The organism is Bacteriovorax sp. Seq25_V (genome assembly GCF_000447795.1).
Classification (GTDB): domain Bacteria; phylum Bdellovibrionota; class Bacteriovoracia; order Bacteriovoracales; family Bacteriovoracaceae; genus Halobacteriovorax_A.
In genome coordinates this window covers 113,715-229,057 of record NZ_AUNI01000021.1, presented here as the reverse complement: position 1 = coordinate 229,057, position 115,343 = coordinate 113,715, and the positions used below count along the sequence as shown (strand labels likewise).

Genomic DNA, 115,343 nt, shown 5'->3' with positions numbered 1-115,343 from the left:
CTGCCTTCGACCACTCGGCCACGTCTCCAACAACTTGTATAATTATATGAAAAAAAAATGGCGGAGGACACAGGATTCGAACCTGCGGACCCTTGCGAGTCAACGGTTTTCAAAACCGCCGCTTTCGACCACTCAGCCAATCCTCCGCATATAAATGACGTAAAAACATTTTAAAAGAGCTGCTAAAAAAAGCAAGTCCTAAATTAATAAAACTATTACAAAAAGTTGTCAAGCGAATTACTGCAATTGAAGAATAATTCTGTTAATTTTTGCTCGATCTTGTGCTGCAGGGTTTAAATTTAAATAAGTTTTAAATTGTTCGATGGCCATTTGACCTTGTCCAATTTCTTTATAGATAAATCCAAGTCTCTTATGCAATTCAGGATCAAGATCATTCTGCCTTAATGCTCTCAGGTATAACTCTCTAGCAGCTGCAAAATGCCCTTGTTTCTCTTTTAATTCACCTAGCTCAAGTAAGCACTCATAAAAGTCTGGCTTGATCTGTATCGACTTTTCCAAGCTCTTCTTTGCCTCGGTATAGTCTTTAGCCTGCATGTATATCTTTCCAAGAATGTAGTAACCAAGATGTGATCCAGAATTAACTTCAATTTCTTTTTTAGCGGCCTCTTCTGCTGATTTTAAATCATTTTGCTTTAGGAAAATATTAGCTTTGTAGTAATTAACTCTTGGATAAGCACTAAGTCTCTCTTCAACTGAGTTTAAAATTCTTATCGCATCTGAGTATTTACCAAGTTCAGTATAAGCTGATGCTAGCTTCATCCTTATATCAATTTTTCCAGGTGCTACAAGTAGCAACTTTTCTGCATTTTCAACAATCGCCTTAAAGTCTTTTTCTAATTCTGCTGACTCAACAAGATATTCATAAAGTGACTCGTCAGATTTCGAAAGTCGCTCTAGTTTTTCACGATACAATTTGTATTCAGCAAAATTTTGATCCCTAAAGTAAAAAATTGCAATTTGTCCAACAAGCTTTGGATTATCCACTGACTTCTCTAATTCGTTACGTAGATAACCTATTGCTGTTGTAACGTCATCCATTTCAAATATCACTCGAGAATATAGAATCTTATAGTCATAATTAAATGGATCAAGCTTCATCGCCTCTCCAAGGAATTCCTTACAGCGAGCAAACTTCTTCAAAGAGAAAGCAATCTTAGCCATTTCAAAGTAAATATCATCTCGAAGAGGATTCTTCTGTAAAGCTCCTTGATATCGATCAAAGGCAAGTTTATCGTTTCCAATTAAGTTATAATAATGACCAAGAACAGCGAGGTATTCAAAAGAATCCTGAAATGTTTTAATTGTAGAGAAACTCTGAATAAGCCTCTTAACTTCACCGACGCGGTAAGCTCTTAAGTTGGCCATAAGCAATTCATAATTTACATCAATATTTAATGGATAGTATTCTCTAAGTTTACTTAATGTACTAATAGCTGAGTTATAATACCCTCTTCTCGACTGAAGTTCTGCGAGATAAAGCTTTGCATCAAGATTACTTTCACTCAAGTCACTCGCTTGAATCGCATACTGAAAAGCTTTCTCCCAATTCAAAAGACTCACTTCTCGTTTTGATTTGGTAATTAATAGATCAATCTTACTTTTAGTAATGATTTCTTCGCCAATCTTATCTCCACCGACATCTAATGTAGCCAGAACTTCCTTAAGCTCTCTTGAATCATAGAGCTCAAGTGATGCTTTGAAGTACTTAGGAACTTCTTTGAATTTATTCTGCGCAATTTGAATATAGCCCATAAACTTTAGAGCCTGTGCGTAGATAATTGGAGATCCTCCACCTTTCTTTGCTAATAATATAACAGTAAGTGGTTTTAGTGTTTCAATATCCCTAAGCTTTAATAAGACATTTCCATATATCGCTAAGAATCTAAGGTTATCTTTAAATTTTTCATGACTTTGCTTATAAAGCTCTAATGCCTTTTCTGGCTGCTCATTTAGGATAAGATATTTCCCCATCGCTTCTATAACGTCTACATCTGACTTAGGTGCTTTCTCTAGTTTTTCAAATGCACTTTTCGACTTTACAAAATCACCAATATCAATCAACAGCGAAAGATACTTGGCATATACTTTAGGAGTAGGTCTATTAAGTCTTAGATATCTTTCAAGAATTGTTACAGCGGTATGCTTTTTATTAAAGTTTGCAAAATAGTTTGCTGCCCCGAGAGCGACATTCGAATCACTCAAGACTGCTGGCCCTGCAATCGTAATTAGTTGATTTAAAACTTTTCCATACTCAATTTGATTTTGAGCAGCTGGAAGTAACTCAGAATACGAAATTATGAGATATGGAAGTGCTTCATTCCCTCTGAACTTATTTACCAGTGATTTATTAAATAATAATGAGGCAGCGACAATATCTTTATAATTATCTTTTTGATATAGCTTAAGTCCTTTTTCAAAATCTTGCTTAGCTAGTTGTGTGTTTTCAATTTTTGCCACAATAGGAAATTGAATTTTAGGCCTAAATACAGTTTCTTCTTTTTCATTACTATCTGGGAGTAAAAATATTAGAGAGACGATTACAAATAAAATTATAGAAAGGTTCTTTTTGTTTTTGATCGGTTCAACTGTTGTTTTCTTAGCTTTCTTAGCGCCCTGTTTGGCAGATCTAGTTTTTATTTTTTCTTGTTTTTCAATGACAAGTAACTCTTTCTCGAGATCTCTATAATCATCCTTCTTTGGTACTGCTGGCATCAGGTCATTCAGACTTACCATCATCGTCTTTTCATTAACGTCTATCTTTTCCTCTGGGGGTTGAACAACTTCTTTTTTTCCCACAACAGGAGCATCTGACTTTTCAGGTTCATCAGCCGCTCCTTCGTTATCATCCATAACGAGGTCATCTCTTCTTACTATTCTTGTCTTTTCTACGCTTTCAACATCTGGTAATTTAACAATTCGCGTTTTCTCAAGCTCTACTTCTTTTTTCTCTTCCGCTTCACGAATTTTTTCTTTTTCAACTTTATGACGCCTTTCAAGTTCTCCATAGTCGACAAGATTATTTACTCGACGGTCAAACTTAAACTCTCTAAATTCAGTTGCATCTTCAGCTGGGCGTGATGGCTGTTCGACCTGTTCTGTAATAGTACGAGTTGAATCTTCTTCCTTTTTTTCTGAAAATGCTTTTTTGATCTCTTGAAAATTAGAAATATTATCCCAGTCACCTAGAGGAAAAACCTGAAACAAACTTGTTGCTGATATTTCATTCTGCTCTTGTAATTGTACAAGGTCAGTTAAAAGCAATGGGCCAATGATTCTACCATCATCGTTTTTTACGCGGTATTTTTTCATACCATCCCATTATCTTTGCAGTGCGCATAAAAATCAAGAATGGACAAAAGTATCTGATATCATGAGCTTTTGATAGCCTGCTATCAAAATATTTACAATTAAGATAAATCCAGAAAATTTAGTTAGCATATCGATATTTTCTATACCTGCAAAAACTAAATAAATTACAAATGTACTCAAGATTACCTGTACATAACGCTGAATTTGAACATTCTTAATGAACTCTTTCATCACCATAAAACCGACATAAATCATCAAACAAATCTGTAGATTAGAAATTGCAGATATTGAAGGGATTATTAAGATTGTAAAACACAGTGTGGTAAGAATCAGATTCTGAACTCTTTTTTCTACGTAGAATCGTAGCAGGGTAAACACTTGTACCCCAATAAAAATATACTTAAAAGTATAAGGAATATATGAGTAATGTGTGATCAATGAATTAAAACACCCGAGAGTTAAAACATAGTATTGTAGTGATCTAATATTTCCACTTTTAATGTTAGTGAAAAATATAAATATAAGGAGAAATAATATCTCAAGGAAATATTCCTTAATGAATAGACCTTTCCCGACATCAATCTCAGATATAAGTAACATTAAAAATATACAAACAATCCACAAAAGTGAGCGAGTTGTAGATCTAATTGAATCCTGTTTCATTGCAAATATTGGAAGAATACCAATCAAGTAAATCGCATTCGAGAATTTTAAGAAAACGGTAAGACAAGTAGCCGACATCCAAAAAATCGTAAAATCTCTAAAGATTGATGATAGGGTTGTACGGTTTTCATGCACAGCAAATAAATAAATTGAAGAAAGAATTGTTAAGAGAATGTATTCACTATTTCTCACCATATAAGGAATGAAAAGTAAGTGAAAGATAACTAGTAAGAGCCAAGGAGCAACTTTTAAGAATGCTCTTTTAATACTCTCATGTCCAGAGAATACTTTCTGTAATAAAAGCATTAATGGGTAACAAAGAAATAAAGAGTAAAACTCAATATCCATATTCAACCTCTGTCTCTTTCGCAAATAAATATGCTAGTAAGCCACCACAGATAAAAATTTTCAATTCATTCGGAAAATTTAATAATACTAAAGAGAACGTAATAAACACAATCGAAAGCGTATTCATCACCCTTGTCGTCAGGCCAAGCTCATTTCTCTTTGAGGAGATCAGAAGAATTAAGAATGACAAAGCAATCCACTCTTTAGCAACTCCAAGTAATAAGAAGGCCCAAAAAATTGCTCGCATATAGTCACTAGACTTCGTTAGAACTAATTCTTTGAATATCGTAATGGCCAAGAATGGTAATAAAATCCAGTATTCAACTGGAGTGAAGCTTATATTGATTAACCAAACAGCAAAGATAAAATCAATAAGGATATTCCTCTTCATTAGCAGTAAGTAAATCGCGCTTATGTAAACTAAAGACAACTTTAGATCTTGGCCGAACATAATATTCATACCAACCACGAGAATTATCTGCATCAATAAGTTTTTATATACTTGTACTTTCCCAAAATTTTCTAGCTGATCAACAACCGCAATAGCTAACACAACATACAACCAGCCACTAAAAGTCAGTAATAAAAACACTGCAAAAACTGAAGCCAGTAAAAATTTTTTTAATGGTCCATTAATGAAGTAGATTGGAACAAAAGGAAGAAAAAGAATCGTATTAATATTTACAGCTAGTGCAAAATCAAAGTTCTTAAGAATTCCATAATACTCAACAAGAGCCAACTTACTAGCCTCATTGATATTCATAAAAGTAAATACAATCAATGAAACTATGGCATACATTAAGACTATTATACTCTTGATTAAATAAGTCTTTTTCATAGACTAACCACCAGTTTTATCGCAAGAAATAAAACAGCAAAAAATGACAAAAGAGACCATGCATCACCAAATGGAAGCTTCGCTTTTGGGAATGGTTTAAATGATATAGGTTGCATTCTAATTTCAGAATTAAATGTTCTTTCCAAGCTTTCATTCAAATATCGATGTCTATAACTATTCACAATCTCATATTGTACAAGTAGTGACTTAAATCTTGTCTTATCGATTTTAAAATAATTCCAAAGAGCACCCGAGAACAAGAAAAAGATTTGTAAAAGAAACGGAAGATACAAACTCTTGTAGAAGAAACTTACTCCGTATTTTTTAGAAAAACCAAAGGCATAAAAACCTTCTGTATATGGTTGTAGGATAGTAATAAGAATTAAGAAACTAATCATACATGTTATGTAGAAGTCATAAGCCTTGATATCAAATGACTTAACCCTCTTTATATTCATTATTGCAAGCACTAGAACAACCAAGCCTAGGGCCATTCCATGATCAGCAAGAAGACCTAATGAGATTATTACACAAGGATTTATAAGAGATGACATATTCTTCGCAAGATCTATAGCCTTGAATTTAGTAAAATCATTTCTCTTAAGCTCAAGTCTTAATAACTCAAAAACCGAAACTGATACAAAATATGTCGTACAAAGTAGCAATACAGCATTATATTCATTTAAACTCAACAAACTAAAGTATGAGATTGTAAATATTTGTAGATTATTATTCTTTTTATGATTGTATAAAACGACTGCGACCAAAGAAAATACTGGTATTAAAAATTGTGCATATTTAAAGTGGTAAAATATTTGGTTGTTTAAACTTAAAAGTAGCATCATAAAGATGGCCCAATGGGTATCCTTGTCCTCTAAGAAAATTAAAACATAAACCACGAAAAGCACGCTAAAAACAAATGAACTAAAGATTAAAGCGCACGAAGCCAGTGCCAGTGGAACAAGTGTTCTCGCTCGCTTTTGAGCAATATAATCGATACTGGTAAATATCAGCGTCATCACAATCGATTCTGCAAAAGAAATTCCCAGGTAAGACCCCAAAAGACTCGCAAGCCCAAGCATTGCAGCAGGTGAAGAAATTTTCTTGAAACCAAAAAGCGTATAAATTGAAATCGCAACCAAACCAATCGTCACGCTCTCATTTGCCCAAGTTTTAAATCCTAGGGTCATAAACAAGATAATGCTGATCACAGGAAATATATATTTCTCAAAACTTTGCTTATTCGCTAAGAATGAGACACTAACTGTAAATATTAAAAACAATATTAGATAAATCATACTTTTAGCTTCGCCTTTGCGTAGATATAAAAATAGAAAAAGAGAACCAGGGTAGGAATTAAATAAATAAGAAATCTGTATTCAGAGACTTCCCCTATTTCCATCATTTTCTTATCCACCATCGATACTAATATAATAATTATTTGAAAAAGTGAGCTTACTCTCTTTTTGTAACTTGTCGTTAAAAGAAGTGGTACTGTTACAATGATTAACAACATAGATATATATGGAAAATATTCTAATATCGTACTAGTCATTAGAATCCCTCAACTGTGAGAAAACGATAGATATTACCATTAGCATTGGAGCAAATATCTTAATTAATCTTTGTGCTGTAAGCTTCTGTGAAATATCAACGGCCTTATCAGGTTCAAAGAAGTTAAATGATGACGAGTTTAAAATATTCAATAAGGCAATAAGTAAAATAATAACTATCAGTTTTGTTACAAGCCCATATCTATTCATACCAAATGACTTCTCTTCTTGTAGTGATGGGAAGGTATGTGCAAAAGTAGATAGCACAAGGAAAAACACCAACGATAAGATACAGAAGTATGTCATAAAAACTTCTGAATTATTTTCGAGTGATATAACTAACAAGATTGTTCCAACAAGTGAAAGAGCAGTTGAAATTTTTGAATCCTTCATTGTATAAAAAGCGACCAGTATAATAATTGTCAAAATTTGAATAGCGATCATAGTTGATACACCTTAATTACACATACAATAATAAATGTAAGCATTGTTACAAGAACATATAACCGGCTGGACTTCAAAGCCTCAGAAAGTGATTTAGAAACTGTAAGATTATGTGTCCACTTTAAAATATAAATCATGACTATATATTTAACTAAGAATACAAATTTCTGAAGTAATTCAAGTTGAAATGAGTTCATATTAAACCGATCAAACAGACCAAGTGAAGTATCTCCTCCTGCAAACAGGAGAACCAAAACAACTCCGTAAATCATTAGCCTTGCATAAAGCAAAATCATATTTTGGTAATCAATAATCTCATACTCGCCAGGACTTTTAATTATCTGTCTTTGACTATCTTTAATAATCAAAATGAATATCCAAAATACTGGAGCTAACATTATTGCATTCCACTTTGGAACAAAGAACATTAACTGATTTTGCTTGGTGATAATTTGCGAGATTACTGGGCTTAAACTATAGAAGTGCAGAATCATCGAAATAATAATCAGTGTAGAGATTATGTAGAGTGTCGATCTAATATGTGAGAGTAGATCAATTTTCTGCTTAATACTTTTGAAGTTTAAATAGCTTAAGCAAATAAAATCGAATGTAAAAAATAAAAGCAACTCTGTAATGGATATCTTTCTGTAAAGAATATTCGATTCACCAAAATCATAAATAATCACAAAGAACATTATTAAAGAGATTATAATTTGAAATACTCTTACTATATATGATGAAAAATCATAACTACGACTCTGCTTAGAGAGAGATATATATCTCTGAATAGAGATCGAACGAAGACCTTCGACTTTGAAGATTTTAAATGTTGCGAATACTATTAAAAGTATTAAAAAAGATAATACTAATAAGTTAAACATTGATACCAACTTTTAAAGAATAACTGCTAAAATTGTAACAGCGATGATCAAAATTGAATAGAACTCTTTCGAATAATCAATAGTTACAGATCCAAAGAAGCAAGATATTAAAAGCAGTGATATTGCCCAAAGAGCACTTTTAACAAGAGAAGACATCTCAGACTTATAGATTGCTCTTTGTTTAATTCTTAGATTTGTTTGAATATTTGGTCGTGAGAAAAACAAGGGGTAGATCAAAGCTACCCCGAGTGAAATTATAAAAAGAACTGTGATAATTAAGTAGATATTCATCATTACTTAATAAGGATTAATGCTCCACCGGCCATCATTAAGATCTTTTCCCAGAAAATACCAAGTAAAAACACTGGAATTGAGAAAACAGTAATAACGATTTGGTTTGGTACAGTAAATCCAGTAACGCTCTCTTCAGACTCTGAATCTTTTAGTACCATTAGTCTTACAACTTTCATGTAGTAGTAAAGAGATACAACAGAGTTTAGTGCAGTGATTACAGCCAGTACGTAATACTTCTTAGCAATAATTGCTGCGAGGATATTAAACTTAGCCACAAATCCAGCTAATGGAGGAAGCCCAGCTAGTGAGAACATTACAGTTGTCATTAGGATCGCCATTAGAGGGTGCTTCTTAATTAGCCCACTGAATCTTTCGAAGTGATCGTTTCCATATTGATCCTGAACAAAAGAAGTAATGTAGAAAGCAACAAGTGTCATAAATAAGTAAGTTACTGCATAAAATAGGATCGCTCTAGAACCTAATTCATCAATACAAAGAACACCAAGTAGCATAACACCTGCGTGCGAAATACTTGAGAATGCTAACATTCTCTTAACTGATCTCTGGCCGATAGCTGATACGTTTCCAACAGTCATTGTGATCGCTGCGATAATCATAAGTAGTACAACCCATGATTCTCTTACGATTGAAGCATCACCCGCAAAGAATACGTTTGTTATTCTTACAACTGCCACGATCCCTGCAATCTTTGGAACGATTGAGAAGAAGTTAGTAACAGGAAGCGGAGAACCTTCGTAAACATCTGGTGACCACATATGAAATGGAACACAAGCAATTTTGTAACCAATACCAGCAAAGAAAAGTACAAATGATGGCATAAGAATTAAAGCTTGCTCAGTTGTTAGGTTCGCCATTGCTGGAATAATCTCTGAAAAGTTGATTGTTCCAAGAACACCAAACATGTGAGACATACCAAAAAGCATGATACCTGCAGTTACCCCACCGTAAAGTGAGTACTTAAGACCAGCTTCAGAAGATCTCTCATCGTTTCTTCTTAAAGATGCTAGAACATAAGAAAGGATCGAAAGTGTTTCGATACCAATATAAAGGATTAGCATATTATTTGCAGAAGCTAGTAGCATCCCACCAATAAGTACACCGATTGCTAGAATTACAAATTCAGCTTTTGTTTCTTCGTAAAGATCCTTAGATTGTTGAGCTAAGTAAATCGCTGCAGCCGTTCCAAGTAACATAATACCTTTTGCGAAAGTACTAAAAGAATCGATTATAACTGAACCAGTAAAGATCTTTACAGGAGCAGCACCAAGTCCTTTTACGAGGTAGCAAAAAGAAGCAATTAAACCAAGGAAGGCCGTAGAAAAAAGAAGTCCTTTCGAACGTCCTTTAACATTATTATCATAAGTTGATTCAACTAGAATCAGTGCCGCCATTGTTAAACACAATAGCAGCTCTGGAACGTAGTGACTTATACTTGCTAAATATTTTAAAGCCATTATTTCACCTTTAACTAGAACTGAGCTAGTAGAGAAACTAATTTACCAACAGAAGCTTTCATAATGTTAAGTAGTGGTGCTGGGTAAACTCCAAAAAGGATAACAGCAACACATAGTGGTAACATGTAGAAAATTTCTCTTGAATTTACATCTGTGTATGATTTGTTTTCTTCAATAACTTCACCAAAGAACATTCTCTTGAACATCCATAATAGGTAAGCTGCACCAAGAAGAAGACCAAGTACCGCGATTACAGTAATTGTTGTAAATCTGTTATAGATCCCTAGGAAGATTAGCGCTTCAGAGATAAATCCTGAAAGACCTGGTAATCCCATTGATGCGAACATCGCGATAATAAAGATGATTGAGAATTTTGGTAATTGTGTATAAAGACCTCCAAAACCTTTTGTTCCATCTGGTCTAACAATCCATCTGTGGTGAGATCTTTCATAAAGAATACCAATTAGAAGGAACATCATAGCTGTTGAAGTTCCGTGGTTGAACATCTGAAGAACAGCTCCATTAACACCTTGAACAGTCATAGCTGCAAGACCTAGCATAACAAAACCCATGTGAGATACTGAAGAGTATGCAACAAGTTTTTTAACATCGGTTTGAGCCATCGCACAGAATGCACCGTAGATGATATTAATTAAACCTAGCCAAGCGATTGCATCAGCAAAGTAAACTGAAGCACCTGGGAAGATTGGAAATGCAATTCTTAAGAAACCATATGTACCCATCTTTAATAGAACACCAGCAAGGATAACTGAGATCGCAGTTGGAGCCTGAACGTGAGCATGTGGTAACCAAGTGTGAAATGGGAAAACAGGAACTTTAATCGCAAAACCAATAAATAGAGCGACAAAGAATATTTTCGCGAATGGCAGTGCCATGCCGAACATATTAACTGTTTCGTTTGCAAACTTCCCACCCGATAGAGCAAGAATATTGAAAGAATCAACACCTTGACCAGTTACGAAGTATAGAGCAACCATACCAACTAACATTAGAATAGAACCAAAGAATGTATATAAGAAGAATTTTACAGCTGCATACTCTCTGTTTTCTCCACCCCAAATTCCGATTAGGAAGAACATTGGAATAAGCATAACTTCCCAGTAAACGTAGAATAAGAAGAAGTCCATTGAAAGGAATACTCCAAATACTGTCGACTGAAGAAATAAAAATAATGCAAAGTAACCTTTAACTTGTTTCTTTACTGTCCATGAAGAAAGGATACAGATAAAGAAAAGTAAAGATGTTAATAAGATCATTGGAAGTGAAATACCATCAACCGCAAGGTGGTAGAAAATATTAAACTGACTGATCCATGCTTTTTTAATTGTAAAAGCTGCTTGCATACCTGGCGTTGTCGTATCGAACTTCATATAAAGTACAACCGATAATGCTAGAGTAATAACCGTGTTAATAAGAGACCAAAATCTAATTAAAGTCTCTTTAGTTCTTGGGATTAATAATACTCCAAGAACACCAACAATCGGCATCCACAGAATCCAACTTAGCAAATTAGAATGACCGCTCACCTGTAAACTCCTTAATTCCTAAATTTTATAAAGCTAAAATATAACCAAAAATTACTAATACAATCATAATGATATAGAACTGAATCTTTCCAGATTGAATTGTCCTAAGTATCACGTTGAAAAATCTAACCGATGCACCTGTACCATCAACCATAATCGTGTCTACGAATAAGTTATCAAACCACTTCGAGACATTCATAAGGTAACGAGTAACTACGGCCCAACCATCTACTACGTACTTGTCGTAGAATCCCATATCAAATCTTGATAGTAGATTATTAAACGGTAGAAGCATCCCTTGAATAAATCCTTTAATATAAAGATCATCCATATAGTATTTGTTTTGTAATGTTCTATAATATCTATTGAAAGTGTTAACCCAAAATCCTGGATTCCACTTATTCCATAGATACATCATCGCTGCTACGAAGATACCACCGAGAGCAATAAAGATCGAAGCGATAGCACCAATTTGATGTACGTGATGTACATGGTGAGCCTCATCTTCTGGTAAACCATATGTGTGGTCATATTGTGATTTCTCAGCACTATTTTTAACTCTTGTATCAAGTTGCGAGAATGGTTCTTTTTGTAAAGAAACAAATTTCGAAACAACTGGCTTTTGAATTAATGTCTGGAACCACTCATATTTTCCATGGTGAGGATCAGCAACCTTAACAAGTCCTTGACCTGTTAAAGATCCAGCAAACCAAACTCCTAGCGTAAACACTGAAAGGAATAATAATGGTAAGTTTCTATTCCAAGAGAAGTGCTCTTCATGACAGTGGTCATAAACTTCTTTATCTCTTGGCTTCCCGTGGAAAGCTAAGAACATCATTCTACACATATAGAATGCTGTTAGGAATGCACCGATAAATCCTAGAGCTGTTGGGATAATCCACTTCGGTCCGTGAGTTGCCATAACAAGCGCGTCACCAAGAATTCTATCTTTAGAAACAAAACCAGAGAAGAATGGAACACCAGCGATTGCAAGAGTACAACACCACATTGCAAACCAAGTGAATTTCATCTTATGTCTTAGACCACCCATTCTTGGCATTTCTTGTACGTGCTCATGAGTGTGGTGATCGTGAAGCGAGTGAATTACCGATCCAGCAGCAAGGAATAAACAAGCCTTGAAAATCGCGTGAGTAATTAAGTGCATGAATGCAGCATTATATGATCCAACACCAACACCTAAAACCATGTATCCGAGTTGAGAAATTGTTGAAAAAGCTAGAACTGCTTTGAAGTCTGTTTGCACTAGAGCGATCGTCGCAGCACCAAGAGCTGTGATACCACCAATACAAGCAACAAAGTAGTTTAGGTTTCCAAGTTCAATTAATGGATAAATTCTTAGAGATAAGTAAACCCCAGCAGCAACCATTGTAGCAGCGTGAATTAGGGCCGAACATGGAGTTGGTCCATTCATCGCGTCTGGTAGCCAAACGTTTAATGGGAATTGAGCTGATTTTCCAATAGTTCCAAGGAAGATACAAACTGCAATAAATGTAGCAAGTGGAATACCAAGTACACTAGCACCATCAAATAGTCCGTTTGCAATCGCAGCATATAAATCAACAAAAGAAACTGAACCAATATGTGTCCAAAGAGCAACAATTCCTAAAAGGAAGAAAACATCCCCTATTCTTGTCGTCATGAAAGCTTTGATACTTGCGTTTCCTGTCTTTTCTTTTTCGTAGTAAAAACCAATTAAAGAGTAAGAACAGAATCCCATAAGTTCCCAGAAGATAAATACTGAGAAAAGGTTATCTGAAAGCACAAGACCGAGCATTGCAGAAGTAAATAGAGACATATAAACAAAGAATCTACCATTTCTTCCATAGTGCATATCGTGGTGCATGTAATACGTAGAGAAAATGTGAATCATCGTTGCAACAACCGTAACCATAAGAAGCATTACTGCTGCCATGTTATCGATGTAAATCCCCATATTCACCGCAAATTCTTGCCCTCCACCAGTAAGGTCGAACCAAGTAAATACTTTGTGAATGTAGTAATCTGCAGCGTAATTTCCAAAAACAAAGTCTTTGAAGATCTTAATTGCATAAAATGATGAACCAACAATAGCGGCACATGATAAAAATACAGCAGCGACAGTTGCCTTACCACCCTTTCTTGCTAAGAACGCGTTAATAACGAAAGCAAAAAATGGCAAGAGAACAATTGGTGCTACACTTGAGATCGTATAATCCATATATATTTCCTTATAATCCTATTAGCTCTGTAATTCAGTTGCGTCATCGATGTGAATAGACTCTTTAATCTGGAAGAATCTAATAACAATCGCTAACCCTACCGCAGCTTCAGCAGCAGCGATAACAATAATAAATAAAGACATTAAATGCCCATCAAGATTTTGATTAACAAATCTTGTGTACGCAGCAAAGTTAAGTGCTGCCGCATTTAGAATAAGTTCAATACCAAGTAGCATTGCAATGATATTCTTTCTTGCGATCATTACTGTTAAACCAGCAATGAAAAGGCAAAATGAAATAATTAAATATGATGGTAAACTGATCATTTTGTTCTCCCCGGTCTTGAAATAACTGCTGCACCAATAAGTGCACCAAGAAGTAGGATTGAAGAAATTTCAAATGCTAATACATGGTCAGTAATTAGAAGCGTTCCTAATTTTTCAACTGTTGTTGTAAAAGCAGGAAGCTCTCCTGGAGCATAAGTCTTGAACACAGGAGCTAATATCTTCATGATAACAAATGACATGATTAGAACCATGAAACCTGCAATCGAGTAAGTTTTCACTGTCCCCATTGAAGCTACTTTATCAATTCCAAACTTGTTAACGAACTCTCTAACTCCACCAGTTAACATGATGGCGAAAAGCATAAGGATAATAACACCACCAGCATAAACAACTAATTGTGTTGCCGCTAAGAAGTCCGCTCCTAAAGTTGCATACAGACCAGCTACACCAAAAAGTGTAAGTAGTAAGTAAACACATGCGTGCATTAAGTTTTTAGCAGTGGCCGTTAAGAATGATCCACCGATTGTCGCGCCCGCAGCCAAGAGAAACATAATATTTAAAAACATGTTTAATCCCTTTCCCTATTTTAGTGATGAGCACCAGCTGCTGCTGCACCACTTTTAAAAATTAAATACCAAATTGATTTACCTTCGAAGGCATATAACCAAACTGCACAACCAACTAGGTTAAATAATGCAATTGGAGTTAAGTACTTCCAACAAAGAACCATTAAATGGTCAACTCTAAGTCTTGGAAGTGTCCATCTAATCCAGATAACAACATAATAAAGAGCTAACGTTTTTGTAACGAAAGCTCCAAGTTGAAGAATATTACCAACTTGCTTAGCAAGCATTGGCTCAATTGATGGGAAAGCCTTAACTAGGAAATCACCAGAACCAAGATCAAAAGGAACTTTATATCCACCAAGGAAAAGCGCAGCACAAACACCACACACAACAAATACTTCAATATATTCAGCAAGAGCAAAGAAACCAAATCTCATCCCAGAATATTCAGTATGGTAACCTGATACTAGTTCCGATTCTGCTTCAGGAAGGTCAAATGGTGCTCTATTAGTTTCAGCAAGTGCTCCAATAAAAAGAACAAAGAAACCAATAAAAGTGAATGGATTATGAAGTAGGAACCACTCGTGTGGGAAACCACCTTGTGCCTCAGTAATTACATCAAATGAAAGACTTCCGGCCATTAGAACAACTGATAAAATCGTAAGTGTTACTGGAACTTCGTAAGAAACGATTTGTGAGGCACCTCTCATACCACCAAGCATTGACCACTTAGAGTTTGAAGAATAACCACCAAGAAAAATCCCAACACCAACAAGTGAAGAAACACCTAGAAGGTAGAAAACACCAATATTTAAATTTGTTAATGCTAGTCCACTAGAAAACGGAACAACCGCAAGTGACATGAATACACCACCAAGACATAAAAATGGAGCAAGGTGAAACATGAACTTATCAGCTTGTCTTGGAATGATGTCCTCTTTAAGGATCATCTTCACACCGTCAGCTAAGAATTGAAGAATACCAAAAGGCCCAACTCTGTTTGGACCTTGTCTCATTTGTAAATCGGCAGAAATTTTTCTCTCTGCATATGTACCTAAACCACCGATAGCGGCCATCACGTTTACAATTACAAATGTAACAATGAAGAAAATTAAGAAATTCACAATTCCAGTGGCATCAAAACCTAGAACTTCTGAGAGTCTTGAAGTTAAAAAACCATATCCTGGTGCTTGTGATAAATAAGATACAACCGTTGAGTTCATTATTTATCCTTTTTACCTGAAACTTGATAACTTTTTACCCAGTCAAGATCACCTTTCTTCCAACAATACACAACACCAAGTGCTAGTATCGTAATGAAAAGTAGAAAAGATGCTAAAACTGCGCCGCCTTCACCAATCTCTACAAACTTCCTAAAAACTGCTGCGACAGGAAACATTAATGCACCTTCAACATCAAAGATTAAGAACACAAGTGCGATAACATAGAATCTAACATTGAAGTTAGACCATGCAGAACCAATAGGCTCCTCACCACATTCGTATGGTGTTAATTTTAAATCGGTTGGGTTAGAAGGTCTTATAAGTTTCCCTACTAGAAGCGCTCCTATTACCATAATGACTGCAAACGCCAATAGTATTAATACCGGCATGTACACATCAAGATTGTGTGACGACATTCTTTAAACTCCATGAACAAGTAAACTAAGCTACAAAAGATTACACGAAAACTAGCACTTTGGAAATGTTTTGGCCTCCCTTTTTTTATATGCTTAGCACAACTCTTAAAATAACGCACAAAACAAAATGATGCCTTAAATATAATTTTATGTTAATAAGGAGTCACACCTATAGGATGCATAAACATGAATACTTTTCTCCCATTACTCACAAGACTTAACACATGGTCCCAATCGAGCTCTCGCCATTTAGTGATCAATGGTCTTGATCACTCACTATGGAATTTCATCAACTATGTTAGCCATGAGTCACAACATCACTTGTCGACGAAAAGTAAATTAATAGTATTTCCTACTAACGATGATGCCGAAAATTTTTATCACAATGCGAAAAAATCCTTTCAAGAAATATTTTCCGACAGTGTTAACTTTCTTCACTTTCCAGGACTAGATGCGTCACCTTTTTCTGGCATTATCTCTTCAGAAAAGAGCTTATTTTTTAGGTTTCGCGTTCTTAACACTTTATTAGACTCAAGCAAGACGAATATCCTTATAACTTCGATTGACTCTCTAGCTATGAAGTTGCCACCAATCTCATTTTTCAACGAAACATCATTTAAGATTGAAACAAGCGATATCATTTCTCCCGATGAGCTTGCAGGTAAGTTAGTCCAAAGTGGTTACAGTTCAAGTCATACAGTTGAAGAGCCAGGTACTTTCTCTCGTAAGGGAGAAATTTTTGATATCTACCCTATTTCGCATCCTCCAGTTCGCCTTCATTATTTTGACGATATGATTGAAGAGATTTTCCATGTCGACAAGGAGACTTTAAAAACAATCAAGGATCGAAAACTTGATTCCGTTAAAATTACAGCAGCCCCAGGAATTTTAACGGATAGTAAATATAGCAACGTCCTTCGTGAAAAGGTGCTTAGGCCAACACCTGGTCAAAAAACAAAATTTGAATTTAGAAAAGAATTATTTTCGAAACTTTCAGATGGGATGTTATTTGAAAACTATCCTGTATATATACCTCTTTTCTTTGAATCAAATTCAACTCTACTTGATTACTTTAATGAAGCTACCGACATTATAACTTTTATTAACTCTGATGAAGTTGAAGATAAACTACTTGAGTTCAAGGAATCACTTCGCGTTGATTATGAAGATTATATTGAGCACGATGCTGAAGCCCTTCTTCCTACATACGAACATCTTTTTGAGGATGATCTTATTAAGAAAGTTAAAGCTTTTCATAAGCTTGATGTAAATCATATTAAGGTGCATACACATTTTGATGAAGATGATAATCATGTTGATATTCGAATCGAAAACTCGAGACAATATTTTTCAAACCATATTCAACTTGGGGCTTCAAAGCAGGAACTCCTTCGAAATACTCTATCCTTCATCAAGGATGAATTTAAACATAGTGGAAATATTATTTTCACCTATCAAAATGATAACTCTAAGAATGAAATTTCTCACATTCTCGAAGTTCTAGAATTTCCTCAGGATATTTTAAAAAGAATTAAATTTTTGAAGTTTAAGTTAGAACATGGATTTTACTACGATAGCGAAAAAACTCTGGTTATTGCAGATAGTGACCTCTTTGCAGTCAAACGCGACAAAATTAAAGTTAAACAAGAAGTTAACTACGATCTCTTCGCTGAGCAGCTCGCTTCACTTAAGCCTGGCGACTACGTTATCCATGCCAAGCATGGAGTCGGTCAATACCAAGGCCTTGAAGCAATGGAAGTTGGTGAATCCAAAACTGACTATCTGGTTTTAACTTTCAAAGAAAAAGATAAAGTTTTCATTCCAATTTATAAAATGAATCTTATCCAAAAGTATGCAGATGCGACAGCTACTGTTACCTTGGATAGTTTACGTACAAATAAATTTTCTGCAGTTAAAGCACGGGCTAAGGAAAGTGTTAAAAAGCTTGCCTTCGATTTGATTAAACTCCAGGCCGAAAGACAATCTTCCCCAGCATTTTCTTTCTCACCTCCAGATCATGATTTTAAAGAATTTGAGCTCGACTTTCCGTTTAACGAAACTCCAGATCAAAGTCAGGCTATAGAATCAATTATTGATAAAATGCAAAGCCCTACGGCCATGGATTTCTTAGTCTGTGGAGATGTAGGCTTTGGAAAAACTGAAGTTGCTATGCGTGCTGCCTACAAGGCAGTCCTTGATAAGAAACAAGTCGCTGTACTTGTTCCGACGACAGTATTAGCACTTCAACATTATAATTCTTTCGTTAAACGATTCAAAAACTTTGCCGTCTCAATCGACTTCCTTTCGAGATTTAAAAAAGGCAAAGAAGAGAAAGAGACAAAAGAAAATTTAGAATCGGGTAAAATTGATATCATTATTGGGACGCATAAACTTCTATCGAGCCAAATTAAGTTTAAAGACCTTGGTCTTGTTATTGTCGATGAAGAACAACGATTTGGTGTTGCTCACAAGAGCAAGTTACAACTTTTAAAATCATCTGTTGATTTTTTAACTCTTACTGCGACACCAATTCCAAGAACTCTTCAATTATCTTTTCTTGGTCTCAAGGATCTTGCACTTATTAAGACAGCTCCACCTCGTCGTCAGTCGATAAAGACATATTTAATTAAAGAAGATGATCACACTCTTCAGACAGCAATTAAACGTGAGCTTAAACGTGGTGGCCAAGTTTTTATTGTTCATAATCGTGTGCAAGACATGGAAAATTATGTTGCCTACATTAGAGAGCTTGTCCCCGAAGCAAATATTGTTTTTGCTCACGGACAAATGGCAGAGAAAGAACTCGAAGAACGTATTTCAGCTTTTTATAAGGGTCATTATCAAATTCTTGTTTCGACGACGATTATCGAATCAGGGATTGATATTCCTAATGCAAACACAATGATTGTTGATCGTGCTGATATGTACGGTCTTTCTCAGCTTCACCAACTTCGTGGTCGTATCGGCCGTTCAGACAAGAAGGCATACGCTTACTTTGTCATTCCTAGTACCAAACCAATTAATGAAATTGCAGCAAAAAGATTGAAGGCGTTACAAACATATGCAGATATGGGAGCTGGTTTTCAAATCGCAAATTGCGACCTTGAAATACGTGGCGCAGGAGATATTCTTGGTGCTCAACAATCTGGTCATATAGAGGCAATTGGTCTTGAGCTGTACATGGAATTACTTACTGAAGCGATTCAAGAGCTACGTGGTGAAAAGAGGATCGTTCATAAAGATATTGAAATCAACACTCCTTTTGCGACGTTTATCCCGGCCCATTATGTTTCGGATGCATCAGAAAGGCTTAAGTTTTACAAGCAACTTTCTAATGCCAAATCAGAAGATAGTATCAAACAAATCGAAGAGAAATTTTACGATATTTATGGACCATTACCAGAAGAGCTTAATAGCCTTTTCTCAATTCTCTATGCTCGTGTTCAACTCCTACCACTTGCTCTTAAATCGGTGCAAGTTCTCGACAAAAGTATCATTCTTACTTTTGAAAAAAGTTTACTCGATGTTAATGAAGACCTTCGAAATAATATTGTTGATGCCTTTATCAAAAGAACGCGTAAATACAAGTTCACACCGGACTTTAAGCTCATTTATACCCACACTGAAAAGGTATCTCCGAGTTATTTAGTAGAGTTTTGTAAGGAGATTGCTGAGCAAATTGTTCCATGTTAGTGTTTTTATTAGATCTTGTTACAATAGGATAAGGATAATACTAAAAAGGACTGAACAATGCTTAGAAAATTTGTTCTTATTTCTGCAATCGCACTAATTTCTTTTGCTGAAACAAAAGACCCTGTCGTTGCTGAAGTAAACGGAAAGAAAATTACAAAATCAGATTTAGATAAGGCATACCTACTTAATAGATATGTAGTTTCTAATGAAGTCGTAACGATGAAAAAAGTTCTTGATGATATCATCAACAAGGAAATTGGAATTGATCGTGCGAAGAAAAGCAAGCTCGACAAAGATCCTGTTGTTTTAGAAAAAATGGAAGAAGTTCTATTCAATGCACAGGTATCGAAAGATCTTGAACCTGAATTTCAAAGAATTAACGTAACAGATAAAGACGTAGAGGCTTTCTACAAAGACTTCCCTGAATATAGAACAGCTCATATTCTTTTAAGAGTTAGAGTTGCACCTTCGGAGGTAGAAGTTAGTGAAGCTCAAAAGAAAATATTTGAAATTTACGAACAAGTTAAAAAAGATCCAAAGAAATTTGCTGAATTAGCAAATAAATATTCTCAGTCGCCTAACGCCGAAACTGGTGGAGATGTTGGATACCAACCAGCATTTTTCTATGCGCCAGAATACTACAAGGCAATCAAGGGTAAAGAAGTTGGATTTATTACAACTCCAGTAAGAACTCAATATGGTTACCACATTGTGAAAATTCTTGGGGTAAAAGAATTTAAGGACATTAATAAGCCAGCTTACCAAAAATTTGTCTATGACCAAAAGCGTGACAAGATAATCGATAATTATTTTGCAAAGCTAAGAAAAAGCGCAACTGTTAAAGTTCTAGACCCTAATCTAAAGTAATTTCACTTGAATAAGCCTCATTGAAAGGCTATCTTTTAACTAAGTTTATAAGATAGGAGTTCTCATGAGGCTTTTGCTCATTTTAGCCATCACTTTCACAGTTCAAGCTAAGTTATTAGATAAAATATCTGCTGTAATTAATAGCGAAATCATCACACTTTCATCAGTTAAAAGAATTCAAGCAAGTCTTGATGCTCGCAGAAGCGTTTCACCGTTTATTTACGGTAAGCAATCATACAGTGACGATGAAATTATTGATCTTGTCATTAGAAAATACATTATTCGCGACAAGCTCAAAGAACTTGGTTATGTCATCGGTGATGCTCAAGTAGAATCAGAGATTAAAGAAAGAGAGCAAAAGCTTGGTCTTTCAAGAACAGAACTTCTTGCATTCTTAAAAGGCAACAAAACAAACTATGATGAGTTCTTTGAAATCACACGTGAAGCAATCGAATTTAATATTTTTAATTCACGTGTAATCATCCCTCTAGTTTCTGTTGGAGAACAAGAAATCAAAAACGAGTTTTTCAAAGAAAACGTAAACAACAAAACAATTTCTTTTAAATACACACTTGTTGATTTTGCAATTGAACCTGAAAAGCTTCCAGCTAAAGATTGGAATGACTTCAAGAAGACAATGATCGACTTTCAAAAGGGATCTCCACTACCAAGAAAATATAACTCTATCGAGTCCAATACGCTTGGTGACATCTCTGAAGAAGGTCTTACTAAAGAACTACAGAACCTTATCAAGAAGGCCGGAGAAGGTGAATTTACAGACCCACTAATGATGTTTGGGAAAGTACATATCTTCTTTGTAAAAAATAGAGATGTTGTTGAGTCTGAACTTTTCTTAAGCGCGAAAGACCGTCTCCGCGGAAAACTTTATGAAAAGAAAGCAATTGAAGTTACTCGCCTTTGGTTTGAAAGAGAACTTGGTAACAACTACGTCAAAAAATACTAAATCAAAATGATCTATGTAACGCAGGGACATGAAAAAGGAATAGGAATCGAAGTCTTTTTAAAAAGCTTCCTACTCCTGTCCCCTGCTAAGCAATCTGAAATTATATTCATCTGTAACAAGAAATCTGTACTAAGTACGGCCAAAATTCTAAATCTGCCCATCTCATGTGATGGAAAATCTTTTGATATATGCGGATTTAAACTCAGCTGTATTTTTATTGGCGATGACTACCAAACCACACTAGCGCTGGATAAAGCGGTTGAGCTTTGTCGCGCCAATGATATTCTGGTGACTCTTCCTACTACTAAAGATCAGGTAAAATACAAAGACCATTTCTACAATGGTCACACAGAATATTTCAGAGCTGTTTATCAGACAGAAGTTGATATGTTCTTTAAGTCCGAAGATGCTAATGTTCTTCTCATCACTGACCACATCAGTCTTGCTGAAGTTCCAACGGCTTTATCTTCTGAACTTATCAACACAAAAATAAAACTCTGTGTTGATAAATATAAAAAATATTTTGGCATCATCAAGGAAGTTTTTGTTGCAGGAATTAACCCCCATGCTGGCGAGGGTGGACGCCTTGGAAAGGAAGAGCTCGCAATTCAGCTATCCCCTATTGATGGCGTAACGATTAAAGGTCCACTAGCTGCCGATGGTCTTCTTATTACAAATAAATTTAGTCACGATCGTTTATTCGTTTATATGTATCATGATCAAGGCCTAGCGCCCTTTAAAAGTCTACATAAGACCATTGGTGCAAATATTTCACTCGGTCTGCCTTACATTCGTCTAAGTGTTGATCATGGGACAGCATTCGAACTCTATGGTAAGAACGTAGCTGACTACATGGGCTGTTACTATGTTTTAAAGATGGCCCACAATATTTCTAATAGGATTAGTAATGAAGAATCAAAATGATTTTATTAAAGTCCACAAAGCGCGTGTACATAATCTCAAGGATGTATCCGTTAACATTCCTAAAAATACATTAACAGTTATTACTGGCCCTTCTGGTTCAGGAAAAAGTTCACTTGCTTTCGATACAATATATGCTGAAGGACAACGTCGCTACATTGAATCCCTTTCTTCATACGCAAGACAGTTTTTAGGACAACAACAAGCTCCAGATGTTGAGTCTATCACCGGGCTCTCCCCTGCTATTGCTATCGATCAAAAAACGACAAATAAAAATCCACGCTCTACCGTTGGAACGATAACTGAAGTCTATGACTACCTTCGTGTTCTTTTTGCACGTGCCGGAGACCTCTACTGTCCAGAAAGTGGGGAAATTATTAGAAGCTATACACCTGGCCAGATTACGACTGAACTTCTAAAGAATAAAGAGAAAACAAAGTTACAAATAATGATTCAAATTGCTGAATCAACAATCAAGGCTACAAAAGATCAGGTTTCAAAGTACCGTGCCATGGGCTTTTCGCGCTTTATGGTAGATGGAGAGGTTAATCTTCTTGAAGACGCCGATGTTAACAAACTCAAAGCATCCCAAGAGATTTACTGTGTTATCGATCGTGTACTTGTAAAGGATGGTGTTGAAAAGCGTCTCACCGATTCTATTGAATACGCTTATAAATTAGGTAATGGCATTGCACATATTGCAATCGAAGACGAAATCAAAAGATTTTCTGAACATAACCTCTCCCCTATTACAGGTGAAAGATATCCAGACCTTGAGCCACGTCTCTTCTCATTCAACTCCCCTGTTGGCGCTTGTCCTGAATGTAACGGTCTTGCTGAATCTAAAAAGTTTGATATTGATTCGCTAATTTTTGATGACAACCTCCCTATCCTCTCTGGTTCAATCCCAGCAATTTTAAAAAAGAATTCTTTTTTAAACAAAATGGTTGAAACAGTTTGTAAGGAAGAAAAAATTGATCTTAAAATCCCTTTGAAGGAAATTTCAAAAAAACATTTTGATATTATTTTCAACGGGACAGACAAAGTATATAAATATAAATTCAAATCAGAGAATTCTAATTTTGAATTCTCTAAGCCATTTCCTGGCATTCTAGACTGGTTTGATAAAAAGTATAAGGAGTCTTCATCTGAAAAAGTTCGCATTGAACTTGAAAACTATATGAAGATTAAATTATGTTCAAGCTGTAATGGTCGTCGTCTAAACCCAATAGCCCTTTCTACAAAGATCAATGATAAAAATATTATTGACCTCTGTGAAGTTTCTATTGGAGAAACACAACAAATTGTCGAGAAAATTCAATTCGATGGCATTAAAGCGCAGATTGCAGAAAAACTTTTAAAAGAAATTAAAAACCGCCTATCATTCCTTGTAGACGTAGGTTTAGACTACCTTACACTCAATCGTTCGGCTGGATCTTTGTCTGGAGGTGAGGCGCAACGTATTCGTCTTGCAACTCAAATTGGCTCAGCACTATCTGGTGTTCTTTACGTTCTTGATGAGCCAAGTATTGGACTACATCAACGTGACAACGTGAAACTCATCCAAACATTAAAGGATTTAAGAGATCTTGGTAATACTGTTCTGGTTGTTGAACACGATGAAGATACAATGATGGCAAGTGACTTTATAATTGATATCGGCCCAGGAGCCGGTGTACACGGTGGAGAGATCGTTGCTCTTGGAACCAAAGATGAGTTCATAAAAGCTAAAAACTCTATCACTGCAAAATATTTAAACGAACAAACATGCATACCTGTGCCAAAAGAGCGTAAGCCTTATTCTGAAACCATTAAACTCAAAGGTGCAACCCAAAATAATATAAAAAATCTCGACATCGAAATACCTCATGGGATTTTAACATGCATCACAGGTGTGAGTGGGTCAGGGAAGTCGACGTTAGTACATGAGATTTTAATTCCTGCTGTTAAAACTTCCTTAACACGTGCGAACAAGTCTTTATATGATAAGAAAAACTATAAAACGATCACAGGTATATCAAAATTTAAATCTGTTATCGAACTTGACCAAAGCCCAATCGGTCGAACACCGCATTCTAATCCTGCAACATACACGGGTCTCTTTGACGACATAAGAAAACTCTACGCAATGACTCCTGAATCCCAAATCCGTGGTTACAAACAGGGAAGATTTAGTTTTAACGTAAAAGGTGGACGTTGTGAGGAGTGTGAAGGTAACGGCGTCAAGAAAATTGAAATGCATTTTCTTCCAGATGTTTTTGTAACTTGTCCAGAATGTAACGGTAAGAGATACAACAATGAAACTCTTTCAGTTCTCTATCGTGGGAAAAATATTGCAGATGTACTAGAGATGACAATAGAGGAGGGCTACGAATTCTTCTCTAACCATCCTCGTGTCTCACGTATTCTAAAGACAATGAATGACGTTGGTTTAGGCTATATGAGGCTAGGTCAACCTGCGACGACATTATCAGGAGGGGAGGCACAGCGCTTAAAACTCTCAACTGAGCTCGCTAAAAAGACAAAAGGTCACACTCTCTATGTTCTTGATGAACCAACAACAGGTCTTCATTTTGAGGATGTTAAAGTTTTACTCAAGGCCATAAACTCACTTGTGGATCAAGGCAATACTGTGTTAACTATCGAGCACAACCTGGATGTTATTAAAGTTTCTGATCACATCATCGACCTAGGCCCAGAAGGTGGCTCAGGAGGCGGTCAAATCGTCGCTATTGGTACACCAGAGGAAGTTAGCAAAATTAAGAATTCACACACAGGATTCTTCCTCAAAAAAGTTTTAAAGAAATGATTGAAGTAACAAGTTCAAATATCGAAGCAATAGACATTTTTAAAAATGTAAAAGACAAGAACCTAATCAATAAGGGTCTTGCAATCGCAGAAAGTGAGAAAGTTGTTCTCAAAGCCCTTAATTCAGATTTCATGGTTCATGCAACCTTATCGACTCATGAATTCTACGAAGCCAATAGGGAAGTGATCGATGCAAATACAACGAAAAGCTTTGTTGCTTCAAAAGAAATCATGGAAGAAATTGTGGGGTTTAATCTTCACCATGGTGTCATGGCATTGATTGAACTTCCTGACTTTACGTCACTCGATAATCTTGGTGATCGCATTCTTATTTTCAATGGTGTCATGAGTGCTGAAAATGTTGGAACAATGACTCGTGCAGCTTTAGCATTTGGATTCGACTCTATTATTTATGATTACAAAAGTGCTTCACCTTATCTGCGTCGTTGTATTCGTGTATCTATGGGTAATGTATTTGAAGTACGTGTTGCCCGAAGCGAGTATCTACCTAGAACGATCGCAAAACTCCAGGCCAGTGGTTATCAAGTCTTCGCAACAGCAAATGAAGACGGGGCTAAGAGTATTAAAGACATTAAATACCCTTCCAAAACATGTATCGTCATTGGTAATGAAGGAAATGGTATGGATAGGGAAGTGATCGATGCATGCGACGAAAAGTTATTTATTCCAATTTCTAATTACGTTGCACATTTAAATGCCGCTTCAGCCGCTTCTATATTCCTATATCATGCACTAGATACCTAAGGTGTCCAGGAACCTTTTTAAAATTAATTGCATCGAATTTTTAAAACTGATAAAGTTACATAAGGAAGAGGTGATGCGGGTACATCACCTCTATTACCCTAAAGTTTTCTAAGCTCTAATATCAACAGTAAAAACTGAAGTATTAGAACCAAAAGCTTTAAGAACCTCATGAATTCGTCCATGATTTCCTCTTTATTAGGGTCACATCATTGTGACAAAGAAGAATGGAGAATTTCATGAGGTTTCTTTGCAAACTCATGGCTTATTACTATTTTCTAAGTATTTAATTTAAAACGATGTTTTCTAAGAGAAATTCCAACTTTTATTTTCATTTCATCTGCGAGTAAGCATATTTCATTTCTGACGGCTTTATTTCTATTCAATTGATATTGATACTCAAATGGGGGATAGATATAACTTAGAACAATAGGGATGTGATCATCATCTACAAGACACCACTTGTAGCGAGAAGTAAAAGTACTCTCTCCATTTTTTGAATACTGTCGAAGTGCCAAGGAAAAATTCTTATTAAACTCATACATGAATTTATCAAGGTTAGAGTCTGGTGTATCAAGCACGAGGTGATAATGATTACTCATTAAGACAAAGGCATGAACATTAACAGGATACTTATCTTCGGCCTTAGCAAGAGACTCACATGCAATCTTCCAAACACGACGAAGCGGTTGGTAAAACCATGATGTTGTTGATTTAATTGTTACGTAGTAAGAAGTGTTGCTACACCTAATTAGTTTTTTCCTTGGCATGACCAAGTTCTAAAAGATGTAAATTGATTTGTAATTTGCTCACCCCAAAAAGAGGTGAGCTATTTCACATTTGAGATTAAAGAGATTTTAAAAGAGTTGCCATTTCAATTGCAGTCATTGCTGCTTCCCAACCCTTGTTACCAGCTTTTGTACCAGCTCTTTCGATTGCTTGTTCTATTGTATCAACAGTCAATACTCCAAATACAACTGGAGTATCAAAATCATAAGAAGCCTTCGCTACACCCTTTGCAACTTCACCTGAAACATAATCAAAGTGTGGTGTTGAACCTCTAATAACTGCGCCAAGAGTGATTACAGCATCATATTTTTTAGAAGCCGCAAGTTTTTTAGCAACAAGTGGAATTTCATATGCACCTGGAACCCAAGCAACGTCAATTTTTGAAACATCCCCATCGTGTCTTTTGATACAATCAATTGCACCACCAAGTAATTTACTTGTGATAAATTCATTAAAACGACCAGCTACGATGGCGAATTTTTTATTTGAAGCGTTTAAGTGACCTTCTAAAGTATTATACATGCATATCTCCAATTTCATTTTCGTTTATATCAGCATTAAGCGCAGCCGTCTTTTTTCTGTATATAACGAGATCTTTTATTGTTATAAATTTTAAATTAAATTTCTTCGCTAGTTCAAATAATCCCGGAACAGTTTCCATTCCACCATCAACATCCATAATCTCACAGATAACTCCAGCTGGTGCACACCCCGCAAGACGAGCAAGATCAACAGCGGCCTCTGTGTGACCATTTCTAACTAACACACCCCCATCTTTGGCAATGAGTGGAAAAATATGTCCAGGTCTTAGCAGATCTTCTGGTGCTGTCGTTGGTGAAACCAATTCTAAAATTGTAAGTGCGCGATCTGCACAAGAAATTCCAGTACCACCTTTTGCAGAATCGATAGAAACAGTAAATGCTGTATGATGAACAGAATCGTTTTGAGCTACCATTAATGGAAGTTTTAATTCTGCTGCACGAGACTTTGTGATTGGAGCACAAATTAACCCACGGCCATGAGTGGCCATAAAATTAATGGCTTCAGGAGTCACTCTATCAGCAGCCATGATAAAGTCGCCTTCATTTTCACGGTCTTCATCATCCACAACGATAATTATTTTACCAAGACGGATATCTTCTATCGCTTCTTCTATGGTATTAAATTCGTACATCAAAATCCTCTATCTTTAAGCCAGGCTTCAGTGATTTGCCCTTGGCCATTGTTAGCCCCTTGCCCATAAAAAAGCAAGTTTTCAATATATTTTCCGAGGATATCAACCTCGATATTTACTAAACTACCAACCTTTCGATTGCGTAAAACAGTATTATTCCAAGTATGCGGAATGATCGATACTTGAAACGAACAATCCTCTTTAAAAGTATTAGAAACTGTTAACGATATACCATCTATTGTAACAGATCCCTCTTTCACAATATATTTCATTTGAGACGAATTAACTCTCAACGTAACTACATAGTTATTTCCAGTATTTGTTATATTAGTGATCGTACCCTTGTCATTCACATGGCCTTGAACCATGTGGCCACCTAGGCGATCTGACATACGAAGTGCCAACTCCATATTTACTTCATCACCAGGGCGCAAGTTTCCAAGAGTAGTTTTCTCCAATGTCGTATGGACAGCTTGAACCGTAAAAGTCTGATCAGAAACGGCAACTGCTGTCTGACAAGCTCCATTAACACTAATAGAATCATCGATTTCTATTTCTGGCAAAAGGACCTTAGAAGCAATTTCGAGAATTGCTCCTTCGGCATTTTTTGTTACACGTCTAACAATTCCAATTTCTTTAACTAAGCCTGTAAACATATTATTCCCCAGCACTCAGTTCAAAAAGTGCCTGCTTCCCAATAACCTTCACTTCACAATTTTTAAAATTCAATGCTTCGGCCATCTTTTCAGAATGCTTTTTATAATAACTCAAACCCTCACCTAAAATTTTAGGTGCAATAAAAATTGATATGCGATCAAATAATTTCTGTTCGACTATAGAGCATGCAAGCATTGGCCCACCTTCAATTAGTACTGATGTAATTCCCATCTCACCAAGTTTAGCCAAAGTTTCACCTAGATCATTTGCAAAAACTAATTTAATTTTTTTCTCATCTAAAAAATTTAAAACATCATTTGGTGCGGATTGATATTCATTAGCGCGAACGACGAGAATCGTCTTCGAAACATTTTCATCATTCAAAAGTTTAGCTTTCAAATTTAAGTTTTTAGGACTTCCTACAATCACTCGATATGGAGTCTTACCTTTTGAATTTATCCCCATCCTAATATCAAGAGCAGGATCATCAGCGTTAAGTGTACTACGACCAACCATGACAGCGTCGTACTTCAAACGCATCTCATGAACGATCTTTCTCGCATTCTCATCTGTGATCCATTTTGAATCACCACTCATCGTTGCCATCTTCCCATCAAGAGTTTGCGCGAGCTTCAGATGTACGAATGGTTTTTTCTCTTTGATATATTTAAAGAAGACTTCATTTAAAAGCGTTGCTTCTTTTTCGAGGACACCGACAACAACCTCAACTCCAGCATCTCTTAAAATTTTTACACCGTTACCAGCCACATTTGGATTGGGATCAAGACAAGCAACAACAACGCGCTTAAATTTTTTCTGTAAAAGAAGATTTGTACAAGGAGGAGTTTTCTTATTTGTATGGCAACAGGGTTCAAGAGTTACGTAGATCGTTGCATCCTCTAAGTTCTTTTCCCCACAATTTGCCACAGCATTAACTTCAGCATGGCCCTCGCCCGAACGAATGTGGTGACCTTCACCTAGAATAATATTGTCTTTAACAACAACTGCTCCGACCATAGGATTTGGAGAAACTGTACCTAGACCCTTCATTGCATTTGCAAGGGCTCGTTTCATAAATTGAATGTCGATATGTTCTTGATTTGTCACGGTCGGAACTTATCACATATGACATGTTCCGACCATAAATGATTGAAATAATTACAGGACTAGTTTTCTAATTTTTTCAATAAGTTAAGTATGTTTTTGCTGTGAATTTTATCCATAAAACATAGAGCAATTCCAACGAAAAAGGAGACTGTGGGAATAATCGCAATTAATCCAAAGTAAGGGGAAAGCTCTAGATCCAGAAATCGACCTGCGAATATATAAACATTAAAACATATTGTTAGAATTGGAATCATAAAAGAAAGTGAAGTAGCTGTAAAATAGGAACTATCAAAAGTCATGATATATGTAGCAAGAAGTGGAAATACTACTAAGCTTATTAAAATTTGTCCGATAAATAATTTGATAAATATTTTCTTTTCTAATTTCTTCATATGACCTCCTAAGTCTCAAATTCTTATAGCTTAAAAGGCTTTTATCTTCTTTAGTCCCAATTTTTTTTATTAGTATTTTTCGCTTATGAAATGTAATATCTTCTCATGGCAAAAATACTTCTTACCGGCGGCGCTGGATATATTGGCTCTCACGTATTAAATCTTCTCGGTTTAGATGGTTCTCATGAAATTACTATTCTTGATAATCTCTCAACGGGACGCAAAGAATCTGTTCTCTTTGGTGAATTGATTATTGAAAACTTAGAAAATACTGATGCTATCGATAAACTTTTCAAGGAAAAGAATTTCGATGCTTGCCTACATTTTGCAGGGAGCATTGTTGTTCCTGAATCTGTGTCAAACCCAATTAAATACTACGATAACAATACTAAGAACACTTATGAACTTTTAAAAATATGTCATAAATACGGTGTCAATAATTTCATCTTCTCTTCGACTGCTGCTGTTTACGGAAATACTCCTGATGGAATCTGTAGTGAAGAAACTGCGGCAACACCACTAAATCCTTATGGTAAAACCAAGTATATGACAGAGTGGATGCTTGAAGATTTCTCTCACGCTTACCCCGATTTTAATTACGTCATCTTTAGATACTTTAATGTAGCCGGGGCGAATATTGACTTAAAAATTGGCCAGTGTACTCCCGATGCTACTCACTTAATCAAAATTGCGGCCCAGACAATTGTTGGAAAACGTGAAAAGATGGCAATTTTTGGTGATGACTACAACACTCCAGATGGCACTTGTATTCGTGACTATATCCATGTTGATGACCTAGCTCAGGCACACGTTGACGGACTCAATTATCTTTTAAAAGGTGGAAAATCCACGCGACTAAATTGTGGTTACGGACACGGTTATTCGGTAAAAGAAGTTATTGCAACAATGAAGAAAGTTTCTGGAATAGATTTTAAAGTAGAAATGGCACCCCGTCGTGACGGTGATGCCGAGAAATTAATTTCGAAAGCTTTAAAAATTAGAGATGTTATTGGCTGGGTTCCTAAATATGATGATCTTGAAACCATTTGCAAAACTGCGCTTGAATGGGAGAAGAAAATTTAATCTTCAAGCAAGATAACGTCTGTTTTTAATTGGTAGTCCTCTTTGTAAAAGTAATTTGTCATCTCTGGTTTATTTCCATTTGATAAATGTATAGACATTACCTGACCATCAACACTCACTGGAGTTATAAGTCCTACATTTACTACGCGAGCCGATTCTTTACTTCTACTGATAAAATTTCTATATACATATCTCTTTAGAATTTTATAATCGTTATTTACTTCCTTGTTTCCTGTTTGCTCATAAAAGTATGGCTCAACACTTTCTATTACACTTTCAATATTTGAGTATTTCCACTCCTTAATCATTCTATATTCGCCTGAAATATTTAATTTTTTAAGATTCAGCCCGCCAGTAAATATATTACTCAACTTAGAAGGTATGTATGTCACATTGATTTTGATATTCTCGTTAACTAAAACAGGTGTTTTCGCTTGAACCTTATCTCTCATGATTACTCGATTATTTTTGCAGTCCTCAGAGGGCGCACTATCAATCTTACCAAAGCTACACTCACCAATTCTTGGATAGATTACATTAATCATTTCATTCACATCAGTAACAAATGTGACTTCCTGAATTCTAAAGCCTGGTTTTTTACCTACAAAATGAGCGACATCATCTCCTTTATACTCAATTACTGAACGCTCTCCAGATGAGTTGATTTCTTTATTACTTACTCTATCTCGAACGATAGAATTTTCTAGAGTTAAGTTCTCATAGAGTTTAAGACCTGAGATTCTATATTCGACAATAATCTTTTTTTCTTTTAAGAGTTCTAATCTTTGAGCGTCTGTGAGCTTTTCAAAAATAAGCTCTCCTTTTTCTTCATCAAATTTTTCAACCTTAAGATTGATCGTGTTGTCCGAAGTCGTGATTATTAGTTCGTCAGCATCTATGGACAACACAGGCTTCTTCGCTTTTTTAACCATGCCTGTAACCGTAGAATTTAGTCCATTTTTTCTCTCGCCATTCTTACTCCCACATGAAGACAACGCAACGCAAACAATCAATAAAAATACCTTTTTCATCTCTACCTCCTACAGCTTTTGAAAGCTTATAGGGGAGATTTGTAAAAGATGACAGATTTTGCTGATTTCCCTCTTGAAATATTTCAGAAATGAAACGCCTAACCTATCAATTTCAATGCTAATTAGGTAGAATTACCATCTATGACAACAATTGAACTTATTGAAAATCCAGTTGAAAGGGCTTATTTTGCAGGCCTCTTAAAAAAACGTAGGGAAGAGAGAGAATTTCTCTCTATTCACACGTCAGAAAATCCAACTGGACTCTACCCGACCGCAATAGCACCTCAAAATCTTTTGAAGTCTTACCCAATTTCAACTTACGAAGAAATTAAGGCGAAGTATTCGTCAGAGGGAATTGTACCTGCCACACTTTGGCTTAAAAAGATGCATGGAGGAATAGGTTCTAGTGTTGATCGTACTGAGTATTTAAAAAAGTATAATCGCACAAAGCTTGGCTCTAAGGGAACTGATCTTTATATTGAAACTTCAAAGGGGCCAATCTCAATTGCAGAGGCACAAATTATTCAGGCCTCGAAAAAGACGACATCCTTTGAAAAGGTCATTCTTCAAGATATTTTAAATGAAGAGGTCACTGAGATTTTTGATGAAATTTGGTCAAAACATGCTGACTTACTAAATGAGTCTTTTATGAGATTCACTCCACTCATTCAAACCAATGTACCGACACTTGATGAAGATAATAATATTACAACAGAGCGGGTAGCTCCTGCAGGACATGGTCTTTTTGGGTTTGAGGTTCTCTATTCGATTTTTCATAAGGAATATCGCCCACAGGAGAAGAATCTCATTTGCTGCATTGGAAATGGTGAGGACTTAAGTTCAACCCCCGATCGTGCGGTTGTCAATTGGATGCTTAGAGAACGAGTGCCCATTTGCATGGTAACGACAACGAAAACCAAAAGCGATGTTAAAGGTGGTCAAATTGCACTTTACGATCGCGGAGAAAAAGGTCAGTACTTAACGATCATTGAAAAAGCTCAGGCTGATGAATGTAATCAGTCAGAACTCTTTAAAGAGTTGGGGCTCAGGCCAACTGACAGTGCTGCTTTTTTTAATACTAATCTTGTACTTTTAAATATTGATGTACTTGCGGAACTTTTTTCAAAGTGTGAATCAGAGGAAGAGCTTCTACAGGCCATTGTTCCGGACTTGATCCTTAATAAGAAAGTCCAAGACGGGAAGAATTTCTTTCAACTCGAAGGAGCAATGGGCTCTGTCTTCTTAAATCTTGATAAGTACTTTAGAAAAAAATTTAACACTCCAGTAGTTAATATAATGAATGTTTCGACGAAGAATCGTCGTCGTTTTTTTTCACCGATTAAGACGATGGATGATTTCCTTGATCAGTATTTTGGGAAGAACTCAAAGTTTAACGAAGAAAATTTTCATTTGGAAAATATATGACAAAGTTATATGGCTTCACATTTATGCGTGGTGTGGACAAACTTGATTACCCTTATCTCGAGATGCTCGAGTCAATGTCTGGACTTACAGATAAAATCTATCTTGCTCTTGGTGACAGTGATGATAAGACAGGTGAGAATGTAAGGAAGCTTCCAAACGTTGATGTTATTGATACGACTTGGGAAGATAAGTACTCAGGGGATGGAGGCACGATCTTTTCACGTCAGGCCAATATTGCTCTTGATAAACTGCGCGCAGAGCACGGGGATGAAGATGATGCTTGGGCATTATTTCTTCACTGTGATGAAATCATTCACCCAGATCAGTATCAAGAATTAAAAGATAAGATTGAAGAAGCGAAGGCTAATGGTCACGATGCCGTTCGTGTGCGCTTTATCCATTTTTGGAAAGATCATTATCATATGGCGATTAACAAGCGATGGCAGCCAATGGAAATTAGGGCGTTTAAACTAAAATCCAATATTGTTTGTCATGGTGACGCACAAGGTTTCTCTGGTTTCAATTCACAGATTGATAGTGATGTACTTCTTCTACACTACGGACATGTCAGGCCAGCGGAACAGCACAAGGCTAAGCAAGAAGAAATTATGAGACGTATTCGTCCAGCAGAAAAATTTGATAAGTATTGGAAGCGTGAGAAAAAAGCTTTTGCAAAAACAAAGCTTGCTCCCGTTCTTATAAAGCACCCTGAATTTATGCGCTCGCGAATTGAAAGGCTTGGTGACATGTTTGATCTTCCAGAAGCGGGTAGAATTTGTATTTTTGGTAATCGACTTGATTTTCAAAAGTCTACGCTTGATCGAATTAATGCGAAGGAAATTATTTGGAATAAAAAAGTTCCTGGTGCACTCTTTATGCACATGAATCCAGGACTAATTGATCGAATCCTCTACAATGAACCAAAGTCTGTGAATATGGAATCTCACCTCGCGACGGACTGGTCAAAAGATATGCAATTAATTTTAAGATTATCACGCTTAGGAGTATCACAAAAATGAAAGGTATTATTTTAGCCGGTGGATCGGGAACAAGGCTTAATCCTGCAACCTTATCAATTTCAAAGCAGATTATTCCTATTTATGATAAGCCGATGATTTATTATCCATTATCAGTTTTAATGCTTTCAAATATCAGAGATATTCTTATTATATCAACACCTAGAGACATTATTCATTTTGAAAATCTTTTTGGAAATGGATCACAATTAGGTCTCAATATTTCCTATAAAGTACAACCTTCACCAGATGGACTGGCCCAGGCCTTTATTCTTGGAGAAGAGTTTATTGGTGATGATAATGTCTGTCTCATTCTCGGTGATAATATTTATTATGGGCATGGACTTACTACGAAACTAGAAAAGGCAAGTGAGCTTAAGTCGGGTGCGACTATTTTTGGCTATTACGTGCAAGACCCTGAACGTTATGGTGTCGCTGAATTTGATGACAATCAAAAAGTTATATCAATTGAAGAAAAACCTGAGGCGCCGAAGTCAAACTATGCTGTGACTGGTCTTTATTATTATGATAATTCGGTTGTTGAAATTGCAAAAAGTATAAAGCCGTCAAAACGAGGCGAGCTTGAAATTACTTCTGTCAATCAGGCATATCTTGAAAGGGGAGATCTTAACATGGAACTTCTTGGACGTGGAATTGCTTGGCTTGATACGGGAACTCATACTTCACTACTTGAGGCCTCTAACTTTATTCAAACAATTGAAAAACGCCAAGGTCTGAAAGTTGCTTGCCTCGAGGAGATTGCATTCAAGAAGAATTGGATAACGAAAGATCAAGTACGAGAGACAGCTTCCACAATGAAAAACAGTGACTACGGCAAGCACCTCATGCGAGTTATTAAGGAATAGTATGAGTTTCAATGAAACACCAATTAAAGATTTAGTAATATTTGAACCACGAATTTTTCAAGATGAGCGTGGTTATTTTTTTGAAAGCTATAACTTAAATACATTTAAGCTTGCCGGTCTTGAATATAACTTTGTTCAAGACAATCAGTCTTTTTCAACTTACGGAACACTTCGTGGGTTGCACCTACAGCGTGGAGAGCATGCTCAAGCAAAACTTGTCCGCGTCACCCAAGGAAGTGTTCTTGATGTTGCGGTTGATCTCCGTGAAGATAGCCCAACTTATCTGAAGCACTTCTCTGTTGAGTTATCAGCGGAGAATGGAAAACAGTTAATGATCCCAAGGGGATTTGCCCATGGCTTCGTTGTTTTGAGTGAGTCTGCGACTTTTCAATATAAAGTTGATAATTTTTATAATCAAGCAAGCGAAGACGGTATCGCATATAATGATTCAAAACTTAATATCGACTGGAAGGTTTCAGAAACTGATATTAAACTTTCTGCTAAAGATTTGAAGCTTGGGAGCTTAGATGATTTTTGTTCTAGGAGCTAACGGACAGCTAGGCCTAAGTTTACAAAAGCTTGGTGTGCAACCAATAATTTGTGATATCACAGATCCTCAGGCGATTGATAAAGAATTTCAGTCTCTTTCACCTGGTGCTCTCATTATTAATGCAGCTGCATTTACGGCTGTTGATCTGGCCGAAGAAGATGCCTCACGTGCTTTTCTTGTCAATCAAATGGGTGTTAAGAATATTGCAAAAGCTTGTGAGGATTATGATTTAAGTCTTATCCATATTTCTACTGACTATGTCTTTGATGGGGAAAGCTCTACTCCTTATACCGAATATGATGGTGTTAATCCCAAATCTGTTTATGGGAAGTCGAAACTTGCTGGTGAAGATATTTTATTAGAAGAATTTTCAAATTTTGTGATTATTAGAACTTCTTGGGTTTATTCCGAATATCGATCAAATTTTTTAAAGACGATGCTTAAACTTAAGGATCGTGAGTCATTAAGTGTTGTTTATGATCAAGTTGGAACTCCAACATATGCAGGTGATCTTGCAGTGGCAATTTTGGCAGCGACAAAGAAATTTTCAAAGATTAGGGGAGAGACATTTCATTATTCTAATGAAGGTGTTTGTTCTTGGTATGATTTTGCAAAGGAAATTTTTGAACTTTCAAATATAGAGATGAAAATTAATCCTATTGAGAGTCGCGATTATCCACAAAAGGCAAGCCGTCCCCACTACTCAGTTCTTAACAAGAAAAAAATTAAAGAGTCATTAAATATTGAAATACCACATTGGAAAGAGAGTTTAAAAGTATGTCTAAAAAATCTATCTTAGTTACTGGTGCAGCTGGGTTTATCGGCTCCAACTTTATTCATTATTTTCTTAGCAAATATAGTGAATATCATATTGTGAACCTTGATGCTCTTACCTATGCAGGGGATATGAATAACCTCGAAGGTATTAGTGATAACCATACGTTCACTAAGGGTGACATTTGTGATGAAGCACTTGTGAAAGAGCTTTTTGAAACATATAAATTTTCAGGAGTTATCCACTTTGCGGCAGAGTCCCACGTTGATAATTCGATTCTAGGTCCTGGTGAATTTGTCAGAACAAATGTTAATGGTACTTTCAATCTACTCGATACTGCGAGAAAGTTTTGGATGAATGGACCGTTTGATCATAAAGAAGATTATAAGAACGCGCGCTTCCACCATATTTCAACCGATGAGGTTTATGGGACATTAGGTGAGACAGGATATTTTACAGAGACAACTCCCTATGCTCCAAACTCACCATATTCTGCGTCGAAGGCTTCCTCAGACATGCTTGTGAGAAGTTATTTTCATACTTATGGGATGAATGTCGTGACCACTAATTGTTCTAATAATTATGGACCAAGACAACATAATGAAAAGTTAATTCCAACTATTTTAAGAAAAGCGCTGGCCGGTGAAAATATTCCAATCTATGGAGATGGAAAAAATATCCGTGACTGGTTATTTGTATTTGATCACTGTAGTGCAATTGATGAAGTTTTTCACAATGGTCGCTTAGGTGAGACCTATAACGTTGGAGGCGATGAGGAGAAAACCAACCTTCAGGTCGTCGATGTTATTTGTACGAGACTCGATGATATTCGTCCGCGAAAAAATGGAAGTTATAAAGATCTTATTACATTTGTAAAAGATCGCCCTGGACATGATCGTCGCTATGCGATCGATGCAACAAAGCTTAAGACTGAGTTAGACTGGAAGCCTTCTGTAACTTTTGAAGAGGGAATTGATCAAACTATTAATTGGTACTTGGGAAAGTTATCTTAGACTGGTTTTAAAAGCGTCCAAAGCTAGTCTCATCATTTTCAAAGGGGTGTACTTCGTATGCCCTTTAGTTCTTTTTTCTCTTTTTAAATTAATTATTCCAATATTTTTAGCTAATCTAGGCAACTGTCCTCTCAAGAACACTACTTCTTCTTGTGTTTGAAGGTATTCTCTCACGAGCTGACCTCTCAAGGCACGAAAATCTCCATGATTTTTAATCACTTTCTTATCTTGAAGCTTGATCAATGTATAAAACATGTTTGCAAACAATCTCTTTAGAAATGAATCACTATCTCTATTGCTTCTAACTGCAGCGACATAATCATACCCACTATTAATTAGCGCAATCATTTCATTAATATAAGTAGGATCATCCTGAAGATCTGAATCGATTGTTATTATTAAATCATAGTCTCTTACAATTTTGAGACCTCTAAGTAATGCTTGCTGCTGACCCACATTTTTTTCAAGCTGAATCAATCTTATTCTCGGATACTTTTTTATGTTATTAACAGTATCGTCAGTACTGCCATCATCAACAAGTACTAATGTATATTCTTCTGGAAGACAGAGTAGTGCCTTAATAAAATCTTCAATTATTTCAACTTCATTAAAACATGGTGCTACAATGGCTACACTTTGCATAGAAACATTATAACACTTGTCCTGACTTTAAAGAAAGTTTAGAATTCTTATATGAAGAAATCTGTTTTTATCGTGCTCGCCACACTTTTTTTCTTTCTGATTATGCCAAAGAGCTTCTATGCTGGTGATGCTTATGCGATAAAGTTGAGTGCCAATAATTTTGCCAAAACAGGATCACTTGGAATCGACTATAGTTACAGGAACGTTTTATATCCTCTACTGGAAAACAAAGGACAGTATTTTTTTGAAAATGATACGAAGAAAAAGTTTTTTCATCGATGGGGTCAATTAAACACAATCATATATGCAATCCCAGAATATCTGAACCCTGATGACAGCATACATGTTGATTCGCAGACTGTTCTTTTTCATAACATTTTTCAACTTCTCTTATTCTCAATATTTCTGACAGTTCTGTTAAAAACATTAGAGAATTTAGGATTTAAAAGAAATGAATCTATTCTCTATGTTGCACTGGTAAGTTTTTCAACCGTTACTTTTCAATACATTCGTGTACAGAGCTACGAGTTTTTACAACTACTTTTTTTCACATGCTTTTTTTCAACACTTGAGCGCTTCAAGAATACCAATAAAAATTGGTATCGAATTCTCTATAATATTTTTTTTATTATGATGGTTTTCACTAAAAGTGTACTCTTTCTAAGCTGCCTCTTTGTAATACCCTATCTTGGAATAAAGAACATTAAGAGATATTTACCTGAAATAATAATTCTTTGCAGCTGCGTTCTTCTCTACTATATCCAACAAAATTATCTATATGGAACAACTTTTCCGATAAGAACAGCTCACCCATCTAACCCAGATGAGGTAGATTTCTCACTTGTTTTCTTTAAAGATCGCTTTCTTGATTATTTTATTCTTCCCAAAAGAAGCCTATACACATATTTCCCATTAATGGTCACTGCACTAATGGGAGTGAAACTTACTCTTAGAAATAATAAGCCTGAGTTTATTTTTTTAACCGCGAGCTTTATTATTTTAATGATTCCAAATCTCTTTTTTCACACTTATGGAGATTGGTGCCTCGGGCCGCGCTACATTCTTTTCATATTACCACTTATGAGCTTTCCAGCAATTTACATCCTAAGAAAGAGGATTGTACGTAATATTAGTATAGGGGTGGGTCTAGTATATTTTGTTCTCTATCTAAGTTATAGTATGAATGATCCTCATTTTGCTTATAGACTTAGTGCTATTAGTAATAATCAAGCATATCTAAGTAAAAACCAGCTTCTGCTTTCAATCGATATGCTTAAGACTAGTGAGCACCCACTCTTGAAGACATCTGATGATCTTATCTTCTTAGACGAGCTTCACTGTGACTATTACTTTAGCTTTCTGTGTATTACTTACTAGCTGATGTGTCATTATACTGAACACGGTCGTCTTCTCCACCACTAACTGGTGCACTTGACTTCATATCTATAGCTAACTTACGAGTCAGATTATTTAAAACATCAGACTTCAAAACGTAGACCCTTCCATCTGGGCAAGTAACAGTACTAACTTGTGCCTCAATAGTGCATCCAGCAAGCTCTACATCTTCCTGTCCTACGTTTTTACTTACTTCATTCATGTATTGAGTTCTCTTATCATCCATTAAGATCATCTGACACATTGAGAGATCATAACTATTTTCTTCTAAACACTTTGCCATTTCTTCTTCACTTATTTTTGGGATATAGCCAATAAGTCTAGTTGACATGTCTTTTTTTTCTGCTCGATATTGACTTGCTATTTTTTCATATGCTTTGTTGCTACACTCTGCCTGGCTTTCATCTCCACAGTCACCCATTAAAAAATCATAGCGAGTACAGGCCTCATTAACATCGATTCCATCAACATTTTTAAAAGGACACTTTGGGTGTACATTCTCAAGCTCCTTCATTCTTTGCCTTTTGAATTCCTCAAAATCAGCTTGTGCATGTTTCTTATTAAGAATATTTTTGTCCATATAGGCTGTAATTTGATTACTACATTCTGCCTGGGAATCCTGACAAGCGGCCATTTTCATTCCATAAAGCTTACATGCTTTCATTCTTACTTTTTTACCACCTAGGTCTTTACTATTTCTATATGGACACTTTGGATACTTCTCTCCAACTTCGTCTATTGCATCACTTAACTCAACAATTTCATCCTCTTCTTTTGCCGAATTTTGCTGTACGCGCTCTTTCTCTTTTTTAAAGCTATTAAACTTCGCTTCTCTCTCACACTTAAATTTCTTAAAGGCATCACTAATTTTGCTACAATCAGCAAAAGAAAATTGTGATATAAAAACTGATGCTAATAATACAAATTTTACTTCTCTCATAAGAATTCTCCTCTAAAGTCTATAGTCGGTTATTTTTTAAAAATGGTTTAGTATTTTAATCAACTATGTAACATTTTGACGCTATCCTACTGAAATTACGAAAAACCAACTCACTTGCCGGTGCCTAAAAATGTTGTCAAAAGCTTGTACAGCCTTACATATTTACCTTGTTTAGTACTTTTTTTTACTCAGATTGATATATTAGTCTTATGAAAAAATACTCCCTAATTCTATTTTCAATACTTATTTTCTCTTCTTGCAACAACGAAGAGTCTCGTCAGAATAAGTCAATTTCCAATATTGCACCAACTGCAACAAAACAAATTAACTATAAATGCGATGGTAATGACTGTCTTGAGTCTGTTTTACTTATTAAATCAGGTAACCACTTTTGTGAGGGTGTCGTCCTACAAAAGAATTCAGCTGTTGTTCCATCAGAATGTATCTCTTCGTGTAAAATAACCAGTGGTTACGATATAAAGAATAATCATGGACTCTGTACCGATGTTTCTGACTTTTATACTTCTGAGAATGGTCAAAATCTAAAACTAGTCACTTTTGATTCAGAGCTTGGAACTGCTGTAGACAGTATGGAGCTTCATAAAAACCTTACTTTTGTCAATAATGCCACTATCACAAACTCTGGCACTGAATACATCCAAGAAAACATACTTTGCGAACTCACATTCAAATCTATCTTTCGCCTTAAAGCTGCCTCTGAGTCTTTTGAAGAATTGAATTTAAAGGATTGTGGAAAAAGCGGAATCATAAACTCTAACAGCAAATTTCTTGGTCTTATTAGCGCTCAGGAAGGACGTCTCTCAATTGGAGTAAACCAATCATGCCTCACTGGCTATGGAGTTTGCAATAAGTCTGACTCAATCAAGAGCACAGAGCTTTTATCAATTAATAAAATAAACAAGAATCTCAAGGATATTTCGCTAAAAAAGGCACAGATCCTTAACTCAATGATGATGAAACCATCAGACTATGAAGAGGTCACGTTATTAATGCCAGACATAGATATCACAGAGGATGCTATTTCTATCTCTGATAGAGTCGATTGCTTTTCTAAGAAACCAAATTTTTGGATCAATAATAAATTAATGCTTCCAATAACACTTAATGCCTTTGGTGAAATTGCTACAGCAGGAGAAGTTGAAACGAGCAAAGATCTTTTTCTGTTTGAAGCGATCGAAAACCATTATAACCCATTCAATGGAGAAGCCGTGGAAACGGTAATTGTTCCAACAAATGTTCAAGAGAATATACTTAATCAAACTCCAACATTTAAGAACATTTCTCAGAATACTTCAATTAAGATCAAAGCAAATCTTATTACAAATACACCGAATATATTTGTTCGAAATGGTAAATTTGAATCAATAGTTGGTCACAAAGATCTAGGAAAATACAACAACCTCTCACTGAGGACATTTGATACATGTGCCCTTTAATTAAAAGGGCAGTAATTTGTTAGATTGTATGCACGAATGTATCCAGCATAATGAGTATGAGTAGAATGTGGCTGCAACTTTGATAATTCTCTTTTAAGTATCTCAAACTGGTAATCATCATAACCAGACAAAATTCCTTTATCTATCATCGCTCCCACAGCATCACAATCAGCCTCTTGTTCTTTCGATTGAGTCCAGTAAGGCTTATTAACTCTAAGAGAATGAAATAGCTGAATATGCGCGCATTCATGATGAGCGAAGAAGCTTGCTAATAATGGATGAAGAGCGTTTGCAAATGTAGGATTCCACACTATAACTGCGTAACCACGAGGCCCCATTTGGGCGTATCCAATATTATCAAGTCTACTATCGTTTACAACTCTTACTTGCTCACCAGTTCTTGGATCACTACACCTGGTATATGTAGAATATTCCGCTCCATACAAGGCGAAAGTAAAAAGAAATGCCAAACAATACTTCATTACCAACATCTCTTCATCCAATACTCAATATTTGACTCACAGACTTTCTTATTTTGATTATAAATAGAGTCTGTCTCGTCTAATCCACTAAGAGCATTATTTGTTCCACCGAGTCGACTAAGGGCCACGTCGCCAATTTCAGAACCTGGATCACACGTGCTTAAAATCTTACCAAACTGCTCACCAACGAAAACTAACTCTTCTATTATAAACGGAAGATCTTCCATTAGACTTATGTACTCACCTTTAGTTCTTTTTATAACTTTACAAATTTCTATATGATTCGGGTTCTTAAAATTACATAGTCTATTAAAGTTATTAATGTGTGATTCATAATCAACCCAAATATCATCTTGCATTGACTTTGCTATTTCTAAGTTTTCTTCTGTACAATATGTCCCTGCATGGCATGTGAGTGTTAGTAGAATTACAATAATTCCATTCTTAAAATTTGTTTTCATTTTCACCTCATTTTTTCATGCTTCTACAAAATTTGCTTTTATCTGACAAACCTTTTTGAGCTAATATTTCTTAATCATGACTATCGCTAGGTATCCTGGAGCCTTTTCCAAATTTATTGCATCAATTTTTCAAAACTGATAAAGTTACATAAGGAAGAGGTGATGCGGTTACATCACCTCTATTACCCTAAAGTTTTCTAAGTTCTAATAGCAACAGCAATAGCTGAAGTATTACAACCAGAAGCTTTAAGAACCTCATGAATTCCTCCATGAAAATCTCCTTTTGTTCAAAGGGTGCCATCATTGGCACTAAAGACCGTCACAGGGATTCATGGGGTTTCTATGCAAGTGCCTCGCAATTAAATGATCGACAAGAGGCTGAAATTACAGACTCATTTTTCTTACTAAATCAAATATTGAATGTTATAGTTCTATCTATGACAAAAGTAGTTTTATTACACGACTGGCTAACAGGCTTTAGAGGTGGAGAGCGCGTTCTCGAAGCATTTTGTGAGATGTTTCCTGATGCTCCAATTTATACCCTTATACATGACAAGGGTAGTACAAGCGCTATTATTGAAAGCAAGAAAATTACGAGTTCATTTCTAAATTCAATACCAGGCATAGGAAAACACTACAGAAAGTTTCTGCCGCTTTTTCCAATGGCGGCTGAGTCTATTAAAATTCTTGAAGATGCTGATCTTATTTTGAGTTCTTCTCACTGTGTAATTAAAGGTGTTAAGAAACCTTTTAGGGCGAAACATATTAGTTATGTGCATTCGCCGATGCGCTACCTTTATGATCAGTTTGATGTTTACTTTGGAAAAGATGCTCCTTTCTATCAACGTCAGGGTATTAAAGTTTTCAAGAACTATCTTACACGATGGGATATCGATAGTAATAAGAACGTTGATGTGATGATTGGTAATAGCTTCTTTGTCGCACAAAGGATAAAGCAGTACTACAATATCAATGCCTCAGTTATTCATCCTTTTGTAGACCTCAAAGATTTTAGGCCTCTACAAAGTGTTGAGACTCCAAAAGAAGATTACTATGTCATGGTAACAGCATTCGCTCCAAACAAACGTGTCGATCTCGCGATTGAATGTTTTAATAAACTTGGCAAGAAGCTTCATATCATTGGTGGTGGTCAACAAGAAAAAATGCTTAAAGAGATGGCCGGCCCGACAATCACTTTCTTTGGCAATCTCACACGTGATGAAGTTATTGATCAGTTTAGGAAAGCTAAAGCACTTATTTTTCCAGGTGTTGAAGACTTTGGAATTACTCCTCTTGAGTCACTCGCTAGTGGCACTCCTGTTATTGCTTATAAATTTGGTGGAGTTTTAGAAACTTTGAATGATGAAGTTGCAGAATTTTTCACTGAACAGACTCCTGATGCCCTAATTAAGGCAATAGAAAATTTCGAATGGAAGAACTTTGATAAAAGCAAACTCTTTGCACGCGCAGAAGAGTTTTCAAAAGAAACTTTTAAATCAAGAATACTAGATATTATCGAACGAACATTGTCATAAATGTCTCCTGGATACTTTTTTAAATTAATTGCATCAAATTTTTAAAACTGATAAAGTTACATAAGGAAGAGGTGATGGGTGAACAGCACCTCTATTACCCTAAAGTTTTCTAAGTTCTAAGATCAACAGCAAAAGCTGAAGAATTAGAACTAGAAACTTTAAGAACCTCATGAATTCGTCCATGATTTCTCCTTTGTTAAGGTCCCCTTCATTGGGGTCAAAGAAGAATGGCGAATTTCATGAGGTCTCTTTGCAAACTCCTTTCACTTTCTTAGTTTCTAAGTCATCAATATTGTGCGATGATTTTTTTATGCAGTTCAATTTTTTACAAAATGAGTTTTTAAAAGTTCAAGTTTCCAGTATTGGAGCTGAACTTCGAAGTATTGAAAATTTACAAACGGGATATGAATATCTGTGGCAAGCCGATGACAAGTGGTGGGGAAGAAGTGCTCCTGTACTTTTCCCAAGAATAGGCTATGAACCTAGTAGTTGCGAGACAAAGCATGGCTATGCGAGAGATAGTGAATTTGATCTTATTTTAGAGAGTAATACGAAACTTACCTATCAACTACATGAAGAGCTACAAATCACATATGAACTTCAAGGCCCAAAGATTGTGACAACTTACAATGTTCTAACTGAATTGCCTTTTATGATTGGTGCACATCCGGCCTTTAATATTGAAGCGCTACCTACTCAAGTTCTTCTTCCTAATTCAAAGTATTACAAGTTAAGGGATGGTAGGATTGATTATACAAATATTTTTGAGAGTAATTCACAGTTTCTCACAATAAATGACCAGACATTTGTTGATGATGCCCTTGTATTTATCAATGACTTCGTAGGTCATAGTGCACAGCTCAGTAATACAATTGAAATTGAATATGAAAGTGAACTACTTGGAGTATGGTCTCCTCCTGGTGCTCCGTTTGTTTGTCTTGAGCCATGGTGGGTAAATGTAGGAGAGCAGAGGAGTTTCCAATTTACAATAAGTTGTCTGTGAAATTATACTAACCTCATGGAAAAACTATCATATCGACTGACGCTTGCGTCTCTATTTATTTTGGCCGCTGGTATATTCACATCTGTTTCTGTTACAGCAGCAAGTCACGTACTCATTTTTATTCCAGGGATTTATTTTTCGATAAAATTCTATAAAGAACGCCCATTTAAATTACCTAAATCTTTTTGGGCCTTGCTTGCAATGTGTATCGCTATCATTATTTCGGTGCTCCTAAATACTGATTCAATTGCTAGACCTTTAAAAAATATTTTTAAAATTAAGTACTTTGTTCTAAGTCTTCTTGCTATTCCTGCATACTTCTATACTTTTAAAGATTTTATGCAAGATAAGAGCAAGAAAGTCCTACTTAACACTTTCGTGATTGCAACATCGATCGCTACGTTGTCTGGACTTATTGCTGTCTACACTGGGTTTAACCCAATAAAGATGAAAGCTGCTTGCCATGAAACTCGCGCTTGTGGCCTGTATGGAATGTACATGACTTACGGTTATGGGATTAGTCTTTTTATGATCTTATTAACTGGAGCCATTCTTTACCGTGAAAAATTTAAAAATTATATTAACGTAAATATCCTCTATATTGCTTGGATAATTAATTTCGCGGGACTTTATCTTTCACTGGCAAGAGGTGCGTGGCTTGGCTATCTTGGGGCATTGCCTTTTTTCTTTTTTAAATCCAATAAGAAAACATTTTTAACAGTTGGGTTACTAGCAATTATTACGCTTGCAGGGAGTCTCGCTATTCCAAGTGTGCGCAAGATGTTTTTTGATCGCCAAGGATCTAATGATCAAAGAGTTGCCTTTTATCAGACGGCCTTTGCCGCTGCAAATGAGAAACCATTCTTTGGTTATGGTTACAGAAATCTTGAACCGAGTATGATTGAAATTAAAAAGAGACATGGTATTGCGTACCCAAATATTGAAGGTCATGCTCATAATAATATTCTTGAGCACCTTGGAAGTACTGGTTATATCGGCGCGTTGATACTATTATTTTTTCTTGGCCTTTGGCTTTATGAGACTTTCATTTTCAGCGCAATTACCTTTCCTTTTGTGGTAAGTTTTATTATTTCTGGTATGGTTCAGTACACTTTTGGAGATGGTGAAAATCTTTTTATGATCATGGCCATTTGGGCGCTAGGTTCTGTCTTTCAGACAAAAATCTGTTCACATAATATTTGAAAGTCAACAACCAGTTAACAAGTACGAATTAAATCAATCATTATTGCTATTTTTTATTAAATTATTTAGTATTTTTAAAATCAATTTTTTTTAGGATCTATATGTTTAATCATATTGAAATTGCCAAACGAGTCATCACATCTGAAATTGCGGGGCTTAAAAGTACAATGGATGCCCTCGATAAAAATTTCTCGAATGTCATAGAACAAATATTATCTAGCACTGGTAGAGTCATTATAACAGGAATGGGCAAGTCTGGAATCATTGGAAGAAAAATTGCAGCAACCTTATCAAGCACAGGTACTCCATCATATTTTCTTCATCCTGGCGAAGCATATCATGGGGATCTTGGACTTATAGATTCAAATGATCATATAATTGCGATCAGCAACTCTGGGGAAACTGACGAAGTAATAAAACTCCTTCCTTTTTTTAAGGATAATAAAAATATTATTACAGCAATTACAAACAATCCCAACTCTACGTTGGCATTACATTCTACCAACAGCATAAATATTTCAATCAAAGATGAAGCCTGTCCTTTAAAGCTTGCCCCAACAACAACAACTACGGCGACACTTGTTATTGGTGACTCAATAGCTATTGCACTTATGGAGGCTAGACAGTTTAAGCCCGAAAATTTTGCGCGTTTTCATCCTGGTGGCCAACTAGGGCGTAAACTATTAACACGTGCTCACCATATCATGTCTACAGAAATGCTACCTTTTGTTTCTACAGATTCAAGCTTTCCCCAACTTGTTTCAACAATGTCACAAAGTAGATTTGGAACAGCACTTGTCACTGATAATGATAAACTTGTAGGGATTATAACCGATGGAGACCTTAGAAGATCATTTGCTAAATACAACGAAAAGATTACAACTATAGTTGCACATGAAATAATGTCTAAATCTCCAGTAACTATTGATAAGGACGCTTCATTTTTTGATATGGAAAGATTATTCACACAGATGAAAATCTCTCTACTTATTGTCACAGAAGGTAACGGGAAGGTTATTGGCCTCGTTAATATTCACGATCTTCAACGTTAAATTTCTTGATTTGTTGTATAATTTCTTCAAGACATCGTTTTCTAGATATCATTTGATTAACCCTAGTCTTCAATCTTGATATTATGAATTTCTCTAAATTCTCATCGAGCTGAAATTCATTCTCGATAATTATTGCATTATGACCACATGCCTTAGCACCATAAAGAATCATTGAACTATGGCCTATCCATGTACTATAAACTGGTAGTAAATCTTCAATAGGTTTATCATACTTAAAATATTTAGCCCTATCTTCTCGCGGATGGACTCTCACCAAGAGATTTCTTTTTATATTATTTTTTCTGAGAATTTCCTCAATAAATCTTTCAAGTTGTATCTGCTCATAGCCAATGTTTCGCTTGTCTTCTTTTAGCGGCTGCGAACAATATACGATCTCCTCTGCAAGATATGACTGGCATGGAATTTCATACTTAGTTAAGATAAATTCCTCATAAAAACTTTTGAGAAGAAGTTTCTTGGCATTAAACTCTATATTTCGCGGAGAGATCACTAAATCCCATTCAATTTTGTTAATTTTTTCTAAATCTTTAAAAACAAAATTTCCGTGCTCCAAAACTAAAATCTTAACTTCCTTCAAATTTTCTGTACTACTACTTGAAAAATAAACGCCCACTTTTGAAGTGGGCGAAATCGTAAAAAACTGTGACAAAATTTTGCTTACAAACTTTGAATATGAGTTAGGCTCATCAACGAAAATTCGATTCATTATTCCATCTTAAAATCAGCCAATGTATTTGGTGACTTCATAATGTCTTCATTTGATCTATTTTGATGTTTTGGATTAGTCGAAACGATGAGTGCATCATTTCTTTCACAAAGTTGATCACATTGATCACAATATGGAACCATATCAAATTTTTTAGAATTATGTGACTCTCTTAATTTTTCATACGCCGTACCACGTACTACTTCTTCAACAGTTTGTAGAGCAACATTTCCAAGAGGAATTTCCTCATTGTAGTCATAACAACATGGCACAACTATACCTTTCCAATTTATTTGAATTGGGCCAGAGTTTGGTCTACCACAAGACTTTTTAACTTTAGCTTTTTCAGACTCTCTATCTCTATAGCTTCTACCATCACCAAAGTTATGAGGTCTCCATACCTCTACGTAATCTGCAAAATTTTTAGTGTACTCTAAAAACTCTTTCATTTCTGATGATTCACCCTCTTTTGCAAATTCTAGGAAATACATCGACACTTCAGGATTTTTAACTGTATTTTTATTTGTTGGTGAATAAATCTCTTTCCCAATTTCAGATCTTAGCTTACTAAGTAGTGCAATATTAGACTCGACCTGCTCAAACTTTCCACCAACCATAATTTCTTCATATTTAGCTTTATTTGCGCCATAGAAACTTAATCTACACTCTGTTAGTCCTGCTCTGATTGCAGCCTCAATCTTTGTCATTTTATAATCAAATTGTTTTGCAAATTCAGAACGACTAGGCATATGAAATAAGGATGCATTTGTAATGATGTAAGTTCTTAAACCCTTTTGACTTGCATAATAAATTTTATCTTCCAATGTTGGGTCAATAAATGGTTCACCAAAATTTACAAGAGTGATTTGAGTTGCACCCATCAGTATGACCTCATCAACTATGCTCTTATAAAACTCCATCGGCATATAACCCTTAAGTCGATCATGCGTATCTCTTGGACACATTACACATGTGTAATTACAGAGATTTGTTGGCTCGATTCTAACTTCAGGGCTTCTTAATTTTAGAATTTTTTCGCTGGATAAAATACGCTTCTCAACAGTAGTCCTTAAAGGAAACTCCGCAGACCCACCCTTGCCGTAATCCTCATCAAGCGCGTTCCAGTATGGAGATGGCTCAATATCGTATACAACCGCACCAGCCTTAGCTCTACTTTTATTTATTGCTTGGTTTTTAATCGTTGGATCTAGTTCACCTATATTTGACTGACCTATATCATTGCTATTCATTTAAAATTCCTCGTATGACTTGCTGCTAACAGTCTATATTTAGAAACACGATAAATCGAGAACAAAATAAACAAAAAAAGGAATAAATAACTTATCTTATTGCCTATCCACGCTCAAAAAGTGATACTTATGTCGTTTTCATTTAGACACAGGGTAAATTTATGGTTTTTGAAGGTAAAAGAATTCTAGTTACAGGTGGTACAGGTTCAATGGGCAAAATTTTTGTTCGAAGAGTATTATCAGGAGAACTTGGAAACCCAAAAAAAGTTATAATTTTATCTCGAGACGAAGCAAAACAACACGACATGAGAATGTCTTATCAAAACAGAATTGTCGGAATGGATGAAGCTGTTTATGAAAACTTTAAAAAAGTTCTAGAGTTTCGCATTGGTGACGTAAGAGACTACCAAACAGTCTGCTCCGCTATCAAAGATGCTGATATTGTTGTAAATGCAGCCGCAATGAAGCAAGTTCCCACTTGTGAGTACTTTCCTCACCAGGCAATTTTAACAAACTGTATTGGTGCAAGTAATATTGTACAAGCAATTAGAGAAAATAACTTTAATGTAGAAACAGTCGTCGGCATTAGTACAGATAAAGCCGCTAAGCCTGTTAACGTAATGGGCATGACAAAGGCAGTTCAAGAAAGAATATTTACTTCTGCTAATATCTTGATTCCTGAAACTAGATTTATTTGTGTAAGGTATGGGAATGTTCTTGCCTCAAGAGGCTCTGTTATTCCACTTTTTCACGAGCAAATGAAAGCTGGTGGGCCTATAACAGTCACAGTACCAAACATGACTCGCTTCCTTCTTAATTTAAACAAAGCTGTTGATACTGTTTTTGCAGCTATTCAAAATGCCGAAGCGGGTGAGACTTTTGTTCCAATAGCCCCTGCCGCAACGGTTGAAAATATTGCAAAAGCTATTGTAGGTAATACTGGCATCGAAATTAAAATCACTGGAATCAGACCAGGCGAGAAAATGCATGAAATCATGATCTCTGAAGAAGAAATCAATCACACAGTTAGAAAAGGCGATTATTACGCAATCAAATCAATGCTACCTGAATTAAATGATGGAATAATAAAATCCACCGAGAAAGAATTATCAAAAGAATTTAGTTCAGACGATGATGTCTTAGATCTTCAAGGCACAATTAATTTATTAAAAGAAAATAATTTGCTTGAATTTAACCTAGACAAAGAGCAGGAAGGCGAACTTTTACGCTAGTAGAGAATAACGTGAACTACAAGGACACATTTCATTTGCTCCAGAGTGTATTTACAAAACACTCAAAAATGGCAATTGCATCAACTACTTCTTCAACACTTTTTGCTGTAGTCGATGCCCTAAGTGTTGTTTCCTTAATTCCTATTATTGAGTATTTAAACTCAACTCCTCCATCACAGTATTCAACGTTTACAATAAGAATAAACTCTCTTTTTTCTCGATTAAATATCGATACGACTATTAACAATTACTTCATTTTGTTTGCAGTAATAATTACATTTAAAGCAGCTTTTAATTACCTAACTAAATATTTTGTTTTAAAAACAAGAGTTCTTTATGAAACAGACTTAGGTCTTCAGCTTTTTGAAGCTCTAACATATTCACGTGGACAATGGCTAAATAAACACAATTCTGGGGAAGTTAGCAACTACATTAATGTTGAAACTCAAAAGATAGGCGAGTGCTTATATTATGCCTTTGGGCTTATGGCAATTTTGTTAAAATTTGTATTTTACTTTTCAATCTTACTTTCGTTTTCTATTTCTCTTGTATTAATGATTGGATCAGTAAGCATATTTACATTACTACCATCTTTAATATTTAACAAAAAAATATTCTTAATTTCAAATGAACGTGTAATATTAGGAAATAATATTAATAATCATCTAATAAGGGTATTTGATGGTTTAGTTACGATCAAATCTTTTGCTGCCGAACACCTGTATATTTCCCGCTTTAAACATAGTTTTCTCAACTTCAAACTCACTCACGCCAAGATGATTTTAACTCGAGAGCTTAGCGCAATAATATATGAGCCTATTTCAGTCATTCTTGTGTCTATAATTATTATTATCTCGATTAACTACTTTAACCTGACTTTTGCTGAAGTATTAATTGTTCTATATACTCTGAGAAACCTACTACCTCTAGTAAGCCAGTTTACTACAAATAAGCAGGTAATTATATCAAGCACTCCAAGTTTTGTTTTATTGAAGAATTTTATTGATGAAACCTTAAGGCAAAAAGAGAATTACAGTGGAATTAATCTCCATAAATTTGAATCCAGTATTATTTTCGACAACATCTCCTTTTCCTACAATCACAGCACAGAGGTCTTAAAAAACCTTTGCCTTCAAATCAATAAGGGAGAAACGGTAGCTTTTGTTGGACCTTCCGGTTCTGGAAAATCAACTATTATAAAATTACTTACGGGGTTAAATCACCCGACATCTGGCAAGATTCTTATCGATTCATTGGACATGTCCAACTTATCAATAAGTAGTTGGAGATCACATATTGGTTTTGTATCCCAAGAGACAATTATTTTAAGTGGAACAATAATTGATAATGTATCACTTGGAGAAGCTACTCCAAACGAAGATCGAGTTATAGAATGTCTTCACTTAGCAAATATATATGATGAAATTATATCCCTACCTAACGGTTTAAATACAATTCTAGAGGAAGAAGGGTCAACTTTATCTGGTGGTCAGAAACAACGTCTTGCTATCGCTAGAGCTCTTTATAAAAAACCGAACATTTTGATTTTGGATGAACCAACGAGTGCGCTTGACTCTCATTCGGAAGCTAAAATTCAAGTTACACTTGAAAATTTAAAGCATAGTATAACTCTAGTAATTGTTGCGCATAGACTAAGTACCGTTAGAGCTTGTGAAAAGATATACTATTTAGAAAATGGTAAAATATTAGAGGAAGGAAACTTCATCCAACTTAATAATCTCGATGGAAAATTTGCAAAATTAGTTAAACTACAGGAATTATAAATGAAGAAAAAAGTTCTTATCACAGGTGGCAGTGGTCTTTTAGGGATAAACTTAGCTTATTTCATGAAAGATATTTGGGATATTTCTTTATTTTGTAAATCAAAACTAGTAGAGCTCGATGGTGTATCTTGTACACACCTAAATCTAAGTGACGAAATGAAAGTTTATCGTGAGATTGAAAAGTTTTCCCCCGATATCATAATTCATACAGCAGGCTTAACTAATGTCGAATATTGTGAAAAGAACTACTTCCAAGCTTACGAATCTAATGTTTTAGCTTCTCGTTATATTGCGAAGGCCTCTAAGCTAGTCAATGCAAAACTTGTACATATTTCTACTGATCATTTCTGCAGTCAAGCGTCTTTGCTTTCAGACGAGAATCAAATAGATATCCCTATTAACAATTATGCAAAAACAAAACTTGATGCCGAGTTTGAAGTTAAGAGAAGTGCATCCGATCCTCTTATTGTAAGAACTAATTTTTATGGATGGGGACATAAATACCGAAAATCTTTCTCCGATGTTATAATAAACTCCTTAAGAAAGAAAAAAACTATCACATTATTTGATGATGTTTACTACACTCCAATTTATGTAGAAGATTTAATAAAAAAGATTAATTTATTAGTTGAAAGAAATGCTGAAGGTATTTTTAATATTGTAGGTCCAGAAAAAGTTTCAAAATATGAATTTGGTTTAAAGGTTGCTAAGGCATTTGACCTTAATGTTTCCTTAATAAACAAAGGTTCAATTAAGGATATTGGAAATCTCGTAAATAGACCTCTCAATATGTCTCTCTCTAACGAAAAAGCTATATCTCTATTAAACACAAAGTTTCTTACAATTGAGGAATCACTTGAACTAATGAAACAAGCTGAGTTTGTGGGTGTACATACTAAATTTTTATCTTCTGTATCAATTAAGGAAGAAAAACAAATCCACTATGGAAAACAATTCATAGATGAGTCAGATATAAACTCTGTAATAAAAACTTTGAATGGAAATTTTTTAACACAAGGACCCAAGGTTCAAGAGTTTGAGGATGTAATTGCAAAATTTGTTGGAGCAAAATATGCAGTCGCTGTTTCTAATTGGACCTGTGGCCTTCATATTGCTTGTCTTGCTGCTGGTGTATTACCAGGAGACAGCGTGATCACTTCTCCACTGTCATTTGTTGCAAGCTCTAACTGCGCTGTTTACTCTGGCGCGATACCTGCTTTTGCAGATATAAATATTGAGACACTCAATCTCGACCCAATCGAAGTTGAAAGAAAATGTAAAGAGCTTGGTAATGTTAAAGCAATTATCCCCGTACATTTTGCTGGTCACCCTTGCGATATGCAAGAACTCAAAAAGGTTGCCGATAAATATGGTGCCGTTATTATTGAAGATGCTGCTCATGCTCTCGGTGGTAACTATTTAGAAGGTGGAAAAATTGGATCGTGTTCAAACTCACTTATGTGCGGTTTTTCTTTTCATCCCGTCAAGAATATTGCAACTGGTGAAGGCTCTATAATTACTACAAACAGTACTGAAGTTTATAAGCAATTACTAAGACTAAGAAGCCATGGAATAATTAAAGGGAATGACCCTTTCAAAAATGATGAGCTAGCTTATACTGATGGATCTCAAAATAGCTGGTACTATGAAATGCAACAAATTGGGTATAATTACAGAATAACAGATATTCAATGCTCACTTGGTATTTCTCAAATGAATAAGCTAGAAGGATTTCTATCGCGAAGAATTGAGGTTGCCAAACGTTATGATAAAGCATTTTCATCTCTTAAACATTTTAAACTTGTTCAAAACAAAACAAGAGATATAAGCGGGAATCATCTTTATGTTGCAATGATTAATTATGAAAAACTTGGAAAATCACGTGCTCAAGTTTTTAAAGAATTATCTTCAGCAGGTGTATCTCCCCATGTACACTATATTCCAATTCCATTACAACCATATTATGCCGAAACATTTAAAATACCTCTAAAGGACTATTCCAACTCCCTTATTTACTACAATCAAGCAATTACATTACCTCTTTTCCCTTCGATAACCGATGAAGAAGTAGATCTTATAATATCGCAGATTGTAAAGGTACTCTCTTAGATGAAAAATTTAGTCCTTGGAACAGTACAATTTGGTTTAAACTATGGGCTTACTAACAAAGACGGTCAAGTTAACATCGAAGAAGTATTCAAAATTTTAGATTACGCCAGAGCCAATGGTGTTAATACACTCGATACCGCTTCAGCTTACGGTGAAGCGGAAAAAATACTTGGTAGCTATAATCATATTAGTGATTTCAATGTTATAACAAAGGGAGTGAATACCTCGAATGAAAAAGGCCTCAGAGACAGCATTGAAAAGTCTTTGCTAAATTTAAACTCCCAAAGTCTATATGCATATTTAATTCATAAATTTGATGATCTTAAGCATAATAGGAATCTTGTTGAAAATTTAAACGCTATCAAATCAGAGGGGTTCTTAAAGAAGATTGGCGTGTCACTTTATAATCCCGAAGAATTGGAATTCATTCTAGATAACGATACCAAGCTTGACATAGTGCAAATTCCACTAAATATTTTCGACCAAAGATTTCTTGCCAAAAATTTATTAACAGAAGCTAAAAGAAAAGGTATCGAAATACATATAAGATCTATATATCTTCAAGGTCTATTACTTCAACCTGTCGATAAGCTAGACCTTTACTTCAAACCTTATATTGATTTATTTGAAAGATATAGTCGCTTTTTAAAAGATAACAAAATTAATAGAATACAAGCAGTTTGTAACTTCAACAACAACCTTGACTTTATCGATTCCATAGTATTTGGTGTTTGTTCTCAAGATCAATTACAAGATTTTATTATTAATAACGAAATAAGCCCTTGCGAAAAACTTGATTTTTCACAATTTAGTTCAAACATAAAAGATGTTATTGATCCACTTACGTGGAAAAAAAATGGCTTAATCTAAAATTTTCGGCCAGATTGAGCACCTTGCGCTTGGCACACTGCTTACGAGATCATTTCTCTTTTACTTCCAATTATCACACTGCTAAAATCATATTACTTTATTATCACAAAAAAACTGGAGTTCATTTGAACACAAAAATATATAATTTTGAAGCAAACAAACCTTTTTCAGACAGAGCCAAAAGTTTAATTCCTGGCGGATCACATACATACTCGAAAGGCTCAGATCAATTCCCATCGGATCAACCATTTATTGTTTCACACGGAAAGGGATGCAAATTATATGACATGGCAGGTAATGAATTTACAGATTTTGCTATGTCTTTAGGAACCGTAACACTTGGTCATGCATATGGACCTATTTTAAAAGCTGTTGAAGCCGAAATTTATAAAGGCGTAAACTTCACTAGACCCTCAGTTATTGAGGGAGATCTCGCAGAATTACTAACTCAAATTATTCCATCAGCCGAGATGGTAAAGTTTGCCAAAAATGGCTCTGATGCAACAACTGCAGCAGTAAAACTTTCCCGGGCCTACACAGGAAGAGACTATGTCGCAAGATGCAAGAACGATCCATTTAATGCCGTTCACGATTGGTTCATTGGCTCAACAATAATAAGCAGAGGAGTTCCAAAATGTGTTAGAGATCTAACCTTACAATTTGAATATAACAATATAGACAGTGTAAAAAAATTGTTTGATGAATATCCAAATCAAATATCCTGCTTCTTACTAGAGCCTCTTTCTTTCATAGAACCAAGCAATAACTTTCTACAACAATTAAAAGATTTATGCGAAAAAAATGGTTCAGTTTTAATTTTTGATGAAGTTGTTTCAGGCTTTAGATTTAGACTTGGTGGGGCTCAAGAGTTTTTAGGCATAAAGCCTCACTTGACAGCCCTTGGAAAAGCAATGGCAAATGGCTTTTCTGTCAGTGCTTTAGTTGGTCAAAGAGATATAATGAAGCTTGGAGGGATTGATCACGATCAAGAACGTGTTTTCTTATTATCAACTACTCATGGTGGTGAAACTCATTCTCTTGCAGCAGCAAAAGCTACAATAACAGAAATCATGAAGCACAATATAATTGACCACTTTTGGAAAGTTGGGGAGAGCCTACAAAAAGGTATTAGGCAAAGAGCTTTATCTGATAACACTATTGATTACATACAAATAGGTGGATATGGATGTAAACCTTCGTTCGGATTTGTCGACAACAAAGGAAATTTTTCTTGGGAAGCAAGAACATACTTTCTACAAGAGTCCTTGAAAAGAGGCTTAATGTTTCCATATGTTGTTCCCTCTTTTGCACACACTGAGTCTGATATTAATTTTGCGATAGACGTTATTGGAGAATGTTTAATCAAGATAAAGTCCGGATTTGAAAATGGAGATCTTCAGAAGCACATAAGTGGTGATATTGTAAAACCGGTATTTAGAAAATTTAACTAATGATAACAATTAAAGTAACAGATATTAGCTTCAAAGAAGAATGGTCAAGGGCGCACAAATCCCTTGTTACGCCTCTGCCAATATATACAGCTTCCGCTTTAAGTTATTATGAAGAGTATTTCTCATCTTCTGGAATGATTCATAATGCAAGTTTTATAGTAAAAAAAGATACTGAGTATCTTGCAATTGTGCCACTTTACATTTTCAAAAACAGTCGCACTGGATATAATCAAATATCATTTGGGCAGAATGAATATATTAAAGCGCCATTTTTTACTCATCAATCCACGAAACAATTGAGTAAAACATCACAATTCATTTCAGAGCAAATTTCACAGATCATTGAAAAATTTGATATTAGAAATATATATTTTGCGCATGATCCTTCTTCATACTTAATTGATAAATATTTTTTCCCTTTTTTCCAAGCTGCCAGTTCTTCCAACTATATCATAGAGGCTAATGTTATTGATCTCAGAAGCGGGCTCGAACATCTATGGTTCAATCTAAGAAAAAGCTACAAGCCACTTATTAATAAAACGAAAAAGAGTTTTTCTGTAAGTATTATCGATTACAAAACCTATTCTTACGACGAGTGTCAAAAGTATAAGTTTTTACATAACAAAGCTGCTGGAAGAGAAACCCGTCCCCAAAAAACTTTCGATCTTATGTATGAAATGATCAGATCTGACGATGCTTATTTAATAATTATCTCAAAAAATGAAGAGGTTTTAGGAACTTATTTTTTCTTTAAGAGTTCCCTTATTGCTCTTTATGCATCAAGTGCGACCGATCCCTCTGTATCAAATACAGATGGTGTGGGGCATCTTGGTCTATGGTCAGGAGTAGAATATGCTTATAACAGAGGACTTTCATTAGTTGATATGGCGATGTGTCCTCCATCTATTTCCAACACATCAATTGAAAAGAAGGTTAGTGCTATTAATTTTTTTAAAAGAGGTTTCTCTGGAGTCACTTGCGCTTTAATATGTAATAAATTTGAATATAACTCAAGTGAGCAACTTCGTGAAAAATTTTTGGCTAAACTCTAAACCTACTTTCGCGTTTACTTCGAAAACTAGTCTTGATATTGAATTAAAATTTCAAACTATTTATCCGAACACATTTCCCGTTCTTTTCTCGAGTGCGAGAGCATCTATTCCAGCAATTCTAGAACTATACAACAAGGGTCGCAACGACCAAATCTTTACCGCTCCATATTCTTCTCATTGTGTATTAGAAGCTATTTCAAGAAAATCTACTCCAACCTTAAATTATAAAGCGAATCTCTCATTTAATTATCATCAACTAGGTTTTGTATTTGCCAATTTGCCTTCTGAAATTATTGTAGATGATCGTGCTGATTCTTTCATTTTCAATTCAGAAAATATATTTAAACATTCAGCTATTTCGTTAATATCACTACCCAAGGTTTTAGGTACATTTTCCGGTGGTCTATGCTTATGTCAATCCATCGAGATAGCTAATGAACTTAAGAATATTCGAGACTATAACTTTGACTACTCTTTTTTAAAATATATCACTAAATCTTTAAGCTATTATAGAAAACATCCTTTCTTGCAACTTTGGCATGGTATTGAATCTGTGCCATCAAGATTACATGAATTCGCACTTAATAATATTTCAGAAAAACTCAATAGTTTTCATAGCTTTAGTGAATTACGAAAAAATAACATTGAAACACTTAAAGATATTATTCCTATTAAACAGAATGATATTTCATTCCCTTCAGCAATTCCCTTTAGAGCAACTCAAGATATTATTCAATACTTTAAACAATATAACATAGAGATTGAGAAGAGATTCTTCAATTCTAGTCTAGATTGGGCTCTTCCAAAATTAGAACAACTTCACCTTCTCCCTGTACACCATGAGATACCATCAAATATTATCAGGAATGCTCCATGGACAAGCCTTAGCAGCGCACAAATTTAGTCTTATTGCTTTATTTGTTATAAATATTTGATATATTTATACGATATTCCTTATTTAATGTGAGTAGAAATGATATTTAAAATTAATGGCACTGAAATCTCTGATTTGTCACCAGCGTATATAATTGCAGAAATGTCTGGTAATCATAATGGTGATATTAATTATGCTATCGAAATCATAAAGAAAGCCAAGGAGGCTGGTGCAGACGCTGTCAAACTTCAAACCTATAAAGCATCTACCATCACTTTAGATTCTAACAAAGAAGATTTTTTGTTGCCAAAAGATTCTCCTTGGGCAGGCTCCAAGAATCTTTATTCTCTTTATGAAGAAGCCCACACCCCTTGGGAATGGCATAAAAAATTATTCAAAGTAGCGCATGAAGTTGGAATAGATATCTTTTCTAGCCCATTTGATGAAACAGCGGTTGACTTGCTTGAAAGCTTAAATACTCCTGCATACAAAATCGCATCTCCTGAAATAAATGATCTTCAGTTAATCAAGAAAGTCGCACTTACAAATAAACCAATAATCCTTTCAACAGGTTTGGCGACCGTTGAAGATATTGAACTTGCAATTAAAACGCTTGAGGATAATGGTTGTTATCAATATGCTTTTTTAAAATGCACAACCGCTTATCCTGCGCCACTTGATGAAATTAATCTTGCAACAATACCCGAAATAAGAAAAAGATATAATTGCATAGCTGGTTTATCAGATCATACACTCGGTATTGAAGTACCTATTGCTTCAGTAGCTCTTGGAGCCAAAATTATTGAAAAACATTTTACAGTTGATAAATCTAACACAGGAGTTGACTCCTTCTTTTCTCTTGATTTTGTTGAGTTCAAACAAATGGTTTCCTCGATAAGAAAAGTTGAGTCAGCAATTGGCGTTGCTAATTTTGATCTCACGAAATCTTCAAAGAATAACTTAAGGGGGAAAAGATCTTTATATGTTTCAAAAAATATAAAAAAGGGTGAGCTACTAACTCCAAACAATATTAAATCAGTTAGACCGGGGCTGGGCTTAGCACCAAAATATTTTGACTCTGTACTCAATAAACCAGTTAAACGTGATCTAGAATTTGGTGAAAGATTAAAACTTGAAGACATAGACATAGACATAGAATGAAAAGGATTTTGATATTAACTTGTTCAAATGATAAGATTGGCTTTGGTCACTATAGAAGATCTCTTTCTCTACATAACTATTTGAATAAAAATTTTCACTCTGAGTTTATTGATTTAAATCACGTAAATCTTAATTTCGGCTCAATCCAGTGCGATTTAGTTATTTTTGATAATCCATATGATATGTCTGAAGAAGTGAATATCTTAAAAGCGAGAAATATTCGAACTATTGGTTTAGATACAAATTATAATTCATCTACCGATCTAACTTTATCAATTTACGAACACAATCAACATTCTCATAATAACCGAATTCAAAATTTCAATTTTGCAATTATTAGAGACGAAATTTTACAACTACCCAAAGAAGGCAAAAATATTTTTGAAAATCAAGTCTTGATTTCTCTTGGTGGTAGTGACCTAAAAAAAGATTCGTTGCCTATTGCGAAGATTCTCTTAGAAAAAGGTTTTTATGTTACTTTAGTTTATGGGCCACTCGCTAAATTAGAATCATTTGAAAACAGTAACCTTAAGATAGTACAAAATCCTAAAAACTTGCCATCATTGATGCACCAATGTGATATTGCTATTACAAACGGAGGTGGAACTTTGTTTGAATTACTATATTTACATAAACCTGTAGTTATTATACCCCAAACAGAAGCTGAAGAAAGAATTTCAGCGCACGTGCGTACTAATGGTTCAATAATTGGAGTAGGATACTCATATTTAGATAATTTAAATTCTTTTAATCCTGCCGAATTCAAGAAGAATTTCAAACCCTTAGTTGATGGTAAAGGTTTAGAAAATATAACAAAATATATAGTCGAGGTTTTGAATGCACAATGAACGCTGGCTAATTGCAGCAACAGCAGGAACATGGCAAATTGCTGGTATTAAGGCTGCTCAACAGATGGGTTTTAAGGTAATTGCAATTGATGGTCAAAAAGATTGTCCAGGATTTACAATCGCAGATAAAAGTATAAATTTAAATATATCTGATACTAGTTTGATACTCAAAACACTAGATGACCTTAAGTTAAATTATGTTGGTGCGATTAGTTATTGTTCAGAAGCCGGTATGATGTTGGCCGCACAAATAAGAGAACACTTTTCACTACCGGGCCCAAACATTCCTCTCACATCAGCACTCATAAATAAGGGAATACAAAGAAACATCTGGGCAAAATCAAATGTACCCATCCCGAAATTTTCAATTTTTAAAAGTAAAGATGATGCATTAAATTTCTGCTCCAATGCAAATGTTCAATTAATTGTTAAACCAACAGATAGTGCTGGTAGTAGGGGCGTTGCTTTACTCGGTACCGATTCACAAGAAAATTCAACACTAATTAGTTCTGCACTCAACTTCTCTCGCACAAAAGAAATAATAATTGAAGAGTATATGAAGGGTACTGAATATACTGTTGAAGTTTTCTGTACTCCAGAGAGAACTGATTTATTGACAATAACTAAGAAGAAGAAACTACCTCACACTAATGGCACAGTTGCATTTGAGCTATTTACACCAGAGCTTAGTGATCAAGAAGTTTGTAATATAAGCACCCCTGTTTTTGATGCATTCAAAGCACTTGGCTACACATTTGGTATCGGTCATGCTGAAGTCATTTTAAAAGAGGATGGCACTGTTGGAATAATTGAAGTTGCAGGCAGGGGTGGAGGCTTCTTACTATTTGAAAAATTTATTCCACTAGTTACATCTAGAAATGTAACCAATGAGTTAATCAATATTTTGACCGGTCAAGCCAACAACAAAGTGCAGCAAAGACACAGCTTTGGAGTTCTAAGGTTTACTCCAAGTAAAAAAGGTAGAATTAAAAAACTTGAAGGTTATGACAAAGTGAATGGTTTTAACAACACCTATGGTCAAGCATTTGCTGTCGTTGGCCAAGATTTTCCAGAAGCTGCTTGTGACGGCGATCGTATTGGGTGTATAATCACCTGGGCATCCTCTTTAGATGAAGCATTAAAGAAAGCTGATCTTGCCGAGAAACAGATTATATATGAAGTAGAATGAAGATTATTGACAGTCACCTACATTTAGACAAAGTTAAATATCGTACGCTTGAAGCTGCCTTCAAAGGGCTTAATGGCGAATTACAAGAGGCATCCATTTCAAAGGCGATAGTACTTCATCTAATTATTCAGGGCTGGTCCCTCGAGGAAGTAGCAGACCAAATTAATAAGTATGAAAGAATTGAAGCATTTGCCAACATTGATCCTAATTCTATAGATGCTGAAACTGATTTACTACGAGCTAAAAACCTCGGTTTTTGTGGTTTAAAGCTTCATCCTAGGATTCAGCAGTTTTCTGTAGATGACCCAAATGTCGTTGCGCTTATTCAATATGCCGGTGAGTTAAATCTACCAACTCTTATCGATGCTTTTCCTGATGGAACAGCATTAATGGATGGTTTTTCACCCTTCAAATTTGCTAGTTGTGCTAAAAAGTGCCCTGATTCAAAAATTATATGGGCACACATGGGCGGACATCATGTTATCGACATGATGATGCTGGCCAAACGTTTACCAAATGTGTACTTTGATTTCTCTTATTCATTACTATATTATCAAGGCAGCTCAGTTCCGAAAGACATGATATATGCAATGAAAAGTATGAGATTCGATAGAATTTTTTATGGATCCGATTATCCAGACAGAAGTATTACAGACACATATAATGCTTCATATGCTTACTTAAAAGAAAGTGGAATTTCTTCTGATGATCTTGAGAAGTTATTTTATAGAAATTTCACAAGGATGATGGAGTGGTAAATAACTCACAAAATGACTTTCAAGCTATTTCTGATTTTTATAATCAAAGATGCTTAGAACTTGGCGATGATATTAAATCTGTAGGTTGGCGTGACAAGGAAAGCCAGTTTTTAAGGTTTGAAATGTTATTTCGTGATATAGACCCATCAGGAAAAACGATTCTAGATTTTGGATGTGGGCTTGGTGACTTGATATATTATCTTGAAGACAAGGTAGGAAGTAACTTCAACTACATCGGTATCGACATCTCTGAATCGTTACTAAAACTAGCAGAACAAAAACATAGCAAGCCAAATTATAAATTTATACACGGTCAAATTCTAGACCTAGATTTATCAAATTTAAATATTGATATTTCTGTTGCATCAGGTGTTTTTACCTATAAAATTGCAAATAATTTTCAATACGCCATTGATGTATGTAAAAGATTATTCGAAAATTCTAACGATATTGTCTCCTTGAATTTTCTTACAGATAGAGTAGATTACACACTAAATAAAAACTATCATTTTAATCCAGAAGCTGTTTTAACTGAGCTGTTAAAGATCTCAAAACATGTTTCATTGTATTCAGACTATAGACTATATGAATTCACGACTATTTTAAGGAAGTCTGCAATTGAGAGGTAATTATGGAAATAAAAGAAAGAATAATAGATTTTATTGAAAAGAACAGAGTTTCAACAACAGAGGTTGCTGATGCTCTTGGCAAAACAGGCGCCCTAAAAGGTGTTCTGCCTGTAAAACAAAATACTCACATAGCGGGTTCTATAAAATGTGTATTTACTGCAAACAATTCAAACTATGCATTACATGAGCAGATTAGAGATATTAAAGAAGATGATGTTGTAATCGTTTTCACACACAATTGTGAAGAACGGGCAATTCTTGGCGATTTAGTATCTAAATTCATACTATTATACAAAGGTGCTAAATGTTTAGTTGTCGACGGCATGATTCGTGACATAGGTGCAATAAAAAGAGAGGGCTTCAATGTTTGGTCAAATGGTGTATCTCCAATTGGATGTTTTAACGTTGAAGCTGATGCGTTCCCAGATAATTTAAGAATAGAAATATTAAGAAAGTATGAAGGCGCAATTGCGGTATGCGATGATGGTGGAGTTGTCATTATTGAGAATGACCTAATTTCTGAGACTATGCTTACCAGATTGGAGAGAATAGAGATGCAAGAGGATATCTGGTTTTTCTGTCTTGATACTCTAAAATGGGACACGAAGAAAATTGTTTGCGACAAAGCTTATCTACACGAGACAAACCTATTGGCTGCAGCACATCTTTCAAATCTCGATGAACTAGGGAAGCCATTGGATAAAAAATAATGTTTGCATATATCCCAGCTAGAATAGGCTCTAAACGCGTCCCCAAAAAGAACATTAGAATTGTTGATGATAAACCTATAATATGTCACGTAATTGAGTCATTACAACAAGTAAAATGCTTAGAAGGCATAGCTGTTTCGACCGATTCACTTGAAATCCAGTCGATCGTCGAGCAATATGACAAAGTAAATTGTCTTGACTTACGACCACATTCTCTTAGCAACGATAATGCTACATTTATGGATCTAATTAGATACGACATACCGAGGTTTTCTGAGTTTTATAAAACCAACAATGTTCTTTTCTCCCTCGCTACTTCAGCCCTGGTAAAACCAGAACATTATGTAGAAGCTGTAACTAAATTTAATCAAAACACAAAATCGCTTGTTCTATCTACAACTGAGTATAACATGTCTCCTTTTTTGGCGCTTACACATGGGTCGGATGGTCTAGCACCACTCTTTCCTAATGAGTATCTAAAGCCCACAAAAAATTTATCACCCTGCTTTTGTGATTGTGGTTGTTTCTATATCTTCAATTTATTATCCACATTGAAAGTAAATAAACTGATTGACATAAACCCAATCCAACACGTTGTTCTACCCCAGGATATCGGAATAGACGTAGACACTGAGGATGATTTTGAATTCCTCAGTAGACAATTTAAACTGCTTAAGACTTAATTTTAAAAAGAGGAATTCTATGAATATGATATGGAACGAGCAAGGTTTCTTCGAAATTTCACCTAAGCCAAACTCTAATGAACTAAAAGAATATTATAATGACAACTACACAGGTAAAAAACTACAGAACGGAAGAGAGTACACAACTGACGAAATTTACAATAAATATCTAGGCTGTATGGAGGCTGAATATATTTTGAATGGCGCCAAAGGAAGTTTTATCGATATTGGTTGTGGAGAAGGCTTCTATCTAGATCATTTTAGTAAGCTTGGCTGGAGTGTCCTAGGGGCAGATTTCTCAAAGGATGGGATAACTAAGCATTTCCCGTCACTCACAGATAAAGTCATTCAGGGTGATGTATTTGAGACGATCGACAACCTCATTAAAAGAGGAGATAAATTTGATTTCATAACACTTAATCATGTGCTTGAGCATGTAATTGACCCCAATGCTCTCATCAAAAAAATAAAACTTTTGGCATCTAAAAAATGCGTGTTTAAAATTTCTGTTCCTAACGACTTTTCATTAATTCAGACCTATCTAAAAGAGAATAATTATATCGAAAGAGATTATTGGGTTTGCACGCCTGACCATTTAAACTACTTTAATACTGAAGGACTTGTGAAATTTTTAATTCACAATGATTTTAGAATCATAGATACACTCGCTGAATTCCCAATCGAGCTTTTTTTATTTAATGATCATAGCAACTACCAGAAATTACCCGAAACTGGGAGAAGTGCTCACTACAGTCGTGTACATTTTGAAAACATGCTCGCAAAAGATTCTATTCAAAAGCTAATCTCCTTCCGTAGGGGATGCGCCAACTCTGGAATCGGAAGAGTTGTTTCAGCTTATTGTTCTCTAGTCCATGATTGACTTAAGTCAATCATGAGCTATTTACCTTACCTTCAATTTATCCAAATCAAACAAAATAGTCTTTAACATTTTCTTTGAGAAACTCATAATTTTGTTTTGTATTGATCCGTTCAAATTCATTAGAAGGTGGTAATGAACAAAAGCCTAGAAATGCTTTTTGTTCATTACTGAGCACATTGTAAGTTTCTTGTGTTATCGTTCTTGGTATATCCATCATTGGTTTAACCCACCACATTCCAACAGTAGCAACTAAGGCCCATCTTGAAGCACCTGACTTATTTTCTCTTGTTCCATGCCAAAGACGACTATCCCAAATAACCAAATCACCGGCCTTTGCTTCTAGATTCTCAACCTTCTCTAAATCTCTATCAGTAAACTTACCTGACTGATGTGACCCAGGAACAACAATGGTACATCCATTGGCCACAGTTGAATCATCTAAGAAAAAAACATATTGCATGACTATGGATTGATCTCCTATATATGGGAAATGACTATCTATATGAAGATCTAACTTCTGGCCAGATGATCTTGCGTTGAAATACATTAGGTTCGAATTTATTTCACTCGCTGGTCTAAGTCTATAAAAAGGATCGTTTAATTTATCTCGATAAAACCTTTTGGTCCAATCTCCCCATAATATATCAATAAACTTTTTATTCTTTGCTTGCAAATTATATAAGATCTTATCTTTACTATCTCGCTTCGGAGTGTCGGGGTAATCGACTCCCGCAACCTTATTATATTCTTCTTCAACTAAGCTTTTATATTCTTTTATTTCTTCACTAGACAACAAGCCAGAAACAACAGTAAAACCATAAACGTCTAATTCTTTCAAGTTTTGCAGATAAGTTTTTTCATCAAAATCTTTCATCTTATGCCCTTTTTAATTTATAATATTACTAAATAAAAAGCTTATCAAACATTTTGAATCACGAATTAGCTGTTTTATCTCATTGAATTTTAATGATAGCATAATAATATGAATGAAAACTATAAAATACATATCGCTAACGAGACAGAAAGGTGTGAAGCCTACAATCTTGCCCTTCAGGTTTTCCAAAATGGTAACTCTAATGAGTCGAAATATATTTCCTGGTTTAAGAAGTCCGAACCAGATGAGGTAATCGTCATTAAGCATAATCATACTGTAATAGGTTGCATTAGAATCGCTCCAATACAAATTTTATATGATAATGAGAAATATAATGTTTCTAATCTTACATCAATATGTATTTCTCCAGAGCACCAAGGAAAAAAGCTCTCAAGTTCACTTATAAACTTCACGTTAAAACACTGTGCCTCAAAGTTTGATTTAGGCCTCGTCATAGCAAGAAGGTCTGTTGACTATTATTATTTGAAGTTTGGTTTTACAAGCATTTCAACTTATGACAGATTAATTTTGAAAAATTCTATTCAAGACTCTATAGTTGCCAACACAATAGAACTAAAAGATTATCATTCTTATGATTTTTTTAATTCAATCAAGATGTATGAAAAATCATACTGCAAATGTAATGGCTACGTTATTCGGAGTCACAAAAACTGGGTAGACATTCAAAAGGTACTTGAAAGCAATTCACCATTTCATTTAAAATGGATCACTTCCAACAAAATTTTATTAGGATACATTATTTATCAAAACAATTCTCCAATTGAATTTTCTATTAGCGATAGTGGAATAAGCCATACTCAAATCAAGAGCCTAATACATTTACATGATAATTCGTTGATATTACCAATAAGCTCGAATCATTCACTTTATCCACTCATTAAAAATATTGACTTTACTATTTCAAAGAGAAATTGCAGCTATGGTGGTCATATGGTAGTTAGATATAATGACAATAATTTTACACCAAACACTTTAAAAGACTCTTTAAGACATGAATTTAATATTAACGAACTGGACCAATTATAGTGAATCCTAGCGAGCTAGATTACTTCCAATTTACTGCAAAACGATTTAAGTGCGTAAATGATTTTTTTGCAAAAAAAGTTTCTTTCTCTTCTCCAATTCGAATTGCCCTTCTTGACAGTACAAAACCATATATTGAAAACAGGCTGAAACAGTCCCTTTTATCAAATTTTGAAAATAGTTATAAGTTTGATATTAATACCCCCCCAACCTTAAACCAAGAAACTATCCACCTCGGTTCTTATGGGATGATCAAACATCACAAGTTCAAATGTAGCCTTTCTTACCTATGCAAGTCACTATTTACCCTATCAGCAAGAAACCTTTTTATAGCTATTGAATTGATGAAATTGGTAATCAAATTTAATTTAGCAAAAAAGAAAAATAGGAAATCAACAATTCTTCTAGGTATTCCAACAGAAGTAGAGGATATTTCACTTATTGAATTCATTAATAAAGACGTTATTCACAAGTCTGATTACAACATAATTCAATCTGGAATAAACCGTCACTCTCAATACCTTGTTTTCGACAGATTTCCACTCCTTAAGGCCTGTGAACTACATTTAGATTTTTTCATGCTTTTAATACTATTATTGAGACACTTATCATATTCACTTTACTCTATTGCAAAAATTATTTTGAATCCTTCAATCTCACTTCTTCACAGGGATTTGCCTTGGGTACAATTGGCTTCTTTCTTAAACAAGAAGGAATTTATAAATGAGGTTATTATTACAAACTCTTTATTTCTAGAACAATCTCTTTGGACTAATTCATTGATAAACAAGAATTTTTCTCTTTCTATGCTGTGGTATTCAGTAAACATTCCCCCTCTGTATTGGCACATAATTGATGGAGTTAAAAAAAGTGAGGCGCATCCTGGTTATAGTTTCTTAAATATCGACAACTCCTATTCATGGTTCAGTGAACAAGATGTTTTTTTTAAAGAAAGATTTTTCAAGCCATTTAACTCCAAGGTCATCGGTTGTTTTTACTTCAAGTCTTCAACTATTTTTGATTTTCAAAAAAAAGATAATGATATTTGTGTCACACTATTTGATGTAACTCCGATAAATAACCGATGGTGCTTTGACAACAATATTCCATATTTGTATTATAATGAAAACACCATGACTAAGTTTGTAGAAGATGTACTACAAATTCAAAAGTCATTCAGTATTACACACCCAGAAAAGAATGTAAGGATTTTCTTAAAGCACAAAAGAGAATACACAAGTATTCATGATAAAAAATATATACAATTTATTTCAAATCTTATAAGTGATCAAAAGATAACAATTCTTCCCGATAATGCAAATCTTCATCAGGTTGTAATCCAGTCTGATCTAACTATATCTATTCCATTTACATCTACAGCTTACATCTCTGAGAAATCAGGTGTTCCTGCAATTTTCTATGATCCCAATAATCTGTTAGAAAATCAAACTTATTATTCTTCCAAAAAACTATTGTTCATAAGTAACATCACCGATCTACACAACACTTTTTTTAAAATGCTATCTTAGAGTAATAATAATCTTACTTACCAACTAAAACATATCAAAAATAACATGCTCTCTTTCACAATCTAATATAGACTTCAACTGTGCGTTTATATAACATATAATCATGGATGAACAGCTTCAGTATAGGATAAATACAATTTCAAGATTGAGTATAAGACTTAATTCATTAGTTTGGTGGGCAAGTCCGATTGCATCAAAGAATCGCTTCTATCAACCTTTTAATGATGTCTTTGATGAAAAAAAAGTTCAATTTATAAAACTTATTCCGATTTATTTATATAAATTAGTTCGGTTAATCATTTCAACTATCGTAAAATGTAGTTATGCAAGGTTCGTAAAATCAAATTGTAATCCTTCTAAAGTATCAAAAGATATTCTAATCATAAAAAGCTTCTTGTATCCAACTCAAAGCTTGGATAATTATGTTGATTCTTTTTTTGGAGATCTTCCTAAGTATCTTCCTGAGAATTTTGAGGTTGTCTATTTGCTAGAGCCTGTTAATTGTCATAAGTTAGCATTAAGTAAATCAAATCAGAATATTGTTTCTATTTTCAAAATTATTAATCCTACTGATATCCTATGGATACTTTATCATCTTATCGCTAATTTTTTCCGTATTTACAAAGAAACATTTGATGATGACCTCGATAGAAGAATATTCCATATTCATCTTCTTGATCACATTAATCCTACTACTTTTTTTGCTATGTTATATTATACTGCGGGGTTAAGACTTGGAAAATGGCCCCACGCTAGAACCTTATTATACACTTTCGAAAATAACCCATGGGAAAAAATGCTACTTGCAGGAATAAATAAATCGGCTAAGCATATAAAAAAAATTGGATATCAACATAATGTTATACCACTAGCCTCTTCAAATATGTTTTTTGGTGACGAAGAATTAAGTCTTTCCCCAAAACCAGATAAAATTTTAACAACTGGTCCAATTACTGCAAATATCCTCAAGAAATATTCAGCATTTAACAATCAAAATATTCCGACTTGTGCTCTTAGATATAAAGATCTTTATCAACTAACACCTGTCGTAAACAAATCTAAAAATTTGCTAATTGCACTAGAAGGCGTATTGCAGGCTTCATCTTTCTTAAATCATTTTGGGAAGCAACTAGATCAACTTGTCGATTGGAATATCATAATTCGTTGTCATCCAGCGCTTCCTTTTAATCAGCTAAAAAAATCTGTAACAATTAATTTTGAGAAATATTCCAATGTTAAAATTTCTATTAATAAGTCTCTTTTCGAAGATTTAAATTCTTCGTTCGTTGTAATGTACTGGGGTAGTACGGTTGGCCTAGAGGCTTTAATGCTTTCAAAGCCAGTCATAAATATTCAATTCACTGAGACTAATTATGATCCACTTTTCGAGTTACATAGCTTAAAGAAAACTTGGGTGCCAAGCTCACCTCTTATTCTTTTGCTTGATTATTTTTATAATATGGATCCAGCTATTTTTAATAATGAGTATAATTCTGCAAGAAAGTATATTATAAATTACCTTTCACCATGTACTGATGAAAACATGACAAAGTTTGTCTCTGCCCTTTGAGCTAACAATTCAAAACCTAGCCACGGCGCAACAACGGCAAAGATATTTATATGCGACTCGTTAAAATTTAGTCATATTTTATTTTTTAAAAGGCATTCATTAGGATATCATCCTAACAGAGGTTCATATGCAAATCATACAATTTTTATTTGAAAAGTATTATTTAGACAATTCAAATTTATCCGTCGTTTCTAGCCATTGGCAAAAACATGGATTTCAAAATCTAGTCTTGAAAGACAATAACATTGAAATCAGAGGAATGGGCGGATTTGGTGACTATATTCACAATAGTTTTAATATGTATTGCCGTAATATTATTCACCTACTACTTACAAAATACTATAGAAAGAAATTTGTTAAAGATAAATCTATTGATAATTTGACCAAAAAAATTTCTTCCAAATCGAAAAGACTACATCTTTTAGATAGTGCAAAGCATGCAATTGTACTCGAACAACTTGTATCTTTCAATGCTCTAAAAGATGGCATGACAATATGTATAATAGGAGATGGCTATGGTTATTTCGGTAACTTATTAAGCGCCTTCAATTCGAGTGTGAAGATTGTTTTCGTTAATCTAGGAAAACAACTAATTTTCGATGCACAAATTACAAAGAATATAAACCCTAATGCAGATTTTAAGCTCTTAAGTAAAGATAACATCAACGACAAATTATGCTCTTTCAATTATTTGGAAGCTGAAAATTATAACCTTATTTCAAATCTTAATATTGATTTGTTCATAAACATTGCATCAATGCAGGAAATGAATAAAGCTACTGTTGATAATTATTTTAAATATATGAGAGATTCAAAATCTTCAGAGAAATTCTTTTATTGCTGTAACAGAATTCATAAAACTCTACCTGACGGAGAGCATATTATTTTCGATGAGTATCCATGGAATGATTCTACTAATCTTTTTGAAGAAATTCCTCAATGGTATGCTCATTTTACTGCTCAACGCCCACCATTTTGGCGTCCATTTGACGGGAAATTTAAAGTTAGATTTGTCAAACTTTAAGGGGGTTTATTGACTACTATAACTTTAGCAATATGCACTAAAGATCGACCAGTTGACATGAAAACTCTTCTGAGTTCAATTTCTATTCAAACTCGCTTACCTGATCGTATTATTGTTGCTGATGGGTCAGACCATCCTATTAAGGACGTCGTTGACGAGTTTCCAAATCTACCAATTGAATATTTTACTGTTCGCCCTCCATCTTTACCTAAACAGAGAAATGTGTGCATATCCAAACTAACTTCCAATGATGACTGGATTGGTTTTCTTGACGACGATCTGGTCCTTGAAGATAAATGTTTGGAAAATCTAGAAAAATTTATTATCAAAGAAAGCAACTTATCAGGCGTAGGCATTACAATTAATAACCAAGTTGATTTAAAACGTTCTTTAATAAGAGAATTTTTACTTTTAGATAAGCTACCGGGTGGATTATTCACTAAATCAGGATGTCCTTCTGCTATTAGACCTTCAAAAGTCGATCTTGAACTTGAGTGGATATATGGTGGTGCAACCTTCTGGAAAAGAGAAATTTTGGAATCTTATAAGTATGACGAATGGTTTGACGGGACAGGTTACTACGAAGATGTAGACTTTTCATTTCGAGTTTCACGCGAAAACAGAATTGCTCTTTGCTCATCTTCAAGATGTTTTCATTATCATCATCCAGTAAGAAAAGAGAGGCTAATTGCACTAGGGGAGTGGCAGATAACTGGTTGGTGGTATTTTATATCCAAAAGTCGTAATTTCAATCGCCTATTTGTTCTATGGTCTATGATTGGAGTAAGTTTAATTAATTTAGCAATTGGTCTCTCTAGGCCTAAATCAAATCGACTAAGAAGTTTTCTAGGTAACATTAAAGGATTGTTCCGAATTCTTACCGGAACAGCCCTAACGAAGACAGGTTTTAGTAAATAACGAACACACTAGAATTGGACCCAATATGCCTCAACCTCTTGTATCATTGATTATACCAGTACATAATGGATCGAAACATATCTTAAACCTCGCCAATAATATCAATTCTTTTACTTATAAAAATATTGAAGTTCTCATCGGAGATGATGCGAGTACAGATGACACCGTTGAAAAAATTCAGGAATATCAAAATCTCTTTCCTAATTTATGTATTGTTCAATCAGTGACAAATATAGGTCCAGGAGCAATGCGAAATTTACTTATCTCAAAAGCAAATGGTTTATATATAGCAATTCAAGACTGTGATGATTTATCAAATTCAAGAAGAATAGAAGTGCTTGTTAATTTCCTTGAAACAAATGCTGCATATGATTTTGTAGGTAGCAACTGTTCACTCAATTGGAACGGAAGAAGATGGGACAGCATAACCTGTCCAACACTTCCCACATTGAGAAATTGGCTTCTTCAAAACTCTGTCGTACATGCAAGTATAATTTTCAGAAAGGATGTGTTTTTAAAATGTAAATATTCTGAATCGCTGCGAATAGGTGAGGACTATTATTTCTTAACAAGTGCCTACCTTAAAGATTTCAAATTTTACAATATTCACGAGGATCTCTATACATACAATATAAGTAAGACTGACATTAAAAGCAGATCTTCAAAATATTTTCTCGATATATTAAAAGCAAAGGCTGCAATTTCATCTCTATTCACAGGTCCTTTATCCTTTGCTTTCTTAGTGATTAATATACTAAAATTGATTATAGGTTCGATGAGGAGCTTGTTTTATATTTTGTCTCATCAAAATAATTCTTAAGGATTTTTTATGGATATAGCAATAATTGGAGCAGGGGGCATGGGAAGAGAGATTCTCTGCTTAATTAATAAAATTAATTCTAAAAAATCTTCATATAATTTTATAGGGTGGTACGATGATCTAAAAGAAATCGGAATTCTTATTGATGGCTATCCAGTATTAGGAAAGATATCAGATATCAACTCAATTGAATCCAAGACAGCCCTTGTATTAGCAATCGGATATCCAGAACAGAAAACAAAACTTATTAACAAAATTAACAATAATAATATTTCCTTTCCAAATCTAATTCATCCCAATGTGTCTATCGATTCATTTCAACACATCAAACTAGGACAAGGGATTATCATTCAAGAAAACACAACTCTAACCACCAATATAACAATAAATGATTTCGTATTTCTTAGCCCCAACTGCACGATAGGGCATGATACAATAATTGGGAAATACTCCTCAGTAATGCCCGGAGCTAATATAGCTGGCAACGTAACAATTGGGGAAAGCGTTTTGGTTGGAATTTCCTCTTCGGTCCTTCAAGGTCTTCATCTAGCTGAAGAATCTTTTATTGGTGGAGGTGCGTGTGTCACAAGGGACACTCAAAGGGGATTAACTTATGTTGGCACTCCTGCTCGAGTATTTGGCAAGTAGACTTATATATTCACTCCATTGTTTCTCTGCAATTATTTGATAACTAAAGTCTTCTTTTGCTCTCCGATAAGCACTATTTCCCATTTCAGTTCTTAAGTTTGAATCCTGATACATTTTCAACATTCCGCTGAACAAACTATCTACACTTTGCTTCTCTACCAGTAATCCAGTTTTGTTTGGAACTATCGAATCCACAAGTCCGGGTATTTTTGTTCCGATCGCAGGAACCCCCATAGATGCAGCTTCAATTACAACTGTTCCAAAACCCTCCCTATAGCTTGGTAGGCATAAAACATCTGCTATCCCAATATATTTCTCAGGTGTATTTGTAGACCCGATTATTTTAATTTTTTTGTTTTTTTCCAATATTTCTCTTGTATCATTACTCAAATCTCCATTCATCATTTCATTTGGACCAACGAGCATCAATGCTACATCATTGGCCTCCTTAACCAGAAGATTGAAAGCAGAAATTAATTCTTCTATTCCCTTATCTTTATTTATTCTACCCAAGAATAAATATACAACCTCGTTCTTATCCTTTTTATATTTTGAATTTGAAAATCTAGCTATATCGATTCCACCAAGACTTCCTTTATGAATACAAAATATTTTTTCAGGCTTAACGATCTTCTGTTCTATTAAATATTGATTCTGTGATTCTGAGTCTGAATAGACTCTTGTATTCATAGTCACTATCAATCTATCAATCATCTTTAGCAATAATCTCTTAGGGCCCTTTAACGTCGCCCACCTTTGCCCCGTAAAAGTGTGAATCCGAACTGGAACTAAAGCTAGAAAACCTGCTAAAGCACAAACTATACCCGCCTTAGGTGTTGAAGAATGCAAGATATTGGGCTTATGTCGACGTATTAGAATAATTAGTTGAATCACAGATACTAGATCAAAAATAGGTGAAATATCCCTTTTAATTACTAAATTTTCATGTCTAAAGCCAATTCCTTTTATTTCATCATCAAGATTTCCATTCGCAGATACAAGAATAATTTCTTTTCCCTCTTGTTTATACTGCTCCAGCTGTCCTTTTATATGAATGAATGCATCTGTAATTGTTACAACTCGCATTACTCTTGGCTTCATAGATTTCACTTCTTAATATTTTTAATTATATTACAAACTCTTTCGATATCTTTTTCTGTCATCTGTGTTCCCGATGGTAGAGAAACACCACTCTCAAAGAGTGAGTCACAAACAGACTCATTATCAAAGAAATATTTGTTTTTCTCAAACAAAGGTTGCGAATGTAATGGTTTCCATAGCCTTCTCGCTTCAATATTATTTTTCTCAAGTTCACTAATTATTTCTGTCGGTGTTAAAAGTGAGTCGTCATCAACTAGTATACTTGTCAGCCATCTGTTAGAATAACTCCATTCCGGCTCAGGCATAAACCTAATGTAAGAAATATCTTTCAATTTTTCTTGATAACATTTATTAATAAATCTCTTCTTATTTACTCTATCTTCGAGAATTCCTAATTGTGCGATACCTAATCCAGCAACGATATTACTCATTCGATAGTTATAACCAACCTCAGTATGTAGATAGTATGGTGCATCTTCTCTTGCCTGTGTTATTAAGTGCTTTGCCCTAAGAGCCTGCTCCTTTGTCTTACAAATAAGCATTCCTCCGCCGGAAGTAGATAGAATTTTATTCCCATTAAATGAGAAAACTCCATACTCACCAAATGTACCGCACTTTATACCATTATATTTCGCTCCAAGTGCCTCAGCTGCGTCTTCAATAATTGGTAAATTATATTTGTCACAAACTTTTTTGATTTCACCATAGTCAGCACTCTGGCCAAGCAGATCAACCACAATCAATGCCTTAGGCTTCTTCTCTAAATTTTGCATCGCTTTTTCTAGTGATCGCGGGCAAATATTCCAACTATTATGTTCTGAATCAATGAATACCGGTTCTGCGCCAAGATACAAAACAGGATTTGCACTTGCCACAAATGTCATTGAGCTACACAGAACATAATCACCTGGTTTTACATCTAGCATAACAAGCGCGATATGAATTGCGGCAGTTCCAGATGTCATGGCAACGGCATAATGACTTCCTAAATATTCATTCATAGTTGATTCAAATTTATCCACATTCGGTCCTAATGGAGCTATCCAGTTAGACTCAAATGCTAAATCAATATATTTTTTCTCATTTCCCGACATATGCGGAGGTGATAAATATAGTCTATTTTCCATCATCAACTCTTAATTAAATCTCTTTATTAAATGTTTTTTAAATAGCATAATACCCTATAAAAGTTAAATAGGTATAAAAATGATTCAATTACTAAAAAATCCAAGAATTCTTATCGCCTTCTTATACGATATTTTCATCGCGACTTTTTCATTTTATTTTTCTATTTTTTTACGCTTCGAAACATTCTCTGTTTTTGACGCACCAATAAGTGACCTCGTTGCGGTATCTTTTATTTTTATATCATGCCAGGTTTTCTTTTTTTCCGTTATGGGCCTCTATCGTGGAATGTGGCGCTTTTCCTCAACTATTGACCTTATTCGTATCCTAAAGGCTTCTACATACGGTACTGCGAGTGCTCTAATTTTAACTTTTGCACTTAATAGGCTCGAGGGCTTCCCAAGGTCTATAGCAATAATAGATTATACTCTTATTTTATTAGGTCTAGGAGGTGGAAGGTTTCTCTATCGACTCTGGAAAGATAACAAAAATAATAAGGGTACAAACTCTCAACCTTCTAAAGATAATATTATAATAATTGGGGCTGGCGTGGCAGGAAATCAACTTGCCAGAGAAGTTTTAAATACTCCTTCTATGAATTTGAATATTATTGGATTTCTCGATGATGACAGCGTTAAGAAAGGTCGATCAATCCTAGGCATAAGGACTCTTGGTAATATTTCACTTCTACCAGATCTAATTGAAAAACATTCTATTTCCAAGGTTTTTATCGCTATCCCTTCGGCAACATCATCACAAATGAAAACCATAATTTCTATCTGTAAGGATACAAACATCGAGTTCAAAACGTTACCTAAGTTGAATGAAATTCTCTCTGGAAAAATTGAATTGTCTCTTCTTCGTAATATAAAGCTTGAAGATCTACTTGGACGCGACCCGATTAATCTAGATCGTGAAAATATGAAAAGCCTTATTTCTGATAGCTGTGTTCTTATCACCGGAGCTGGAGGATCTATCGGATCCGAACTATGTCGGCAAGTTTCGCTACTTAATCCAAAGACAGTCATTTTATTAGAGATATGTGAATTATTTCTTTATGAATTAGAAATGAATTTAATAGAAGAATTTCCTAATATTAAATTTATCCCATGCATTGGAGATGTTCGTTTTAAAAACAGAGTTGAAGAAGTATTCAATAGGCACAGGCCAGATCTAGTACTTCATGCTGCTGCATACAAGCATGTTCCAATGATGGAATCTAATCCTACTGAAGCTATTTTTACCAATGTGCTAGGAACAAAAATTGTTGCAGAATCCGCTGATAAATTTGGGGCTAAACATTTTATTATGGTTTCAACAGATAAGGCTGTTAATCCTACAAATATTATGGGGTCAACGAAAAGAATTGCTGAGATGATTTGTCAAAACATAAACTCTATATCTATGAATACTAATTTTTCAATAGTTAGATTTGGAAATGTTTTAGGAAGTAATGGTAGCGTTATTCCACTTTTTAAAAAGCAAATTGAAAATGGTGGACCAATAACGGTTACACACCCAGATATAACTAGATACTTCATGTCCATTCCAGAAGCTTGTCAATTAGTTCTCCAAGCCTCTTCCATGGCTAAAGGTGGTGAAATATTTGTTTTAGATATGGGTGAACCTGTAAAAATTGTTGATCTAGCGCTCAATTTAATTCAAATATCCGGCCTCAAGGTTGAGCATGATATAAAAATTAAGTTCACTGGACTTCGACCAGGTGAAAAGCTTTATGAAGAGTTATTTTCTAAAGACGAAGAATTATTAAAAACACATCACAACAAGATACGCATAGCCAATACTCGCCCCAATCCTTTAAATTTTAACGAACTTATACATGATTTACTTTCTATTAAATGTGAATCAGACAAAAGCTCAGTGATTAAGCTTATCAAATCTATTGTGGTTGAGTACACACCAAATCAAGAAGATCTTCTTAACTAGTTGTGACCATTGTACTTAGTTACGACATTTGGTTCTTTGGATATATTGGATCTTTTGAATATCCTAGCAATAGTCATTACTAAAATTTTCATGTCCAACATCAAACTCCAATTTTGAACGTACCATACATCTAAGGCTAGCTTTTCTTTCCATGTTATTGCATTACGCCCATTAATTTGAGCCCAACCAGTTATACCTGGTAATACACTTTGCCTAGTCATTTCCTCATCAGTATAAATATCAAGATATTCAACTAGCAATGGTCTAGGTCCCACCAAACTCATCTCGCCCCTAAAAACATTATACAACTGTGGTAACTCATCAATACTAAGCGCTCGTATAATTTTACCTACTTTGCCTAATCTTTGTTCATCTGGAAGAAGATGGCCATTATTATCTTTTTCATTAGACATAGTTCTTAGCTTCCATATTTTGAATGTCTTTTTATTTTTACCAGGTCTTTCTTGATTAAAGCAAACTGGTCTCCCTAAAAAGATAAAGATAACTAATGAACCAAAAAGTAAAAGTGGGATAGTAGCGATGCCTAATGCAAAAGCGATAGTCAAATCGAACAAACGTTTTATATAATAATTAAATAAAAAATTCTGTTTACTTGGTGTTTTATGCATATACTTTTAACTCTGCTCCCAACATTTCTTATAAAAAATATAGGTGAATATAAGACATATTTTCAATTAATATTTCCAGTTAGTTCTTTATTTTTTTTATATAAATCAAAATTCATTGATAAGAAAACATATGTACTTTTTTTTCTCGCCGTTTATTCTGTTATATATAGTCTAGTTAATTTAGATATATCCTCACTAGTAAGAATATCACAACTCTGTCTTTTCATCATATTAATATCTCAAATCGTCTATTATAAACCCTTAAAGAGCATTGATATTTTTTTTAAGGCTTCAGCTATATATGGAATTTTATTTTCTTTTGTAGAATTTATACTAACAAAAAATATTTTTTATAAAACAGTGCTATATTCTCCAATAAATATCAAAATCCCAATGCTTTCGGGACTCATTGGAGAGCCAAACTATACTGGTTTTTTTTACTTTGGTTCAATTATCTATTTCATCTATACAAAAAAATATCGTTATATTCCTATCGCTTTAGTAATTATACTTTCGTGTGCAAGTAGAACATTTCTAATTTGTTCTGTTGTTTCGATTTTAATATATTTTCTTTCATTTAACTTAAAACGATTATTATCATATTTAATTCTATATTCAGTTATATCATATCCAATCCTTGTTTCACTCTTATATCAATTTTCAGATACTAGTTTTCATCTATTAGCTACAAAAATTACAAATGGAAGATTTGCTATTCATTGCGTTTATCTTGACATGTTTTTAAAGAACCCTCTTGGTGTAGGTTTTTTTAATGGAGCTAAAAGATTTGCACAACAGCGCGCCAATGAAGCTAATGTTTTCCCGATTCATGATATGGATCTCTATATATCAAACTATCAACAACATTCTTTAAATTTTCAGATACTTTCTGAGTTTGGGATAATTGGGTATTTATTGTTTTGCTACTTTATTTTTTCTCTGCATAAGCATGTTTCTTCTTACTCATCAAAACTAGCTCTTCTGTTAACTCTCTTTATCTTTCCAACCATGCAATTGAATGTGACAAATGAAATAATTGTTTATCTTATGATTTCATTAATTTTAATATATCTAAATACCAAGAAAAAAGACCAGTTATTTAGTAAGCATTCTCATTAACGAAGCCTTTCACAAATGTGAGTAAAATAATTTTTATATCTAACCAAATAGACCAATTTTTAATGTAGTATAGGTCGCATTCTATTCTTGAATTCAAGTCAGTATCCCCACGCCAGCCATTCACTTGGGCCCATCCAGTCAACCCTGCTTTCATCTTATGCCTCAACATATAGCTTGGAATTTCATTCTTAAACTTTTCTACAAACTCTGTTCTTTCAGGTCTTGGCCCAACTAAAGACATTTCACCCATTAAAATATTAAACAACTGTGGTAGTTCATCTATACTTGTTTTTCTAATAAATGAACCAATCTTTGTGATTCTTGGATCTTCTTTTGAGCTCCATACTAACTTATCTTCATCATTTTTCGCTTCTCTCATCGATCTAAATTTCCACATTTTAAATTTTTTCCCATCAAGGCCTACTCTTTCTTGCCCATAAAGGACTGGACCCTTTGATGTAAATTTAACTAGAATTGCTATAATAATGAGAATAGGGGAGATTAATAGTAGTCCAATTGTGCTAGCTGCTAAGTCAATAACTCTTTTCAATGCCAATTCTAATGTCGGAAACTTTGGCTGATTGACAGTTACCATTGGAATTCCATCGAAGTCTTCAATTTTGTTTCCTAATAAAGAATATGATATTTCAGGTAATAAATGTATCTCTCTTACATCATTATAATGGCTTCTCATGAATTGGTTGAGTTCGTTCTGACTTTCACTCTTATATCCAACAACAAAGGCATCCGCTTTTTTTTCATCGTCCACTAAAGTTAATCCACTACCTTTCATTTTATATACAACTTCCAGAAATTTTGTGAGTTGTTCACCATCTCCAACTGCTTTTATATACCTTATGTTTTTTCCTTTAGCGCGCATTGTTCTAAGCATGTTTGCTTTTAGTAAACGTGAAATTGTAAGACATACTTCCGAAAGCAAAAAGAATGTAACTAGATGTATTCTCGAAATTTTTTCGTCTCTTATGAAGTAGAGTGTAAATATTAGAACCACAAATACCGTAAAGTTCGCCTTACTAACTTGAGAAATTTCACTATATATCGACTTTAATCTATAAGATTTATAAAGTTCGAATTTTTCAAAACAGTAAAATGTCGTAAGTGCTATGAAAATACTGATATAAGAAAATTCGACAAATAATCCTTGCTGTCCAGCAGGTAATACCTCAAATCGTAAAGCATAAGACGCATACCAACATAATATTACTATGCTCACATCCGTTACTCGATGTACCGTACTTATATTATTTCCGTACTCTTTCAACATAACTTAACCCTATACATATTTTTTAGTAATCGCTAAAATACACTTGTACTTTTATTATAGGTAGAAATTATGGAATTTATAGACTTAAATAAACAATATCAACGAATTAAAGTTGAAGTAGATAATGCGATCTCTAATGTATTAAATCACGGTCAATACATTTTAGGACCAGAGGTAGCTAATCTAGAATCTTCTCTTTCACAATATTTAGGAGTAAAACACTCTATCGGATGTGCATCTGGAACAGACGCTCTTCTTATTGCACTTATGGCTTTAGAAATAGGTCCTGGAGATGAAGTCATTATTCCAGACTTTACTTTTTTTGCTACTGCTGAAGTTGTCAGTTTACTAGGAGCAACTCCAATATTTGCTGACATAAATCCTGATACGTACAATATGTGTTTAGATGATGTTTCAAAAAAGATAACTAATAAAACAAAGGCTATTATACCTGTTTCCTTATATGGTTTAGCGTATGATATTTCTTCTCTCCAAAACATTTCTCATGATATTTCTATCATTGAAGATGCTGCACAAAGTTTCGGAGCTGTTACTAGGGGAGTAAAGTCATGTACGCAAGCTACAATTAGCTGCACTAGTTTTTTCCCTTCAAAGCCGCTTGGTGGCTACGGCGATGGCGGTGCTCTTTTCACTAATTCTGATGAACTTAACGAAAAAATTAGAATTATATTAAAACATGGTCAGTCTGAACGATATGTACACACACATATTGGTGTAAACGGTCGACTCGACACTATACAGGCCGCGATTTTGATCGAGAAGTTGAAAATTTTTCCAGACGAGCTAAATTCACGCCAAGTTGTTGCAGATAGATATAGATCAAATCTAGAATCGACTTTTAAATTACAAAATATTGGAAATAATACTTCAGCCTATGCTCAGTTTACAATTGAAGTTGATAACAGAGATGCAGTCATCAAATTCTTAAAAGATCATGGAATACCAAGTGCAGTTCACTATCCTGTCCCACTTTCTAAACAACCAGTATATTCCAAACTTTCAAGTGCATATAACAATGTTAACACTATCAATGCTTCTAATCGTGTTATCTCTTTGCCATTTCATCCATATTTAACTGAAGAAAGTATCGATAAAGTTTGTAACCTTTTACTAAGGTTTAAGAGTTAAGACATCTCCGTCCAGATTATACTTCTCTTGTGTATGAGGACATGTGAATTCCCCTTTTCCGCTTAATGGGAGAGGGATTTTCTCTCCATACTTACTCATCCATCCAATTTGCTTTCCCGGAACACCAGCAATTAATGCAAATTTTTTAACATCACGATTAATGACTGCTCCTGCAGCAATGAATGCATACTCATTTATTGTTACACCACAAACAATTGTTGCATTTGCACCAATTGTTACACCCCTTCGTACTTTTGTATCCCTGTACTCATTTTTTCTAGTTATATAAGAACGCGGATTATAAACATTTGTAAAAACCATACTAGGGCCACAAAACACATCGTCTTCTATAAACACATTATCATACACAGAAACGTTGTTTTGAATTTTCACGTTATTTCCAATGATTACATTATTGCCGACAAACACATTTTGTCCGAGAGAGCATCCATTTCCAATTTTAGCTTTTGAACAAATATGCACCCAGTGCCAAACACGAGTACCTTCTCCAATCTCTGCTCCTGCGTCTACAATAGCTGTGTCATGTATCATTCTATTTCCTCAAAAATGGGTGTTTATTCTCGCTTGCACTTATCAATGACATTTTTCTCATTGAGTCAACAATCGTAATCGCATTTCTTGCGTCCTCAACTCCATAACCATGACCATTAAGCACGTCTGTATATACCGTTTTATGAAGCTCAGTAAAGCCATCTGAGAATTCAATTTCTTCACCATTAAAAGTTATATTTCTATACGTAGTTTTATTCTGTTGTTTAGCGCTTTCAGGTAACATGTTCTTATCTAAAGATAGAAACCATTTCACTTTTGCTTTTTCTAATTCAAGAAATCCTGCACATGAACTCTCATCAAAGTGATGTACTTCCTGTTTTTCAAGTTTTCCAAAAAGCCATGTTAACATATCAAAAAAGTGTATACCTATATTTAGTGGCAAGCCACCAGATTGATAAGTATTTCCTTTCCATGAAGACATATACCATGGTCCTCTTGACGTTATATATGTTAAATCAACCTCGTATTTTTCTTGCTTATTATCCTGTAGTATTTTTTTTCTTAGTTCTTTAATTGTTTCATGTACTCTTAATTGAAGAACTGTATTAATTTTTTTTCCAAATTTTTGCTCTAATGAAACAAGCTCATCAATTTCATTTACATCTAGAACGAGTGGTTTCTCGCAAATTACATCTGCTCCATTTTTTAGACCGTGCCATATGTGAAACTTATGCATATAGTTTGGACTCATCACAGAGCAGTAATCAATACTTGAACTCGATGAAATTTTATCCAAGAAATATGAGTACTCCTCAAATGTAGTGAAAAATGGAACATCTTGTGTGAATCGATCCAAAATTCCAACAGAATCTTTATTATCATATGCTGCGATTATCTTTCCACCAACATGATTAATTGCCTCTAAATGTCTTGGTGCTATATAACCACCAACTCCAACAGCTATAAAATTTTTCATCTTCTACGCCTTAATTAATTTTTCATGCCTAATTTTGTAGACACCTCTTGTATCTACAATCATCTTAGAATATTCAAAAATTTGTTCGTAATCAAATTTATCATGTGCCGTAGCTAGTACGACACAATCATATTCTTCTAAGTTTTTAGGCGTAAGTTCGACACTTCTTAAATCAAATTTGTGCTCACGCATCTTAGGAAACACTGGAACATGTGGATCAGAATAAGCAACATCGGCTTTTGCTTCTCGCAATAGCTCCATAATCTCAACAGATGGAGATTCTCTCATATCATCTACATTCTTTTTATATGCAATTCCTAGAACTAATACTTTAGATCCATTTAATGATTTTCCTACTGCATTTAGCCCTTTTACTATTTTTGATAAAACATAGTCTGGCATTGCAGAGTTTATTTCTCCGGCTAGTTCGATAAATCTTGTATGTACTCCATATTCACGTGCCTTCCAAGTCAAATAGAATGGATCGATTGGAATACAGTGCCCACCCAAACCGGGCCCTGGAAAATATGGAACAAAACCAAATGGTTTTGTTCCAGCAGCATTTATCACCTCAAATATATCTATACCCATGCGATCAGCAACAATCTTCATTTCGTTTACTAGACCAATATTAACCGCTCTATGAATATTTTCGAGAAGCTTAGTCATTTCTGCTGCTCGACATGAACTAACTGGTACCACTGTATCAATTATTTTTGAATATAGGCTGACTCCTACTTCTAAGCATCCAGCTGTTATTCCACCACACACTTTTGGGATTGTTTTGGTACTATATCTTTCGTTACCTGGATCTTCTCTTTCTGGCGAATACACAACAAATATATCTTCCCCTACTTTCAAATTTGTCTTTTCCAAACGACTAACTATTTCCTCGTCTGTTGTGCCTGGATAAGTAGTACTTTCTAGAGAAATCAATTGCTGTGACCTTAAGTATGGTAGAAACGAATCAATAGTATTAGTCACATAGCTTAAATCAGGCTCTCGGTATTTGTTCAATGGTGTAGGTACACAGATTATTATCGCATCGACATCGCTTATTTTACTAAAGTCTGTAGTTGCAGTAAATTTCCCTAGATTTCTCATTTCTGCAATTCGTTTTGAGTCAATATGTTCAATGTAAGAATGGCCAGAGTTCAACTTCTCAGTTTTTTGAATATCTACATCAAAACCAATAACATTAATATTCTCTTCGTTAAATCTTAAAAGAAGTGGTAGACCGACGTAACCAAGTCCAATTATCCCAACAACCAATTCATTATTTTCTATTTTCTTTAATAGCTTCATATCTCACCAATACTGCAATATTTTGTGTTTCCAAGTATTTTAAATTATAGTTTATTAGGTTTAAAATTAATAGATTATTAATCAGAAGGTGTTATGAAATTTGTTACTGTTATTGGTGCCAGACCACAGTTTATAAAGGCTTCAGTAGTTATTAAGGAAATCATTAATAATGGTTTGGAGCATATCCTAATTCACACAGGGCAACATTTTGACGCTAATATGTCGGATATCTTTTTTGAAGAGCTTGATATATCAAAGCCTGATTATAACCTCGGTATCAATGGTAAAAGTCATGGTCATATGACTGGTGAGATGATTTCTTCAATAGAAGATATTCTTATCAAAGAAAAACCTTCTCTTGTTATTGTTTATGGCGATACTAACTCAACTCTTGCTGCTGCGATTTCTGCTAGTAAACTTCATATACCAATTTGTCATATAGAAGCAGGCCTTAGGAGTTTTAACAACCGCATGCCCGAAGAAATAAACAGAATTTTAACAGACAGAATATCCAGTTTCCTTTTTTGTCCAACTGTAGAAGCTGTTCATAATCTAGAAAAAGAGGGATACAAAAACATCGACTGTTTAATAGATAATGTCGGCGATGTTATGCTTGACGCAGCATTGCACTTTAGAGACAAGGCTAAAAAAAGGACATTACCCATAACGACTGACTTTATTCTATGCACACTTCACAGAGCAGAAAATACAGATGATCCGACCAGACTAAAGAATATAATAAGTGCTTTAAACACAATCTCAAAAAAGACAACAATTATTTGTCCTCTACACCCAAGAACTAAAGCTTTAATTGATAAACTCTCAATTCAAATATCTTTCAAAGTAATTGATCCAGTTGGTTACTTAGATATGCTTAATCTGATACACAATAGTATGTTTGTTATGACAGATTCTGGTGGACTACAAAAAGAATCCTATTTTTTTAATAAAAGATGTATTGTTTTACGCGATGAAACCGAATGGGTTGAACTGACTAATGCTGGGATTAATAAGCTTGTTGGGGCAGATGAAGATCTTATTATTGCTGAATATGAAAACTTTATTTCGAGTGTAGGTATAGAACAATTTGAAAATTTTTATGGGAATGGAACAGCGTCAAAACGTATTGTAGAACAACTTACACATTCTTTAGGTAATAAGTGATATCAAAATATTTTCCTAAATCCGAGTTTGGAAAAAATATTGCAACCTTGCTTGCTGGTGCTGGTTTTGCACAGCTCATTCCTATTCTTCTTAGTCCTGTATTAACTCGACTATACATACCATCTAATTTTGGGCAACTTGCTCTTTTGACAGCATGGGGTAATATTCTAGCAATTTTTTTTACATTAAAATTTGAAACCACTTATGTTCTTCCAAGAAGTGACAAGCAGGCAACACAGCTTTTTTCTTTCACAAATTCTTTAACTTTTATATTTTTTATCGTGACCCTGTTGGTTTTTTGCTTTGTTCCCTCGTATTATTTAAAAGTATTTGAAATACAGAATATAGCACTTCTAATTCCTTTCATTGCATTATTTCTTTCCTTTATTGCCTCGTCTAACTCTATTCTTACACGTTTTAAATTTTATAAATTAATTTCTAAGATTAGAATTTTTCAATCTTCATCAATAGCTATTACTGGAATAGTCTTAGGCTTATTTAAAATTACTACAGGTCTTATTCTTGCCCAATTACTTGGGCTTACTATTACATTTATAATCTGCATTTATGTAGTAAAGAGATGGCACATAAGTGAAAAAATCAAGGTTCTAGTTAAGAGCACTAAAGAGTACAAAGATATACCAAAGTATATTTTCCCAACTGCACTTTTAGATATTGCATCATTACAATTGCCTCCCATTTTAATTGTTAAATTTTTCGATGTATCTACTGCCGGACAGTTTAGTTTAGCATGGAAGATTATTAGCTTACCAATTGCTTTTATCTGTGGGGCTGTTGGCCAAGTGTTCTATCAAGAATTTTCAAAACAATGGAATAATGACAAAATTAATTCTTATGCTTTATTGAAAAAAACTTGGTTAAAGCTCTCTATATTTGGATTTTTCCCTTTTATTGTTCTTTTCTTCGGTGGGAGTTTTCTATTCAAGCTTGTATTTGGCGACTCATGGCTTCTCGCTGGTCAAATCGCTCAAATTCTCTCTTTTATAATGCTGATTATGTTTATCAGTTCTCCAACCTCAGGTAGCTATATCACCCTAGGACTACAAAGATATTCTCTATTATTTGGCATAGTTTTTCCTTTGGTTCGTGTTTCATCTTTCATGTATGGTCATTACACGAATGATTTTTTAAGTGGTCTAAAACTTTGGGTACTACTCGAAATAATTTTTATAATTATCTATAATCTTATACTTATATATAAAGTACGAGGAAATCTTGAAAAGAGCTGATCATATTCTAATATTACCTTCTTGGTATCCAACTAAAAAATATCCTAACAACGGTATTTTCACTTATAACCAAGCAAAAGCATTAGCTCAACACAATCCCAATCAAACATTCTATATACTTAATTGGGGTCAGGAGGAGTTGTATAGCTCTCTTAAAAATCCTTATAAAATAGTAATTAATCTAATTAGAATGTTTAAATCAAAATCTTCCGAGAGGAACATTCTTGATAATTTAATTGAAATTTCAATTCCAACTATTACATTTTCTCATAAAGTACCTTTACTTTGGATACCTCTTTATCTAACAGTTAAAAAAGTTTTAAAGAAATTTTCTAATATAGACTTTATACATTGTCATGTTGTTTATCCAGCAGGCTACATCGCATCCAAGTTCAGTATCCCTTACATTATAACAGAACACATGAGTCCATTTCCCTTTCCAACATATTTAGATACGACATCGAAACTTCAATCACATATTCTGGATACGTATTCTTCTGCTGTTACCAATATAGCCGTGAGTAATTCTTTAAAGAATGATATGCTCAAATATTCAGTTCCAAATGTTCAAGTCATTCCTAATATCGTTGATGAATCTTCTTTCACTCTAAAAAATCAAAACAATAAAAAAGAAAAAATCAAGCTTCTCTCTATAGGTGGACTTAATCATCAAAAAGGATTTGATATTTTGCTCGAAGCTTTTTCGAAAATGAGCTCTGAAGAACAATCAGATTTCCATCTTACAATTATTGGAACTGGCACAGAGGAATCTCATCTTAAAAGTCTTCATCATACACACGCACCTGACTTATTTATTAATTGGATAGGTTACATTGAGAACTCAGAGTTGAATTCCTTTTTTCATAATTGTGATTTTTTTATTCTTACTTCTAGATCCGAGACTTTTGGGATCGTTTATCTTGAAGCCTTGTATACAGGCACACCTGTTATCGCAACAAAATGTGGAGGACCTGAAGAATTCATCGATGATTCTAATGGATTTCTTGTAGACAATTTATCATCTGAGCAAGTCTATACCGTTTTAAAAAACCTTAAGAATAACATTAATAACTTTAACTCTAAAAAAATAAGAGAAAATGCGATGAATGAATTTTCAGCACATTCGATATCTAAGAAAATTTCAAATCTCTATATTATTTAATTTCAACCATCTTCCGAGACAAATAATTCTCCAAAATGCGAAGTTATAAGATTTTTTATCGCTAAGAAATTTTTTAAAGTCTTCAATGATTATATGTTTATTAATTATACTAATTCTTTCAAGTGCAGAATGAATCATACCTTCTACTTCACTCGCATTATTTTTAAACCATATCTCTTCTGCCGTAACAAATCCCATTTTATCTTTTCGCTCTAAAATTTCGTCATTAACCAAATCTTTCATTTCCCTTCTTAGTAAAGTTTTAGTCAAGCCATCACTCATTCTCTCTGAGTAATTCGTAGACATAGTCTCGAGAACTAATTCAAAATCTAAAAATGGAACTCGCGCCTCAATAGATGAAGCCATCGAATTTCGATCTTCATAGTGAAGTAACATTGGCAAGTTAGTAGTCTTAAGTTGCATTTCACAATGTTTATTCAAGTTCTTTACATATTCATATGTCCTTGGGTCTGGCCGACTTTTGACATCATTTCTAATCCAATTTGGTTTCGAATTGTTTTTATTGAAAATACTTCTAATTTTTTGAATGATAAACTCTGGAAGGTAATACAAGATAAGTACTTCAAGACAAAACTTCCAAGACATATTGTTATTTTTTATGATTTTTCTAAGCTCTCTAAAAAAATCTAAGTATCTTCGATCTTGTAAGTAAGAAAATAAATAACTCTTAAAAAACTGATGATACCCACTCAAGACTTCGTCTGCTCCTTGTCCATCAAGCATGACCTTTATATTATTTTCCTTTGCACACTTAAAAATTTCCCATTGTGCAAAGATACTCGTCGAAGTAAACGGTTCATCTTGATGCCATATTATCTTATCAAGTTCAGCTACAAGACTGTTAAATTGTGGCTCGACTTTAAAGTTTTTTGCACCTACATCCTCAACAACAATATCTGAAAACTGTGTTTCATCAAATTTTTTATGTTTTGACACTGAAGTAAATGTAAAAATATTCTCCTTCTTAACTTCAGTTGCTAATCCATACACTATCGAAGATGAATCTAAGCCTCCTGACAAGCAAGAACCCACTGGAACATCTGATCTCAAACGCAATTTAATAGAATTAAAAAAACGTTTCTTTAGCCCTTGTTTTTCAATCTTCTGATTTATATCAAAATAAGGAATAAATTCTAATTTATAAGATTCTTCTTTTAAATCTATTACTGCAAAACATCCTGCACGAAATTGTCTGACACCTTCAAACATTGTCTCGTTTGTATGGTCTTGAATACCGTGAACTAAATAATCGTAGATTAATTCTCTATTAGGCCTTACTGTTTTACCTACTACTTGCTTTATCTCAGAGCCGAAAATGATATCTTGCTCATTTTCTACATAGTATAATGGCTTTATTCCAAATCGATCTCTTGAAATTATTATTTTATCTGATATTGAATCATAAATAATTATTGTCCACATACCGTTGAATTTTTCAAAACATTTAGTTCCCCATCTGTCATAGGCTGCAACAATAACTTCAGTATCAGTCCCTGTTTTGAACTCATACTCTTTTAATTCATTTCTAAGTTCTATGTAGTTATATACCTCTCCATTGAATATTATCGTATATCTTTGAAAACAAGTCATTGGTTGTAAACCATTGGAGCTCAAATCTAAAATAGCCAATCTTCTATGTCCAAAAGCTATCTTATAATCTTCATTTTCAAAATACTCAAAACCTTCACCATCTGGTCCACGATGTGATATAACATCATTTCTTTTTTTAAAGTCTTCTTTATTAATTTCTCTTTTAGAAATTAAACAAGTTATCCCACACATATTTAACCCAACAATACAGAAATCATATTTTCTGCTATATTTTTACGTGAATATTTTAGAATCTTTGATAAGTCTTCAGCTCTTTTCAACTTTCTATCTAACAACTTCATTAATGCTTCTTCAATTTTCTCTACATCGTTCAAGAAATTCATACCACTTTCAGTTTCTACAATAATTTTACCAGATGGGCTTTTGTCGTTTATCCCCACACCGAAGATATATGGACCGGAATAAATATATTCAAATAATTTACCAGAAACAACACCTTGATCATCATTTTCAGTGCTCTCTAAAAAGAGAAGTACATCACTATCTTTTTGTATTTTCAGCGACTCTTCTCTTCCTACCATTCCTTCAATTCTAACATATTCTTCTAATCCCATTCTTTTTACTTCATCATGCAAAACTCCAACATTTTGACCATAAAAATTCACACAAATTAAGTCTAATTTGTTACCTTTTTCTATCAGATTTTTCATCGCTTTAAATAATGGAGCAGGATCACGCTTGCCAGGATAAATTGACCCTGTATATGTAATATTTATTTTGTCTTTACTTAGTAATGATTTCCCTTTTTCTAATATATCAATTTCTTCGATATCAAATCCGTTTTCAAAAATATACACATTGGGTCTGTAGAGCTTAGTTTCAAAGTAGGTTTTTTGTGCTTCAGATATCACACTAATAAAATCTGCATTCTGTAATAAATTGTATTCTAGCTTGTCCTCAATCAGTGTTAATGGAAAAAAACCAGGATAAATAGTATCTCCTGTCCAAAGATCTCTATAGTCCGCACACCATTTTCGAGCATATCCATTTTCTTTTGCCCATGAAGCAATAATATGTGTTGAATAAGGCCCGAATGTTGATACGACTAAATCCCATTTAGTTTCTTTCGCTTTTATCCATTCTTTAGCATTACCTATCCATAAATCTGATGCATCTGGCATTCTAGTCGATGTTGATAAGCCTCTTGAAACAAGCCACTTTTTTAATTTAGATTTAATACCATTTTTATGTTCATTAGTATTATTTGTCTGAACTACACCTTTAACACTGCTATGATAAAACTTTCTTATCTTGTTATAAATCTTATGTGGTTCCACTTCATAAATATTTGGTGTAGTTTGCTTTTCCTCACTATAGAAACTCTTAGGTGTTGTTAAAACTTCAACATCAAATCCAAGCCTTGTCCAATACTTATACCAAGATGCTGGTCTTTGAGCTGCAATAGCATTTTGTGGTGGATAAAAATACGACACTATTAATATTTTTTTATTCATATATTTGTTCAATTTTCTTAATTTGATTATTTATACAATACTCTGTGGATATTTTACAATTTTCTGCTTTTAGAAGTGCATTTTTAAATATCTCAAGTTGCTCAGGTTTATATAATAAAATATTTCCTTCTATGTCATTATGTCCAACCACATCACTTAATACAATTTTCTTCCCTGCCGCCATCGCTTCCAAGACTGAGTATGGTAAACCTTCACCTCTCGAAGCACTTACATAGATGTCAATTTTATTCAAAAAATTTGGTATATCGTCTACATAACCCATAAATTCGACATTGGTTGGTGCTATAGATTTTAAATATTCTTTCTCTTCTCCATCACCTGCTATTAACAAGTGATACTCTGGAAGCTCTTTCATAAATCGTATAAGCTCTCCATTATTTTTATGGGGATCTAAACGAGAGATTGTACCTAAGATCTTTTTTCCAGGTGAAGTTATATCACTATATTTCTTTTCTTCTATCCCGTTGGGAATTACTACTGTATTTATTTTTTCACAAAGTCCAAAAGCGAGCGCATTTATCATTTCACTTCTTGAAACACATATAAATCTATTTGTTAAATGTTTGAGCATTCTCTCTACTATGGAGGCGTGATGAACTCCATGAAACGTATGAACAACTTTAAATCCAAAGAGCCCCATAAATCTTGAGTAAATTCCTGCACCACGCCCGTGAGAATGAACGATATTGATGCCATTATTTCGACAATATTGAATTAGCTCAATTAGTTTAAGTAGTGAAAACTTTCTATGTGGGATTTTAATATGACCATTACTTATACTTCTATATTTTTCGTAGTATGGCGCATCGCAAGGACTTGCAATGTAAACATCTATTTCAGAGAGACCAGAGCATAATTCATATACGTGCTTTGGGCCACCACCCATATCAGATCTAACTGTAATAAATAAGACTTTAGTTTTGCCCTTCATAGCAATATAATACCCTAGTTATAACTTCATTTACATCGGAAATTCTGTGATTGAATATGAAAATCTTGGTAAATTAAATGCTAAATACTTCATGCAGTATGAAAACTCATTCACTGAGTTTTTAAAAAGTGGTTGGTATGTCCTTGGCAAGGGTGTTCAAAGTTTCGAAACTAATTTTGCAAATTATACAAATAGCAATCACTGCATCGGTGTTGCATCTGGACTAGATGCATTAACAATATCATTCCTCGCACTAGATTTACCAAAGGGTAGTGAAGTTATTGTTGCAGCAAACTCCTATATTGCATCTGTACTATCAATTAAACAAGCTGGGCTAATTCCAGTTTTAGTAGAGCCATGCTCAGATACATATAATATTGATCCGAGCGAAATCGAAAAGAGCATTACATCAAATACTAAAGCCATATTATGTGTTCATATGTATGGAAAGTTATGTGACATGAGCTCTATCATGAGCATTGCTAAAGCGAACAACCTAAAAGTAATTGAAGACTGTGCCCAGGCACACGGAGCTAAACAGGGAAGTGATGTAGCTGGCTCGTTTGGTCATATAAATGCATTTAGTTTTTATCCAACAAAAAATTTGGGCGCACTAGGGGATGCTGGTGCAATAGTAACATCAGATGACAAGCTTGCTGATAAAGTTAAGGCCTTGAGGAATTATGGTTCTCATATAAAATATCAAAATATTTATATAGGAATGAACTCTCGTCTTGATGAATGTCAGGCCAGATTTTTAGATATCAAGCTCAAGGATATCTATAATATCACTGAACACAAGAGAACACTTGCGCAAATCTATTTTAGGCTTCTTAATTCATCTAAATTTATTCTTCCAATTCAGAGTCCAGATTTTTTCGATGTCTTTCATATATTCAATATTAGACATAACAAAAGGGATGAACTGAAATCTTATCTGGAAGAGAATGGTGTAAAGACAGAAATCCATTATCCTATTCCTCCACACAAACAGGAATGCTTTAAAGAAACTTACGATCACTTAAATTTCCCTATCACCGAAGAGATACATAGAACAACGTTATCTCTTCCTATATCTACCATCCATAGTTCTGATGATATCATTCATATTTGTGAACTTTTGAATAATTTTGAGGCCTAAATGTTTTCCGTTGTCATCCCTGTATATATGAATGAACTGAACATACCTCCATTGTTGGATGCACTAATTCAGCTAAATAATTCAATAACAAATCTAGAAGTAGTCTTCGTTGTTGATGGTTCCCCCGATAGATCTTACCTTATTCTTAAAGAGAAGTTGCAAGACACTAAATTAAATTATCAACTAATTTCTCATTCTCGAAATTTTGGATCTTTTGCGGCAATTCATACTGGACTTAAATTTGCAAAAGGTGATCATTTTGGAGTCATGGCCGCTGATTTACAGGAGCCTCCTGAGCTTATGATTGATTTTCATAATTCATTAATTAGCTCCGAGTGTGACATAACTATTGGTACACGTGAAACAAGGAATGATCCGTTCTTCTCTGAAGTATTTTCAAAAACCTTCTGGTTTCTATATAAGAAATTCGTTATCCCTGATTTACCTCCTGGTGGTGTAGATATTTTTGGATGTAATAGAAGAGTAAGAGATCAATTATGTAAACTTGAGGAGTTAAACACTTCACTTATTGGTCTTCTATATTGGATTGGCTTCAAGCGAAAAGTTATTCCCTATACAAGACAAGAACGTGAAATTGGTGTTTCTGCTTGGACATTTAAAAGAAAGTTAAAATATTTAATGGATAGTATATTTGCATTTACAGATTTACCGATACGCTTGCTAACAAATATTGGTATCATCGCTCTTCTTTCATCTATCTTCCTTGCAATAATAATTATCATTGCAAAATTATCAGGAGCAATAACTGTTCCAGGTTATGCGGCAACAGTACTCATTATAATGTTCTTTGCAAGCCTCAACTCGATTGGACTTGCAATCATTGGTAATTATACCTGGCGTGCTTACGAAAACACTAAAAAGCGACCGGTCTCAATAACAATAGAGTAGGTGACTCTTTTATAACTAAGTATTCTTTTCTGATAATTTTATATATCGAAGCCTGCTTTTGTTCTGAAAGATCGATAATTAACAAACTATCTTTCTTTACTGCACCACCGTAATAAGCTCGATCATAATTTTCTTTATAAAAATCTTCTCTTGTAAGTGAATTAAAAGTTAGCACACAGACGTCTTCTAAATGTGATAAATACGCTAAGTTTTTCCATGATGTACATACTCTTTCTTTTGTATCAATCGACTTAAGAAATTTTACTTTATTATATGTAGTGCCTGATGGAACATTTTTAGATAAATATTGGCTTGGCCAACGACCTGATACCATTAATGCAGCTAAGAGATATACTGGTAAGTATTTATCGTGATTCTTTATTGCATATAAAACACCCATACTTAAAATCGGTATGATTACTAAATCGTAATGAAAAATCATCATCTTTTGTGTTCCGGCATATGATAGAAGATTCATTCCTATAATAGGAGATGCTGCAATTATCCAATACCATCTTTTCCTACAACTTATTAGAAAAGGTAGTAGTAGTATTGCCACATACTTAATACCCCCAACGGTCAAAACTCTTTCTACGATTAATTTCTTTTGAACATGATAATCTGTTAAGATTTTAATAACTAGCTCCCCAGTACTTTTAGCAATACCATCAAATCTATCGACAATATTTGCTGAAGGAGGCATGTTATTATTGAAATATGGAAAAACATAAGCAAATGATAACTTCATCCAAATTAGAGATAACATTACTGTTCCAAGAGATAAGTAGACTCTAGCTTTTTTTGAATAATCCAAATCTTTTTCTAAAAGTAGTGGGAATATTAAAAATGGTACCAAGTAAGACATATTTTCTTTACTTATTAACACTAAAACTACGCTCATGAAGTAAATAGAAATATTTTTTCTATAAATAGCAATCAGAGCTAATACCATAAAGAAAAATGCAAAATGATCTTCTCGTAAATCCCATATCCCAGCATTTCGATAGGTTCTCGCTGAACACAAAATCAGCAGTGAGACAAACCAGTAATTAGCTTTGTTTCTCAGGGGCCCTTTCGTAATTAATAAATACATTCCTCCGTATAACAAAAATACATTTATAAGAAAGACTAAGATATCACTTTTAAATAATGACGTTAGTGGTGCAACAAGTAAGAAGGTAAAATTAATATGCTCCCCAAAAAATGTATTATTTGGACATACGCTACAAAATAGCAGCTTTTCTTTAAACCAAGGATAAAACAGTGGCTGATGAATAAATACCTGATCCAATCCATGAGATTGAAATGAGTACTGTTTAAACACATGACCTAAGAATGTTGTCACCGTAAGATATAATAACGTGATATTAAAAAGACTTCTTGAATTCTTCTCTTCAGTTATTTTTGCATACCAAACAAGCATGAATTTTTTTATTTTTAAAAAATACTCAAGTTTAAATATATATCCTATAGAGATAAGTAATAAAAAAAGTAATCCTGGAACATCAGTGTTTGTTAAATCTACTTTTGCTTTACCAATTTGAAACTTATAGCCACCAGTAATAATTATAAAAACTATTGTACCTAGAAGAAATTTTAAAAGTTTAAACATTTTTAAATCTCAAAAAATCGTCATAATTTCTTATGTAGTCACTTTCATCATAATACTCAGAGGTGAAGACAATTACAGAGGCACCTTCTGAGAAGTTATATAATGATGTCCATACTCCTGGACTAACATGAATACCAACATTAGGTTCCTTGAGAGATATTTTCTGTCTATTCTTGCCATCATCAAAGACTAGATCCACACTACCTCGTTGACACATTATAAATTGGTGACACTCTTTATGTGCATGATCACCTCTAGAATAGCCATACTTCACATCGTAAATTGTAAAAAATCTTTTTACTTGAAATGGAATTTCTTTGTCGAACTCACCAAAAGTTAAGCTTCCGCGTGAATCATGAATCTCTTTAAATTTTACAAGAGTCACACCCAAAGCCTTTGAATCTAGTTCATGCGTATAATCTCGAATAATTCCTGGATTTCCTGTGATCACAGCTAATGGCGGTACAGTCTTAGTAACAACACTTCCAGCTCCAATCATACTTCCTTGCCCTATCTTAATACCAGGAAGAATCGTAGCATTTGCGCCGATACTCGCATTTTTTTCAACTATTGTTTCTAAGAACTTATCTGGGTATTCCTTACTTCTTGGTTTTTTATCATTTGTAAATGTTGCGTTTGGACCGATAAAGACATTATCTTCAATCCTTACTCCATCCCACAACTGTACTCCGCATTTTATCGTTACACTATTTCCGACGAGGACATCATTCTCTATAAATACACCATCGCAAATGTTACATTCTCTTCCAATTTTTGCATTTGGCAAAATATGAGCATTAGCCCATATTCTTGTTCCGTTGCCAATATTTTCTGACTCTACAATCGCTCTCTCATGTGCAAAATATTTCATTTCTCAATCCTGTATAATTTATAACGTCCATATTCATATATTTTTTCATTATTTTTAACTTTATCAAAACACTTATTGGTATATCTATCTGCTAATATTGCATAATCGAATCTTTCAATATTTGAATAAGCTTCTTCAGTACAATTTCTAAATGGTTCAAATTTTTTATTGCATTGGCCAAATATCAACTCAACTCCCTTTGGAGCATAAAACTGCTGTGAAAACTCATCTGATAATATTTTTGAATTTTCAGGTATGTAATCCCAAAATTTAGATAGTGGTATTTTATCCTGGCGATATTTATGATAATTATTTGTTATTATATTTTTGATATTCTCTTTATCACGTTTTAGCGTTTTATCGATTTTCGAATCTACCAGGACTAAAATTAGTAAGAGAACCAACTGCTTATTTGCTATCCGAGCATGCTCCAAGCTTATACCTATGTAGAATATATTCAAAAAGAAACATAAGAAAAAGAATCTACTCGCACTAATTCCACCATTAATTATTACATAAATCCCAAAAACCACTAGTGACAATAAATATATCTCTATATTTTTAAATTTATTTTTATAAATAAGGAAAGGTATCAATATGAAAACCATCTTACCTAAGAAAAAATCTTTCATAACCCTAAGTAGCACACTCGAATTTATTGGTGAAGATAAGGCGCTCAAGTAATACTCTCTCGGTGTTTGACTAACGTCGCCTGGAAATATTTTTAATAAGGCAGGATAGAATGGTGTTCCCGTAAAAATATAATTTCTAATTAGTATAATACTCGTTAGTGCAAGCGCTACAAATGCAGTTTTAAGTATATTTTTAAAGTCTCTATTTTTAATCATGTAATATAGACTTAATGGTGCCGTTATCAATAAACCACTCAACTTAATCAAAGGAATTAGCCCGAGTAATAATCCAATTATGTATGGATTATTTCTTTTTCTAATACTAAAAAATGTATAAAGTCCTAATGATGCTAAGTAACCATCTGTCTTAGAGTACAAAAAGAAATCTGAATCAACAGAGATTGTAAGAGCTGCAATAAAAGCAATAATTGCTATTTTTTTATCTTTAATATTTTTATAAAGAATATATCCCGCGAGTAATTGGCCAAAAATAAAGTGCATCGCCTGCATTGTTACTTGTGTCCAAATATTTCCACCCATTTTACTTATGGGATATGCTTGCAAAAATTCTACTAGTCCACTTTGAAACGATCCACATACTGTTAAGTATGAATCCTTGAGGCTTTGCCAAGAAAGATTTTTTCCTATAACCATTCCATAATATAAGGAATCAGCATAGTTGAATGGTGTTAATGTCTCAAGAAACTTAACAACTATAATTAGAGCTAATATTACATAAAGATAGATTAATGACTTTCTATCTTTTAAATGAATTTGCATAGTCTGTTAAAACATTGAACTTAAATATACACCAGAGTGCAGAGAAGCCATCTTTCCATCCGATTTTCTTACCTTCTGCATAAGTTCTTCCATAATACGATATAGGTACTTCATAAATCTTAATTTCTGGCATTTTCGAAATTTTCGCAGTCATTTCTGGCTCAATCCCGAACCTCTTTGAAGTAAGAATCATATTTCTAATAATATCACCTTTAAAAACTTTATAACATGTCTCCATGTCAGTTAAATTTAGATTCGTAAACATATTAGAAAGCAATGTTAAAAATTGATTTCCTAGATAGTGCCAAAAATATAAAACCCTCGCCACTTCACCTTTAAAACGAGATCCATAAACAACATCTGCGCCATTTTCAATAATTGGCTTCAATAATATAGGATATTCATATGGATCATATTCCATATCTGCGTCTTGAACTAGTACAATGTCACCCGTAGTTAGCGAAAAACCTTTTGTAATCGCAGCACCTTTCCCTTGATTATGAGGTTGGAAAAATAATTTAATTTGATCATCTGAAGCGAAATTTTCCTTTAGAGTAGCCTGCGTATTATCTTTTGAACCATCTTCAACAATAATAATTTCAGTCGAAGAAATGGCATCTGGTAATTTTGTTAAAGCATCTTTAACCCTCTTGACCATTTCAACTACAGTTTTGTCCTCATTATATACAGGCATAACAACGCTAAGCTTCACATTTTCCCCAAATTATTACTTTAGATAGTTTATATATTAAACTAAAATTAACAGATGTTTATAAATAAAAATTTCAATTATTCTATCATTGCACTATGTGTTATTGCAATTTTTTCATTGCTTTTGGCTACTAATATAAAAGGTCTAGAATACAGCTGCTTTAACTTACTAGACTACGGCGTTTATCATCAGGCACTAGTGGAAATCACCTCAAATTTCCAACTAAATCCATTCCTAACAGGTCGTGGCATCAATATTTTTAATGATCATTTTGACCCAATCATATTTCTAGCATCTCCTTTATATTTGTTACTTAATAATCACCTTTACTCAGGCGTTATTTTCGAATCTCTTATTTTGTTTTGCACTCTTCACATTCTTTGGAAGTACTCAGATAAAGGCCTCTACCTTCCATTCTTCTTTATTCTATCAAAGGGTGTTTTAAACGCTTATCGCTTTCCCATTCATCCTACAACTTGGTCATCTATTTTTATCATCCTCATGCTTTTTGAATTCAGTCGTGAAAATTATAAGCGAACAATTCTATATATTTTTTGTCTATGTATTTGCAAAGAGAGTTGGGCATTCTCACTTATTTTTGTCCCATTTTTCTTCTACAAAAAATCAAAATCTCATTTTATTATTTCAATATTAATCATCTATGGATTTATTTTATTTGAATTATTTGGACGCAAATTATTACTTGGAACTACCTTTGACTATTCCAACACGTTACTCTCAGGTTTTAAGAATGATTTTTTCACAACATTGATGGGGCGCTTGCGTGATGTTTCTCTAATTGGATTTGCAAAGTTATTATATCCTTTTGCGCCATTATTCTTCATTAAATTTAAAATCTCAAAATTTACGCAAACCGATTTTTTAGCCTTCTCGATCCTTTTACCTTTACTTGGAATTCATGTCCTATGTGGAAAACTCGGCTATCATTATGATATACAATTTCTTTCCATTATATTTGCTTTGATACTTGTTGATTTTAAATTTTTTCCAATTTCATACTTGAATTTATCTTTAATATTGTTTCTTCTATCCGGAATGGGTTCAATTACGAAACTTTCAAATACTATTTTCAGAGACAAGTTTTCAAACTGTGAAATATCATCACTACGTCTAAAGTCTATTAATCGACTCAAAACTAGCGTTACTAACGTGCCTATTTCAAAAACAATTGGGAGTACAGGTGGAATAATTAACACTTTAATTATTCCAAATAGAAAGATCTATCACCACAAAGGTTTCGGGAAGCAACTTAATAACTATGATTACTTCATAGTTGAAAAAGGGGAGCATTCTAATACATTTCCTCAAAGAAGAACTGAACGTGAAGGATTAATTTCTCACTTCATAAAATTAAACTATGAAATATATTATGAGGATGAATACTTTGTTATCTTTAAAGAAATTAGCTCTCTATGAGTGACTCGCATTGAACAATTCACCTAATATTGGTCATATTTATTTTATAAATTGAACTAATGTATATGGCCCGTATGTCTCTAATATTGATACCGAATCTGGAAGTGTAGCACTCTCATAAATGCCATAATTGGATTCACTTGAGTTTGTAAACACTTGTCCACAAGCTCCAATATTCGGATATCTTTCAAATTTTGTTCTAACTTTCTCAATTCCAAGTGTTTTCAATTTTGAACTCAATTTTGTACAATCATTTCTAAATGAGTACTTATTCGTATTCTTATAAATGTTTTTCGACTCATTATAAACTAGCTCAACATTCCTCACTACAATAAGTAACAATACTAGTTTAAGAATAGTTTTATTTTCAATTTTAAATAAAATAATTGTACTCAGTACTGCAACTGGAAGTACATAATACGAATGTATAACTGTATGAGTTCCACATAATGCAACATAGAATAAACTTATTACTATAAATAGCGTGATCAATTTATATTCATTCCTTAATCTTCGATCAAAGGAGCATATTATAATTGCAAATTTAGTTATGAATATCGAATTTATATATTTGGGATACTTATAAATTTGAGCGAAAAATTCATTTAAATTATAACTTAGGCCACGAAACTCTGTAGCATATAATTTTAAATCATGTACTGAAGCAATATACTTATTACCAAATAACATATAACAAAAAGACACGATTACAGGTATCGACATTGTCATTAATCGTTTCAAACATATTTTTTGTTCCAATAGAAATAGAAAATATATTGGCGCAACATTAGGTTTTATCATTAAAGCTAGAGATAACAACATCAGACTTTTGAAGGTTATTTTCCTCTCCCACGCAATTCCAATTCCTATCAACCCTATGTAAAATGCCCAGATGTCTGGTATTACTTTCCCAAGATATATAGGTAATATAGAAATAAATGGTAGAACCCTCATTATGATTTCAGCATCAACATTATATATTTTTTTATTTTCCCAAACCTTAATTGATACAATTATGAATCCAAATGTAATTACTAGAAACCCTAATAGCGCAAACTGAAATTTGTAATTTTCTGATATTAAAAAGAACGGTGAAAGAATAACGTTAAGAAATGGGAATTCCATAGGAGTTATTCCACTTGAATCGCCACGATTCATTACAGATGGTAATAATTCCTTCCATTCGAATCCTGTTTTAACAAAAAAATTATAATAATATGAATAGGCAACACCTAAAGTATCTTTTTGACGATGAACATGTGGATTTGCAAAATCACTAAATGAAGCTGCCCAAATTGTTATAAATTTAAACCCAAGAAATATTAATAAAAATTTCTTAGTTTTTTCTGATAGCTTTATCATTGTAAATAATTACATCCATCTGTTCTTTAAATTCATCAAATATTTGTTCATTTGATATTGAATTTTCTTCCATGGGATCTTTCTCTAAATCATAAAGAAAGTATCTGTTACTTCTTTTTTCCCAAACTAATTTATAAGGGTACTTTGCAACTCCAAAATAAAGTCCATTATATGGCTGTATTAAATGAGCATATTCACCAGGAGTACTAAACATTGATTTAGCCTGTAGCCTTACTTCTCCCTTGTAACCTGTTAAATCTAACAGAGTAGGAAGGATGTTAACCTGAGAAAATGTTTGTTTCGAAATTATCTTCGGTTGTATTTGGTCTTTTGAAATAATTATCAATGGAATTTTAAAAAATTCCTGATAATAACTTGCTTGATTGTCATAGTACCAGTGTTCTCCTGCTGGAAAACTATGATCTCCTACAATTACAATAATTGTGTCATCAAATAATTTCTCTTCTTTCATCCTTTTGACAAATGTAGCTAGATATTTATCGCTCAAATGTAGAGAATTAAAGAAGTATTCTTTGTTATTCGATGCTTCTGGGTATATATATCGCTGATCTTTTGGGACACCTCTAAATTTCATATGGTGACTAATTGTTGCCATCATTGCAAACACGGGCTTACCTTGTTTTTTTAATTCTTTAAAACTATCGATAAATTGCTCATAAGAAAAATTATCTTGCATACCCCATCCCCAGATATTTTTCTTACGCTGCTCTTCTGTCAAAAGTTCGGATCTTGAAACCCTTAGGGTTTCAAATCCTATACTTCTTAAGAAGCCATCTGTGTTATCAAAACTTAAATCACCATGTGATTGGTGAAAAAATGTCGTATACCCATTTTCTTTGAATAACTTTGGCGCACAATCAAGTTTATCAGGATCAGCGATGTACGAAGCCTTTCCACGAATTAAAGGCGTTCGGCCACATAGTATTGAAAAATGGCCCTTTGCTGTTTGGATAGAATTTCCATAAAAATCTTCTACGAATAAACCTTCTTTGAGTAGAGAATTAATTGTTGGAGTTAATTCTTTTCCATTCATTTCCTTATTCGTATAAAGCCCATTGAAGGACTCCATGGCAATAATAATCACATCTTTTTTATTATTGAATCTAGCTTTAAATTGCTGTCTATATGGTTCTTCTTCTGAGACTAATTTTTCGTATAGCTTGCCTGTTGGATACTTACCACCCATATAGTACTCATATGCAGACTTCATGATGTATGAAAGTTCCCCATATGTATAAGGCGACATTGCAATTACAACGAAGAGAATGACAATTTTTCTTAGACCCTTCTTATAATTAACGTGTCCCTTGTCAGCCGAGAATGACTTCCACTTCCAATGAATTAGAAGCATGATCACACCAAGACCAACAGCATTCAAAATATCTTTTGTACGTAATGTATCAAAGATAACTTTGACACTTTCTTCCGAAAACATTTCATGAAAGTTTTCGATAAATACTGCATAATCAAAATTTGTTCTTACTCTATAATGATATCTGGCCGCGAGGTAATACAGAAACGCAATAAATGACGAAAAACCTGTCCTAAGATACACATTCTTAACAAGATTATTAACTATCTCCGAATAAAGATAAATAATCAGAAGGCCTAGTATATGTACGAGTAAGGCATATATTGTTAAGTGCTCATTCCATAAACGAGCCGCTGTAATAATCCATATATTCAGTACTATATAGACGAACCATAAAATTTTTGTTGTTAGCCACATTCAAGTAGACTATCGTAATTTACACGTTTTATCCATTAGGTTCCAGGATACTTTTTTATATAATTTGGTCACTTCAATATTGAATGATATATTAAACAAGGGAAAGGTGAGTAGGCTTGTACTCACCTTAATTACGTTATCCCTTCTTGTATTCAACTATCCAGATTATTATCTGAATAATGATCACAAGAAGTTTTAACAACCTTGTTAATTCCTCTATGAATTACCTCTTTTGAGGCGCCTTCATTGGCGCAAGAAGCAAAACGGGGAATTAACAAGGTTCTTTGCAAGCTATCTATTTTTAACATCTCCCTAAGTTATTGAAAGTACATTGTATTTTCAGTAGATTGTCTAAACTTTGAACACCCTAGTTAAAGATTTCAATGATTCTCACAAGTGACATTTATTTAGTTATTATTAACATATGAAAATTTATCTCTTAGCTATATTGTTGATAATCGCTTCCTGCGACAAACCTTCTTCACAGGATTCAACTTCTGTACCTTCGACTCAACAAGAAGAGCAGGTTTTGAAAGTTTCTGATAATTTTTCATGCGATTCTAATGATTGCATAGACTCAATTGTAGCAATTGTTGATGGGAATAATTTATGTACCGGAGTTATCAACGACGGCAAAGTTCTAGTTACAAATGATTGTGGAAAACTTTTGGATTGTGGAAATGTTGATATCTTAGATATCAACAACGGTGTGAATAAGTGTTCGTCTATTTCAGTAGGCGAGGAGCTTACAACTATTGAAGTCCAAACTGATATTTCATCTCTTAATTTAAACCCAGCAATACTTGATAAAAATGATACTGCCGTTAATGCAATTTCGATTTCAAAAAATAGTGAAGGGAAGTATGTGCAAGATAAACTTGATTGCGCAATTACTTACGAGTCGATTTATGCTCTCGGTTCAACAAAGACTAATTCTAAAAATCTAGCGATCAAGGACTGTCCAAATTTAAAACTTGGATCAGTTATCGCAAAAAATGCTGAAGTCATTTCATTAGTAACTACGTCTGATACTTTAAACCTATCAAAGTCGCTTATATGTGGAGATGATTGTGATGGGGGAGAGGTTGATAAGCTGAACTTTCTACTAAAAGAAATCTATAATAAAACTCGTTATAAAAATGTCTTAAATAATGATCTTATCGATTACCAAGGCTTTTTTGGAAAAACAATAAAGTCTCTTAGAGACAATAACATACTACTAGAAACTAAAGTTCAGTGTGTTATTACTCTTTTAAATAATGAAATCACTCCTATAATTTTAGAAAATAAATTTAATGAATTTGGTGAATTCTTGAAGTCAAAATATAAACTCTTAGATACGATAATAGTGAGTTTTGTTCCTGTCGAATACCCATTTTATATGCCTAGGAAACTTTCTGATAGAGATGTTAATGTAACCCTAGATGTTAATGAGAATAAAATTGAATATACAGTTAAATACTGTAAGCAAATGGATGATATATTTAAAAAATAGGGGGAATGTTATCCCCCCTAATTTTTTAGAAATCTTCTAAGATATACGGTTTTATTTGATCGACGTCTAAGTCTTCTTTTATTATCTCATCAGCATTATCTCCAAAAATATTTTTAATTTTTTTTGCTTCTATATTTATATAATCTTTAATCTCCCTATATAACTCAACATCTTGATATTTATCTAGAGCAACATATCTTTTCATCGTCCGTAATATCAAAATATCATCGTGACCAATTTTTAACACTTCTCCAATTTTCAATTGCTTTTTGATACTTACATAAGAGTCTGGAGTGGTATCTCCACTACTACCTGAGCCTAGTATTTGTGTGTTTTTATCACGTAGATCTACAATTCTATCGTCATCACCAAGTGTATTTCCTCTACCACCAGAGCTTGCAAAAATGATATTAGCTATAAGTGCTAATAATATAACTTTATTCATTATAAAACCTCGCTTTTAATTTTTTTAATAATGTTCCCACAGAATACTAAGTCATTTCCATAATTAGCTTCATCATTCAATATCAAGCCAATTTCATATTCAAAATCTTCAATAAGATTATTAAGTTTTGTTTCAATTTTTTTATAATTTACTGATGCGTAATTCGTTAAATAATATGTTCTCTTTGGTTTTTCTTTCATAGCTCTTGCTTCTTCAGCAGAAGATTTTGCAATATATTCTATCGCTCTCAAGCATGGTTCAGTTCCTAGATCCACATCCCTCTCACTAGCAAAAAACCGCCCATCACGATTCACAAGAACTCCACGTGAAGCAAGTTTCATAAACTTCGTGTGCCCAGCACGGCCGTACTCCTGAAGAACCCAATTCTCAGAAAGCCCACGCTTTGTTGTCGCAAAAAGCATCATCATATAAGTGGATTCATCACAGAAGTACTGTTCAACATCCTCTTCTAGTTCTACTTTCTCAGACGACGACTTAAAGTAATCCAAGAGCCCATGATGAATGTCTGGATAATAAGTTCGCATGAACTCAGCGACTGTCTCAGGGCCACAGGTCGCGCGTAAAACCTTTACGGCCTGTTCAATTGTAGGGTTTTTGATATCCCCATTTTCAATACGATTTAACGATGACGTTGATACGCCAAATCTTCTCGCAATCTGCGCTCCACTAAGCCGTGGATGCTCTTTCTTAAAGACTCTAATGTGGTGCTGAAGCATCTCGCACACATTTGGCCTCTCTAAATAGACTTTATCCATTTGTTCACCTCGAAACCGACTTATACAACAAAATGACGCTATGAATCCAAAGTAAGTATAAGTTACAAGCTTTTTTTATTGATAAAGTATTTATATTTCGTAAATGGATTTTGCGAGAATATCCCAGACTGGGATGAAATAATCTCAGAGTGATTCTAAGATACTGTATTTTTTACAGATTGGAGTATAAAAAAAGGGAGCTAGAAGCTCCCTCATTTTCTTAGAAATTTGTTTTCTTCGAATTAACCTGCAAGGAATACAGAGATAAGTACGAAAATTACAAGTGATTCCATAAGTGCAAGACCAAGAATCATTGGAGTTTGAATTTTGTCTGCAGCTGATGGGTTTCTTGCGATACCTTCAAGAGCAACTGATGCAGCTCTTGACTGAGCAGCTGTTCCACCGAAAGCAGCGATAGCCATAGCTAAAAAATAAAACATGTACTTGATTGCAACTGTGTTTGATGTCCAAACTGAAGCTTCCATAAAATTCTCCTTATAAGTTTAAGTTTATCTTAGTGATGAGCGTGGTCTTCACCATGATCGTGGTGAGCCGTCGCCAAACTAATATAAACCATTGATAACATCGTAAATACATATGCCTGAATAAAACAAACAAGCAGACCTAATACATAAAATGGAAGAGCAGCACCAAATGCTCCAACATTAACACCTAGAATATTTAGGTTTAAGAATGTTGTTAGAACGTGGTGGTCACCCATCATATTTCCTCTTAAACGTAGAGCAAGAGAAAGTGGTCTAATCATGTTCGATAAAATTTCAATTGGAAAAATTAAAATTGCCATGTACCAAAGTGGACCAGCAAAGTGCTTAAGGTAGTTGATTGTTCCAAGTTCTTTACAACCTTTGATGTTGTAGTAAATGAAAGACATTACACCAAGAGCAAGAGTCGTAGTAATTACTTCTGTTGGAGGTAAGAATCCTGGAATTAATCCAATTACGTTTGAAATAAAAATTGTGATGAAAAGAAATGCAACAAATTTAAAATACTTTGGTGCATCGTGCTCTCCAAGAACTGCTCTACATTGTGCGTAGATGAAGTTACCGTAAAGCTCTACAAGGTTTCTTAAAGTGATTCCTTTTTCAGGAATTACTCTTTGCTCAACATTTAACTTAGAAATTTTAACTCTATAAAGTAATCCAACGATTACTAAAATTAGTCCAACAAGACCAAGAGTCATGATGTGCCAAGAGTGTGTTAAATGATCTAAGTGAAGAGCATGTAATGCTGTAGTTACCCAAGTGAATCCACCTGCTGCAAAAGCATTTACAGAGAAGACTGAAGTTAAGAATAAGGCTAGAAATCTAGTCATTTTCATTCTTTCGATCCTTTATCGTTTTTATTTGTACTTACGCCAAGCACAAAGATTTGAATAATATAATTTATTACAGGAATAATTATCCTACTTCCCATAATTTGTACACCAAATATTAACGCAGAAATTAAAATTACGAGCTTTCCAACAAATAAAATTGCAACTTTTCCTTTCGGTGCGTTACGTTCTCCCTCTTTATACATATTTGTGAGCAGATAAATGGCCTCAGCAAACATGAACAAGTAGATGACAGTTGCTATATAAACAACAGATATTGCTATAACTTCAGAGAAACTTTTTGCTAGTGCGAAACATAGCACGGTAGGAATGATTGAAATCGTAAAAAATTTTTTGAAATTAATTTTTTTTGTTATTTCTAACTGCATAGACAACCATTGATATAAGTATGTTTAAAATTATCACCATGAGTAACACAATGGCGACATTTTTAGAAATGATATTCTTCTCAACTAATGTCCAAAGCACCCAAGCTGTGACAAGTGCACTTGAGGGCAGGCTCATCGCGAGGGCCATAGGCTTAAGCCATTTTCTATCAAACATTAGCGTCGCCTCGCTACTCGTCTTTCATAAACACTTTTTAGTCGCTCTTTCAATACTTTCGTATTTGGGTAATCACCTAAGATTGAATAATAAATATTATACGCTGTTTTCAAACGCTCCATTGTTTCGTAAGCGTTCGCCATAATATACTTTGCATTAACGATTTTATCTTTTCTTTTTTCACGCTTGATATATTCGCGTAGATAGTTGATTGATTTTTGCCAATCTTTATTATTAAAGTGAAGCATACCCTGTAGAAAAAATGATTCACTATTAAATTTATGATTTGGATTACTCTGAATAGGTAGTAGTGCTTTCATAGCTTTGTCTGTTTTATTTTGTTCAACAAGAGCAGCGGCATGACGATATTCATAGAGATCGTAGTTATTTAGTTTTGGACGAAAGTTTGAGAGTTCCTCATAAACTTTCTCTGATTTTGCGTAGTCGCGAATATAGGTAAATGCGATATCACCAATACGTTCACCAGTCTTTACTAACCAAATCGGTTCTGTCGTTAAGTTTCTAATTTGATCGTAATAAGTAATACCTTTATCGTACTGCCCTAGGGAAATTGCATAGAGTTCACCAAGCTGATAATAGATTTTAATTTTAATATCTTTTGGTGGAACCTCTTCTAGAATTTCCTGGTATTGTCTTACGGCTTTTTCGTAATCGCCCGCTGTGATGTAATTTTGTGCAATAAGAATTTGTCTGTGGATTCTTGGAGTGAAGTCACATGAACTTAGAAAGCTAAGCAAAAGTAAGGCCGCAAGATTTGCGGCCCTAAATATTTTATTCGTCTGCTGAATCATCGTCGTCTGAATCTGATTCCATCATCTTCTCAACTGCAACAACTTTTTCGTCACCTTTGAGATTGATGATTCTTACACCTTGAGTAGTTCTACCCATAAGTGAAATACCAGCGATCTTAGTTCTAATAACCTGACCTTTATTTGTAATGATCATTAGATCATCTTTATCTGTTACAGGTTTAATTTGGATGATGTCTCCGTTTTTCTCAGTAAGTCTCATCGCGAGGATACCTTTACCACCACGAGTTTGCTTTCTGTACTCACTAGAGATTGTTCTCTTACCGTAACCATTTTCAGTTACTGAAAGAATTTCAACGTTATCATCAATTAGCTCCATACCAACAATTGTTTCATTATCATCGATATTGATACCTTTTACACCTTGAGAAACACGTCCCATTGGTCTTGCATCATTCTCATCAAATCTAATGATCTTTCCTGTTGAAGCACAAAGAAGTACATCTTTAGTTCCGTCAGAAATTCTAACGTTAGCAATTGAATCTCCATCTTGAAGTTTAATCGCAATCAGACCGCTTTGTTTGATGTTCTTATAATCTTCAAGAGATGTTCTCTTAACTAGACCCTGCTTAGTTGCGAAGATCAGGTATAATTTAGAGAAGTCTGCATCTTTTGGAACACAGATAATCTCATTGATCTTATCGCCACCAGGAATCTGGATAAGGTTTGCAATATTTCTACCTTTAGAAGTTCTTGTTCCTTCAGGTACGTTGTAAACTTTCTTAGAGAACACTTGTCCACGCGATGTGAAGAAGTACATTGTATCGTGAGTATTTGCAGTGAAGATATTCGTAAAGAAGTCATCATCATTAACTGCACCTTTAACACCTTTACCTCCACGCTTTTGCGCTTTGTAAGTGTCTATGGCCATTCTCTTAATGTATCCCTTATGCGTGATAGTAACAATAGTCTCTTCTTCCTTAACGAGGTCTTCAAGTTGAATTTCATCAGCTTTAGCAACAATTTCAGTTCTTCTTTCATCACCATATTTTTCTAAAACCTCTTCGAATTCTGTTTTGATGATTCCTCTAATAAGGTCTTCACTGTTAAGAATAGCTTCTAAACGAGCAATCTCATTCATGATCGCTTCGTAGTCAGCAATAATCTTATCTCTTTCAAGACCTGTTAGACGTTGAAGTCTCATATCTAAAATAGCTTGCGCTTGAATTTCAGATAAGCTGTATCCAGACATTAACTTCGCTTTTGCTTCAGCTGGACCTTCAGATTTTTTAATCATTTCAACAATTGCGTCGATATTTTCAACTGCAACTTTTAAACCTTCTAAGATATGTGCTTTTTCTTTTGCTTTCTTAAGTTCGAAAACTGTTCTTCGAATAACAACTTCTCTTCTGTGATCAATGAAACACTCAAGTTGTTCTTTTAGATTTAGAACTTTTGGTGATCCATTAACAATAGATAGGAAGATGATACCAAACGAAGATTGAAGCGGAGTCATCTTATATAGTTTATTGATAATTACTGTAGCGATTTCACCTTTTTTAAGGTCAATAGCAACACGAATACCTTCACGTGAAGACTCATCTCTAATATCAGAAATACCTTCCAGTGTTTTCCCGTTAACTAGCTCTGCAATTTTTTCAATTAGCTTTGCCTTGTTAACTTGGTATGGAAGTTCAGTAATAACAATTCTTTCTCTATCTTGAGATTTACCATGTGTTTCAACATCCATTTTTGCACGGATTTGAATTACACCCTTTCCTGTATGGAAAGCTGATCTAATACCTTCAGTCCCGTGGATCGCACCAGCAGTAGGGAAGTCTGGACCAGGAATAAATTCCATAAGCTCATTAATTGTTAGTGCTCTATTATCAGTTAGAGCAATAAGAGCTTTCATAACTTCAGAAAGATTATGTGGAGGAATATTAGTCGCCATACCAACGGCAATCCCTGACGAACCATTAATTAAAAGGTTTGGAATTTTAGTTGGTAAAACTTTTGGCTCTTTTAAAGAGTCATCATAGTTTGGTTGCCAATCAACAGTTTCCTTATCAAGATCACGCAGAAGTTCTTCCGCCATTCTCTTCATACGAATTTCTGTATACCTCATCGCCGCCGCACTATCACCGTCGATTGAACCAAAGTTTCCTTGACCATCAACAAGAGGATATCTCATCGAGAAGTCCTGTGCTAAACGAACGATTGTATTATAAACTGCAGAGTCACCGTGTGGGTGATACTTACCGATAACGTCACCAACAACACGCGCAGATTTTAGGTATGGCTTGTTGTGATAGTTTCCAAGTGAGTGCATTGCAAATAGAGATCTTCTGTGAACTGGCTTAAGTCCATCTCTAACATCTGGTAGTGCACGACCAACGATTACCGACATTGCGTAATCGAGGTAACAACTTTTCATCTCATCGCGAATATTAATATTTTGAATATTCCCGTGATTATGTTCTGAATTATTTGTTTCGTCTGTCATATCTCTTCCTTAAAATTAAACGTCTAGGTTTCTAGCATTAAGTGCATTTTCTTCAACAAACTGTCTTCTTGGTTCTACTTGGTCACCCATAAGAACAGAGAATACTGAATCCGCTTCAATAGTATCTTCAATTCTAACTTGTAGAAGTGTTCTATTTTCTGGATTCATTGTTGTTTCCCAAAGTTGTTCTGGGTTCATTTCTCCAAGACCCTTGTAACGTTGGATATAGGCACCTTGTTTAGCATCTTCAATTGCAAAAGTTGCAAATCCATCTAGGTCATCAAAGTCTTTAACACCTTTGTCTGTTGCAATATGAAACTTAGAGTTCATTACAGATTTAATACCTTCGAAAGTATTAACAATACCTGCGTATTCTGGAGAATCTAAGAAATATGCATTTAGCTTAAAGTTTTTTGTTCTTGCAGTTGTCTTAACTTGAATACGTACAGAGTTTGTTCCGTGTTCTTTATCCTCTTCAATTACAAAACTGTATCCTCTAAGAGTTTCATTTTCTTTTTTCTTAAAGTAGTCAGTCATATGATCAAGATGAGCTTGAAGTGCTGCTTTATCTTTCAATAGATCGCTAGTTAATTTTCCTTCTTCAACAATATTTTTTAGAAGGTATGAATCAAAGTGAATATCGTAAGACTGAAGTGTCTTCTTATAAACTAAGTTTTTATTAACGATATTTCTTGCAGCTTCTGGATCAATAACATTTCCATCAACTTTAATTTCACCTTCAGATACTGAGTTTGTTACAAGGAAAGACTCAAGCGCCTTCTCATCTTTTAAGTAAGACTCTTTTCTTCCTTTTTTGTATTTGTATAAAGGTGGCTGAGCAATATAGATATAACCATGCTCAATTAGCTCTGGGAATTGTCTATAAAGAAGAGTTAGTAGAAGTGTTCTAATGTGAGAACCATCGACGTCGGCATCTGTCATAATAACGATTTTATGGTAACGAAGTCTTGCGATATCAAAGTTACCTTTTCCAACACCTGTTCCAAGTGCCTGTACAATTGTTTTAATCTCAGCATTACCAAGCATTTTGTCATAACGTGCTTTTTCAACGTTTAGAATTTTCCCTTTTAGAGGAAGTACTGCTTGATACTTTCTATCTCTACCTTGTTTTGCAGATCCACCCGCAGAGTCACCCTCAACGATATAGATTTCGCATTTCGCTGGATCTTTTTCCTGACAGTCTGCCATCTTTCCAGGAAGACCACCGATATCAAGTGCTGACTTTCTTCTTGTTAATTCTCTCGCTCTTCTCGCAGCATCTCTAGCAGCTGCAGCGTCTACTGACTTACGAACGATAGTTTTAGCTGTGTTTGGATTTTCTTCTAAAAATCTCTTAAGACCATCACCAACAAGTGAATTTACAATACCTTCAACTTCAGAGTTTCCAAGCTTATCTTTTGTCTGCCCTTCGAATTGAAGTTCTGGAAGCTTAACAGAAATAATTGCTGTTAACCCCTCTCTCATATCATCACCAGTTAAACTGACTTTTAAACCTTTAAGTAAATTTGTTTCTTTTGCATATTGATTTAAAACTCTTGTTAGTGCAGTTTTAAATCCAGAGATATGCGTACCACCACCTGGCGTAGTAATCGCGTTCGCATATCCAGATAAAACTTCTGCATAAGAATCTGTCCACTGCATAGCAATTTCAACTTCGTAGTCTTCTCTTGATTCTGAAATATAAATTGGGTCTTTATGAACAGGAGTTTTTGCTCTGTTTAAGTATGTTACGAATTCAGTTAAACCACCTTCTGCGTGGAAAACTTCTTTCTTATCATTTCTTTCGTCTTTTAAAGAAATCTTTAAACCTTTATTAAGGTAGGCCATTTCTCTAAAACGATTTGCAAGTGTATCGTAATTAAACTCGTGTACTTCAAAAATTTGGTTATCAGGTTTAAACGTTACCGTAGTTCCTGTTTCCTTTGGATTTTCAAGAACACCTGTTTCTTTTAGAGGATACTTTGCTACACCATGAGCAAATTCAACTTGGTGAAGTTTTCCATGTTTTTTAATTTCAACTTTTACCCATTGAGATAGTGCGTTTACTACCGCAGCACCTACACCGTGTAGACCACCTGAAACTTTATATGCTCCACCTTCTTCGTTAAATTTTCCACCAGCGTGAAGCTTTGTATAAACAAGCTCAGCTGCAGAAATTCCTTCCTTCGGGTGAATATCTGTTGGAATCCCTCTACCATCATCAACAACAGTAACAGAGTTATCAACGTGAATAATTACTTTAATATCGCTACAGTAACCTGCTAATGCTTCATCAACAGCGTTATCAACAATTTCATAAACACAGTGGTGTAGACCTCTTTTCGATGTATCCCCAATATACATACCTGGTCTTTTTCTTACCGCTTCTAAACCTTCAAGAACGCTAATCTGACTAGCGTCATACGTTTCGCCAACTTTCCCAATTGAACCTGTTTGATTTTCCAAAAGGATTCTCCTAATTTTTTAAAGTATGGTTCCACCTTCGATATATATCTTATTGGAACCCTCTATTTTTTCTAATTCTTCCCTAAATTTTTCATTGGCCGTCGTAATTAAAACTTGAAAATCTCTCATCTCAAGAAACTCAATTAGTCGAGACCATCTAACCCTATCAAGCTCACCAGAGACGTCGTCAATTAGTACAATAGGGTAGGTGCTAAATCTTACCCTAAATAGCTCTATA

At 34.3% G+C, this 115,343-nt stretch carries 105 protein-coding genes, 2 tRNA genes and 1 pseudogene (2 of these 108 cut by a window edge); 51 read left to right on the top strand and 57 right to left on the bottom strand.

Translation table 11 applies throughout. The features are described from left to right. The 17 genes from M900_RS15805 to M900_RS15725 form a co-directional block, all read right to left on the bottom strand. Positions 1-28, bottom strand: a tRNA-Ser gene (locus tag M900_RS15805) (it extends 62 nt beyond the left edge of the window). Between the two features lie 30 nt (positions 29-58). After that, a tRNA-Ser gene (locus tag M900_RS15800) sits at positions 59-146 on the bottom strand. A 91-nt stretch (positions 147-237) separates the two neighbouring features. Next, on the bottom strand, positions 238-3,330 hold the full coding sequence (locus tag M900_RS15795; protein WP_021275767.1) for a tetratricopeptide repeat protein: 3,093 nt from the start codon (positions 3,328-3,330) through the stop codon (positions 238-240). Between the two features lie 33 nt (positions 3,331-3,363). Then, a complete protein-coding gene (locus M900_RS15790; RefSeq protein ID WP_021275780.1) occupies positions 3,364-4,341 on the bottom strand; it encodes a hypothetical protein in 978 nt (325 codons plus the stop codon). Then, positions 4,331-5,179, bottom strand: coding sequence for a hypothetical protein (locus M900_RS15785; protein WP_021276037.1), 849 nt, complete (start codon positions 5,177-5,179; stop codon positions 4,331-4,333). The genes M900_RS15790 and M900_RS15785 overlap by 11 nt, the downstream gene beginning before the upstream one ends. Continuing rightward, on the bottom strand, positions 5,176-6,477 hold the full coding sequence (locus tag M900_RS15780; RefSeq protein WP_021275802.1) for a hypothetical protein: 1,302 nt from the start codon (positions 6,475-6,477) through the stop codon (positions 5,176-5,178). The genes M900_RS15785 and M900_RS15780 overlap by 4 nt, the downstream gene beginning before the upstream one ends. Beyond that, entirely contained in the window at positions 6,474-6,734 is a 261-nt protein-coding gene (locus M900_RS15775) for a hypothetical protein (RefSeq protein WP_034733088.1), read from the bottom strand. Before M900_RS15775 ends, M900_RS15780 begins: the two co-directional genes overlap by 4 nt. After that, positions 6,727-7,176 carry a hypothetical protein gene (locus M900_RS15770; protein WP_021276067.1) on the bottom strand — a complete coding sequence of 150 codons (450 nt, stop codon included), beginning with the start codon at positions 7,174-7,176 and terminating at the stop codon, positions 6,727-6,729. Before M900_RS15770 ends, M900_RS15775 begins: the two co-directional genes overlap by 8 nt. Further along, positions 7,173-8,057 (bottom strand): hypothetical protein, encoded by an 885-nt coding sequence (locus M900_RS15765; protein WP_021275834.1) that lies wholly within the window; start codon positions 8,055-8,057, stop codon positions 7,173-7,175. The genes M900_RS15770 and M900_RS15765 overlap by 4 nt, the downstream gene beginning before the upstream one ends. A gap of 12 nt (positions 8,058-8,069) precedes the next feature. After that, positions 8,070-8,348, bottom strand: a complete 279-nt coding sequence (locus M900_RS15760; RefSeq protein ID WP_034733084.1) for a hypothetical protein — start codon at positions 8,346-8,348, stop codon at positions 8,070-8,072. 2 nt (positions 8,349-8,350) lie between these two features. Continuing rightward, positions 8,351-9,826, bottom strand: a complete 1,476-nt coding sequence (locus tag M900_RS15755; protein ID WP_021276024.1) for an NADH-quinone oxidoreductase subunit N — start codon at positions 9,824-9,826, stop codon at positions 8,351-8,353. A 14-nt stretch (positions 9,827-9,840) separates the two neighbouring features. Then, positions 9,841-11,373: a NuoM family protein gene (locus M900_RS15750; RefSeq protein ID WP_232422295.1), complete on the bottom strand. Its 1,533-nt coding sequence runs from the start codon at positions 11,371-11,373 to the stop codon at positions 9,841-9,843. Between the two features lie 25 nt (positions 11,374-11,398). Continuing rightward, on the bottom strand, positions 11,399-13,591 hold the full coding sequence (locus M900_RS15745) for an NADH-quinone oxidoreductase subunit L (RefSeq protein WP_021275826.1): 2,193 nt from the start codon (positions 13,589-13,591) through the stop codon (positions 11,399-11,401). A gap of 21 nt (positions 13,592-13,612) precedes the next feature. Beyond that, on the bottom strand, positions 13,613-13,918 hold the full coding sequence (gene nuoK, locus M900_RS15740) for an NADH-quinone oxidoreductase subunit NuoK (RefSeq protein ID WP_021275835.1): 306 nt from the start codon (positions 13,916-13,918) through the stop codon (positions 13,613-13,615). Further along, the gene (locus tag M900_RS15735; protein WP_021275737.1) at positions 13,915-14,445 is read right to left on the bottom strand and encodes an NADH-quinone oxidoreductase subunit J; all 531 of its coding nucleotides are present in this window, start codon (positions 14,443-14,445) and stop codon (positions 13,915-13,917) included. Before M900_RS15735 ends, nuoK begins: the two co-directional genes overlap by 4 nt. Before the next feature lie 20 nt (positions 14,446-14,465). Beyond that, positions 14,466-15,668 carry an NADH-quinone oxidoreductase subunit NuoH gene (gene nuoH, locus M900_RS15730; RefSeq protein WP_021276042.1) on the bottom strand — a complete coding sequence of 401 codons (1,203 nt, stop codon included), beginning with the start codon at positions 15,666-15,668 and terminating at the stop codon, positions 14,466-14,468. Continuing rightward, the gene (locus M900_RS15725; protein ID WP_052600836.1) at positions 15,668-16,084 is read right to left on the bottom strand and encodes an NADH-quinone oxidoreductase subunit A; all 417 of its coding nucleotides are present in this window, start codon (positions 16,082-16,084) and stop codon (positions 15,668-15,670) included. The genes nuoH and M900_RS15725 overlap by 1 nt, the downstream gene beginning before the upstream one ends. 186 nt (positions 16,085-16,270) lie before the next feature. Here M900_RS15725 and mfd point away from each other — a divergent pair, with 186 nt between their 5' ends. From mfd to M900_RS15695, 6 genes are all read left to right on the top strand, one after another. Further along, complete coding sequence (mfd, locus tag M900_RS15720; RefSeq protein ID WP_034733081.1) at positions 16,271-19,777, top strand: transcription-repair coupling factor; 3,507 nt, start codon at positions 16,271-16,273, stop codon at positions 19,775-19,777. A 57-nt stretch (positions 19,778-19,834) separates the two neighbouring features. Next, entirely contained in the window at positions 19,835-20,644 is an 810-nt protein-coding gene (locus tag M900_RS15715) for a peptidylprolyl isomerase (protein ID WP_021275886.1), read from the top strand. 64 nt (positions 20,645-20,708) lie between these two features. Then, positions 20,709-21,608: a hypothetical protein gene (locus M900_RS15710; RefSeq protein WP_021275755.1), complete on the top strand. Its 900-nt coding sequence runs from the start codon at positions 20,709-20,711 to the stop codon at positions 21,606-21,608. 6 nt (positions 21,609-21,614) lie between these two features. Further along, the gene (locus M900_RS17445) at positions 21,615-22,532 is read left to right on the top strand and encodes a PdxA family protein (RefSeq protein WP_021276040.1); all 918 of its coding nucleotides are present in this window, start codon (positions 21,615-21,617) and stop codon (positions 22,530-22,532) included. Beyond that, entirely contained in the window at positions 22,516-25,338 is a 2,823-nt protein-coding gene (uvrA, locus tag M900_RS15700) for an excinuclease ABC subunit UvrA (RefSeq protein WP_021275969.1), read from the top strand. Before M900_RS17445 ends, uvrA begins: the two co-directional genes overlap by 17 nt. Further along, positions 25,335-26,102: an RNA methyltransferase gene (locus tag M900_RS15695; protein WP_021275890.1), complete on the top strand. Its 768-nt coding sequence runs from the start codon at positions 25,335-25,337 to the stop codon at positions 26,100-26,102. The genes uvrA and M900_RS15695 overlap by 4 nt, the downstream gene beginning before the upstream one ends. 275 nt (positions 26,103-26,377) lie before the next feature. Here M900_RS15695 and M900_RS15690 read toward each other — a convergent pair whose 3' ends face one another. The 6 genes and pseudogenes from M900_RS15690 to M900_RS15665 all read right to left on the bottom strand — a co-directional run bounded on the left by M900_RS15690 (position 26,378) and on the right by M900_RS15665 (position 30,218). Beyond that, positions 26,378-26,869, bottom strand: coding sequence for a transposase (locus M900_RS15690; protein WP_021275783.1), 492 nt, complete (start codon positions 26,867-26,869; stop codon positions 26,378-26,380). 76 nt (positions 26,870-26,945) lie between these two features. Further along, on the bottom strand, positions 26,946-27,410 hold the full coding sequence (ribE, locus tag M900_RS15685; RefSeq protein WP_021275717.1) for a 6,7-dimethyl-8-ribityllumazine synthase: 465 nt from the start codon (positions 27,408-27,410) through the stop codon (positions 26,946-26,948). Between the two features lie 40 nt (positions 27,411-27,450). Further along, positions 27,451-28,065, bottom strand: a pseudogene (gene ribB / locus M900_RS15680) (3,4-dihydroxy-2-butanone-4-phosphate synthase); the annotation flags it as partial. Next, the gene (locus tag M900_RS15675; RefSeq protein WP_021275910.1) at positions 28,062-28,718 is read right to left on the bottom strand and encodes a riboflavin synthase; all 657 of its coding nucleotides are present in this window, start codon (positions 28,716-28,718) and stop codon (positions 28,062-28,064) included. The pseudogene ribB and the gene M900_RS15675, both read right to left, overlap by 4 nt. Before the next feature lies 1 nt (position 28,719). Further along, on the bottom strand, positions 28,720-29,793 hold the full coding sequence (ribD, locus tag M900_RS15670) for a bifunctional diaminohydroxyphosphoribosylaminopyrimidine deaminase/5-amino-6-(5-phosphoribosylamino)uracil reductase RibD (protein WP_034733198.1): 1,074 nt from the start codon (positions 29,791-29,793) through the stop codon (positions 28,720-28,722). Positions 29,794-29,885: 92 nt separating this feature from the next. Further along, positions 29,886-30,218: a hypothetical protein gene (locus tag M900_RS15665; protein ID WP_034733077.1), complete on the bottom strand. Its 333-nt coding sequence runs from the start codon at positions 30,216-30,218 to the stop codon at positions 29,886-29,888. Between the two features lie 105 nt (positions 30,219-30,323). Here M900_RS15665 and galE point away from each other — a divergent pair, with 105 nt between their 5' ends. Beyond that, positions 30,324-31,301 carry a UDP-glucose 4-epimerase GalE gene (galE, locus tag M900_RS15660; RefSeq protein ID WP_021275979.1) on the top strand — a complete coding sequence of 326 codons (978 nt, stop codon included), beginning with the start codon at positions 30,324-30,326 and terminating at the stop codon, positions 31,299-31,301. Here the strand turns inward: galE and M900_RS15655 are convergent. Beyond that, positions 31,298-32,332, bottom strand: coding sequence for a hypothetical protein (locus M900_RS15655; RefSeq protein ID WP_021275703.1), 1,035 nt, complete (start codon positions 32,330-32,332; stop codon positions 31,298-31,300). The genes galE and M900_RS15655 overlap by 4 nt on opposite strands. A gap of 141 nt (positions 32,333-32,473) precedes the next feature. Here M900_RS15655 and M900_RS15650 point away from each other — a divergent pair, with 141 nt between their 5' ends. Genes M900_RS15650 through rfbB form a run of 6 tightly spaced genes read left to right on the top strand, consistent with a single transcriptional unit; the run spans position 32,474 to position 37,977 of the window. After that, the gene (locus M900_RS15650) at positions 32,474-33,757 is read left to right on the top strand and encodes a UTP--glucose-1-phosphate uridylyltransferase (protein WP_021275868.1); all 1,284 of its coding nucleotides are present in this window, start codon (positions 32,474-32,476) and stop codon (positions 33,755-33,757) included. After that, on the top strand, positions 33,754-34,776 hold the full coding sequence (locus M900_RS15645; protein ID WP_021275855.1) for a glycosyltransferase family 2 protein: 1,023 nt from the start codon (positions 33,754-33,756) through the stop codon (positions 34,774-34,776). Before M900_RS15650 ends, M900_RS15645 begins: the two co-directional genes overlap by 4 nt. Then, positions 34,773-35,639 (top strand): glucose-1-phosphate thymidylyltransferase RfbA, encoded by an 867-nt coding sequence (gene rfbA / locus M900_RS15640; RefSeq protein ID WP_021275707.1) that lies wholly within the window; start codon positions 34,773-34,775, stop codon positions 35,637-35,639. The genes M900_RS15645 and rfbA overlap by 4 nt, the downstream gene beginning before the upstream one ends. A 1-nt stretch (position 35,640) precedes the next feature. After that, on the top strand, positions 35,641-36,189 hold the full coding sequence (rfbC, locus tag M900_RS15635) for a dTDP-4-dehydrorhamnose 3,5-epimerase (RefSeq protein WP_021276003.1): 549 nt from the start codon (positions 35,641-35,643) through the stop codon (positions 36,187-36,189). Continuing rightward, the gene (rfbD, locus tag M900_RS15630; protein ID WP_021275859.1) at positions 36,167-36,988 is read left to right on the top strand and encodes a dTDP-4-dehydrorhamnose reductase; all 822 of its coding nucleotides are present in this window, start codon (positions 36,167-36,169) and stop codon (positions 36,986-36,988) included. The genes rfbC and rfbD overlap by 23 nt, the downstream gene beginning before the upstream one ends. Beyond that, positions 36,967-37,977, top strand: coding sequence for a dTDP-glucose 4,6-dehydratase (rfbB, locus tag M900_RS15625; protein ID WP_021275815.1), 1,011 nt, complete (start codon positions 36,967-36,969; stop codon positions 37,975-37,977). The genes rfbD and rfbB overlap by 22 nt, the downstream gene beginning before the upstream one ends. Here rfbB and M900_RS15620 read toward each other — a convergent pair. Beyond that, positions 37,969-38,619, bottom strand: a complete 651-nt coding sequence (locus M900_RS15620) for a glycosyltransferase family 2 protein (RefSeq protein ID WP_021275766.1) — start codon at positions 38,617-38,619, stop codon at positions 37,969-37,971. The two genes, rfbB and M900_RS15620, sit on opposite strands and share 9 nt — an antisense overlap. A 51-nt stretch (positions 38,620-38,670) precedes the next feature. Between M900_RS15620 and M900_RS15615 the strand changes: the two genes are divergently transcribed. Continuing rightward, positions 38,671-39,996, top strand: a complete 1,326-nt coding sequence (locus M900_RS15615; protein ID WP_021275998.1) for a hypothetical protein — start codon at positions 38,671-38,673, stop codon at positions 39,994-39,996. On the opposite strand, the gene M900_RS15610 is transcribed toward M900_RS15615, so the two are convergent. Beyond that, positions 39,986-40,954 (bottom strand): hypothetical protein, encoded by a 969-nt coding sequence (locus tag M900_RS15610; protein ID WP_021275733.1) that lies wholly within the window; start codon positions 40,952-40,954, stop codon positions 39,986-39,988. The two genes, M900_RS15615 and M900_RS15610, sit on opposite strands and share 11 nt — an antisense overlap. A 209-nt stretch (positions 40,955-41,163) precedes the next feature. Here M900_RS15610 and M900_RS15605 point away from each other — a divergent pair, with 209 nt between their 5' ends. After that, entirely contained in the window at positions 41,164-42,411 is a 1,248-nt protein-coding gene (locus tag M900_RS15605; RefSeq protein WP_021275877.1) for a hypothetical protein, read from the top strand. Here M900_RS15605 and M900_RS15600 read toward each other — a convergent pair. Together M900_RS15600 and M900_RS15595 are read right to left on the bottom strand one after the other, a co-directional pair. After that, entirely contained in the window at positions 42,408-42,893 is a 486-nt protein-coding gene (locus M900_RS15600; RefSeq protein ID WP_034733073.1) for a hypothetical protein, read from the bottom strand. The genes M900_RS15605 and M900_RS15600 overlap by 4 nt on opposite strands. Beyond that, positions 42,893-43,354, bottom strand: coding sequence for a hypothetical protein (locus M900_RS15595; protein WP_021275785.1), 462 nt, complete (start codon positions 43,352-43,354; stop codon positions 42,893-42,895). Before M900_RS15595 ends, M900_RS15600 begins: the two co-directional genes overlap by 1 nt. A 269-nt stretch (positions 43,355-43,623) precedes the next feature. On the opposite strand from M900_RS15595, the gene M900_RS15590 reads away from it, so the two are divergent. From M900_RS15590 to M900_RS15575, 4 genes are all read left to right on the top strand, one after another. After that, a complete protein-coding gene (locus M900_RS15590; protein WP_021275718.1) occupies positions 43,624-44,889 on the top strand; it encodes a glycosyltransferase in 1,266 nt (421 codons plus the stop codon). Between the two features lie 310 nt (positions 44,890-45,199). Then, complete coding sequence (locus M900_RS15585) at positions 45,200-45,892, top strand: hypothetical protein (RefSeq protein ID WP_157680701.1); 693 nt, start codon at positions 45,200-45,202, stop codon at positions 45,890-45,892. A 15-nt stretch (positions 45,893-45,907) separates the two neighbouring features. Next, entirely contained in the window at positions 45,908-47,095 is a 1,188-nt protein-coding gene (locus M900_RS15580) for an O-antigen ligase (protein WP_021275848.1), read from the top strand. 101 nt (positions 47,096-47,196) lie between these two features. Next, complete coding sequence (locus tag M900_RS15575) at positions 47,197-48,147, top strand: SIS domain-containing protein (protein WP_021275963.1); 951 nt, start codon at positions 47,197-47,199, stop codon at positions 48,145-48,147. Here the strand turns inward: M900_RS15575 and M900_RS15570 are convergent. Both M900_RS15570 and M900_RS15565 read right to left on the bottom strand, forming a co-directional pair. Next, positions 48,122-48,874, bottom strand: a complete 753-nt coding sequence (locus M900_RS15570) for a hypothetical protein (protein WP_021275727.1) — start codon at positions 48,872-48,874, stop codon at positions 48,122-48,124. The genes M900_RS15575 and M900_RS15570 overlap by 26 nt on opposite strands. Continuing rightward, the gene (locus M900_RS15565) at positions 48,874-50,124 is read right to left on the bottom strand and encodes a radical SAM/SPASM domain-containing protein (protein ID WP_021275841.1); all 1,251 of its coding nucleotides are present in this window, start codon (positions 50,122-50,124) and stop codon (positions 48,874-48,876) included. Before M900_RS15565 ends, M900_RS15570 begins: the two co-directional genes overlap by 1 nt. A gap of 161 nt (positions 50,125-50,285) precedes the next feature. On the opposite strand from M900_RS15565, the gene M900_RS15560 reads away from it, so the two are divergent. From M900_RS15560 to M900_RS15490, 15 genes are all read left to right on the top strand, one after another. Continuing rightward, positions 50,286-51,356, top strand: coding sequence for a polysaccharide biosynthesis protein (locus M900_RS15560; RefSeq protein WP_021275838.1), 1,071 nt, complete (start codon positions 50,286-50,288; stop codon positions 51,354-51,356). 68 nt (positions 51,357-51,424) lie between these two features. Continuing rightward, positions 51,425-53,140 (top strand): ABC transporter ATP-binding protein, encoded by a 1,716-nt coding sequence (locus tag M900_RS15555; protein WP_198296037.1) that lies wholly within the window; start codon positions 51,425-51,427, stop codon positions 53,138-53,140. Further along, positions 53,141-55,249 carry a UDP-4-amino-4,6-dideoxy-N-acetyl-beta-L-altrosamine transaminase gene (gene pseC, locus M900_RS17845; protein ID WP_021275850.1) on the top strand — a complete coding sequence of 703 codons (2,109 nt, stop codon included), beginning with the start codon at positions 53,141-53,143 and terminating at the stop codon, positions 55,247-55,249. Next, positions 55,250-56,119 carry an aldo/keto reductase gene (locus M900_RS15545; RefSeq protein ID WP_021275893.1) on the top strand — a complete coding sequence of 290 codons (870 nt, stop codon included), beginning with the start codon at positions 55,250-55,252 and terminating at the stop codon, positions 56,117-56,119. A gap of 125 nt (positions 56,120-56,244) precedes the next feature. Then, positions 56,245-57,570, top strand: coding sequence for a glutamate-1-semialdehyde 2,1-aminomutase (locus M900_RS15540; RefSeq protein ID WP_021275997.1), 1,326 nt, complete (start codon positions 56,245-56,247; stop codon positions 57,568-57,570). Continuing rightward, positions 57,570-58,622, top strand: a complete 1,053-nt coding sequence (locus tag M900_RS15535; RefSeq protein WP_021275689.1) for a hypothetical protein — start codon at positions 57,570-57,572, stop codon at positions 58,620-58,622. The genes M900_RS15540 and M900_RS15535 overlap by 1 nt, the downstream gene beginning before the upstream one ends. After that, positions 58,597-59,526, top strand: a complete 930-nt coding sequence (locus M900_RS15530; RefSeq protein WP_021275777.1) for a putative PLP-dependent aminotransferase — start codon at positions 58,597-58,599, stop codon at positions 59,524-59,526. Before M900_RS15535 ends, M900_RS15530 begins: the two co-directional genes overlap by 26 nt. Positions 59,527-59,595: 69 nt before the next feature. Then, positions 59,596-60,657, top strand: a complete 1,062-nt coding sequence (gene pseI, locus M900_RS15525) for a pseudaminic acid synthase (protein ID WP_021275817.1) — start codon at positions 59,596-59,598, stop codon at positions 60,655-60,657. Then, positions 60,654-61,505, top strand: coding sequence for a glycosyltransferase (locus M900_RS15520; RefSeq protein ID WP_021275878.1), 852 nt, complete (start codon positions 60,654-60,656; stop codon positions 61,503-61,505). The genes pseI and M900_RS15520 overlap by 4 nt, the downstream gene beginning before the upstream one ends. Continuing rightward, positions 61,495-62,694 (top strand): ATP-grasp domain-containing protein, encoded by a 1,200-nt coding sequence (locus M900_RS15515; RefSeq protein ID WP_021275694.1) that lies wholly within the window; start codon positions 61,495-61,497, stop codon positions 62,692-62,694. Before M900_RS15520 ends, M900_RS15515 begins: the two co-directional genes overlap by 11 nt. Further along, positions 62,691-63,452, top strand: a complete 762-nt coding sequence (locus M900_RS15510) for an amidohydrolase family protein (RefSeq protein ID WP_021275807.1) — start codon at positions 62,691-62,693, stop codon at positions 63,450-63,452. The genes M900_RS15515 and M900_RS15510 overlap by 4 nt, the downstream gene beginning before the upstream one ends. Further along, positions 63,446-64,081, top strand: coding sequence for a bifunctional 2-polyprenyl-6-hydroxyphenol methylase/3-demethylubiquinol 3-O-methyltransferase UbiG (locus M900_RS15505; RefSeq protein ID WP_021275722.1), 636 nt, complete (start codon positions 63,446-63,448; stop codon positions 64,079-64,081). The genes M900_RS15510 and M900_RS15505 overlap by 7 nt, the downstream gene beginning before the upstream one ends. Positions 64,082-64,083: 2 nt before the next feature. Then, positions 64,084-64,791 carry an RraA family protein gene (locus M900_RS15500; protein WP_021276056.1) on the top strand — a complete coding sequence of 236 codons (708 nt, stop codon included), beginning with the start codon at positions 64,084-64,086 and terminating at the stop codon, positions 64,789-64,791. Then, on the top strand, positions 64,791-65,474 hold the full coding sequence (locus M900_RS18075) for an acylneuraminate cytidylyltransferase family protein (RefSeq protein WP_021275947.1): 684 nt from the start codon (positions 64,791-64,793) through the stop codon (positions 65,472-65,474). The genes M900_RS15500 and M900_RS18075 overlap by 1 nt, the downstream gene beginning before the upstream one ends. 19 nt (positions 65,475-65,493) lie before the next feature. Then, positions 65,494-66,354: a class I SAM-dependent methyltransferase gene (locus M900_RS15490; RefSeq protein ID WP_034733068.1), complete on the top strand. Its 861-nt coding sequence runs from the start codon at positions 65,494-65,496 to the stop codon at positions 66,352-66,354. A 46-nt stretch (positions 66,355-66,400) separates the two neighbouring features. Here M900_RS15490 and M900_RS15485 read toward each other — a convergent pair whose 3' ends face one another. Further along, a complete protein-coding gene (locus M900_RS15485) occupies positions 66,401-67,228 on the bottom strand; it encodes a phytanoyl-CoA dioxygenase family protein (RefSeq protein WP_021275863.1) in 828 nt (275 codons plus the stop codon). A 108-nt stretch (positions 67,229-67,336) separates the two neighbouring features. Between M900_RS15485 and M900_RS15480 the strand changes: the two genes are divergently transcribed. The 7 genes from M900_RS15480 (at position 67,337) to M900_RS15450 (ending at position 74,781) form a co-directional block, all read left to right on the top strand. Continuing rightward, on the top strand, positions 67,337-68,275 hold the full coding sequence (locus M900_RS15480; RefSeq protein WP_021276023.1) for a GNAT family N-acetyltransferase: 939 nt from the start codon (positions 67,337-67,339) through the stop codon (positions 68,273-68,275). A 341-nt stretch (positions 68,276-68,616) separates the two neighbouring features. After that, the gene (locus M900_RS15475; protein WP_157680699.1) at positions 68,617-69,801 is read left to right on the top strand and encodes a polysaccharide biosynthesis PFTS motif protein; all 1,185 of its coding nucleotides are present in this window, start codon (positions 68,617-68,619) and stop codon (positions 69,799-69,801) included. A 103-nt stretch (positions 69,802-69,904) separates the two neighbouring features. Next, entirely contained in the window at positions 69,905-71,371 is a 1,467-nt protein-coding gene (locus M900_RS15470) for a hypothetical protein (RefSeq protein ID WP_021275779.1), read from the top strand. A 229-nt stretch (positions 71,372-71,600) separates the two neighbouring features. Beyond that, positions 71,601-72,395, top strand: a complete 795-nt coding sequence (locus tag M900_RS17440; protein ID WP_157680697.1) for a putative sugar O-methyltransferase — start codon at positions 71,601-71,603, stop codon at positions 72,393-72,395. Between the two features lie 9 nt (positions 72,396-72,404). Beyond that, positions 72,405-73,313 carry a glycosyltransferase family 2 protein gene (locus M900_RS15460; RefSeq protein ID WP_021275966.1) on the top strand — a complete coding sequence of 303 codons (909 nt, stop codon included), beginning with the start codon at positions 72,405-72,407 and terminating at the stop codon, positions 73,311-73,313. A gap of 25 nt (positions 73,314-73,338) precedes the next feature. Beyond that, complete coding sequence (locus M900_RS15455) at positions 73,339-74,133, top strand: glycosyltransferase family 2 protein (protein WP_021276061.1); 795 nt, start codon at positions 73,339-73,341, stop codon at positions 74,131-74,133. Positions 74,134-74,142: 9 nt separating this feature from the next. Continuing rightward, positions 74,143-74,781, top strand: coding sequence for a NeuD/PglB/VioB family sugar acetyltransferase (locus M900_RS15450; protein WP_021275690.1), 639 nt, complete (start codon positions 74,143-74,145; stop codon positions 74,779-74,781). Here the strand turns inward: M900_RS15450 and M900_RS15445 are convergent. Further along, positions 74,740-75,882, bottom strand: coding sequence for a glycosyltransferase family 4 protein (locus M900_RS15445; RefSeq protein WP_021275708.1), 1,143 nt, complete (start codon positions 75,880-75,882; stop codon positions 74,740-74,742). The two genes, M900_RS15450 and M900_RS15445, sit on opposite strands and share 42 nt — an antisense overlap. Before the next feature lie 5 nt (positions 75,883-75,887). Continuing rightward, complete coding sequence (locus tag M900_RS15440; protein WP_021275959.1) at positions 75,888-77,009, bottom strand: aminotransferase class I/II-fold pyridoxal phosphate-dependent enzyme; 1,122 nt, start codon at positions 77,007-77,009, stop codon at positions 75,888-75,890. Between the two features lie 79 nt (positions 77,010-77,088). On the opposite strand from M900_RS15440, the gene M900_RS15435 reads away from it, so the two are divergent. Then, positions 77,089-78,954, top strand: a complete 1,866-nt coding sequence (locus M900_RS15435) for a polysaccharide biosynthesis protein (RefSeq protein WP_021275773.1) — start codon at positions 77,089-77,091, stop codon at positions 78,952-78,954. Here the strand turns inward: M900_RS15435 and M900_RS15430 are convergent. Beyond that, on the bottom strand, positions 78,951-79,583 hold the full coding sequence (locus tag M900_RS15430) for a sugar transferase (RefSeq protein WP_021276049.1): 633 nt from the start codon (positions 79,581-79,583) through the stop codon (positions 78,951-78,953). The two genes, M900_RS15435 and M900_RS15430, sit on opposite strands and share 4 nt — an antisense overlap. A 393-nt stretch (positions 79,584-79,976) precedes the next feature. On the opposite strand from M900_RS15430, the gene M900_RS17790 reads away from it, so the two are divergent. Then, a complete protein-coding gene (locus tag M900_RS17790) occupies positions 79,977-80,702 on the top strand; it encodes an O-antigen ligase family protein (protein WP_157680695.1) in 726 nt (241 codons plus the stop codon). Here the strand turns inward: M900_RS17790 and M900_RS15420 are convergent. Further along, positions 80,683-81,987, bottom strand: a complete 1,305-nt coding sequence (locus tag M900_RS15420; protein WP_021275742.1) for an exopolysaccharide biosynthesis polyprenyl glycosylphosphotransferase — start codon at positions 81,985-81,987, stop codon at positions 80,683-80,685. The two genes, M900_RS17790 and M900_RS15420, sit on opposite strands and share 20 nt — an antisense overlap. 66 nt (positions 81,988-82,053) lie before the next feature. Between M900_RS15420 and M900_RS15415 the strand changes: the two genes are divergently transcribed. Continuing rightward, positions 82,054-83,136 (top strand): DegT/DnrJ/EryC1/StrS aminotransferase family protein, encoded by a 1,083-nt coding sequence (locus M900_RS15415; RefSeq protein WP_052600835.1) that lies wholly within the window; start codon positions 82,054-82,056, stop codon positions 83,134-83,136. Here M900_RS15415 and M900_RS15410 read toward each other — a convergent pair. The 3 genes from M900_RS15410 to M900_RS15400 are packed head-to-tail and all read right to left on the bottom strand — an operon-like array spanning position 83,119 to position 85,930. Beyond that, on the bottom strand, positions 83,119-83,688 hold the full coding sequence (locus tag M900_RS15410) for an acyltransferase (protein WP_021275881.1): 570 nt from the start codon (positions 83,686-83,688) through the stop codon (positions 83,119-83,121). The two genes, M900_RS15415 and M900_RS15410, sit on opposite strands and share 18 nt — an antisense overlap. Position 83,689: 1 nt before the next feature. After that, the gene (locus tag M900_RS15405) at positions 83,690-84,625 is read right to left on the bottom strand and encodes a Gfo/Idh/MocA family oxidoreductase (RefSeq protein WP_021276027.1); all 936 of its coding nucleotides are present in this window, start codon (positions 84,623-84,625) and stop codon (positions 83,690-83,692) included. Between the two features lie 3 nt (positions 84,626-84,628). Then, complete coding sequence (locus tag M900_RS15400; RefSeq protein WP_021275901.1) at positions 84,629-85,930, bottom strand: nucleotide sugar dehydrogenase; 1,302 nt, start codon at positions 85,928-85,930, stop codon at positions 84,629-84,631. Positions 85,931-86,023: 93 nt separating this feature from the next. On the opposite strand from M900_RS15400, the gene wecB reads away from it, so the two are divergent. From wecB to M900_RS15385, 3 genes are read left to right on the top strand one after another with little or no spacing between them, the layout of a single operon-like run. Further along, on the top strand, positions 86,024-87,094 hold the full coding sequence (gene wecB / locus M900_RS15395; RefSeq protein ID WP_021275897.1) for a non-hydrolyzing UDP-N-acetylglucosamine 2-epimerase: 1,071 nt from the start codon (positions 86,024-86,026) through the stop codon (positions 87,092-87,094). Next, complete coding sequence (locus M900_RS15390) at positions 87,091-88,344, top strand: lipopolysaccharide biosynthesis protein (protein WP_021276031.1); 1,254 nt, start codon at positions 87,091-87,093, stop codon at positions 88,342-88,344. The genes wecB and M900_RS15390 overlap by 4 nt, the downstream gene beginning before the upstream one ends. Beyond that, positions 88,331-89,506, top strand: coding sequence for a glycosyltransferase (locus tag M900_RS15385; protein ID WP_021275849.1), 1,176 nt, complete (start codon positions 88,331-88,333; stop codon positions 89,504-89,506). The genes M900_RS15390 and M900_RS15385 overlap by 14 nt, the downstream gene beginning before the upstream one ends. Here the strand turns inward: M900_RS15385 and asnB are convergent. From asnB to M900_RS15370, 3 genes are read right to left on the bottom strand one after another with little or no spacing between them, the layout of a single operon-like run. Beyond that, the gene (gene asnB / locus M900_RS15380) at positions 89,486-91,309 is read right to left on the bottom strand and encodes an asparagine synthase (glutamine-hydrolyzing) (protein WP_021275723.1); all 1,824 of its coding nucleotides are present in this window, start codon (positions 91,307-91,309) and stop codon (positions 89,486-89,488) included. The genes M900_RS15385 and asnB overlap by 21 nt on opposite strands. 2 nt (positions 91,310-91,311) lie before the next feature. Further along, a complete protein-coding gene (locus M900_RS15375; RefSeq protein WP_021275809.1) occupies positions 91,312-92,592 on the bottom strand; it encodes a hypothetical protein in 1,281 nt (426 codons plus the stop codon). Next, a complete protein-coding gene (locus M900_RS15370) occupies positions 92,585-93,544 on the bottom strand; it encodes a glycosyltransferase (protein ID WP_021275706.1) in 960 nt (319 codons plus the stop codon). Before M900_RS15370 ends, M900_RS15375 begins: the two co-directional genes overlap by 8 nt. 46 nt (positions 93,545-93,590) lie before the next feature. Between M900_RS15370 and M900_RS15365 the strand changes: the two genes are divergently transcribed. Together M900_RS15365 and M900_RS15360 are read left to right on the top strand one after the other, a co-directional pair. After that, a complete protein-coding gene (locus M900_RS15365; RefSeq protein ID WP_021275978.1) occupies positions 93,591-94,685 on the top strand; it encodes a DegT/DnrJ/EryC1/StrS aminotransferase family protein in 1,095 nt (364 codons plus the stop codon). Beyond that, positions 94,686-95,594 (top strand): glycosyltransferase family 2 protein, encoded by a 909-nt coding sequence (locus tag M900_RS15360; RefSeq protein ID WP_021275684.1) that lies wholly within the window; start codon positions 94,686-94,688, stop codon positions 95,592-95,594. It abuts the gene before it with no gap. Here the strand turns inward: M900_RS15360 and M900_RS15355 are convergent. The 4 genes from M900_RS15355 to M900_RS15340 are packed head-to-tail and all read right to left on the bottom strand — an operon-like array spanning position 95,560 to position 100,201. Beyond that, complete coding sequence (locus M900_RS15355) at positions 95,560-97,206, bottom strand: DUF2079 domain-containing protein (RefSeq protein WP_021275738.1); 1,647 nt, start codon at positions 97,204-97,206, stop codon at positions 95,560-95,562. The genes M900_RS15360 and M900_RS15355 overlap by 35 nt on opposite strands. Then, positions 97,199-98,077, bottom strand: coding sequence for a WxcM-like domain-containing protein (locus tag M900_RS15350; protein WP_021275932.1), 879 nt, complete (start codon positions 98,075-98,077; stop codon positions 97,199-97,201). Before M900_RS15350 ends, M900_RS15355 begins: the two co-directional genes overlap by 8 nt. Then, positions 98,074-99,489 (bottom strand): glycosyltransferase 87 family protein, encoded by a 1,416-nt coding sequence (locus M900_RS15345; RefSeq protein WP_021275908.1) that lies wholly within the window; start codon positions 99,487-99,489, stop codon positions 98,074-98,076. The genes M900_RS15350 and M900_RS15345 overlap by 4 nt, the downstream gene beginning before the upstream one ends. Further along, complete coding sequence (locus M900_RS15340) at positions 99,467-100,201, bottom strand: glycosyltransferase family 2 protein (RefSeq protein WP_021275964.1); 735 nt, start codon at positions 100,199-100,201, stop codon at positions 99,467-99,469. Before M900_RS15340 ends, M900_RS15345 begins: the two co-directional genes overlap by 23 nt. A gap of 54 nt (positions 100,202-100,255) precedes the next feature. Here M900_RS15340 and M900_RS15335 point away from each other — a divergent pair, with 54 nt between their 5' ends. Beyond that, positions 100,256-101,638 carry a hypothetical protein gene (locus M900_RS15335; protein WP_021275798.1) on the top strand — a complete coding sequence of 461 codons (1,383 nt, stop codon included), beginning with the start codon at positions 100,256-100,258 and terminating at the stop codon, positions 101,636-101,638. A 39-nt stretch (positions 101,639-101,677) separates the two neighbouring features. Here the strand turns inward: M900_RS15335 and M900_RS15330 are convergent, their stop codons facing one another. Continuing rightward, positions 101,678-103,000, bottom strand: a complete 1,323-nt coding sequence (locus tag M900_RS15330; RefSeq protein WP_021275944.1) for a hypothetical protein — start codon at positions 102,998-103,000, stop codon at positions 101,678-101,680. Then, positions 102,975-104,456, bottom strand: a complete 1,482-nt coding sequence (locus M900_RS15325) for an LTA synthase family protein (RefSeq protein WP_021275919.1) — start codon at positions 104,454-104,456, stop codon at positions 102,975-102,977. The genes M900_RS15330 and M900_RS15325 overlap by 26 nt, the downstream gene beginning before the upstream one ends. Before the next feature lie 718 nt (positions 104,457-105,174). Between M900_RS15325 and M900_RS15320 the strand changes: the two genes are divergently transcribed. Further along, positions 105,175-106,245 carry an STK_08120 family protein gene (locus M900_RS15320; protein WP_021275756.1) on the top strand — a complete coding sequence of 357 codons (1,071 nt, stop codon included), beginning with the start codon at positions 105,175-105,177 and terminating at the stop codon, positions 106,243-106,245. A 25-nt stretch (positions 106,246-106,270) separates the two neighbouring features. On the opposite strand, the gene M900_RS15315 is transcribed toward M900_RS15320, so the two are convergent. The 10 genes from M900_RS15315 to M900_RS15270 all read right to left on the bottom strand — a co-directional run. Next, positions 106,271-106,690, bottom strand: coding sequence for a hypothetical protein (locus tag M900_RS15315; protein WP_021275710.1), 420 nt, complete (start codon positions 106,688-106,690; stop codon positions 106,271-106,273). After that, the gene (locus tag M900_RS15310; RefSeq protein ID WP_021275787.1) at positions 106,690-107,466 is read right to left on the bottom strand and encodes a helix-turn-helix transcriptional regulator; all 777 of its coding nucleotides are present in this window, start codon (positions 107,464-107,466) and stop codon (positions 106,690-106,692) included. The genes M900_RS15315 and M900_RS15310 overlap by 1 nt, the downstream gene beginning before the upstream one ends. Positions 107,467-107,708: 242 nt before the next feature. After that, entirely contained in the window at positions 107,709-107,951 is a 243-nt protein-coding gene (locus M900_RS15305) for an ATP synthase F0 subunit C (protein WP_021275923.1), read from the bottom strand. A gap of 29 nt (positions 107,952-107,980) precedes the next feature. Next, a complete protein-coding gene (gene atpB, locus M900_RS15300; protein ID WP_198296035.1) occupies positions 107,981-108,799 on the bottom strand; it encodes a F0F1 ATP synthase subunit A in 819 nt (272 codons plus the stop codon). Between the two features lie 2 nt (positions 108,800-108,801). Beyond that, positions 108,802-109,188: a hypothetical protein gene (locus M900_RS15295; protein WP_034733055.1), complete on the bottom strand. Its 387-nt coding sequence runs from the start codon at positions 109,186-109,188 to the stop codon at positions 108,802-108,804. Then, positions 109,160-109,363 carry a hypothetical protein gene (locus M900_RS15290; RefSeq protein WP_021275740.1) on the bottom strand — a complete coding sequence of 68 codons (204 nt, stop codon included), beginning with the start codon at positions 109,361-109,363 and terminating at the stop codon, positions 109,160-109,162. Before M900_RS15290 ends, M900_RS15295 begins: the two co-directional genes overlap by 29 nt. Next, positions 109,363-110,175, bottom strand: coding sequence for a lipopolysaccharide assembly protein LapB (locus M900_RS15285; RefSeq protein ID WP_021275846.1), 813 nt, complete (start codon positions 110,173-110,175; stop codon positions 109,363-109,365). The genes M900_RS15290 and M900_RS15285 overlap by 1 nt, the downstream gene beginning before the upstream one ends. After that, a complete protein-coding gene (gene gyrA, locus M900_RS15280) occupies positions 110,156-112,639 on the bottom strand; it encodes a DNA gyrase subunit A (protein ID WP_021275956.1) in 2,484 nt (827 codons plus the stop codon). The genes M900_RS15285 and gyrA overlap by 20 nt, the downstream gene beginning before the upstream one ends. A gap of 15 nt (positions 112,640-112,654) precedes the next feature. After that, on the bottom strand, positions 112,655-115,105 hold the full coding sequence (gyrB, locus tag M900_RS15275) for a DNA topoisomerase (ATP-hydrolyzing) subunit B (RefSeq protein WP_021275829.1): 2,451 nt from the start codon (positions 115,103-115,105) through the stop codon (positions 112,655-112,657). Positions 115,106-115,123: 18 nt separating this feature from the next. After that, on the bottom strand, positions 115,124-115,343 hold the 3' portion of the coding sequence (locus tag M900_RS15270; protein ID WP_021276017.1) for a DNA replication/repair protein RecF. 878 nt of this gene lie beyond the right edge of the window; only the last 220 of its 1,098 coding nucleotides appear in the window; its start codon lies off the right edge, out of view; its stop codon occupies positions 115,124-115,126.

Bases quoted from the DNA above. Each gene is read 5' to 3' on its own strand.
- M900_RS15310 (WP_021275787.1), bottom strand. From the start codon at position 107,466: ATGGATAAAGTCTATTTAGAGAGGCCAAATGTGTGCGAGATGCTTCAG.
- M900_RS15785 (WP_021276037.1), bottom strand. From the start codon at position 5,179: ATGAAAAAGACTTATTTAATCAAGAGTATAATAGTCTTAATGTATGCC.
- M900_RS15375 (WP_021275809.1), bottom strand. From the start codon at position 92,592: ATGAATAAAAAAATATTAATAGTGTCGTATTTTTATCCACCACAAAAT.
- M900_RS17790 (WP_157680695.1), top strand. From the start codon at position 79,977: ATGCTTTCGGGACTCATTGGAGAGCCAAACTATACTGGTTTTTTTTAC.
- rfbA (WP_021275707.1), top strand. From the start codon at position 34,773: ATGAAAGGTATTATTTTAGCCGGTGGATCGGGAACAAGGCTTAATCCT.
- atpB (WP_198296035.1), bottom strand. From the start codon at position 108,799: ATGACTAGATTTCTAGCCTTATTCTTAACTTCAGTCTTCTCTGTAAAT.
- M900_RS15655 (WP_021275703.1), bottom strand. From the start codon at position 32,332: ATGAAAAAGGTATTTTTATTGATTGTTTGCGTTGCGTTGTCTTCATGT.
- pseI (WP_021275817.1), top strand. From the start codon at position 59,596: ATGATATTTAAAATTAATGGCACTGAAATCTCTGATTTGTCACCAGCG.
- M900_RS15645 (WP_021275855.1), top strand. From the start codon at position 33,754: ATGACAAAGTTATATGGCTTCACATTTATGCGTGGTGTGGACAAACTT.
- M900_RS15520 (WP_021275878.1), top strand. From the start codon at position 60,654: ATGAAAAGGATTTTGATATTAACTTGTTCAAATGATAAGATTGGCTTT.
- M900_RS15485 (WP_021275863.1), bottom strand. From the start codon at position 67,228: ATGAAAGATTTTGATGAAAAAACTTATCTGCAAAACTTGAAAGAATTA.
- M900_RS15345 (WP_021275908.1), bottom strand. From the start codon at position 99,489: ATGCAAATTCATTTAAAAGATAGAAAGTCATTAATCTATCTTTATGTA.
- M900_RS15285 (WP_021275846.1), bottom strand. From the start codon at position 110,175: ATGATTCAGCAGACGAATAAAATATTTAGGGCCGCAAATCTTGCGGCC.
- M900_RS15430 (WP_021276049.1), bottom strand. From the start codon at position 79,583: ATGCATAAAACACCAAGTAAACAGAATTTTTTATTTAATTATTATATA.
- M900_RS15600 (WP_034733073.1), bottom strand. From the start codon at position 42,893: ATGAAGTATTGTTTGGCATTTCTTTTTACTTTCGCCTTGTATGGAGCG.
- M900_RS15410 (WP_021275881.1), bottom strand. From the start codon at position 83,688: ATGATACATGACACAGCTATTGTAGACGCAGGAGCAGAGATTGGAGAA.
- M900_RS15560 (WP_021275838.1), top strand. From the start codon at position 50,286: ATGGTTTTTGAAGGTAAAAGAATTCTAGTTACAGGTGGTACAGGTTCA.
- M900_RS17445 (WP_021276040.1), top strand. From the start codon at position 21,615: ATGATCTATGTAACGCAGGGACATGAAAAAGGAATAGGAATCGAAGTC.
- M900_RS15715 (WP_021275886.1), top strand. From the start codon at position 19,835: ATGCTTAGAAAATTTGTTCTTATTTCTGCAATCGCACTAATTTCTTTT.
- M900_RS15360 (WP_021275684.1), top strand. From the start codon at position 94,686: ATGTTTTCCGTTGTCATCCCTGTATATATGAATGAACTGAACATACCT.
- M900_RS15690 (WP_021275783.1), bottom strand. From the start codon at position 26,869: ATGCCAAGGAAAAAACTAATTAGGTGTAGCAACACTTCTTACTACGTA.
- mfd (WP_034733081.1), top strand. From the start codon at position 16,271: ATGAATACTTTTCTCCCATTACTCACAAGACTTAACACATGGTCCCAA.
- M900_RS15725 (WP_052600836.1), bottom strand. From the start codon at position 16,084: ATGTCGTCACACAATCTTGATGTGTACATGCCGGTATTAATACTATTG.
- M900_RS15350 (WP_021275932.1), bottom strand. From the start codon at position 98,077: ATGAAATATTTTGCACATGAGAGAGCGATTGTAGAGTCAGAAAATATT.
- nuoH (WP_021276042.1), bottom strand. From the start codon at position 15,668: ATGAACTCAACGGTTGTATCTTATTTATCACAAGCACCAGGATATGGT.
- M900_RS15615 (WP_021275998.1), top strand. From the start codon at position 38,671: ATGAAGAAATCTGTTTTTATCGTGCTCGCCACACTTTTTTTCTTTCTG.
- ribD (WP_034733198.1), bottom strand. From the start codon at position 29,793: ATGAAACGAGCCCTTGCAAATGCAATGAAGGGTCTAGGTACAGTTTCT.
- M900_RS15455 (WP_021276061.1), top strand. From the start codon at position 73,339: ATGCCTCAACCTCTTGTATCATTGATTATACCAGTACATAATGGATCG.
- M900_RS15755 (WP_021276024.1), bottom strand. From the start codon at position 9,826: ATGGCTTTAAAATATTTAGCAAGTATAAGTCACTACGTTCCAGAGCTG.
- M900_RS15535 (WP_021275689.1), top strand. From the start codon at position 57,570: ATGATAACAATTAAAGTAACAGATATTAGCTTCAAAGAAGAATGGTCA.
- ribE (WP_021275717.1), bottom strand. From the start codon at position 27,410: ATGTATAATACTTTAGAAGGTCACTTAAACGCTTCAAATAAAAAATTC.
- M900_RS15775 (WP_034733088.1), bottom strand. From the start codon at position 6,734: ATGACTAGTACGATATTAGAATATTTTCCATATATATCTATGTTGTTA.
- M900_RS15295 (WP_034733055.1), bottom strand. From the start codon at position 109,188: ATGCAGTTAGAAATAACAAAAAAAATTAATTTCAAAAAATTTTTTACG.
- M900_RS15445 (WP_021275708.1), bottom strand. From the start codon at position 75,882: ATGAAGCCAAGAGTAATGCGAGTTGTAACAATTACAGATGCATTCATT.
- M900_RS15605 (WP_021275877.1), top strand. From the start codon at position 41,164: ATGAAAAAATACTCCCTAATTCTATTTTCAATACTTATTTTCTCTTCT.
- M900_RS15500 (WP_021276056.1), top strand. From the start codon at position 64,084: ATGGAAATAAAAGAAAGAATAATAGATTTTATTGAAAAGAACAGAGTT.
- M900_RS15435 (WP_021275773.1), top strand. From the start codon at position 77,089: ATGATTCAATTACTAAAAAATCCAAGAATTCTTATCGCCTTCTTATAC.
- M900_RS15490 (WP_034733068.1), top strand. From the start codon at position 65,494: ATGAATATGATATGGAACGAGCAAGGTTTCTTCGAAATTTCACCTAAG.
- M900_RS15450 (WP_021275690.1), top strand. From the start codon at position 74,143: ATGGATATAGCAATAATTGGAGCAGGGGGCATGGGAAGAGAGATTCTC.
- M900_RS15770 (WP_021276067.1), bottom strand. From the start codon at position 7,176: ATGATCGCTATTCAAATTTTGACAATTATTATACTGGTCGCTTTTTAT.
- M900_RS15570 (WP_021275727.1), bottom strand. From the start codon at position 48,874: ATGAATCGAATTTTCGTTGATGAGCCTAACTCATATTCAAAGTTTGTA.
- M900_RS15795 (WP_021275767.1), bottom strand. From the start codon at position 3,330: ATGAAAAAATACCGCGTAAAAAACGATGATGGTAGAATCATTGGCCCA.
- wecB (WP_021275897.1), top strand. From the start codon at position 86,024: ATGAAATTTGTTACTGTTATTGGTGCCAGACCACAGTTTATAAAGGCT.
- M900_RS15695 (WP_021275890.1), top strand. From the start codon at position 25,335: ATGATTGAAGTAACAAGTTCAAATATCGAAGCAATAGACATTTTTAAA.
- rfbB (WP_021275815.1), top strand. From the start codon at position 36,967: ATGTCTAAAAAATCTATCTTAGTTACTGGTGCAGCTGGGTTTATCGGC.
- M900_RS15545 (WP_021275893.1), top strand. From the start codon at position 55,250: ATGAAAAATTTAGTCCTTGGAACAGTACAATTTGGTTTAAACTATGGG.
- rfbC (WP_021276003.1), top strand. From the start codon at position 35,641: ATGAGTTTCAATGAAACACCAATTAAAGATTTAGTAATATTTGAACCA.
- M900_RS15355 (WP_021275738.1), bottom strand. From the start codon at position 97,206: ATGTTTAAACTTTTAAAATTTCTTCTAGGTACAATAGTTTTTATAATT.
- M900_RS15440 (WP_021275959.1), bottom strand. From the start codon at position 77,009: ATGGAAAATAGACTATATTTATCACCTCCGCATATGTCGGGAAATGAG.
- M900_RS15735 (WP_021275737.1), bottom strand. From the start codon at position 14,445: ATGTTTTTAAATATTATGTTTCTCTTGGCTGCGGGCGCGACAATCGGT.
- M900_RS15420 (WP_021275742.1), bottom strand. From the start codon at position 81,987: ATGTTGAAAGAGTACGGAAATAATATAAGTACGGTACATCGAGTAACG.
- asnB (WP_021275723.1), bottom strand. From the start codon at position 91,309: ATGTGTGGGATAACTTGTTTAATTTCTAAAAGAGAAATTAATAAAGAA.
- M900_RS15780 (WP_021275802.1), bottom strand. From the start codon at position 6,477: ATGATTTATCTAATATTGTTTTTAATATTTACAGTTAGTGTCTCATTC.
- galE (WP_021275979.1), top strand. From the start codon at position 30,324: ATGGCAAAAATACTTCTTACCGGCGGCGCTGGATATATTGGCTCTCAC.
- M900_RS15335 (WP_021275798.1), top strand. From the start codon at position 100,256: ATGTTTATAAATAAAAATTTCAATTATTCTATCATTGCACTATGTGTT.
- M900_RS15610 (WP_021275733.1), bottom strand. From the start codon at position 40,954: ATGAGAGAAGTAAAATTTGTATTATTAGCATCAGTTTTTATATCACAA.
- M900_RS15575 (WP_021275963.1), top strand. From the start codon at position 47,197: ATGTTTAATCATATTGAAATTGCCAAACGAGTCATCACATCTGAAATT.
- rfbD (WP_021275859.1), top strand. From the start codon at position 36,167: ATGATTTTTGTTCTAGGAGCTAACGGACAGCTAGGCCTAAGTTTACAA.
- M900_RS15665 (WP_034733077.1), bottom strand. From the start codon at position 30,218: ATGAAGAAATTAGAAAAGAAAATATTTATCAAATTATTTATCGGACAA.
- M900_RS15555 (WP_198296037.1), top strand. From the start codon at position 51,425: ATGGCAATTGCATCAACTACTTCTTCAACACTTTTTGCTGTAGTCGAT.
- M900_RS15405 (WP_021276027.1), bottom strand. From the start codon at position 84,625: ATGAAAAATTTTATAGCTGTTGGAGTTGGTGGTTATATAGCACCAAGA.
- M900_RS15315 (WP_021275710.1), bottom strand. From the start codon at position 106,690: ATGAATAAAGTTATATTATTAGCACTTATAGCTAATATCATTTTTGCA.
- M900_RS15675 (WP_021275910.1), bottom strand. From the start codon at position 28,718: ATGTTTACAGGCTTAGTTAAAGAAATTGGAATTGTTAGACGTGTAACA.
- M900_RS15790 (WP_021275780.1), bottom strand. From the start codon at position 4,341: ATGGATATTGAGTTTTACTCTTTATTTCTTTGTTACCCATTAATGCTT.
- M900_RS15620 (WP_021275766.1), bottom strand. From the start codon at position 38,619: ATGCAAAGTGTAGCCATTGTAGCACCATGTTTTAATGAAGTTGAAATA.
- M900_RS15650 (WP_021275868.1), top strand. From the start codon at position 32,474: ATGACAACAATTGAACTTATTGAAAATCCAGTTGAAAGGGCTTATTTT.
- pseC (WP_021275850.1), top strand. From the start codon at position 53,141: ATGAAGAAAAAAGTTCTTATCACAGGTGGCAGTGGTCTTTTAGGGATA.
- M900_RS15510 (WP_021275807.1), top strand. From the start codon at position 62,691: ATGAAGATTATTGACAGTCACCTACATTTAGACAAAGTTAAATATCGT.
- M900_RS15595 (WP_021275785.1), bottom strand. From the start codon at position 43,354: ATGAAAACAAATTTTAAGAATGGAATTATTGTAATTCTACTAACACTC.
- M900_RS15330 (WP_021275944.1), bottom strand. From the start codon at position 103,000: ATGATAAAGCTATCAGAAAAAACTAAGAAATTTTTATTAATATTTCTT.
- M900_RS15565 (WP_021275841.1), bottom strand. From the start codon at position 50,124: ATGAATAGCAATGATATAGGTCAGTCAAATATAGGTGAACTAGATCCA.
- M900_RS15515 (WP_021275694.1), top strand. From the start codon at position 61,495: ATGCACAATGAACGCTGGCTAATTGCAGCAACAGCAGGAACATGGCAA.
- M900_RS15475 (WP_157680699.1), top strand. From the start codon at position 68,617: ATGAAATTGGTAATCAAATTTAATTTAGCAAAAAAGAAAAATAGGAAA.
- M900_RS15580 (WP_021275848.1), top strand. From the start codon at position 45,908: ATGGAAAAACTATCATATCGACTGACGCTTGCGTCTCTATTTATTTTG.
- M900_RS15585 (WP_157680701.1), top strand. From the start codon at position 45,200: ATGCAGTTCAATTTTTTACAAAATGAGTTTTTAAAAGTTCAAGTTTCC.
- M900_RS15745 (WP_021275826.1), bottom strand. From the start codon at position 13,591: ATGGATTATACGATCTCAAGTGTAGCACCAATTGTTCTCTTGCCATTT.
- M900_RS15305 (WP_021275923.1), bottom strand. From the start codon at position 107,951: ATGGAAGCTTCAGTTTGGACATCAAACACAGTTGCAATCAAGTACATG.
- M900_RS15325 (WP_021275919.1), bottom strand. From the start codon at position 104,456: ATGTTTTCGGAAGAAAGTGTCAAAGTTATCTTTGATACATTACGTACA.
- M900_RS15370 (WP_021275706.1), bottom strand. From the start codon at position 93,544: ATGAAGGGCAAAACTAAAGTCTTATTTATTACAGTTAGATCTGATATG.
- M900_RS18075 (WP_021275947.1), top strand. From the start codon at position 64,791: ATGTTTGCATATATCCCAGCTAGAATAGGCTCTAAACGCGTCCCCAAA.
- M900_RS15765 (WP_021275834.1), bottom strand. From the start codon at position 8,057: ATGTTTAACTTATTAGTATTATCTTTTTTAATACTTTTAATAGTATTC.
- nuoK (WP_021275835.1), bottom strand. From the start codon at position 13,918: ATGATCAGTTTACCATCATATTTAATTATTTCATTTTGCCTTTTCATT.
- M900_RS15760 (WP_034733084.1), bottom strand. From the start codon at position 8,348: ATGAATATCTACTTAATTATCACAGTTCTTTTTATAATTTCACTCGGG.
- M900_RS15710 (WP_021275755.1), top strand. From the start codon at position 20,709: ATGAGGCTTTTGCTCATTTTAGCCATCACTTTCACAGTTCAAGCTAAG.
- M900_RS15320 (WP_021275756.1), top strand. From the start codon at position 105,175: ATGAAAATTTATCTCTTAGCTATATTGTTGATAATCGCTTCCTGCGAC.
- M900_RS15480 (WP_021276023.1), top strand. From the start codon at position 67,337: ATGAATGAAAACTATAAAATACATATCGCTAACGAGACAGAAAGGTGT.
- M900_RS15590 (WP_021275718.1), top strand. From the start codon at position 43,624: ATGAAAATCTCCTTTTGTTCAAAGGGTGCCATCATTGGCACTAAAGAC.
- M900_RS15400 (WP_021275901.1), bottom strand. From the start codon at position 85,930: ATGAAGCTATTAAAGAAAATAGAAAATAATGAATTGGTTGTTGGGATA.
- gyrA (WP_021275956.1), bottom strand. From the start codon at position 112,639: ATGACAGACGAAACAAATAATTCAGAACATAATCACGGGAATATTCAA.
- M900_RS15290 (WP_021275740.1), bottom strand. From the start codon at position 109,363: ATGTTTGATAGAAAATGGCTTAAGCCTATGGCCCTCGCGATGAGCCTG.
- uvrA (WP_021275969.1), top strand. From the start codon at position 22,516: ATGAAGAATCAAAATGATTTTATTAAAGTCCACAAAGCGCGTGTACAT.
- M900_RS15470 (WP_021275779.1), top strand. From the start codon at position 69,905: ATGGATGAACAGCTTCAGTATAGGATAAATACAATTTCAAGATTGAGT.